We start from the raw sequence: 83,842 nt of genomic DNA, 5'->3' as shown, positions 1-83,842 counted from the left end.
GATCGAGGTGCAGACCGGCAGCTACCTGGGCGAGGACGACATCACCCGCTACGACGACATCTACGCGCGCGGACCAGAGAGCGCCGGATAGGCCGCGCCGCGCGGCCCGACAAAGCAATTGACCGCGTCAGACCGGTCTGTCATGTGCGGATGTCGGACAGGGTGGGGCGAGCGCCATGAAGGTCATCATCTGCGGCGCCGGTCAGGTGGGCTGGCAGATCGCGCGGCATCTGTCGGGAGAGCGCAACGACGTCACCGTGGTCGACAACAACCCCGACCTGGTGCGCCGCGCCGCCGACACGCTGGACGTCCAGGGGATCACCGGCTTTGCGTCCTACCCCGATGTGCTCGACCGCGCCGGAGCGTCCGACGCCGACATGATCATCGCCGCGACCTATTCCGACGAGGTCAACATGGTGACCTGTCAGGTGGCGCATTCGGTCTTCGACATTCGGCGCAAGATCGCGCGGCTGCGCAGCCAGTCTTATCTCGATGCAATCTATTCCGATCTCTATCGGCGCGATCACCTGCCCATCGACGTGGTCATCAGCCCCGAACGCGAGGTGGCGCAGGCCGCTTTGCAGCGCCTCGCCGCCCCCGCCGCCTTCGATACAGAGACCTTCATGGACGGGTCGGCGCGGCTGATCGGGCTGCGCCTCGAAGAGGACTGCCCGGTGCTCAACACGCCGCTGCGGCAGTTGAGCGATCTTTTCTCGACGCTGCGGGTCGTGGTGCTGGCGGTGCGCCGCGACGGGCGGCTCTTTTCGCCCGAGCCCGGCGATCAGCTGTTCGCGGGGGACGCGTGCTACATGTTCGCGCCCACCGAGGACGTGCCGCGGATGCTCGACGTGTTCGGAAAGGCGCAGAAGCGGCAGGAGCGCGTGGTGATCGTCGGCGGTGGCAATATCGGGCTGGCGGTGGCGCAGGCGCTCGAGGCGCGTCCGGGCGGGCGGGTGCGCACCAAGGTAATCGAGATGAACCGTGCCCGCGCCGAGCGCGCGGCGGACACGCTGGAACGGACCATCGTGCTGAACGGCGATGGCCTCAACACGACGATCCTGACCGAGGCAGGGATCTCGCGCGCCGATGCCGTGCTGGCGGTCACCGATGACGACAAGACCAACATGCTGGCCGCCGTGCGCGCCAAGTCCGAGGGTTGCCCGTTCGCCATCTCGCTGATCAACGACCCGACCATGGTGTCGCTTCTCGACCCGCTTAACATCGACGCGTTCATCAATCCGCGTGCCACGACCGTCAGCTCGATACTGCGCCATATCCGGCGCGGCAAGGTGCGTGCGGTCTATTCCATCGGGGATGCCGAGGCCGAGGTGATCGAGGCCGAGGTGCTGTCGACCTCGTCGATCGCCGGGGCTGCGCTGCGCGATATCGACTTTCCCGAGGGCGTCCTCTTGGGTGGCGTCAAGACCGGCGACCGGATCCGCAAGCCGACCGGCGGTTTGCGCATCGAAGCGGGCGACGTGGTGGTGATCTTCGCGCTGGCGGCGGATGTGGCCGCGGTCGAGAAGATGCTGCAGGTCTCGATCGATTACTTCTGATCCGATGATCGAACGCCTGCTGACCTTTCCCCTGATCCTGATCCTCGCGGGATGCGCGGCGCTGATGATGCTGCTGCCGGGCTTTGATGCGCTGATGCGCGGCGAGACCCGCGTGGCGGGGGTGTTTGTCTCGTCCGGTCTGCTGGGGCTGGCGGCGATCGTTTCGATCGGGCTGGCGCTGTCGGGCCGCGGCTCGGCCCGGCGGATGAGCGACACGCAGAACCTCGCCGCGCTGCTGATGGCCTATATCCTGCTGCCGCTCTATCTCGCGCTGCCGTTCTACGAGGGCGTGCAGACCACCACCTATCTCAATGCCTATGTCGAGATGGTGTCGAGCTTCACCACCACCGGCGCCACGTTCTTCGGCGCGCCGGGGCGAATCGGCGACAGCCTGCACCTGTGGCGCGCGCTGGTGGGCTGGTCGGGCGGATTGCTGATCTGGATCTCGGCCTCGGCGGTGCTGGCGCCGATGAGCCTGGGCGGGTTCGAGGTCACCGTGCGGGCCGAGCCGGGGCAGGACGACGCGCGTCTCGGGCGGTTCCAGCGGGCCAGCCCGGTGCGGCGGGTGACGCAGGTGACGCGCACGCTGGTGCCCGTCTATGCCGGGCTGACGCTGGTGCTGTGGATCCTGTTGATGGCCGATGGCGAGCGCGCCTTGGTCGCCGCGCTGCACGCGATGGCGACGTTGGCGACCAGCGGCATCTCGTCCATCGGCGGCCTGCACAACGGCGCCTCGGGGGTCGCGGGCGAGATGGTGATCTTCGCCTTCCTGATCTTCGCGCTGTCGCGGCTGACCTTTTCGTCCGACACCGTGTCGACGGTGCCGCAGGGCGTCTGGCGCGACCCCGAGTTCCGGCTGGGCATGACGATCGTTTGCGGCGTGCCGCTGGTGTTGTTCCTGCGCCACTGGATCGGCGCGCTCGAGGTGTCGGGCCCCACCGATGCCGCACAGGCGCTGCGGGCCTTCTGGGGGGCGGCGTTCACGGTGCTGTCGTTCCTGTCCACCACCGGGTTCGAGAGCGCCGATTGGCAGGCGGCGCGCGACTGGTCGGGGCTGAAGACACCGGGGCTGATCCTGATGGGGCTGGCAATGGTGGGCGGTGGGGTCGCCACCACCGCGGGCGGCGTGAAGCTGTTGCGGGTCTACGCGCTTTACCTGCATGCGCAGCGCGAGGTCGACCGGCTGATCCACCCCTCGTCCGTGGGGCGCGCCTCGGGTCCGGGGCGTCGCATAAGGCGTCAGGGCGCCTATGTCGCGTGGATCTTCTTCATGCTCTTCGCGTTGACGCTGACCGCGCTCACCGCCGCCTTCGCGCTGTCCGGGCAGGGCTTCGAGGCGGCGCTGATCCTGGCGCTGTCGGGGCTGTCGACCACCGGCCCGCTGATCCACACCGCCAGCGAGGAGCCCATCCGCCTCGTGCAATTGGCGACCGGGGCCAAGCTCGTCTACGCTGCGGCGATGGTGCTGGGCCGGCTGGAGACGCTGGCCCTGATCGCGCTGCTCAATCCGTCGGTCTGGCGCGACTGAGACCGGCCGCGCGGGCGTGTCGCGCGATTTTTGGCTGGAAACTCGGCCCTTGGCGGGACATACTCGGCGACCGGGGGTTGGTCAAAAAACCCTGATGCGGCATGCAAAAGAAATAAGGCAGGGTATTGAATGGCTTCTGATCGACAAAATCTGCAGGACGCATTTCTCAATCAGGTTCGCAAGACCAAGATCCCGGTCACGGTCTTCCTTATCAATGGCGTGAAATTGCAGGGCGTGATCACCTGGTTCGACAATTTCTGCATCCTGCTGCGCCGTGACGGTCAATCGCAACTGGTATACAAGCACGCCGTGTCGACGATCATGCCGTCGCAACCCGTGAACCTGTATGACGGTGACGAGGCCACGTGAGGGAAACCGCACGCCAGACCACCCGCGCCTGGGTCGTCCATCCCGATATCGCCACCGATGATCGCGACCGCGATCCCGATCTCGGCCTCGCCGAGGCGGTGTCGCTGGCGCGGGCGCTGCCCGATCTCGAGGTCGTCGGCGAGCAGATCGTGCGCCTGCGCAAACCCGATGCGGGCCGGTTGTTCGGCAAGGGCAAGCGCGAGGAACTGAAAGCGGCGATAGACGCGGCCGAAGTCGACCTCGTGGTGGTCGACGGCCCGCTCAGCCCCGTGCAGCAGCGCAATCTCGAACGCGCATGGGACGTCAAGGTGCTCGACCGCACCGGGCTGATCCTCGAGATCTTCAGCGACCGCGCAGCGACGCGCGAGGGCGTGCTGCAGGTCGAGATGGCCGCGCTGAGCTATCAGCGCACAAGGCTGGTGCGCGCCTGGACCCATCTGGAACGGCAGCGCGGCGGGCTGGGTTTCGTGGGCGGCCCCGGCGAGACGCAAATCGAGGCCGACCGCCGCGCCATCGACGAACAACTCGTGCGCCTGCGCCGCCAGTTGCAGAAGGTGGTCAAGACCCGCACCCTGCACCGCGCCGCGCGCGCCAAGGTGCCGTTCCCCATCGTCGCTCTCGTGGGCTACACCAATGCCGGAAAATCTACGCTTTTCAATCATCTCACCGGCGCCGACGTGATGGTCGAGGACATGCTTTTCGCCACGCTCGACCCGACGATGCGCCGGGTGGCGCTGCCGCATGGCGGGCCCGAGGTGATCCTGAGCGATACCGTGGGCTTTATCAGCGATCTGCCCACCGAACTGGTCGCCGCGTTCCGGGCCACGCTGGAAGAGGTGCTGGAGGCCGACCTGATCTGCCATGTGCGTGACATCTCGCATCCCGAGACCGAGGAGCAGGCGCGCGACGTCGCCACGATCCTTGAAAACCTCGGGGTCAAGGAGACCACGCCGCAGATCGAGATCTGGAACAAGATCGACCGGCTGGACGAGACCGCGCGCGCCGCCGCGCTGACCCAGACCGCACGGCAGAGCAGTGTGCAGGCGGTGTCGGCGGTGACCGGGCAGGGCGTCGCGGATCTGGTGCGCGCGATCTCGGATGTGCTGACGGCGCTGCGCCACGTCAGCACATTGCACCTGGGTTTCGACGAAGGTCGCAAGCGCGCCTGGCTTTACGAGAACGACCTGGTCGAGGACGAGCGTCAGGACGAGGACGGCTTCGTTATCACCGTGCGGTGGTCAGCGCGACAGGAAGACCAGTTTCGAGAGTTGTAAGACCAGGGTCAGTGATTCACCGTCGATGCTGGGCGCTGCCAAGAAAATTTCGAATTATCTTGTACGGAACTTTTGGCAAATCACTTATTCGACAAGGTCGGCGTCGGGTCACGCCGAACCCGTCACGCCCCGCGCCAGATCCAGCCACCGCCGAGCACGCGACTGCCGCCCGTCTCGTAGAACACGCAGGCCTGCCCCGGAGAGACGCCCTCCTCGGGGGTCAGCAATTCAACCTCGGCCTCGGTCGCCGAAAGCGGCCGCAGCACCGCCTCGCGCGGCGGGCGGGTGGAGCGCACCTTGACCGAGATCTCCCACGCGTCGCGCGAGGTCAGCGGCGCGTCGCCCAGCCAGTTTATCTCGCGCAGCGGCACGCTGCGCGTGGCGAGCATCTCTTTCGGGCCGACGATCACCCGGCGCGCCTCGACATCGAGCCGCACTACGTAAAGCGGCGTCTCGAGCCCGCCGATGCCGAGACCGCGCCGCTGGCCGATGGTGTAATGGATCACCCCGTCATGGCTGCCGAGGATCCGCCCGTCGGCATGCACGATTTCGCCCGGATCGGCGGCGCCGGGGCGCAGCTTCTCGATCACGCTGGCATAATCGCCGTTCGGGACGAAACAGATGTCCTGACTGTCGGGCTTGTCGGCCACTTGCAGGCCGTATTGCGCCGCCAGTTCGCGCGTCGCCTGTTTCGAGGGCAGATGCCCCAGCGGAAACCGCAGGTAATCAAGCTGCGCCTGCGTGGTGGAAAACAGGAAATAGGACTGGTCGCGCACCGGATCGGCGGCGCTGTGCAACTCGGCCCCGTTCGCGCCCGGTTTGCGCTGGATGTAATGCCCGGTCGCCATGCAATCGGCGTCGAGATCGCGCGCGGTCTCCAGCAGATCCTTGAACTTCACCCGCTCGTTGCAGCGGATGCACGGCACCGGCGTTGCCCCGGCGAGATAGCTGTCGGCGAATTCGTCGATCACCGCGTCGCGAAAGATGTTCTCGTAATCGAGGACGTAATGCGGGAAGCCCAGATCCTCGGCGACGCGGCGCGCGTCGTGGATATCGACGCCGGCGCAGCACGCGCCTTTCTTGGCGAGCGCGGCCCCGTTATCGTAAAGCTGCAGGGTGACCCCCACCACGTCATAGCCTTCCGAGGCGAGATGCGCGGCCACCACCGAACTGTCGACGCCGCCCGACATCGCCACTACGACCCTCGTGTCGCAGGGGGCCTTGGCAAAGCCGAGGGAGTTGCGGGATGTGTCGCCGTCCAGCGCCATGTTCAGTCTCCGGTCCGGAAGAATATAGGAAAATCCTAAGCATTCTCAAGGCTGTGTTTCACCCGTCATTAAGCCTGATCCACGCATCCTCTGGACAGTCGGGAGAAGGGTGAAAACGATGTATCTGAAGAAAGTCGATGGGCCAAGGGCCGTCACGCTGCCGGATGGCACGGTTCTCAGCCGGGCGGATCTGCCACCGCCGGATACCAGCCGGTGGGTGGCGTCGCGCAAGCTCGCAGTGGTGCGCGGAGTCGCCTATGGGTTGATGTCTCGCTCCGAGGCGATGAACACCTACAGGTTGAGTGAAGAAGAATTCGAATCCTGGGTCCGTGGTGTCGAAAAACACGGTTTGGACGCGCTTAAGGTGACTTTGCTTAAAAATTATAGACAACCATAGGGCGATCATGCAACTAATTGTATAAGGGTAACCACCGGTTAACCATTGCTGTTCAGACTTGTGATCAGAACTTAACGAGGAATGGAGATACCTTATGCGTGTATTGCTGGTCGAAGATGACGCCACCACGTCGAAAAGCATTGAACTGATGTTGTCGCATGCAAACCTGAACGTCTACACGACGGATCTGGGCGAGGAAGGCGTCGATCTTGCGAAGCTTTACGATTACGACCTGATTCTTCTGGACCTCGGTCTGCCCGACATGCACGGCCACGAGGTGCTGCGGCAGCTGCGCCTGGCCCGGATCTCGACGCCGATCCTCATCCTGTCGGGCAGCGATGACACGGAAAGCAAGCTCAAGGGGTTTGGCTTCGGTGCCGACGACTACCTGACCAAGCCGTTCCATCGCGAGGAACTCGTGGCGCGGATCCATGCGATCATCCGGCGCTCCAAGGGGCATTCGCAATCGGTGATCCGCACCGGGAAGATCAACGTCAATCTCGACGCCAAGACAGTCGACGTCGCAGGACAGGCCGTGCATCTGACCGGTAAGGAATACCAGATGCTGGAGCTTCTGTCGCTGCGCAAGGGCACCACGCTGACCAAGGAGATGTTCCTCAACCATCTCTATGGCGGCATGGACGAGCCCGAATTGAAGATCATCGACGTCTTCATCTGCAAGCTTCGCAAGAAGCTGAGCGAGGCGACCGAGGGCGAAACCTATATCGAGACGGTTTGGGGCCGCGGCTACGTGCTGCGCGATCCTGAACAGGACCAGGTGCCGGGCGCTTCGCTCGCCGTCGGCGCCTGACCGCAAGGCACCGCGTCTGGACGTCGGCCTCGGCTGGCCCTATCACATCGGTCAGGTAACCGGGCGCGCGGCCATCGCCGTGCGCCCGGCCTGACAGGGTGACGAGGGGCCGATGACCGACACCACCGACGTGGATCGCTTGACCGAAGACGAGGCGCGCGCCGAGCTAGTGCGTCTCGCACAAGTGCTGACAGACGCTGACGCTGCGTATCACACGGAAGATGCGCCGGTGATGTCGGACGCCGAGTATGACGCGCTAAAGGCACGCAACGCGGCGATCGAGTCGCGGTTTCCCGACCTCAAGCGCGCCGACAGCCCGTCGGATCGTGTCGGCGCCACCCCGGCCGAGGCCTTTGCCAAGGTGCGGCACACCGTGCGCATGCTCAGCCTCGGCAACGCGTTCGAGCCTGCGGAGATCGACGAGTTCGACGCCCGCATTCGCCGCTATCTCGGGCTGAGCGCCGAGGCGCCGCTGGCCTATACCTGCGAGCCGAAGATCGACGGGCTGGGTTTGAGCCTGCGCTACGAGAATGGCCATTTGACCCGCGCCGCCACGCGCGGCGATGGCGAGACCGGCGAGAATGTCACCGCCAATGCGCGCACCATCGACGATATCCCGACCGTGCTGTCCGGTGCCCCCGGCTTTCTGGAGGTTCGCGGCGAGGTCTACATGAGCCACGCCGATTTCAGCGCGCTCAACGACCGGCAGCGCGCACGCTCCGACAAGGTGTTCGCCAATCCGCGCAACGCCGCCGCAGGCTCGTTGCGGCAACTCGATGCCTTGATCACCGCGGCGCGGCCGCTTCGGTTCTTCGCCTATGGCTGGGGCGAGCTGTCAGAGCCGCTGGCCGAAACGCAGATGGGCGCGATGGAGCGTCTGTCGGCGCTTGGATTCTCCATAAACCCGATGACCACGCTGTGCGAGGGTCCCGGGGAGATGCGCGCCGAGTATGCCCGGATCGAGCAGGCGCGTGCGACGCTCGGCTACGATATCGACGGCGTCGTCTACAAGGTCGACGATCTGGGGCTTCAGGCGCGGCTCGGCTTCCGCTCGACCACGCCCCGGTGGGCGATCGCGCATAAATTTCCCGCCGAACTGGCCTGGACACGGCTCGAGGCGATCGACATCCAGGTCGGGCGCACAGGCGCGCTCAGCCCGGTGGCGCGGCTGACCCCGGTGACGGTGGGCGGTGTCGTGGTGTCGAACGCGACGCTGCACAACGAGGATTACATCGCCGGGCGCTCGGCCGCGGGCGAGGCGATCCGTGAAGGCAAGGATATCCGCGTTGGTGACTGGGTGCAGGTCTACCGCGCCGGCGACGTGATCCCGAAGGTCGCCGATCTCGACCTGTCGAAGCGCCCCGAGGACGCAGTGCCGTACGAGTTTCCCACCACCTGCCCCGAATGCGGATCTGACGCGGTGCGCGAGCCGGGTGATGCCGCGCGGCGCTGCGTGGGCGGGCTGATCTGCCCCGCGCAGGCGGTCGAAAAGCTCAAGCATTTCGTCAGCCGCGCGGCGTTCGACATCGAGGGGCTGGGCGCCAAGCAGGTCGAGCAGTTCTACCGCGACGGCTGGATAACCGAGCCGGCCGATATCTTCACGCTGCAGGACCGCTACGGCAGCGGGGGCAGGCAGCTCAGGAACCGCGAGGGCTGGGGCGAGAAGAGTGCGAGAAACCTTTTCGAGGCGATCGAGGAAAAGCGAAGCATTCCCTTCGCGCGGCTGCTTTTCGCGCTCGGCATCCGGCATGTGGGCGAGCAGGCCAGCAATCTGATCGCGCGCAATTACGGCGACTGGGACACGTTCATCGCCGCGATGGACGCCGCGGCCGGGTTCGAAGGCCCCGAGTGGGAGCGTCTGCTGGGGATCGACGGGGTCGGCGAGGTCATGGCGCGCAGCCTTGTGGGGGCGTTTGCCGACTCGGGCGAGCGCGCGAGCATCGACCGACTGGTGGCGCATCTGACGGTCGAGGACGCGGCACAACCCGACACGTCAGACAGCCCGGTGGCGGGCAAGACGGTGGTCTTCACCGGCAACCTCGAACGGATGACGCGGGCCGAGGCCAAGGCCCGCGCCGAGGCGCTTGGCGCGAAGGTGTCGGGCAGCGTGTCGGCGCGCACCGATCTGCTGGTCGCGGGGCCGGGCGCCGGGAGCAAGGCGAAAAAGGCCGCCGAGCTGGGCGTCGAGGTGCTTGATGAAGAGGGCTGGCTGCGCCTGATCGGGGAGGGATGAGCACCCGGCCCGAGATCCTGTTCCCGCTTTTCGCGGGGCTCGAGACGCTGGAAGGGGTGGGCAAGAAGACCGCGCAGGCGCTTGGCGGGCTCGACATCACCCGGCCGCGCGATCTGGTCTTCACCCTGCCGCATTCGGGCGTGGACCGCGCCCGACGCGCCACGGTGCAGGGCGCCGAGGTGCCCGGCGTGGTGACTGTCGAGGTGACGGTGGGCCCACACCGCGCCAACACCCGCAAGGGCGGGCCGTACCGCGTTGTGGTCGAGGATGCCGCCACCAGTTTCCAGCTGGTGTTCTTTCATGCGCGCGCCGATTACCTGCAACGCATCCTGCCCACCGGCGCGCGGCGCGTGGTGTCTGGCAAGGTGGAGTTGTTCGATGGGATCGCGCAGATGGTGCATCCCGATCACGTCGTGCCCGTGGACGAGGCCGGCGAAATCCCCGCCTTCGAGCCGGTCTATCCGCTGACCGCGGGCGTCACGCAGCGGGTGATGGCGAAGGCCGTGCAGGCCGCGTTGCTGCGTCTGCCGGACCTGCCCGAATGGATCGACCCGGTGCAGAAGGCGCAGGCCGGCTGGCCCGACTGGGCGGGCGCAGTACGCGCCGCGCATGCCCCGGCGGCGCCGGGTGACCTGTCGCCCGCGCACCCTGCGCGCGAGCGGCTGGCCTATGACGAGCTGATGGCGCACCAGATGACGCTGGCGCTGGCCCGGGCCAAGCTGCGCCGCGCCAAGGGGCGCGCGACGGTGGGCACCGGAGTGATGCAGGCAAAGGTTCTGGACGCGTTGCCCTATCCGCTGACCGGCGCGCAGATCCGCGCGATTTCTGAAATCGCCGGCGACATGGCCCGCGCGATGCGGATGAACCGGCTGCTGCAGGGTGATGTCGGCGCGGGCAAGACGCTGGTGGCGTTCAAGGCGCTGCTGATCGCGGTCGAGGCGGGCGGGCAGGGGGTGATGATGGCCCCCACCGAGATCCTTGCGCGGCAGCATCTGCAGGGATTGCGGCCGCTTGCGGAAGAGGCCGGCGTGGTGCTCGAAATCCTCACGGGGCGCGACAAAGGGTCCGAGCGGCGTGCCAAGCTGGCAGCCTTGCAGCGCGGCGATATCCAGATCCTCGTGGGTACTCATGCGGTCTTTCAGAAGGACGTGGAGTTCGCCGATCTGCGTCTGGCCATTGTCGACGAGCAGCACCGCTTCGGGGTGCGCCAGCGGCTGGAGCTGGGCCGCAAGGGCGCGCAGGCGGATGTCCTCGTGATGACCGCGACGCCGATCCCGCGCAGCCTGGCGCTGGCGCAATACGGCGACATGGATGTCAGCGTGCTGGACGAGAAGCCGCCCGGACGCAAGCCGATCAAGACCGCGCTGGTCAATATGGGCCGCATCGACGAGGTCGTGGACCACCTGCGCCGCGCGATCGGTGAGGTGCGGCAGGCCTACTGGGTCTGTCCGCTTGTCGAGGAAAGCGAGGTGGTCGATCTTTCCAGCGCCGAGGAGCGGTATCAAAGGCTTCGCGCGGCGCTTGGCGAAGGCGTCGTCGGGCTGGTGCATGGCCAGATGCCCCCCGATGAGAAGGACGCGGCGATGGCGGCGTTCCAGCGCGGCGAGACCAGTGTGCTGGTTTCGACCACGGTGATCGAGGTTGGGGTCGATGTGCCCAATGCCTCGATCATGGTGATCGAACGCGCCGAAAGTTTCGGCCTTGCGCAGTTGCACCAGTTGCGGGGCCGTGTGGGGCGCGGCGAGGCGGCATCGACCTGTCTGCTGATGTACCAGGCGCCGCTGAGCGAGAGCGGCGCGCGCCGGCTGGAGACCATGCGCGACAGCGAGGACGGGTTCCGGATCAGCGAGGTGGATCTCGAGATGCGCGGCGCGGGCGACCTGATCGGCACCGCGCAATCGGGCCTGCCGCGGTTCCGCGTCGCCGATCTGGAGGCGCAATCGGCGCTCATGGCGGTGGCGCAATCGGATGCCCGCAAGCTTTTGCATGATGACCCGGATCTGGAAGGCGAGCGCGGACGCGCGGCACGGGTTCTGCTGTGGCTGATGGAACAGGACCAGGCGATTCGCCTGCTGATGGTCGGCTGACGGACCGGGCTGCGTGGGCGCGTTCCCAAAAGTTCTTAAAAAGTTCTTTACACATCTCGCTAAAAGTGAGAACAAAGCAGCAACAAAAGGTTTCGAAATGGAGTTATCCCATGTTTCACCAGATCAAGACGGCCGCGATGCAGGCCCGAGCCACGATTGTCGGCGATGCGATCGGCGCCGCGGCGCTGATGATCACGCTGGTCGGCGCGCTTCACCTGCCCGGGGTGTTCTGACTCCGCAGCCCTGACGTTTCTGCCTGGCGGGTCCGGCCCCTCGGCGCGGACTTCCCGGATCGGGATGATCCCGCGCGCGCCTGTCCCAACCCGTGTTCGGGGATTGCCTCATCTGTCCCGAATACGCGGGGGCCAAACGTGACCCGCCACACCTTGCCGCCGCCTTCGGGCGTGCGGCGTTTTTTTCATTTTTGCGTAAGTTGAAGATGACTTCGGCTGTTTACGGCGCGCGCAACGCGTCAGGAGCAGGTGACCTGCGCCCGCGCTTCTTCCATCGCCTCGACGGCGGCCTCGAGGGTCAGCAGGATAGAGGCGTGGCGATTCTTGTAATCGCGCGCGGGGCGCAACACCTCGAGCCCGTCGAAGGGTGCGGGAGGGGTCGGGCCATCGGACTTGAGCATGTCTTTCAGCGCATCGCGGGCCGCGCTGACCTGCGCGATGTCGCAACCAATGATGTTGCGGCCCACGACGCTGGCGGCCGCCTGTCCGAGCGCGCAGGCCTTCACCTCTGCCGCGTAGTCCGACACCCGGTCTTCGGTGCAGGACAGATCCACGATGACGGTCGAGCCGCACAGCGGTGCGCGCCGCTTGACGCTGGCTTGGGGCGCGTCCAGCCGTCCGTGATGCGGAATGTCGGCGGCGAGTTCCAGAATGCGCGCCGAATATAGCTTGATCAAGTCGGTGTCGCTGCTCATGACTTTCCCTTTCGTGTTCTGCTCCATAAATAGACGCGCGCTGCCCAGATTCAAAAGGAAATCCGCCATGGCCTTCGATCCCACCACCCTGCAATTCGACGCCCAAGGTCTGATCCCGGCGATCGCGCAGGCCCATGATACCGGCGAGGTCCTGATGATGGCGTGGATGAACGCCGAGGCGGTGAGCCGGACGCTGGAGACCGGGCGAGTCACCTATTGGAGCCGGTCGCGCCAGGCCTTCTGGATCAAGGGTGAGAGCTCGGGGCATGTACAGGAACTGGTCGAGATGCGCATCGATTGCGACAGCGACTGCCTGTTGCTGCTGATCCGCCAGACGGGGCCGGCCTGTCATACCAACCGCCGGTCGTGCTTCTACACGGCCCTGCGCGGCGGTGAAGAGATCGAGATCATGACGCCTGTGGCACCTTCGGCGTGAGTGTTTTTGGCAAGATGAACCCGCAAAGTGCGCGCGATTTGCGGAAAGGTCAAAGGTCGAGGGCGCTCTAGAGACCGACCAGCGCCCGGACATCCTGAGGAATGGCGCCGTCGGCGCGATAGGTGGCGATGGCGCGCGCATCGTCGCGTTTGGCCAGGCGCTTGCCGGTCTCGTCGCGGATCAGGCGGTGGTGATGATAGGCCGGGGTCGGCAGTCCGAGCAGCCGTTGCAGCAGGATGTGTATCTGTGTGGCGTCCTGCAGATCCTTGCCGCGGATGACGTGGGTAATGTTCTGGTCGGCATCGTCGAGCACCACGGCAAGGTGATAGGACGCCCCCATGTCGCGGCGCGCGAGGACCACGTCGCCGATTGTTTCGGGCAGGTTCCGCGGGGTGATCGTATCGTTCTTTTCGCGGAAGGTGAGCGGGCTGGTGAGCGTCGCGCAGGCGCGCTCTATGTCAAGCCGCAGCGCAACATCACCGGGCATCGGGCCACTGGGCTTTGCCGCAGGTCGACAGGTGCCGGGATAGATGACCCCATCGGGCCCGTGCAGCGGCGCGCCCTCTTGCGGGGCGCTGACGGCTGCGCGGATGTCGGCACGCGTACAGCTGCAGGTGTAGAGCAGCCCCATGTCCCACAGCGTACCGAGCACAGCGCGGTAGCGAGGCAGCCGGGCCGATTGATGCAGGACGGGATGGGGCCAGTCGAGCCCAAGCCAGGCGAGATCCCGGTAAATCTGCGCTTCCCACTCGGGGCGGGCGCGGGCCTGATCGAGATCGTCGATCCGCAGGTGGAACCTCCCACCCGCGGCTTGGGCCATGTCGTGCGCGAGTAGCGCCGAGTAGGCGTGCCCAAGATGCAGCGGACCGGTCGGCGACGGGGCAAATCGTGTGACGAACATCCGCTCAGGAGGCGATGCTCATGTCATGCGCGGGTTGTTGTGCGGCGAGCCAATCCGTCCAAGCGGTCTTGGCGCGGTCGGTATAGGCCTTGTAGCGGTGCACGCGGCCGCGGCGCCCGCTTTTCAGGCCTTCGACCGGGCGGAAGAGGCCGAAATTGACGTTCATCGGCTGGAAAGTCTTCGCCTCGGCCCCGCCTGTGATATGATGGATGAGCGCGCCCATGGCGCTATCCTGCGGCACGTCCGGAAGCGATTGCCCGAGGATCTCGGCGGCTGCGAGACGGCCCGCCACGAGACCCATGGCCGCGGATTCGACGTAGCCTTCGACCCCCGTGATCTGGCCCGCGAAGCGGATATGCGGCCGTGTGCGCAAGCGCATCTGCGCGTCAAGCAGCGTGGGGGCGTTGATGAATGTGTTGCGATGCATGCCGCCAAGGCGTGCGAACTGCGCGTTCTCCAGCCCGGGAATTGTCCGGAAAACAGAGGTTTGCGCGCCGTATTTCATCTTGGTCTGGAAGCCGACGATATTGAACAGCGTGCCGAGCGCGTTGTCCCGCCGCAATTGCACCACAGCATGTGGCTTTACGTCCGGCTGGTGCGGGTTGGTCAGCCCGACCGGCTTCATCGGGCCGTGTCGCAGGGTCTCGCGGCCGCGCTCTGCCATCACCTCGATCGGCAGGCAGCCGTCGAAATAGGGGGTGCCGTCGGGGGAAATCTCTGCCTCGCCGGTGTGAAAGGCGGTCTTCTCGGCCGCGAGCAGCGCGTCGATGAACGCCTCGTATTGCGCGCGGTCCATCGGGCAGTTGAGATAGGCCGTGCGCTCTTCCTCGGTCGCACCCTTGTCGTAGCGTGACTGCATCCATGCGGTGGACATGTCGATGCTGTCATAGTGCACGATCGGCGCGATGGCGTCGAAGAAGGCGAGCGCCTCGGTCCCGGTCTCGGTCGCGATGGCCTGACCAAGGCCTTGCGAGGTCAGCGGGCCGGTCGCGATGATCCAGTGACCATCTTCGGGAAGTTGCGTGATTTCATCATGTTGCACGGTGATCTTCGGGTGCTGCATGAGCCGTTCCGTGACGCCTTGGGCGAACGGGTCGCGATCGACGGCGAGCGCCCCGCCGGCAGGCAGGCTGTGGTGATCGGCCATCTGCATGATCAGCCCGTGGGCTGCGCGCATTTCCCAGTGCAGCAGGCCGACCGCGTTCTGCTCGTCGTCATCCGAGCGGAAGGAGTTGGAGCAGACCATCTCTGCCAGATCGCCGGTGCGATGCGCGAAGGTGCCGACCTTGGGTCGCATCTCGTGGATGACCACGTTGACGCCCATTTTGGCAGCCTGCCACGCGGCCTCTGACCCGGCCATGCCGCCGCCGATGATGTGCAATGTCTCTGTCATGTGCAAATACCTAGGCGATCGCGCATGATTTGGAAAGAGGGCGGGGCCGACGCGCCTGCCCCCGGGGGGCGTTTCGTGATATGATCGCCTTGCTCGCGGCGTGATCGGGAGGGCCTGCCATGATGAAATGCCTGCGCATCGCGCTGATCCTGCTGTCTCTTGCCGGCTGCGCGCGTATCTTCGACGAGGCGCGACCGGGAGAGCTGACCGGGCAGGTCCTGGTGGTCTGGATCGGCCCCGGCTCCGACACGTCCGGTGACGGGCGGTTCATTTTCGTGCCGCCGCGCGATCCAAGCCAGCGATTGACCTTTCAGCGCCCGTCCGGCGCGCAGGTTGCAAGCTCGATCACCCCGGAGGCAATCTATACCGATGGCGGCAGCATTCCGCGCGTCGTTCAGCCGTTCAAGGGCTTCAATCCCTGGGCCTACGCGCCGGCCTACATGATCCATGACTGGCTGTTTGTGGCGCGGCGTTGTCTGAACGACGGCAAGGCGACCGAGGCCGAGAAGGCCATCGCCGATATGGATTTCAGGGATTCGGCGCGGATACTGGCAGAGGTGATGAAGACCATGGAACGCCAGGAGATGATCAGGTCCGACGACTTTGCCCCGTCCGCGATCACCGCCGCGGTCGCCAGCCCGCTTGCGCGCGCGAGATGGGAGGCCGAGGGCGAGTGCAAGGCCCATGACCGACTGTCGCCCGAAGACGCGGAACTGGTCGAGGCGGTACTGCGCGCCCCGGATCAGGAGGCCGTGGGCCTGTTCGGCGATGATCTGGTCGAGACGCGCGCGACCATTGTCACCACGATCACGGTGCGCAGCGGGGCCGGCCGGAATTGAGCGCGCTTATTGCGTCCAGTCGGGGCTGCGCTTGCCCAGAAAGGCGTTGATCCCCTCGTCGGTGTCGCGGTCGAGCATGTTCTCGACCATCACCGCGCCGGTATGCGCGTAGGCGTCGTCGAGCCCCATTTCGAGTTGTTCGTAGAAGGCGCGCTTGCCGACCCGCACCGCGCTGCCCAGCTTCGACGCGACGGTTTCCGCAAGCTGCATCGTCTCGGCCTGAAGATCGTCTTCGGGCACCGCGCGGTTGATCAGGCCCAGATCCAGCGCGCGGGCGGTGTCGATGAACTGTCCCGTGGTCAGCATCTCGAAGGCCTGCTTGCGCGGGATGTTGCGCGACAGGGCCACCATCGGCGTCGAACAGAAAAGCCCGATATTCACGCCGTTCACGCCAAAGCGCGTGCCATGCGCCGCCACCGCCATGTCGCAGGACGCCACAAGCTGACAGCCCGCGGCGGTGGCGATGCCGTGCGGTGCCGCGATCACCGGCTGCGGCAGGTTGCGGATCGCGGTCATCACGGCCGTGCAGCGCGCAAAGAGATCGGCGAAATAGGCGCGTCCGCCATCCTCGGCCTGCCGGCCCTGCTGCATCTCCTTGAGGTCGTGACCCGCGCAGAACGCCTTGCCGGTCCCCGACAGCGTGACGACGCGGATCTTCGGATCCGCTGCCAGCCCGGCGAGTGCGGCCTGCAATTCGGCCAGCATGGCGTCCGACAGAGCGTTGAGGTTGCCGGGCGAGTCGAGGGTGAGGCGCGCGATCGCGCCCTCGTCGGTACGGTCGAGAATTGCCATCTTGTCTCCTCCAATCGGTTGTGGCCATTGTTGCACGAAAGCGGGCCGGGAGGAAAGCATGGGCGTGAGGATGAGCGCACCGGAACTGATGGCGTTTCTCGAACGGGAATTTCCCCAGGTTCTGGGCGAGTTCGCGATCGAGGAGGTGGGCGAGATGCGTGTGCGCACGCGCCTGCTGGTGGGCGAGCGGCACCTGCGGCCCGGCGGCACGGTGTCGGGCCCGTCGATCTTCGCGCTTGCCGATGTGTCGGTCTACCTTGCGGTGCTGGCGATGATCGGCCCCGAGGGGCTGGCGGTGACCACCAATTGCAGCATCGATTTCATGCGCAAGCCCGCGGCGCGCACAGACCTGATCGCCGATTGCCGGCTGCTGAAGCTGGGACGGGTGCTGGCGGTCGGCGATGTGCTGATCCGGTCCGACGGCATGGACGCCCCCGTAGCGCGGGCGAGCCTGACCTATTCCATCCCGCCGACGTGACGCCCGGGCCCGTGTTCAGGGCAGCAACCGCGCGACATAGCCGGGCAGGGCGAAGGCGGCGCGGTGGACCTCGGGGGTGTAGTAGTCTGTGGCGATGCCCGCGGCCTCGAACCGGCCCCGCAGAACCTCGGGCGGGGTGCTGCGCGCCGGGCCGTCCGTGCCCCAGCCAAAGGCCATCGGCCCGCCCGCATAGGTGGGGATTGTCGCGAGGTAGCAGGTGGCATCGACAAAGAGCGCCCGGAAGGCGCGCATCGTGTTGTGCAGTTCCTGACCCTGCAGGAACGGCACGCCGTTCTGAGTGACGAGCACGCCGTCATCTGTCAGCGCGCGCTTGGCATGGCCGTGGAAGGTCTCGGTGAAAAGCACCTCACCCGGGCCGACGGGATCGGTCGAATCGACGATGATCACGTCATAGCTGTTCGTCGTGCTGCGGATGAAGTCCGCCCCGTCGGCGATCACCAACTCGAGGCGCGGGTCGTCGAACGCGCCGGCGCTGAGCGTCGGCAGGTACTCTTTCGAGAACTCCACCACGCCCGCTTCGAGCTCGACCATGGTGACATGCTCGACGGTGGCGTGCCGCAGCACTTCGCGCGCGATGCCGCCATCGCCGCCGCCGACGATCAGCACGCGCCGCGCGGCACCATGGGCGAGAATCGGGACATGCGTCATCATCTCGTGGTAGATGAAATTGTCGCCCTCGGTGGTCTGCACCACGTCGTCGAGCGTCATCACCCGCCCGAATGTTTCGTTCTCGAACACCTTCAGCCGCTGGTGATCGGTGGTGCTGTCATACAGCATTTCTTCCACGCGCAGCGATATCGCGTAGTCGGGATGCAGGTGCTCGCGGATCCAGTGGCTCATGCGGCGACCCCGGCCTCGGTGACGACATCCTCGCCCCGTTTCAGTTCGGTGACGCGCACATCCGCCGTGCCGAACGCGGATTTCAGCACATCGACGGCGCGCCATGGACGGGCATCGCCACACATGAAGACGTCGAACGCGCCGTAGCCGATCTCAGGCCAGGTGTGCACCGAGATGTGGCTCTCGGCGAGGACGGCCACGCCGGAGACGCCCTGTGGCGAGAACTTGTGCGTGTGGATGTGCACGAGCGTCGCGCCGCAACTTTCCACACAATCGCGGAACGCCTGCTGGATGCGCGCCTCGTCATCCAGCCCATGACCGTTCGCCACCTCGATGATCAGGTGCGTGCCGGCGAAGACGGCATCTCCGCGACGGATGAAATGATCGTCGCGATCCGTGTCAAGCACGTTGCGCGGCGTGTTCGTGGATTGGTCCCCGGCAGCGATGCCGCGGTTGATGTCTTCCTCTTGGGCGCCTGTCTCCAGACCGATCCCCAGTCGGAAGAGGTTGGCGTCTGTCATGGCGCACCCCCTTCTTACCAGCAGATTGAATCCGGTCGGTCCCTTAGCGCCCCCCCGAAGACATCCGGAGTTGGGATCGGTCCCGATCGTGTTCTGGAAATATTCAACTGATCGGTGTGGTGCAAGAGGACGTCGCATCCCGGTCCGGGGCATCGACAGAAATGTCACGGCTGGGCCGAAATGTGGGGTAAAAGGATACCTAATTCACAAACAATTGTTTTCGCTTATTTATTTATGGATGTGCTGTGTTGACGCTGTCGCGCCGGTCTTTATAAGGCAGGGATCGACGGGCAGGTCACACGTGGTCCTGCCGACCCGACACCCGTGACAAGAGACGAGGTTCTGCCTGACATGAAGACATTCTCTGCAACCCCTGCAGACATCGACAAGAAATGGATCCTGATCGACGCCGAAGGCGTGGTTCTGGGCCGTCTTGCATCGATCATCGCGACGCGCCTGCGCGGCAAGCACAAGGCCAGCTTCACCCCGCACATGGATACCGGTGACAATGTCATCGTGATCAATGCCGACAAGGTGCAGCTGACCGGCAAGAAGCGCGACAAGCCGAACTATTGGCATACCGGCCATCCCGGCGGGATCAAGTCGCGCACCACCGGCGAGATCCTCGAGGGCAAGCACCCCGAGCGCGTGGTGACGCAGGCCGTCAAGAGGATGCTGCCGGGCAATCGCCTCAGCCGCGACCTGATGACCAACCTGCGCGTCTATGCCGGGGCCGAGCATCCGCACGAGGCGCAAAGCCCCGACGTGCTGGACGTGAAGAATATGAACTCCAAGAATACGCGGGTGGCTTACTGATGGCTGAAGAAATCAAATCCCTCGAAGGTCTGGAAGCCGTCGCAGACGAGATCGGCACGACCCCCGAAGCGATGCCCGAGCCGCGCGAACCTGTGCGCGACGCGCTTGGCCGGTCCTACGCGACCGGTCGGCGCAAGGACGCGGTCGCCCGCGTCTGGATCAGGCCCGGATCGGGCAAGGTCGTGGTCAATGGCAAGCCGATCAACGTCTATTTCGCGCGGCCGGTGCTGCAGATGATCCTCAAGCAGCCGTTCACCGTGTCGGGCACCGAGGACCAGTTCGACGTGATGGCCACCGTCAAGGGCGGAGGCCTTTCGGGGCAGGCGGGCGCGGTCAAGCACGGCGTGTCGCGGGCGCTGCAGCTTTACGATCCCAGCCTGCGTGGCGCGCTGAAGGCGGCCGGGTTCCTGACCCGCGACAGCCGCGTGGTGGAACGCAAGAAATACGGGCGCCGCAAGGCACGCCGGAGCTTCCAGTTCTCCAAGCGCTGACCGACGGTCACCAAATGCAATCAAGGGCCGTCCACTGCGACGGCCCTTTTCATGTGATCGAACGGTGCTGCTGTCCGAACTTCCGATGGCCGGCGCGCGCGCCCTTGAACCTCGTGCGCAGAGACCGCTTGCATCGCGGCCATGTCCCCCCTAAGAGGCACGGGATTCTGACCGCCGCGGACGCCTCCGCGGCCCGATGCATAGAGAAGGACGAACATGCAGGTCACCGAGACGCTCAACGAAGGTCTGAAACGCGAGTACAAGCTGGTCCTGACGGCCCAGGATCTCGACCACAAGGTCACCCAAAAACTGAAGGAAGCGCAGCCCGAGGTCGAGCTCAAGGGCTTTCGCAAGGGCAAGGTGCCGCTGCCGCTTTTGAAAAAGCAGTTCGGCCAGAAGATCATGGGCGAGGCGATGCAGGAAAGCGTCGACGAGGCCATGAAGGCGCATTTCGAGGAAAAGGACGTGCGCCCGGCCGCGGAACCCAACGTCAGGATGGTCAATGAGAACTGGCAAGAGGGCGACGACGTCGAGATCGATCTGAGCTACGAGGCGCTGCCCGACATCCCCGAAGTCGATCTTTCGCAACTCAAGCTGGAGCGTCTGGTCGTCAAGCCGGACGAGACCGCGGTCGACGAGGCGCTCAAGAACCTCGCCGAGAGCGCGCAGGCCTTCGAGGACCGCGAAGAGGGTGCCGCCGCCGAGGATGGCGACCAGGTGGTGATCGATTTCGTCGGCCGTCTCGATGGCGAGGCGTTCGAGGGCGGCAGCGCCGAGGATTATCCGCTGACCCTGGGCGCGGGCAGCTTCATCCCCGGCTTCGAAGAGCAGCTTGTCGGCGTCAAGGCAGGCGAAGAGCCGACCGTCACCGTCACCTTCCCCGAGGAGTACCAGGCCGCGCATCTGGCCGGCAAGGAGGTGGTCTTCGACTGCACGGTGAAGGCGGTGAAGCGTCCGGTGCCGGCCCAGGTCGACGACGAGCTGGCGCAGAAGTACGGGGCGGAGGATCTCGAAGCGCTGAAGACGCAGATCCGTGAGCGGCTGGAGCAGGAATATGCCGGGGCCGCGCGCGCGATCCTGAAGCGGCGCGTCCTCGATCAGCTCGACGAGATGGTCAGCTTCGAGTTGCCGCCCAGCATGGTCGAGACCGAAGCGAAACAGATAGCGCATCAAATCTGGCATGACGAGAATCCGGATGTCGAGGGGCACGACCATCCCGATATCGAGCCGACCGACGAGCATCGCAAGCTGGCCGAGCGCCGCGTGCGTCTTGGTCTGCTGCTTGCGGATCTGGGGCAGAAGGCCGAGGTCGAGGTGACCGATGCCGAGATGACCCAGGCGGTAATGAACCAGGCCCGTCAGTATCCCGGCCACGAGCGGGAATTCTTCGAATTCGTTCAGAAGAACCCGCAGATGAGCCAGCAGATGCGCGCGCCGATCTTCGAGGACAAGGTGATCGACTACGTGGTCGAGCTTGCCGAGGTCACCGAGACCGAGGTATCCAAGGACGACCTCGAGAAGGCCATCGAAGAGATGGACAACGAAGAGTAACGCGAACCTCGCGCAAGACGTATCAAGGGCCGCTCCGTCCATCGACGGGGCGGCCCTTCACGTGTCAAGCAAGCGACCCTTGGGGGACGGAGCAAGCGCTCAGTTGGTCGCGTTTGCCTGTGCGTGGATCCTGTCCGTGAGTGCGGCTTTGAGTCGCAGCGCCGCGATCCTCTCCTCATCGGTCGCGGCGAACTCGATCTGCTCGTCGCAATATTGTTCGAGTGCGGATTTCGGGGCGTTCGCCCGGGCGTTCGCAGGCAATGCGAGCGCCTCTTCATCGGTCAGAAAGACCTCGCCTTCGATGCCGGCAAAGGCGCGGATGCGATCGATGCGCTCATCCGTGCAGTCGAGCAGCGCCGCAAGCGCCGACGTCTTGCCCATTTCAACGCACCCGCCAAGGTAATCGTAAGGCGCGTTCCCCGAGCGCTTGAGTACGCGATCCATCATCGGGTCGATCACCGTGACGATGTCCTCGACGCCGGCGCGCTTTGCCGCCTCGAGCGAGGCGATCATCAATTCGCAGGTCGCATACGAAACTGAATGCCGGTCGCGCCCGCGGCCGAGGCGTTTGGTATCCACGCAGAAGCGTGTAGATTCCCAAAGCTGCGCACTGCGGAGCGGCGGCTCGCCATCGAGGATGTCCGCGAAGACTTCCGACAGCATGTGCGGTCCGGTGGTCTGCAGGGCCCGCACGCAAGATACGGCGTTCCCTTCGTCGTCAAGCCCGATCGCGTAGGAAGGGTCGAGATCGTCGAACACGTCGCGCTCGCGTCCGTTCTCGACATTGACGTCCCAGCCGAGCCTTTCGTTGAATACTCGTGCCCGGAGTTGGAACATATCGTCCAGCACGGGGCCGAACTTTTCCTTGTTGGTAGCGTCTACAACCAGAATCATTAACTTTCCCCATTTGCCTGATGTGTCCCGTGAGTTCGGTGCACATACCACTCAGACATTAAGGAAAGCGTCACGTGATGCTATTGGGGGAATCCCGTAAAAAAGCCCAAATAAGGGCGCCAGATCCTTGATAAGTTTATCACAATTGTCTTGGCCGCATCAATATGCACGGTAAAAGCGCAAACTATCTGGGAAAAATCAATCCCAGATTGATGGCACGTCCCACTGCCTGTGGCGTGGTGAGGGCGTTCAGTTTTTGCCGGGCGGAGCGCAAATGCACTTCGACCGTGCGGTGCGAGATCATGAGAATGTCTCCGACATCCTGCTGCGACTTGCCCGCGGCGATCCATTGCAGGATCTCCCGCTCGCGCGTGGAAAGGCTGGGGGCGTTCAGTACCCGGGTCAGCGGATCGGACTGGATTACCGTGTCGTGCAGGTGGACCGCTGCGGATTGCAGATCGCCGATGATCTCGGGTATCAGAAGCTTCCATTCCCTGTCCGAGCAGTCGCGCAACACGCTGAGACCCCCCATGTCGCCATAGGGGCCGTGCACCGGAATGGTGAGGCCCCGATCGCTGATCCCGAAGTCGCGCGCGTCGCGAAACACGGTCTGGAACTCGGGGCTGCGTTCCAGGCGTGTCCAGTCCACCGGGGCGATCGATTGCCGCGCCTTGAGCAGCGTGGGATCAATTTCATAAAACTTGTTCTGCATGTAATGGGCTGACCAATCGTCACCGTAGGTCATGTGCCCGTGCTGCCTGCCGCTGATCGGGTTGACGCCGGCATAGGCGACGTCGTCCAATTCAAATGTGTCGCGCAATTCATCGAGAAACCGGCGAAACAGGTCACCGTCATTGTCGCGGTCGTCTGGGTCGATCGGCGTCATTAAAACAGGCCTTTGCCGAAACCGGTCCTTCCGATTTGCGCGCATTCAGCCCAGTCAGGTAGACTGACAAGCGGCAGGTTTCGTGAAAGTGGTGCACACACGCATGTCACAACCCTAGCGTAAATTTCCAGGGCATGTGAAGTGAATCATCGGATCAGGATTTATTTCTAGCTGTATCCAAGCCGATGTTCCCAGGTTTTCAGTAAAACTGATCGGGAACGACCGGGCGTGCGGTTGCCTAGTCGTTCCCCTCCCTTCGTAACGACGCTCAGTTTTCGTCGGAACGACGCTTGGTGTCGGGGTCCTCGATAACCTCCGAGAGGTTATCGTCGTCCTCGGCCGCGGCGCCGATATCCTCGAACAGCTCGGCGATCTCGAAATCGGCGGCCTCTTCCTCTTCGGCGGCAGCGTCCTGGATGGACTTGCCCGAGGCTTGCAGCTCGGCCTCGTTCTCGGTGCGCGCCACGTTCAGCTGGATCCGGGCCTCGACCTCGGGATGCAGGGTGACGATCACGTCGTGCAGCCCCAACTCCTTGATCGGACGGCTCAGAGCGACCTGCTTGCGGTCGAGGGTGAAGCCGTTCTCCGTGGCGGCATCGGCGGCGTCACGTGTGCTGACCGACCCGTAGAGCGAGCCACTGTCGGATGCCTGGCGAATCACCGTGAACTGCTTGCCGTCGAGCTGTCTGGCCATCGCCTCGGCCTCCTTGCGGCTCTCGAGGTTTTCCGCCTCGAGCTGCGCCTTGCGGGCTTCGAAATCGGCGATGTTCTGCGCCGAGGCCGACAGCGCCTTGCCCTGCCGCAACAGGTAGTTGCGCGCGTAGCCCGGCTTGACGTCGACGACCTCGCCCATCTGGCCAAGCTTGGCCACGCGTTCCAGAAGGATCACTTGCATGCTCTCGTCTCCTTATTTCACGGCGTAGGGCAGCAGGGCGAGGAAGCGCGCGCGCTTGATCGCCCGCGACAGTTCGCGCTGCTTCTTGGCCGACACGGCGGTGATCCGCGAGGGCACGATCTTGCCGCGCTCGGAAATGTAACGCTGCAGCAGGCGCGTGTCCTTGTAGTCGATCTTGGGCGCGTTATCCCCCGAGAAGGGGCAAACCTTGCGACGGCGGAAGAATGGTTTGGTTGCCATGGCTTATCGTCCTTTCTTCAGGTTATGGATCAACGGCGCTCGCGGCGTTCGCCACGTTCGCCGCGTTCCTCTCGCTTTTGCATCTGCACGGATGGGCCGGTCTCGTGGGCATCGACCTTGATGGTCAATACCCGCATCACGTCGTCGTGCAGGCGCATAAGGCGCTCCATCTCCTGAACGGCCGGTGCCGGGGCATCGGTGCGCATAAAGGCGTAGTGGCCCTTGCGGTTCTTGTTGATCTTGTAGGCCATCGTCTTGACGCCCCAATACTCGCTGTCCACGAGTGTTCCGCCATTGTCGGTCAACACGGTGCCGAAATGTTCGATCAGGGCTTCGGCCTGCGCGCTGGACAGGTCCTGACGCGCGATCATCACATGCTCATAAAGCGGCATGTCGTCTCCATTTATATCAAGGCGCATTTCAAAGGCGGGCCAACCCTTTCGCGACCCGTCCACGAGAGGCTGCGCGGTTCATGCATGCTGCGAAAGGTGCGCCGCGTTTACATCGCCGGCCTGCGTGGTGCAAGCTCGAAGGGCGGTAGTCGAAGATGCGCCGGGCCGCCTCGGCAGGGCGGCCCGGGACTGGCGTCAGGCGATCTCTTCGCGCAGCCGCTGCATGCGCTTGTTGAGCAGCTTCTGCGCAGTCTCGTCCAGCAGGCGGCCCTCCTCGTCGAAGGCATCCATCGCGCCGGCGACGCAGACCGCCGGGCCGGGGATCAGTCGCGCCTGGTGCTGCGACAGGCAGTGCTGGGTCATGAACTGCGACGTCTCGCCCCCGGTGCGGCCCGCCGAGGCCGAGACCACGACCGTCGGCTTGTCCTTCAATGCCCAGCCGGGCGTGCGGCTGATCCAGTCGAGCGCGTTCTTCAGAACGCCGGTGATGCCCTTGTTGTATTCGGGCGCGCCGATGACGATCGCGTCGGCGGCCTTTATCTGCTCGACGAGTGTGTGCACCTTCTCCGGCACGCCCTCGACCTCTTCGACATCGCCATTGTAGAGCGGCAGGTCGAGGTCTCCCTCGGTCACCTCGGCGCTTCCGAAAGCGCGCGCGGCGAGGATGATCAGCATCCGGTTGTAGGATCCTTTTCGCAATGATCCCGACATCAGCAACAGTTTCGGGTCCGCCATCGACAGTCTCCTTTGAATTGACACAACGTGGGGCATGACTTGGCGCGGGACGGATCGTTTGGCAATTGCGAATTCGGGGAATGGCGAGAATCAACCATCCGCTGCCGGAACGCACCGGTTCCGGTTTGGTCGCGAGGGCTGTATGGATAGGGGGAATGATTGTCACCCTTCATCCAGTCCGGGAACTGCCGTGATTACCCATCCACCGTTCTCGCGCTGCCTGGTGACCGGGGCCAACGCCCGTGTCGCCTGGTTCCTGCGGGCCGCATGGCGCCACGACCATGGGGTCGCCCCGATCTGGTGCGCCAGGCGGCCGCCCGCGGATATCGTCTGGTCGCCCGAGGATGACGTCCCGGACCTGCCGCGCTGCGGGACGGTCCTCGCGCTCTGGGGCAAGACATCCGGCGACGCCTCGACGCTTGCGCAGAACAGCGTGCTGGTGCATGACGCGTTGCGGCTGGCCAAGGCCTGCGGGGCTGGGCGCGTGATCCACCTGTCCTCGACGGCGGTCTACGGCCCCGGCACGCGGATGGCGGAAACGCGGATGCCCGCCCCGGTCAACGCCTATGGTGCCGCGAAGCTGGAGATGGAGCGGACGATCGCGGATCTGCCGCGCCCCGGCCCACATCATGTCATCCTGCGCGTGGCGAATGTCGTGGGGGCCGACAGCCTCGCCGCGTCCTTGCGCGACCCGACGCGCCCGGTAACGCTGGACCGCTTCGGGGATGGCACCGGGCCATGCCGCAGCTATGTCGCCCCCGGCGATCTGGCGCGGGTGTTTGCCGCCCTGATGTGCCTGCCCGAAGATCACCTGCCCGGGGTCATGAATGTCGCGACATCGCAGCCCGTGGCGATGGCCGATCTTGCGCGGGCCGCGGGGCGTTCTGTCGTGTGGCGCGCCGCGCCGACCGGGGCGCAGCCTTGCGTCTCGGTCGAGACCGCGCGGGTCGAGCGGACGCTGCCGGGAGCGATCCGGTGTTGCACACCGGCGCAGATGATCGCGGACTGGCACAGGCTGGAGCCGCCCGGATGAGCGTGGTCCGGCGCGATGCGCGTATCGTGGCCCGACGCGCGACTTCCTCAAAAGACGGTGAGGATGATTGCGCGCAGGGCGCGCGCGGCTCTATACCCGGGGGCAAGTGCCAAACGCCCATGCCGCCACCAACGGAGCCCCGGTTGTTTCACAAGCTCTTCCATAACCTGCGGTCGGGTCTGGCAGGGGCCATGTCGATGGCGCGCGATGCAATGACGAACGACCATCCGCACACGCAGCATCCCCGCACCCACGTCCTGATCTACGGCGCGGGGCAGACCGGGCAGCAACTGGCCGCGGCGCTTGCGAGCGATGACAGGGTCCGGCCCGTCGCCCTTGTCGACGACGACCCGCGCCTGCACGGTCGAACCATCGCCGGGCTGCGCGTGCACGCAGCCGACGATATCGACACGCTGGTCGCAGGGCACCGTATCCGCCGGATCGTCCTCGCCATGCCGGGTGCGACCAAAGGGCGGCGCGAGCGGGTCGCACGCGATCTGCAGGGCACGGGCTGCGAGATCCATGCCCTGCCATCCTTCGCGGACCTCGTGACCAGCAACGCGCGCACCCTTTTCGAGAAACGCCCGGTCGACCCCGCCACGCTGCTGGGGCGCGAGGCGGTCGAAGGCGATCTGCCCGGTATCACCGGCATCTATACCGGGCGACGCATCCTTGTCACCGGGGCGGGCGGATCCATCGGGTCGGAGCTGTGCCGACAACTGGCGTGCTGTGATCCCGAGACGCTGATCCTGATGGATCATGGCGAGCATGTGCTGTTCGAGATCGAGCGCGAGTTGCGTACCCTCCACCCAGATCTGGACATCATCCCGATCCTTGGCTCTGTCTGCGACGCGGCCCTCGTGAACGTCCTGATGAGCGCCAAGAAGATCGACGTCGTGCTGCACGCTGCCGCCTACAAGCACGTTCCGTTGGTGGAATCCAACGCCATCGAGGGCATGCGCAACAATGTCATCGGCACGCGTACCGTCGCCAACGCCGCGCGCGAGGCCGGGGTGGAGCGGTTCATCCTCGTCTCCACCGACAAGGCGGTGCGTCCGACCTCGGTGATGGGCGCGTCGAAACGCTTTGCCGAGATGATCGTGCAGGATCTCGCCACGCGGTCGCAGTACACGCGGTTTTCCATGGTGCGCTTCGGCAACGTGCTGGGATCGTCGGGGTCGGTCATTCCCACATTCGCCGACCAGATCGCCCGCGGCGGGCCGGTGACGCTGACCGATCCCGAGGTCACCCGCTATTTCATGACCATCCCCGAGGCCGTGCGGCTGGTGCTGCTGGCCGGCACCTTCGCGCGCGACGGCGATGTCTTCGTGCTCGACATGGGGACCCCCGTGAAGATCCGCGACATCGCGCGCCGGATGATCGAGGCGTCGGGGTACAGCCTGCGCGACGCGGATAATCCCGACGGCGATATCGCCATAGAGATCACCGGCCTGCGGCCAGGCGAGAAACTACACGAGGAACTGCTGATCGGCTCGGACATGCTGACGACGCCGCATCCCCACATCCTGCGCGCGCAGGAAGGCCACCTGTCGGAGATCGAGCTGGCCAAGGCGCTGCGGTCTCTGTCGGAGGCGATAGAAACCCGCGATGTCGCGCTGCTGCGCAGCATCCTCGCGCAGTGGATGGAAAATTCCGACGCCGACGAGGCGATCGGCGATTGAACCACGCGCCCCGGCGCGACCCGGTTGAAGATGCCAAGCCCGGGCAGGTGTCAGTCCTGCAGGGGCGCTTCCTCGTCCGAAGGCTCGGCGATCCACGCGACCGAGACGACCTCTTCGCCGGCGCCGGTGTTGAACACCTTCACCCCGCCCGCGCCGCGCGAGCGGAACGAGATCCCCATCACCGGCACGCGGATCGACTGCCCGCGCGAGGTGGCGAGCATGATCTGGTCCTCCTGTGCGACAGGGAAGGACGCGACGATCGGCCCGCCGCGCATCGCGCGGTCCATGGCGGCCACCCCCATGCCGCCGCGGCCGCGCACCGGGTAGTCATGGCTCGAAGACAGCTTGCCGGTGCCGCGCGCGGTGATCGTCAGGATCAGCGTCTCGGCGGCGCGCATTTCCTCGAACCGCGCGGGCGTGATCGCCGTCTCGACGCCGCTCTCGTCGTCGGTGCCGTCCTCTTCGGGGGCGCCGGCGGCGGCGCGGCGCATCTTGAGATAGGCCGCGCGTTCATCCGCGCTCGCCTCGAAATGGGCGATCACCGACATCGACACCACGCGATCGGCGCCCTGCAGGCGCACGCCGCGCACGCCGGTCGACTTGCGGCCCTTGAAGACCCGCACATCGGTCACCGGAAAGCGGATGGCGCGCCCTGAATTGGTGGTCAGCATCACGTCCTCGGACGGAGAACAGATGCGCGCATTGACCAGTTCCACGCCCTCGGGCAGGTCCATTGCGATCTTGCCGTTGCGCATGACATTGGTGAAATCCGAAAGCGCGTTGCGGCGCACGTCGCCCGCCGAGGTGGCAAAGACGATCTGCAGGTCGGTCCAGTCCGCCTCGGGACGGTCCACCGGCATGATCGCGGCGATCGAGACACCCGTCGGGATGGGCAGGATATTGACCATCGCCTTGCCGCGCGAGGTGCGTCCGCCCAGGGGCAGCCGCCAGGTCTTCAGCTTGTAGACCATGCCCTCGGTGGTGAAGACCAGAAGCGGGGTGTGGGTGTTGGCCACGAACAGGGTGGTGACCACGTCCTCGTCCTTGGTCGCCATGCCCGACAGGCCCTTGCCGCCGCGTTTCTGCGACCGGAAATCGGCCAGTGCGGTGCGCTTGATGTATCCGGCCTCGGTGACTGTCACGACCATCTCCTCACGCTCGATCAGGTCCTCGTCCTCGAGGTCGCCGGCCCAGTCGATGATCTCGGTGCGGCGCGGCACCGCGAACTGGTCGCGCACCTCGCGCAGCTCGTCCGAGATGATCTGCATGATCCGCTCGCGGCTGGCGAGGATGGCGAGGTAATCCTTGATCTTGCCGGCAAGCTCGCGCAGCTCGTCGGTCACCTCGCGGACGCCAAGCTGCGTGAGGCGCTGCAGCCGGAGATCGAGGATCGCGCGGGCTTGCGTTTCCGACAGGTTGTAGGTGCCGTCGTCGTTGGCGGGATGCGTGGGATCGTCGATCAGCGCGATGTATTCGAGGATATCGCCCGCCGGCCAGCGCCGGGTCATCAGCTTTTCCCGCGCCTCGGCGGCATCGGCCGAGGACCGGATCGTCGCGACGACCTCGTCGACATTGCTGACGGCCACGGCCAGACCGCACAGCACATGCGCGCGCTCGCGGGCCTTGCGCAGATCATGCGCGGTGCGCCGCGCGACGACCTCTTCGCGGAACTGCACGAAGAGCGACAGGAAGCGGTGCAGGGTCAGCTGCTCTGGCTTGCCGCCGTTGAGCGCCAGCATGTTGCAGCCGAAGGAGGTCTGCATCGGGGTGAAGCGGAACAGTTGGTTGAGCACCACGTCCGGGGTCGCGTCGCGCTTCAGCTCGATCACGACGCGCACGCCGGTGCGGTCGCTTTCGTCCTGCACATGCGCAATCCCCTCGATCCGCTTTTCGCGCGCAGCCTCGGCGATCTTCTCGATCATCGTGGCCTTGTTGACCTGGTAGGGGACCTCGTCGATGATGATGGCGAAGCGGTCCTTGCGCAATTCCTCGGTGCGGGTCTTGGCGCGGATGACGACGCTGCCGCGCCCTTCGAGATACGCCTTGCGCGCGCCGGACCGGCCCAGCATGATCCCGCCCGTCGGGAAATCGGGCCCCGGCACGTAGCGGATGAGATCGGCGCTTTCGAGATCGGGATCGTCGATCAGCGCCAGCGCGGCCTCGATTACCTCGCCAAGGTTGTGCGGCGGGATATTGGTGGCCATGCCCACGGCAATGCCGCCCGCGCCGTTGACCAGCATGTTTGGGAAGCGCGCGGGCAGCACCGTCGGCTCACGGTCCTTGCCGTCGTAATTTTCCTGGAATTCGACGGTATCCTTCTCGATATCGGCCAGCAGGTACGAGGCCGGCTTGTCCATGCGCACCTCGGTATAGCGCATGGCGGCGGCGTTATCGCCATCCATCGAGCCGAAATTGCCCTGCCCGTCGAGAAGCGGCAGCGACATTGAGAAATCCTGCGCCATTCGCACCAGCGCGTCATAGATCGCCGAATCGCCATGCGGGTGGTACTTGCCCATCACGTCGCCCACGGCGCGCGCCGACTTGCGGTAGGGCTTGTCATGCGTGTTGCCGCCCTCGTGCATCGCGTAGAGAATGCGCCGGTGCACAGGTTTCAGGCCGTCGCGCAGATCGGGGATCGCGCGGCTGACGATCACGCTCATCGCGTAATCGAGATACGAGGTCTTCATCTCATGCGTGATGGAAACCTGCGGCCCGTCGTATTCGGGCGGGTTTTCGTCTGTCATGTCAGGGGGTTGAGGCGTATCGCTCACGTTTTTTACCGTCCTGTGATCTGGCGCAATATCTTGTCGACAAACCTTATCAGAGCCACGACATAGGGTGCAATGGCCCAGATCGACCGCCTTTATCAGCCGCAAGGGGTGAGTGGTAACACTTTGTTTTCATTGAAAAGTAATTTCTTTCCGGCATCATCGAGGGGCAAGTCTGAAAGGAGTGATACATGGAGACCTCTGAAACCGAACTGATGCTCAAGGGATACGGGCTGACCACGGCGGAATTCTTCTACCGGATGCCCGACCATCAAAGCGTGCTCAACAGCTACCTCTGGCAGGATTACGACCTTGCGCCGGATCACCCCAAGCTGTTCGAATTCGTCGAGTTCTGGCAGCGCGAGATCGAGGGGCCGCTGCATTCGGTGCGCTTCACGCATCGCAAGCTGGTCGCCGCCGGCGAGTGGCGCAACGTTGTCGGGGAATTCACCCTGAACTGAGCCGGATCCGACACGCCCTCAAAAGGGTGTGACCCCGTTCCGGCGACGCTTGTTGCCCGGGCGACGGGAAGCTATGTACCGGTCCCAGATCGGTTGCATGGATAAAGGATCCCGACATGTTGATGACATTACGCGCCACCTGCATTGCGGCAGCGACGGCCATCGTGCCGGCCGTGGCCGAGGCAGAGCTTGGCCCGCTTGTTGAGCCTTCCGACCTGCGCGCGGCGATGACGATGACCGAGCCCACGGTGCTCGATATCCGCAGCGCCGAGACGTATCGCGAGGGCCATGTGCCGGGCGCGCTGAATGCGCCCTACGGCCTCTTTCGCGGCCCCTCGGACAACCCCGGGCAGCTGGTCTCGGAAGGACACATGACCGAAGTGCTGCGCGGCCTCGGGATCAAGACCGACACGCCCGTCGTGGTGGTCCATCAGGGCACCGACCAGACCGATTTCGGGGCCGCCGCGCGCGTCTACTGGACGCTGAAGACCAGCGGTGTCAGCCCGCTCGCCATTCTCAACGGCGGCATGAACGGTTGGACCGAGGCCGGACAAGAGATCGCGACCGGACCGGCCCCCGAGATCACTCCGAGCGAGATCACGGTCAGCTACTCGGATCAATGGCTGGCCACCCGCGAGGATGTGAAAGCCATCGTCGACGGCGAAGAGAACGCGCAGCTGGTCGATGCGCGCCCCGAGGCGTTCTGGAAAGGCCAGACCAAGCACGGCGCTGCGGCGCAGCCAGGTACCCTGCCGCAATCGCGCTATTTCACGCACGACCGCTGGTTCGGCGGCGACGAGCCCGCACGCATCAAGCCCGAGCTCATCCGTCAACTCGCCGCCGAGAACGGGTTCGGGCCCGATGACAGCCTCGTGTCGTTCTGCAACACCGGCCACTGGGCCGCGACCAACTGGTTCGCGCTGAGCGAGGTCGCGGGCATCGAGGATGTGCGCCTCTACCCGGAATCCGTCGTCGGCTGGTCGAACGCGGGCTACGAGATGGCCAACGTCCCCGGCCTCTTCGAGAACCTCTACAACAAGATCTTCGGCCGTTACTGACGGCCCAAGTATTCGAGGCAGGCGATGAGCACCGCGTCAAACATCACGGCCTCTGCGCCGACCGCGCCCGGTCGTCTGTCGCGCGCGCTGGTCCTACTGCTCGTTGCGGCGTCGGTGCTGGCCGCCGCCCTCGTGGCCGGGCCGCGTTACGGGTTGCTTCTGCTGATCGGGCTGGGCTTCGGGCTGGCGCTCGAAGGGTTCCGCTTTGGCTTTACCGGGCCGTGGCGGCGGATGATCCTTCAGCGTGATCCGTCGGGCCTGATCGCGCAGCTTGTGTGCATCGGGATCGTCGCGATTGCCGCGTTTCCGCTGCTGGCGGCGAACCCGGCAGAGCTGAAGGGCGCGCATGCCCCGGTCGGCGTGGCGATGATAGGCGGCGCGTTCCTGTTCGGCGCGGCGATGCAGGTGGTGCTTGGCTGCGGGTCGGGCACTCTGGTCAATGCAGGCAGCGGCAATGCCGTGGGCGCAGTGGCGCTGCCCTTTTTCGCGATCGGCAGTTTCGCCGGGGCGTATCACCTGTCTTGGTGGACCTCTATCGGCAGCCTTCCCATGATGACGCTGTCCGGTGCGAACGGGTTGATGGTCACGCTTGCGGGTCTCGCCGCGTTTTCGGGCCTGGCCTATCTGCTTAGGGCGAAGGGCGCGTTCAAGATGCCACCCCGCTACGTGGGCGCGATCGTGGTGCTGGCGGGGCTGGCGATCCTGCATCTCGTGGTCGCGGGCCAGCCCTGGGGCGTGGTATACGGTCTTGGGCTGTGGGTTGCAAAGGGCGTGGTGGCTGTCGGCGGCGATCTCTCGGGCTCGACCTTCTGGGCGGCCCCCGGCAATGCCGCGCGGGTAGAGGCGAGCCTTCTGACTGATATCACCTCGCTGACCGATCTGGGGCTGATCGGCGGCGCGGCGCTGGTAGCGTGGTGGCGCGCGGGCCTCGCCTCGCCGGTGGGCAAGCTGCCGGCGCGGGCGTGGCTTTCGGTGATCGTGGCGGGTTTGGTGCTGGGCTACAGTTCGCGGCTGGCCTTCGGCTGCAATATCGGCGCGTTCTTCAGCGGGATCGGCACCGGGTCTGTGCATGGCTGGGTGTGGTTCATCGCTGCCTTCACGGGCTCCTGGGCCGGGATCCGGCTGCGGCCCCTGCTGGGGCTGGAGGCGCGGCGATGATCCGCCGGCATGTCACGCTTCTGGTGATGCTCGGGGCAGGCGCGGTGATCGCTCTTGACCTGGCGCAATCGACGCCGCTCAACCCCTACACTGCGCCGCCGATGCTGGCGCTCGGCTCGGGCCTTGCGGCGTCGGGCGCGCATTGCGCGGCCCCGCCACCGCAGGCACGGTAAGCGCCCCGATTTCGGGGCGCGTCAGGACGGGTTCAGGTACCTCCCCGGATCGACGCTGTCGAACCCGTCACGCACCTCGAAATGCAGCACTGCGGATCCGTCGCGCCGGATCTCGGCAATCTTCTGGCCGCGTGAGACGGTGTCGCCTTTTTCCACGGCCACGCCTGCGACGTTGGAATAGACCGTCAGCAGGTTGCCGTCATGCTTGATCACGATGATCGGCACGCCGTTGGTATCCTCGGTGATGGCCGCCACGGTGCCGGCATCGGCGGCGTTGACGGCGCGCCCCGGCGTGGCGGCGATGTCGATGCCGTCATTGCGGCCCTTGGCGTAATCGCGGACGATGTCGCCCTCGACCGGCACGACCATCCGCGAGGCGCCTTCCCGGCCCTGATCGGCGCCGAGATCGGGCGCCGCGACCGCTTCTGTCGGGGCCGAGGCGGGCTGCGTGTCCTCCTCGGGCAGGGGTTTCGAGGCGCTTGGCGGGGTCGGCGAGGGCGATCCGCTGCCGGGCGGCGCGACATCTCCCGTGGTTTCGGTCTCGCGGCCGGCGTCGCGGGGCGTGTTCGCCGCCGGGATCAACAGGAACTGTCCCTCGCGGACGGAGAAATCCGGGCCCAGGCCGTTCCACTCCGCCAGGGTCCGGATCGGCACGTCGTAGAGCCGCGCGATGCTGAACGCCGTCTCGCCGCGTTCGACCTTGTGGCGGACGGGCTCGACCCCGGTGCGCGGTTTGCTGGGTTCAAGACGCGATGTCTCGACCTGCTGCCGATCCGCCCGGCGTATCGCCTCGCCGGCGAGGCTGTCGATATCCACGCCGTCGGGCGACTTTATCGGGCCACCCGCTGGTTCGGGGACGCGGCTTGGCAGGGCGACGATCTCGCCCGCGCGGAGGGGGTCGCCGGTCTGGATGCCGTTGTAGCGCGCCAGTTCCCGCGCATCAGCGCCGATCCGCGTGGCAAGCCGGGCCAGAGTGTCGCCCCGCCGGGCCACGGCCACCTGGTAGCCGGGATAAGAGATGATGCCGCGTTCGTCCGGCTCCGGCCGCCCGGCCTCGGCCGCGCGCGCCGCCTGGGTCGTGCTGGGGGCATCGCCGAACGCGCCGCGCAGGTCCGAGTCCACGGGCCGGTCACAGCCCGCCAGCGCGAGGCCAAGGCCCGTGCAGACCGCGAGGTTTCGGGGAAGGTGGCGCATCTCGATCATCCTCTGTCCTGCCTCGTTCTTGCGGCCCGCGCCCCGTCCTGCGCCGGGGTCATCCGGTGCCTGCCGTCAGCCGTCACGCCCCAGCCCCTCGACCAGCGGCACGAAGCGGACGGGCAGCAATTCGTCGTATTCGTACCCGCTTTCGTTCCGGGTGACGCGGATCAGGCGTTGCACGGCATCCGACTGGCCGACTGGCAGTACCATGATACCGCCCTCCTTCAACTGTGCCAAGAGCGGCCCGGGCGCATCCTCGGCCGCGGCGGTGAGGATGATCTTGTCGAACGGGGCCTGGTCGGGCAAGCCGAAGCTGCCATCGCCAACGATCGCCGTGATGTTGGTCAGGTCCAGCTTGCGGAACACCTCCGTCGCCTCGTTCACCAGCCGCCGGTGGCGATCCACGGTGTAGACGCGCCGCGCGAGCTGGCTGAGGATCGCCGCTTGGTAGCCCGAGCCGGTGCCGACCTCGAGCACCTTATCGCGGCTGCTGACCTTGAGCGCCTGGGTCATCAGCCCCACCACCGAGGGCTGGCTGATGGTCTGGCCGCAGGCAATGGGCAGCGGCATGTCCTCGTAGGCGCGGTCGTTGAAATAGCCGCGGATGAACGGCGCGCGGTCGATCTTCTCCATCGCCGTCAGCACCCGCGCATCCGTTACACCCTTCGAGCGCAGCGCGAAGAGGAACTGCATCTTGCGTTCCGCGTTATCGGGATCAGTGTCTGTCATTCGATGGCCTTCAGCGCCTCCAGCGCGTCATGCGCGGTAAGATCGGCCCGCATCGGCGTCACGGAAATGTAGCCCTGCAGGTTCACATCCGCGTCGGAGCCGGGGCTTGTCGGTTCGTGTTGCGGCGCGCCCGTCACCCACAGGAACCGCCGCCCCGAGGGCGCCGTGTGGGGCTGCACGCCGAACCCCATGTCACGGCGGAACCCCTGGCGCGCGGCGCGCAGGCCCTTGACCCCAGAGGCGGGCACGGGCGGAAAGTTGATGTTGTAGAAAATGCCGTAATCGTCATGGCTCCAGACGCCCTTGTCGAGCAGGCGCTGCAAGGTGGCAAGGCCGTGCACGCGGGCGGCGTCGAAGGTGTCTTCGAGATCGCGATTGTCCGGCCCGTAATACTGGCTGAGCGCGACGGCCGGCACGCCCTGAAGGGCGGCTTCCATCGCGGCGCCGACCGTGCCGGAATAGACCACGTTCTCTGCCGCGTTGTTGCCGCGATTGACGCCCGACAGCACCAGGTCGGGGCGCGCGTCCTTCATCACGTCATGCAGGCCGGCAAGAATGCAATCGGCGGGGCTGCCCTCGGCGGCGTAGCGGCGCTCGGCCATCTTCGAGATCATCATGGGGCGCGTGTAAGAGATGCAATGGCCGACGCCCGACTGCTCGAAGGCCGGCGCGACGGTCCAGACCTCGCCCGCGTCCCCGGCAAGCGCGGTGGCTATCTCGGACAGGACCGCGAGGCCCGGCGCGTTGATGCCGTCGTCATTTGTGATCAGAATGCGCATGCGCCCGTGCCCCGCCAATTGGTTTTCGGCCCCTGTCTAGCGGCGCACTGCATGAGGGGCAAGTCGCGCGGGGCCCCGCTAGAGCAGCGCCAGAAGGCGCGCCGCCTCGTCGCGCGGATGGGAGAGCGTGGCGGGGTCCTCGCCGGGAAAGAACCGCGCGCGGGTCGCGGTCGGCATCGGCGCCGGTGTCAGGATATGGATGCGCGGTCCGGTGCGGACGCTTTCGGCCTGCCAGCTGCGCGCGAGGGCGATCTGCGCGGCCTTCGTGGCGCCGTAGCTGCCGAAGAACTTGGCTCCCACGTTCGGGTCGTCGAAGAACAGCGCCTGGCCGCGATCGCCCAGAAGCGGCGCGATGAACGGAATGAGCGTACCCATGGCGGTGACGTTGCAGGCCACGGATTTGGCCCAGTCGCCCTCTGCCAGGTGCGCGGCGGGTGTCAGCGGGGCCGCATGCACCGCGCCGTGCACCCAGATCGCCAGCCCGCCCCAGCGGTCATGGATCGCCCGGCAAAGCTGCGCCAGCTTGTGCGCGTCGGTGATGTCCATCGGTGCCAGCGTCGCGTGCCCGCCCTTCGCCTGGATGCGGTCGTCCAGCTCTTCGAGCGCGCCGGTGGTGCGCGCCACGGCTACGACGTGATGCGTGGGCGCCAGCGCCTCGGCCATGGCGGCGCCGAGGCCGCGCGAGGCCCCGGTCACGAGCGCGAGGGGAAGGGCGTCATCTTGGGTCATGATATGCAAATCCCACCGTGGACGGCGTGTTTCAAGGACAATCGCTTGACTTTCGTCGCAGCGCAGCAAAAAACTGTGGCCTGAATATGCATCAAGGAGGGACGCGACATGACGCGCGACAGAGTTCTCACAAAGGCCGTGACCGGCCATGACAGTTTGCTGCGCAAGGCGGGGCTCGTGCTGACGGGGTCCTTGCTGATCGCGCTTGCCGCGCAGGTGGCCGTGCCGTTCTTTCCGGTCCCGATGACCCTGTCGACGCTGGCAGTGCTGCTTGTGGGGCTGACGCTTGGGTCGCGGCTTGGGGCGGCGGCGGTGCTGGCCTATCTGGCCGAGGGCGCCATGGGCCTGCCGGTTTTTGCCGGCGGCATGAGCACCGCGTCACTGGTGGGGCCGACCGCGGGTTTCCTCTACGGCTATGTCGGCATGGCGTGGCTGGCCGGGCTGGCAGTGGAGAAGGGTCTTGCCCGCGGGATCGTCTCGACGGCGCTGTGCGGCATCGGCGTGTCGGCGCTGCTATACGTGCCGGGGCTTGCATGGCCCGCGGCGGTCATGGGCACCAGCGCGCCGGATCTCTGGGCGCACTGGATGGCGCCGTTTTTGCTGGGCGATGCCGTCAAGGCGGTGATCGCGGCGATGGTCGTCTGGGGAGGCTGGAAAGCGCTCGAGCGCCGGCGCGGCTGACACCGGCCAACATGCATGACAACAGGCCGCGCCCGGTAGATCCGCGCGCGGCCTTTTTTCGTTGTTACCGTCTGTCACCCGTGTCGGGCAGCGTCAGCCGCTCGGTCCGGCCGCCGCGGCGGAGGACGACCACCGCCTCGCCGATCGCGACCACGGTCGCGCGGTCGAGGGTGTCCCCGACTTCGAGGACATGCGTCTTGCCCAGGTAGCGGAACAGGGCTCGCCCCACGGACGGGCCATGCAAGGTCCCCAAAAGCGCCAACCGACCGCTTTGCGCCGTGGCCCTGTGAGTGGCCGCCGCGCGGGTGGCGGCGGGTATCTGTATCCGGTTCTCCATGAAACTTTCTTGCCCTTCCTAGACAGGAACGCCTCTACCCGCCTTCCCGGTCGTCGAAAAGGCCTTAATCTCGTGTAACGAGCGTAACACAACTTTACCGCGAATTGCGGTACATTTTCAACGAATTTGAGAGGGTCCGAGATTACTCGGCGGCTTTCATCTGGAAGCCCTTCTCGATCTGGTCCGAGGGGGTCACGGGATAATCGCCGGAAAAGCAGGCATCGCAGTATTGCGGGCGCTCGTTGTCGCGGCCGCCGGGCACGCCGACCGCGCGGTAGANCAGTATTGCGGGCGCTCGTTGTCGCGGCCGCCGGGCACGCCGACCGCGCGGTAGAGCCCGTCGAGCGAGACGAAGCGCAGGCTGTCGACGTTGAGATGCGCGCGCATCTCTTCCTCGGACATGCTTGCCGCAAGCAGTTTCTCGCGCTGCGGCGTGTCCACGCCGTAGAAGCAGGGCCAGCATGTGGGCGGCGAGGCAATGCGGAAATGCACCTCGGCCGCGCCGGCATCTAGGATCATTTCCTTGATCTTGCGGCTGGTGGTGCCGCGCACGACGCTGTCATCGACGAGGATGACGCGCTTCCCCTCGATCAGGGCGCGATTGACGTTCAGCTTCAGGCGCACGCCCATGTTGCGGATCTGCTCGGTGGGCTCGATGAAGGTGCGGCCCACGTATTGGTTTCGGATGATCCCCATGGCGAAGGGGATGCCCGATTCATGGCTGTAACCGATCGCGGCTGGCGTGCCGCTATCGGGGACGGGGCAGACGAGATCCGCGTCGACGGGCGCCTCGCGCGCCAGTTCCGCGCCGATCTGGTGCCGGGTCTCGTAGACAGAGCGCCCGCCGATGATCGAATCGGGACGCGAGAAATAGACATGCTCGAAGATGCAAAAGCGCGAGGGCCGGGGCCGGAAGGGGAAATGGCTTTCGACACCGTCCTTTTCCGAGATCACGACCATCTCGCCCGGTGCCACCTCGCGCACGAAGCGCGCGCCGAGGATGTCGAGCGCACAGGTCTCGGATGCCAGCACCCAGCCCTCGCCAAGCTGGCCCAGCACCAGCGGACGCACGCCAAGCGGGTCGCGCACGCCGATCAGCTTGGTCCGGGTCATCGCCACGATCGAGAACGCCCCCTCGACCCGGCGCAGCGCGTCCTCCATCCGCTCGGGGATGGTGCGTTGCAGCGAGCGGGCCATCAGGTGGATGATGCATTCGCTGTCGGATCCCGACTGGAAGATTGAGCCGCGCTCGATCAGTTCGCGGCGCAGCGCGTCGGCATTGGTGATGTTGCCGTTATGCGCGATGGCGGCCCCGCCCATCGAGAACTCGCCGAAGAAGGGCTGCACGTCACGCATCTGCGTGGGCCCCTTCGCACCGGACGTGGAATAGCGCACATGCCCGATGGCCAGCGGCCCGGGCAACGTTTCCATCAGGCTTTGACGGGTGAAGTTGTCGCGCACGTAGCCAAAGCGGCGCGCGCTGTTGAACCCGAGTTCCGAGTCGTGGCTGACGATGCCGCCGGCCTCTTGGCCGCGATGCTGCAGGGCGTGCAGCCCTAGGGCGACGAAATTCGCCGCATCCGGAAGGCCGAGGACGCCATAAACGCCGCATTCCTCCCGCAGCGTGTCATCGTCGAACGGGTGGGCGGGGGGCATTTCGGTGGACAAGAGTGGCAGCTCCGAATCCTGATGTTGTCGCGTGGCGCCTACATAGGTGCTTGCCGGCGATATGTCACGAAACTATCATCCGGTCGTGATCGTGGCGCAGCGTCACTCCTGCGGGGCCTCGCATGCGCCGATCAGCTGCTCGTATTGGCGGGTGATCCAGCCGAGCGCCTGTTCGGGGTTCTCGTCCTCGATCCGGCCGGTGAGCTGGTCGAAAACCCGGGCCGAGCGGCTCTCGTCGATCATCTCAACAGATTGCGCGCCCATCACGGTGTCATAAACGAAATAGGCGATCGCGATCAGCAACACGCCGCGCGCCACGCCGAACACGAACCCCAGCCCCTGGTCGACCCCGCCCAGAACAGAGCGTTGCACCAGCGACGAAAAGAGCGGCGTGATCAGTGACGCCACGATCAGGGCGACGGCGAACACCGCGGCGAAGGCGGCGATCATCGCAAGCTCGCAACTGTCGGCGATGAAATCGCCCACGACCGGCACTTCCTTGACCAGCGGTTCGACCTGCGGGGCAAAGATGAAGGCGACGACACCCGCGAAGATCCACCCCGCGATGGCCAGCCCTTCGCGCACGAAGCCGCGCGAGTAGGCCAGCAGCGCCGATACTATGATGAACAGCGCCACGGCACCGTCGATGATGGTGAAACCCTGCATGTTGTCTTGTCCCGTCCCGATAGGGCGCGCCTAGCCTGCGCCGAAAATGTCACCCACGAACGCGGTCAGATCGCCCATCCGGGTGAGGCTCAGCCCGCATTCCTCGCCGGTCTTGCCGCCCGAGGGAATGATGGCCGAGGTGAAACCAAGTTTTTGCGCCTCTTTCAACCTGTTTTCGGTCTGCCCCACCGGGCGCAGTGCGCCAGACAGGCTGATTTCCCCGAAAATCACCGTCTCCGCCGGCAGGGCGGTATCCTCGCGCGCGCTCAGCAGTGCTGCCGCGACCGCGAGGTCGGCGGCCGGTTCGGAAATCCGCAGGCCGCCCGCGACGTTGAGATAGACGTCGAGCCCTGCAAACGGAATGCCGCAGCGCGCCTCGAGCACCGCGAGGATCATGGCGAGGCGCGCCCCATCCCAGCCCACGACCGCGCGGCGGGGCTGCGCATGCGGTGTGGGCGCCACCAGCGCCTGCATCTCGACCAGCACGGGCCGCGTGCCTTCGATGCCCGAGAACACCACCGAGCCGGGCGAGGGCGCGCCGCGCCCCGACAGGAACAGCTCCGACGGGTTGGCGACCTCGGCCAGACCGGCGCCGGTCATCTCGAACACCCCGATCTCGTCGGCAGGCCCGAAGCGGTTCTTGACGCTACGCAGGATGCGGAACTGGTGCCCGCGCTCGCCCTCGAAATAGAGCACGCAATCGACCATGTGCTCGACCACGCGGGGGCCGGCGATCTGGCCGTCCTTGGTGACATGGCCCACCAGGACGACGCAGGTGCCGAAACGCTTGGCAAAGCGGGTCAGCTCGTGCGCCGCGGCGCGGACCTGTGACACGCTGCCGGGCGCCGCCTCGACCGTGTCCGACCAGATGGTCTGGACCGAGTCGATGATCACCAGATCTGGTTTCTCGGTCTCGAGCGTGGTCAGGATGTCGCGCAGCGAGGTGGCCGCGGCAAGCTTCACCGACGCGTTCTCCAGCCCGAGGCGCTGCGCGCGCATCCGCACCTGCGCACTGGCCTCCTCGCCCGACACGTAAAAGGTCCGCAGGCCCGCCTCGGCGAATCGCGCGGCGGCCTGCAACAGCAGCGTGGACTTGCCGATGCCGGGATCGCCGCCCACGAGGATCGCGCTTGACGGCACAAGCCCGCCGCCAAGAACGCGGTCCAGCTCGCCGATGCCCGAACAGGTGCGCGGCGGCGGGGCCTCTTGCGTCGCGAGATCGGTGAGCGCCAGTTGCGCGCCGCGCTTGCCCCCCAGCGTCTTGCCCTTGGGGCCGGTCGACAGCGGCACATCTTCCTGAATCGTGTTCCACGCGCCGCAGGCGTCGCAGCGACCCGACCAGCGGGTATGCGCGGCACCACAGGCCGTGCAGGAGAAGGATGCGGGCTTTGCCATGGCGCGGTCATGCCCCAAGCCACGAAGGCGGTCAAACCCCAAATGCCGGCGCAATGGGCGGGATCGCCTTGAACGCGGGGGCGGTCTGCGACACATGTCAGGCGAGGGCCGCGCCCGCGCGGAAACCGTACGTCCGAAGGAGCCACGCCATGCAACTGACCGAGATCACCTTTGCCGGGGCCACGCCGATCGACGGCTACGGCCCGGGCTTCTTCCGCGTCGCCGGCGAGGTCTTGGAAGGCCCGATCCTGGTGACCGTCGCATGGGCCCGCAGCTGGGGCGGCTACGACGACAGTGCACCCCTGTTGGGGCTGCTGGAGGAGGTAGACGTCATCTTCATGGGCACAGGCGCCGAGACGGCACATATTCCCACCGACCTGCGGAACATTCTGGAAGAGGCCGGGATCGGCGTTGAGGTCATGAGCTCGCCCGCCGCCTGCCGCACCTACAACGTGCTCTTGTCGGAAGGCCGCCGTGTCGCGGTGGCCGCCCTGCCGGTCTGAACATGGCGGCGGGTTTGGCGCTTTTCGTGCCCGGGTCCTTGGGGTAGAGCAGGGCGCATGACATTGACCATCACCGATCTGGGCGTCGCGCGCGGCGGCATTCCCGTGCTGGAGGGGCTGAGCCTGACGCTGGAGGCGGGGCAGGCGCTGGTGCTGCGCGGGCCCAACGGCATCGGCAAGACCACGCTGCTGCGCACCATCGCCGGGCTGCAACCGCCGCTTCGTGGTACGGTGTCGGTGCCCGAGGACAGCCTCGTCTATGCCGGCCATGCGGACGGCATCAAGCCCACGCTGAGCGTCGCCGAGAACCTCAGCTTCTGGGCGCAGGCCTTTGGCAACAGTGACATTTCCGCAGCCCTCGACGCGTTCGACCTGACGCCGCTTGCGGGTCGTGTCGCGGGCGCCCTTTCGGCCGGGCAGAAGCGGCGGCTGGGGCTTGCGCGGCTGCTGGTGACGGGACGGACGATCTGGGTGCTGGACGAGCCGACCGTGTCGCTGGACGTGGACGCGGTGGCGATGTTCGTCGCCGTCATGCGCGCGCATCTGACGACCGGCGGGCTGGCGCTGATCGCCACGCATATCGACCTTGGCCTGCCCGAGGCGCAGGTGCTGGATGTCGCGGGTTACCGCGCCAAGCCCCTGGATATGAACGATTTCGACGGGGCGTTCCTGTGATCGCGCTGCTGGTCCGCGACATGCGGCTGGCGATGCGCGCGGGTGGGGGCTTCGGCCTCGGGCTGTCATTCTTCCTGATCGTCGTGGTGCTCGTGCCCTTCGGCATCGGCCCGCAGGCCGCGACCCTCGCGACGATTGCACCGGGCATCCTGTGGATCGGCGCGCTGCTGGCCTGCCTCTTGTCGCTCGACCGGATCTTCGCGCTCGACTGGGAGGATGGCAGCCTCGACCTGCTGGCGACCTCGCCCCTGCCCATGGAAGGGCTGGTCGCGGTCAAGTCGCTGGCGCACTGGCTGACCACGGGCCTGCCGCTGGTTCTGGCGGCCCCCGTGCTGGGCGTGCTTCTGAACCTGCCGGGGCCGGGCTTTGCCTGGCTGACGCTGTCGCTCGTCCTCGGCACCCCGGCGCTCAGCGTGATCGGCACGTTCGGCGCGGCGCTGACAGTCGGGTTGAAGCGCGGCGGGCTGCTTCTCAGTCTGCTTGTGCTGCCGCTTTACGTGCCTACATTGATCTTCGGGGCGGAAGTTGCCCGGCGCGGGGCCGAGGGGTTGGAGACCACGACGCCGCTGGTTCTGCTGGCGGGGATCACCTGCGGCACGATCGCCCTTTTGCCTTTCGCCTCGGCTGCGGTATTGAAGGTCAACCTGAGATGACAGATCTGCGACGACCAAAGGAGACGGGATGAGCCGCAATTCACTGTGGGAATATGCCAACCCCCGCAAGTTCCTGCAAACGACCGACATTGTGCTGCCTTGGGTGGCATGGCTGGCGGCGGTGACGCTGGTCGTGGGGCTGGTCTGGGGGTTCTTCTTCACGCCCGACGACTACCGGCAGGGCGCCACGGTCAAGATCGTGTACCTGCATGTGCCCGCGGCCCTGATGGCGATCAATGCGTGGCTGATGATGCTGGTCTGCTCGCTGATCTGGATCATCCGTCGGCATCATGTCAGCGCATTGGCGGCGCGGGCGGCGGCGCCGGTGGGGATGGTCATGACGGTGATCGCACTGCTGACCGGGGCGATCTGGGGCCAGCCGATCTGGGGGACATGGTGGGTCTGGGATCCGCGCCTGACCTCGTTCCTCATCCTTTTTCTCTTTTATCTCGGCTACATAGCCCTATGGGAGGCGATCGAGAACGATGACACCGCCGCCGATCTCACCTCGATCCTGTGCCTTGTCGGGTCGGTCTTCGCGTTGCTCAGCCGCTACGCGGTCAACTTCTGGAACCAGGGCCTGCACCAGGGCGCGTCGCTGTCGGTGGCGCCCGGCGAGCGGATGGCGATGACCTTCAAGCTGCCGCTTTACGTCAGCATGACGGCGTTTGCGTTACTTTTCATAGCCTTGGTGCTGGTACGCACGCGGACCGAGATCCGGGCGCGGCGCATGCGCGCATTGCTGGCGCGGGAAAGGATGGGGCAGGCATGATGCCGGATCTTGGCAAATACACGGAAACGGTGCTGTCGTCCTACGCGGTCTCGCTGGTGCTGCTGGCGGCCATCATCCTGCTGAGCCTGCGCCGCGCGCGGCGCGTGAAGAAAGAGCTTCAGGACGTTGAATCGAAAGTGAAAACCAATGGCTAAGGTGTCGCCGTTGATGCTGGCCCCGCTGGTGATCTTCGCCGGGTTCGCGGGGCTGGCGCTTGTCGGGCTGGGGCGCGACAACCCCGACGAGCTGCCCTCGGCGTTGGCCGGGAAACAGGCGCCGGAGGTGGCGCTGACGCCGTTGGGCGAAGGGAAACCCTTTACGGACAAGGATTTGCGCGACGGGGATGTATCGCTGGTCAATTACTGGGCAAGCTGGTGCGCGCCCTGCCGGGTCGAGCATCCCAACCTCGAAGACCTGGCCGACGAGGGGGTCACCATCTACGGGGTCAACTACAAGGATAAGCCGGGTAACGCATTGGGATTTCTCGAGAATCTCGGGAATCCCTATGCCGCGCTCGGGGCGGATGTGAAGGGGCGCATGGCGCTGGACTGGGGCCTTTACGGGGTGCCCGAGACCTACGTGATTGACGGTCAGGGCGAAATCGTGCTGCGTTTCGCCGGGCCGATCACGGACAGCATTCTCGAAAACACGATCCGCCCGGCGATCGAGGAGGCGCGGCGCTAGCGTACAGCGTGTACCCCGTGTATGCGGGTTGCGTACACATTGGCCGCCGCCGGGGCCCGCCGTTGGCCGCGCTCAGCGATTGCCGGCTGCCGCGCAGTGATGCGCGCCCGCGGCCGGCAGCGGGCAGGCCTTGTCGCGGTCGCTGTCGCCGTAGGCGCCGATGACCGCCATCAGGCTGATGAAGGCCGCCTGTGCGAGAATGAGAGAGGTGCGTGTCTTCTTTGCCATGTCGTCTGCCCCGTGGGTCTTGTTCGTCGAACCCTGTGGATAAGCATGCCATCCCGCGGGGCGTTTGAGTAGCCCTTTAGGGTTTGCGATCACGGGATTGTGGCCGATCGGCCGAAATCCGTGCAGGGGCAGCCGCGGGTGGCCATGGCTTGGGCAGTCCGTGACTGCCAGCGCGCCGCCGCGAGACGTCATCGCGGGATCATCCGGCCGGGTCGGGCCGCTTGGCGAAGCGCACGAGATCGGCCGGTTAGATCGGGGACGCGTCCGGCTTCCTGATCAGGCGGGACGTGTCGAACGTCTCACCCGGCTTGGCGCTGCAGGGATCGGGGCGACGGTCACCGGCCACGACGGGCGCGAGGAAGGTATCCTTGCACAGGCGCAGCATGTCGCCGGACACCGCCATCAACAGCGCCGATCCCAGCGGCCCAAGATGCGCGCCGCCCGAGGCAAGCGCGCTTTCGCGCAGCGGCCGCGCAGCATCGTGTGCCCGCCGCCAGCGGATCACGACACCGCGGCGACACGGCGCGCGGCGAGGTGCTGCGCAATGGCCGCGATGTGGTCGGGCCCGGTCTCGCAGCAGCCGCCGACGATGCGGGCGCCCTGCGCGACCCAGCTCATCGCATGCTCCGCGTAGCGCTCCGGCCCGAGATCCTCGCGCGCCTGCAGCGCGTCGACGGAGGCGCCGGCGCGGCGGAACTCCGGGGTGATCCGGGTGAAGGCGTTGGCATAGGCGCCGGTCGGCAGGTGTGATGCGGTCAGCGCGGCCAGCGCCGCGGGCATCGATTCCGGGACCGAGCAATTGGCGAGCACCGCCTCGGCACCCTCGGATCGGGCGATCTCGACGACATCGGCCACCGCCTCGCCGGAGCGCAGGCGCGTGCCGTCCTCGTCATCGACGGTGATCGCCAGCCAGACCGGGACGCCGGCGGCCTGCGCGCCCTGAAGGGCGGCGCGCGCATGGGTCAGCGAGGCGACGGTTTCGCAGATCACCAGATCGACGCGGCCCGCCATCCGTTCGGCGCATTCCGCGTAAAGCGGCCGCGCGGTGGCGAGATCGGGATGCGCGTCGGGGCGGTAGCTGCCGTTGAGCGGCCCGAGCGCGCCGGCGATGCGGCCCGACCCATGATCCGCGCGCGCCGTCTCTGCCGCCGTCAGCGCGGCGGCATAGAGCGCGTCGAGGCTGTCTTCATAGGGTGTGCCCTGCAGCCGGTCGCGGTGCAGCGCGTAGGTGTTGGCGGTGGCGATCTGCGCGCCGGCGGCGAAGAAATCCGCGTGAACCGCGCGCACCAGATCGGGATGGTCGATCATCAGGCGGGTGGACCACATATGCGTCGGCGCGTCGCCCGAGCGGCGCAGTAATTCCTGCCCCAGCCCGCCATCGAGCAGCGTGATGTCGTTCATGTCCGTATCCTCCCGGTAACGCATGTGGGGCGGGTGCTGCGCGCCTGCAACACCCGTTACGGCGACGTATGCGCGGGGCCGGGCGAAGCAAAGGGGAGAAGCGAGATTTCGGCGGTCCGGCATGGGACAGATTGTCCGGGCCGTGCGAGCCGGGGCAGGGCGCGGCGGCGACACCGCCGCGCCCTGGATCAGTCGGTCACGCCGCCGATTGTGCGAGGTCGCGCAGCACGTAATGCAGCACGCCGCCATGTTCGACATATTCCTTCTCGATGGCTGTATCGATCCGGCATTTCAGCGTGATCTCTTTTTCCGTGCCGTCGCCGTAGGTGATGGTGCAGGGCACCTCCTGCTGCGGCTTGATCGTGTCGAGACCGGTGATCGTCACCGTCTCGTCGCCGGTCAGGCCGAGCGACTTGCGGCTGTCGCCGCCGGTGAACTCGAACGGGATCACGCCCATGCCGACGAGGTTGGAGCGGTGGATGCGCTCGAAGTTCTCGGCGATCACCGCCTTGACGCCCAGCAGGGCCGTGCCCTTGGCCGCCCAGTCGCGGCTGGAGCCGGCACCGTATTGCTCGCCGGCGAAGATCACCAGCGGCGTGCCCTGATCCTGCCACGCCATCGCGGCGTCGAAGATCGAGGTCTGTTCCCCGTCGGGGCCCTTGGTATAGCCGCCCTCGACCCCGTCCAGCATCTCGTTGCGGATGCGGATATTGGCGAAGGTGCCGCGCATCATCACCTCGTGATTGCCGCGCCGCGAGCCGTAGGAGTTGAACTCTCGTACAGGGACCTGGCGTTCCTGAAGGTAGCGCCCCGCGGGCGTGTCGGCCTTGAACGAGCCCGCCGGCGAGATGTGGTCGGTGGTCACCATGTCGCCGAGGATCGCCAGCACGCGGGCGCCCTCGATGTTGTCGATGGTGCCCGGTTCGGCCGACATGCCCTTGAAATAAGGCGGATTCTGCACGTAGGTCGAGTTTGCCGGCCAATCGTAGGTCTCGCCGCCCGAGGTCTCGATGGCGCGCCATTGGTCGTCGCCCTTGAAGACGTCCGCGTATTTCTCCTGGAAGGCTTCGCGGGTGACGGTGGCCTCGACGAGGCGCGCGATCTCTGCCTGGGTGGGCCACAGATCCTTCATGTAGACCGGATTGCCGTCGGGGTCGTGGCCGAGCGGATCGCGGGTCAGGTCGATATTCATGTCGCCGGCCAGCGCGTAGGCCACCACCAGCGGCGGCGAGGCGAGGTAGTTGGCGCGCACGTCCGGGCTGATCCGCCCCTCGAAGTTACGGTTGCCCGACAGGACCGAGGTGGCGATCAGGTCGCCCTCGGCGATCGCCTCGGAGATCTCGGGCTGCAGCGGGCCGGAATTGCCGATGCAGGTGGTGCAGCCATAGCCCACGAGGTTGAAGCCGATGGCGTCGAGATCCTCCTGCAGGCCCGCGGCCTCGAGGTAATGCGACACCACCTGGCTGCCCGGCGCGAGCGAGGTCTTGACCCAAGGCTTGCGGGTCAGGCCGCGCTCGCGGGCCTTGCGCGCCACGAGGCCGGCGCCGATCATCACGTACGGGTTCGAGGTGTTGGTGCACGACGTGATCGAGGCGATCACCACCGAGCCGTCGCGCAGCTTGTAATCCTCGCCCTTGACCGGGACCGACTTGCGCATGTCGCGGCCGGCATCCGGGGCCGGGGCCTCTGCCAGCATGTCGCGCGCCTGTTCGCTGTCGTCGCAGCCGCGATACTCGCAGACCTCGTCGTAGAAGGCCGGCGCGGCGCGGTCGAGCGGCGTGTGGTCCTGCGGCCGCTTGGGCCCCGAGATGGCCGGCACGACCGTGCCCATGTCGAGGGTCAGCGTGTCGGTATAGACCGGCGCGTAGCCCGGGTTGCGCCAGAAGCCGTTTTCCCTCGCATAGGCCTCGACCAGCGCGATGCGGTCCTTGTCGCGGCCGGTCTGCTCGAGATAGCGCAGCGTCTCGTCATCCACGGGGAAGAAGGCGCAGGTGGCGCCGAATTCGGGGGACATGTTGCCGATGGTCGCGCGGTCGGCGAGCGGCAGGTGATCGAGCCCGTCGCCGTAGAATTCCACGAACTTGCCGACCACGCCCTTCTCGCGCAGCATCTGCGTGACGCGCAGCACGAGGTCGGTGGCGGTCGTGCCCTCGACCATCGCGCCGGTCAGCTTGAAGCCCACGACCTCGGGGATCAGCATCGAGATCGGCTGGCCGAGCATCGCCGCCTCGGCCTCGATCCCGCCGACGCCCCAGCCGAGCACGCCGAGGCCGTTGACCATCGTGGTGTGGCTGTCGGTGCCCACCAGCGTGTCGGGGTAGGCCACCGTTTCGCCGTGCTGGTCGGTATCGGTCCAGACGGTCTCGGCGAGGTATTCGAGATTGACCTGGTGGCAGATGCCGGTGCCCGGCGGCACCACGCGGAAATTGTCGAACGCGCCCTGGCCCCATTTGAGGAACTGGTAGCGTTCCATGTTGCGCTCGTATTCGCGGTCCACGTTCATCTGCAGCGCGCGGGGATTGCCGAACTCGTCGATCATCACCGAGTGGTCGATGACCAGGTCCACGGGGTTGAGCGGGTTGATCTTCTGCGCGTTGCCGCCAAGCGCCTTGATCCCGTCGCGCATCGCCGCGAGGTCGACGACCGCCGGCACGCCGGTGAAGTCCTGCATCAGCACGCGGGCGGGGCGGTAGGCCAGCTCGTGATTGGCGCGGCCGCCATTGTCGGCCCAGGTCGAGAACGCCTTGATGTCGTCGGTCGTGACGGTCTTGCCATCCTCGAACCGCAGCATGTTCTCGAGCACCACCCGGAGCACGATGGGCAGGCGCGAGAAATCGCCAAGGCCCGCATCCTCTGCGGCCTTGATCGAGTAATAGGCGACCGACTGGTTGCCGGCGGTGAGGGTCTTGCGGGTCTTCGCGCTATCTTGTCCGACGCTGATGGGCATGGGCCGTCCTTTCATGGTCAGGCTGGATCACTTGACACCGGTTTTGACCCATTTGCGGGTTTCGATCAAGGGTTCCGGCGCCGGTTTGTATACTGTTGCACACAAATAGGTGCTCGGGGCGCGGATGTCACCCCGCGCTCTCTCGAAACGGTGATTGGCGATCGGGCGCGTGGCGGTCTAGGTTTCGCGGTACCCTGTGCCAAGGCACGCAACCGGTGGTTCACGCGATGCGACAGATTTTTCTCGGTGCGCTTGCGGCGCTTTTCCTGGCGCCCGCCGCGGAGGCCGACGCGCCCGTGGTGGTGGAGCTTTTCACCGCGCAGGGCTGTCCGGCCTGTCCGCCCGCCGACGCGTTCCTCGCCGATCTTGCCGCGCGCGACGACGTGATCGCGCTGTCGCTGCATGTCGATTACTGGGACTACATGGGCTGGGAGGATACGTTCGGCAGCCCCGAGAACAGCGCCCGGCAGCGCGGCTATGCGCGCGCGCAGGGTCACAAGATGGTCTACACGCCGCAGATGATCGTCGGCGGGGCCGATTACGCGGTGGGCACGCATCGCGCGGACATCATCGACCTGATCGACGCGCATCTGGACCGCGGGCCGGGCGATGTCACGCTGGAGATCACGCGCGCGGGAGACCACTTGTCGCTGCGCGCAGTTGCACAGCGGCCGCGCGACCGGCCGTTGCTGGTGCAACGCGTGGAGGTGATCCCCGAGGCCGAGGTGCGCATCACCCGCGGCGAGAATGCGGGGCGCGCGGCGCGGCACGTGAATGTCGTGACCGGGATCGCGCGGCTGGCGACATGGGACATGCAGGCGCCGCTGGAGCTGGAGATCGCGGCGCCGGGGCAGGGCGCGTCGGTGATCCTTCTGCAGGAGGGACGGCACGGCCCGATCGCGGCGGCGGCGCGGGTCGGCCCGTGACCAGGCGCAATCCGAAATCCCGGGCGTCAGCAGGCCATCGCCTGTCCGGGGGCGGACATGCGATGGCGCCGCGGCCTGCGGCCGCCAACCGCGCCGAGGCGATGTGCGGCAATCGGCGTGCATGCCTCAACGCGTCAGCACCAGTCTGCCGCCGGTGATCTCGATGCTGGAGAATTTCTGCAGGTAGCTCATCCCCAGCAGCGAGCCCTCCATCTCGCCACGATTGACCACGGCGCGCACGTCCTCGTGCCGGACCGGGCCGACCGCCACGCTGTCAAGTCGCACCGGGGCGGTGCGCACCTCGCCATTGGCGGTGAAGGCGCGGCCGAAATAGTTGAGCGTGTCGGTGTCGATGCCGACCTTATCGGCGTCGCGCCGGCTGAGCACCACCTGGCTGGCGCCGGTATCGACGATGAAGCGCAGCGGCGTGCCGTTGACCTGGGCCGTCAGGTAGTAATGCCCGTCGGGCGCGCGCGGCAGCTCGATCCGGTCGCCCGACATCACGGTCTGGGTGGGGCGCACGGTCTGGCGGATGTCCTGCCACAGCCCGACCACGGCCAGCGCGCCGAGAAAGATCAGCGCCCAGATCAGAAGCTGTTGCAGCAGCTTGCCGATCCGCTCGCGGCCCTGGACCACGAACCACAGCACCAGCACCGAGCCGAGGATCACCAGGTAGGTGAGGCGGGCGAAATCGAAATCCTGCATCGCCTGCCCCCTCAGCCCGCGAGGCCGAAGCCGCGCAGCCCGTCGAGCACGAACTGCACCGCCAGCGCCGCCAGCAGCATCCCCAGCAGCCGGGTGACCACGTTGATGCCCACCTTGCCAAGCGCGCGCTCGAGGATGCTGCCGGTCAGGAACATCAGGAAGACCAGCAGCACCAGCGACAGCATCACGCCGACCACCATCGCCAGCCCCTCGGGGCCGGGTTGCTGGCCGACCAGCAGGATCACCGAGGCGATGGCGCCGGGCCCGGCGATCAGCGGAATGGCCAGCGGGAAGATCGAGGGGTCGTCGCCCTCGTCCTCCTCGGCCTCGTCGGCCTGGCCCTGCCGGCGTTTCGTGCGCCGCTCGAACAGCATGTCGAGGGCGGTCAGGAACAAGAGCACCCCGCCGGCGATGCGAAAGGCGGGCATGGAAATGCCGATGAAGCCCAGCACCGCCTCGCCGAAGGCCGCGAAGGCGATCAGGATGAGCGCCGAGGTGACACAGGCGCGCAATGCTATGGCGCGGCGGCGCGCGGCGCTGCTGCCCTGCGTCAGCGCCACGAAAAGCGGCGTCATGCCGATCGGGTCGATGACCACGAAGAGCGTGACGAAGGCGGTGATGAGAAACGCGGTATCCATGCGCGCCAGCCTAGCGCGGTTTCGCGCGGGGCGCCATGCCGCGCGATGCGGGGACGCCCCGGCGGCGGGGGCGCGGGATGCGCCTCGGCGTGGGCCGTATTCGACGCAGGAGACGCGGTGACACGAGGTCAGTCCAGGCCGTAGCAAGACGCCCTTGAAACCGCATGTGTCACGGCAGGTGAAACGGCCGCGCGCCCGGTGGCAGGCGCCGCCCGGAGACCGTGCCACTGTGTATCCGCATCCGAAACCGATCTCATCCGGTCGCGGTGAGCCGCCTGCCCGCGGCAAGTGCGCAGCAGGCTGCGACAAGACACAAGATGGACAGGGCCGCCGCGGCGTGGCTCGGTCGGGTCGCCGCAAGGGTGGCAACCGTCGCTATCCCACCGAAACGCGCGAAGGTGATGTCGAGGCTGGTCGAGACGGCGCTCAGGCCTTTCGGGGCAAACCGCAATATCATTTGCGTCGACGGTGCATTGCTGCACGCCAGCCCGGCCCCGATGAGAACCGCTGACAGGAGGACTGGCAAAAGACCCCAGCTGTAGAACAAGGCTGGCAGTGCGACGAGGATGAGAAGCGGCGCGGCGAGCATGATCGTCCTGACATGGGGTTTGTCGACGAGATTTCTCAACAGGGCACTCAGGATACTGAATGCCAGCCACACCACGGACAGGACCAGACCTATGCCGGCCTCGCCGACCGCATTGTTTGACAGCCAGATCGGTAGCCGGAACAGGTAATACGTGATGGTTCCGTAGGTGCAGAACACATAGAGGAAGGCCACCCAGAGATCGCGGGCACGAAACAGTTCTGAATAGTTCCTCTTCGCAGCGGGACGGTTTCTCGGCCGGGCAGCGATGGTCGATCCCGTCAGGATCACCAGGGCGATTGTCGCGATGATGGCGTTCAGGATGAAAGCGAGCGTCCAACTGTATTCGCTCAGGATGCTGCCGTACAGAACCGGTGCGAATGCGGCCACATACCCCGCGACACTCCCCCAGACGATGAGCATCCGCCCCGGTTTTCGTGGTGACGCGCGCGTCAGCAGAAGCGGTACGAGTGGCGAAAAGATCCCGGCGCCCAGGCCCTGCAGGATACGCGCCATGATGAGCGCATCGAAACTGTCCGCGGCGGCGACCAAGAGCGATCCGATGGCGAAAAGAGCGACCCCGAGACCGAAAACCTTGTTCGTGTGGAAGGCGTCGCCCCACCAGCCTCCGAACAGGACCCCGATGGCAACCGCCAGACCGTATGAATTGAAGACCCAGCCCAGATCGCCGATGGTCAGTCCGAATTGCTGCTGGATGGCCGGCAGCAGCAGCGGGACCAGCGTTATCTCGATCACGAAGGCGACATTTGCCGCGATCGGCCCGACAATCGCCACGCGTCGTGCCAGTCCCGACGCGCGGGTCTTCTTGAATTCGGATGTGTGCAGGCTCATGGCCGGGACTGCCACTCAGACATTTGCACTGCTGTTCAGATGCGTATTCGCGTCAAGGGACGCGGGACCGGGCAGAACCGCCGCAACGCCGTTCGCGACCTGCAGGCCCTGCGGCGCGCCCGCGACCAGATTGGCCATGTCATTGGTCCCCATCCAGATCAGGTAGTCCTCTTCGGTGACCTGCCGATCCGGGCCGAGCCAGCGGCCGGGCTCGCAATGGCAATATCCGTAACGAAGATGCGCGCCTTTCGCGGCGAGGTTCTTGGGGACCAGCGCGAAGACGAAAGCCGGTTGCCACGCCGCGACCATGATCTCGAGCAACAGGCGCGACAAGAGCGCCGTCGCCCCCTGACTGCGGGGCCCGCCGAGACCTCGACCGCGGAGCCAGAAATCCCCCTGGTAGCAGACCCGTCCGGTAATCGCGTGCAGTGCGTCGGGACCGGAATAGAAGGTCTGATCGGGGTCGGGCGTGCTGTCGGGGGTGATGTACTTGTGGCGATGGTCAGCGAGGTGCGTCCCGAGCGTGGTCCCGGCCAGGTCGAGCAGCCGCACGGCCTGGGTGTGGATCAGCTCGCCATGCGGGTCGAACGCGCACACCCAGAAGCCGTTCGTATGATCGACATAGGAACTCGCCACATCGAACATCGGGTAGATCGGGCCGCGGTCGTGCTGCTGGTTCCGGTACGTGCGATATCTTGCAAAGTCGTCGCCGATCTCCAAGCGGAGTCCCGCCTCTTCGAGGTGACGGAAGATTCCGGAAAGATTTGTTGTCAATTTGAACAGCTTACTTGGTGACATGACCATCCAACCCGCCTTTATTCCTTCTTTGATGCACAGGCTCCCACCATTTCGTTAATGAAGTGTTAGCTATCCCCTTGATCCGAAAAAAGTTTTGTCGATCAGCGGATCTGTCGTGGTGGTGCCCGGCAGCCAGAGAAATGATGCCCCGCGCGTTCCATCGGCTGACGGTTGCATGAGCCGGACGCATCGATGGGCAGCTGCAGAGACATGGCGAAAATAAGGAAAATGGAAAGAATTGAGCTTAGTCGCTCTCCCGCCAAGAGATCGTGTCAAGTTACTGTTTGCAAACATCTTTTCCAGAATTCCTCGTGGCGATGCGACGATCTGGCCTCGTGTCGGGGGCCGTTGCCCCCCGCCGGTTGGCCCAAGTGCGGCATATCGAAGGCGACGGCGCCGACGCGGCCTTAAAACAGTCAAACCCGGGTTGAATTACTGGGGCATCAAGGAGGCTGAACATGTGTCTCGACAAGCTTTTTGGCACGATGGCCGGGGTGTCCTGCGCACCCTCCGGCACCGTCAACGTGCGCCGGGGAAATCCCGTTGACGGCCCCGGCGGAAGATGGATCCCATGCGCCTCCGCAATTTCGGATGGCGCGTATGTCTCGTGCATCTTCGAAGTGGGACCCGGTCGCAGGCAGGTATGCGCCGTCAACGATCCCACGAACGATATCGACGACGCGCTGTCGCGGGCGATGGAACTCGCACGGACCGCCGCTGCGTAGATCGATCGGCGACAAGGATCAATTCAGTGGATGCACCTGACGCGAGCGATCCCGAGATCGCCGGGGCGCGGCATGCAAGGACCCTGTCGGGCCCCGTTGCCCGGATCGGCGTCTTCGCCGGGTGCGTGGGTTGGTCGGTCCCGGGCCGGGTCGCGACCGCGCCAATGCCGCCCGGCGCTGCGATGATCCAGGCAACAGACACGGATCGCGACGGGACCATGTGGCGGGCTGGAAACTTCAAATTTTCCATAAAATGCACCCTCATTATCGTGTGATCTTAAATGTTCGATATCCTCCGGATGGCATAGACGGCGAAACGATAGTGGAAATCGCCGTGATACCTGCTCAGGTTTTCAGTCAGGTTGAAGACAAGTGTTCCGAGGGTCTCGTCCTTGCCCAGGCGTCCGAAGACGACGGGGCAATCATGACGATCCGGTGGTGCAACAAGGCCTTCACCACGATCACCGGCCATGACAAGTCCGAAGTCGTCGGTCAACGCGGGATCATTCTGATCGGTCGGGATCTGGAGCAGGGCGTTCATCTTCACATCATCGAAAAACTGATGAATTGGCAGAATTTTTGCGTCAAGACGCTCAACAACCGCAAGAACGGTGAACTGTACTGGCAGCGGATGAACTGGTCACATCTGTCCGATCCGGAGACGGGGTATCACTGGTGGCTCTGTTCGATTATCGACCTGGGCAACGAGAATACCGAACCCGAGAGGCAAATCGCGAATGCGCCGGTCGCAACATCTCAGGATGGCCATGAGAAACTCGTCGCCCGGCTCGACCGATTGAAGAAAGAGAACACGCGTCTTTACGAGCTTGCAAAGTCGGTGGCCAGGGACGCGAATGAAGATGCACTCACCGGTCTTTCGAACCGGCGACATTTCGAGATAGAATTGAAGACATGGGTCGCGGATCTGAGCGAGAATGGCACCGAATTCGCTGCGCTATATGTCGACCTCGACCGGTTCAAGTTCGTGAACGACACGCTTGGTCATGATGCCGGAGACCGTCTCCTGATCGCTGTTGCAAGACTGTTGCGGGAGTTGACCAGTGACACGGATCTTGTCGCCCGTCTGGGGGGTGACGAATTCATCATCCTGAAGCCGCTGGTGAAGAGCGCGCTGACCATCAGCGGGCTGGCCGACGAGATCGTTGCGCGGATGCAGGCCCCTTTTTCGTGTGACGGCAAGTCGACGGCCTGTGGTGCCAGCGTCGGGGTGGCACTTGCCAAGGCAAGCATGGACGATCCCGAGCAGGTCGTCGCAGATGCCGATTCCGCGCTTTATCACGCAAAGTCGCAGGGAAAGGGACGCTGGTCGTTCTTCACCGAAGAGATGCGCGCCAGATCCATCGCAACGAAGAAACAGGCCTCCGACCTGCTGGTCGCCTGCGAGAGGCGGGAGTTCATCCCGTACTTCCAGCCGGTGATCGATGCAAGGACCGGCCGGATCGCCAGCGCCGAGATGTTGGTAAGGTGGTCGCATCCGACCAAGGGTATCCTGGCACCGGCGCTATTTCTGGAGACTGCCGCCAATATGGGACTGCTCAAGAGGATTGACGAGATCATCTTTTCCTGTGTTCACGGCGCACTTTCCAGGTTCGACCAGGCGGGTGTCGACCTGCCGCGCGTCGCCATTAACGTCTCTGCCGCGCGGGTGGCTGATCCCAGCTTTATCCACGACATCAAGAGTTCCGGCATCAGACCGGAAAGACTTACGGTGGAAATTCTCGAATCCGTCTTTTTGGACCGTATGGGTGACGTGGTCAGGTGGACCATCGACGAACTCGACGAGCTGGGTGTCACCATTGCCCTCGACGACTTCGGGACGGGACATGCCTCGGTGCAGGGGTTGCTGCAGATCCGGCCCCATATCCTGAAGATCGACCGTCATTTCATCCAGCTTGTCGTGACGGATGCCGAGATCAAGCCGCTGGTCGCCTCGATCATCGGTATCGGGAAAAGCCTTGGCATGAGTGTCGTTGCCGAAGGTGTCGAGACCGAAGCGCATGCCCGGATCGTGAAGGACATGGGATGCGATTACCTGCAGGGTTTCTATTTCGGAAAGCCGATGTCCGAGGACGATCTGTGCAAGAGGCTTGTCGACACGGGTGGCAAGTTCTGGTCCGACGAGTCGCGCAACGAGACTGGAACCCTGTCGCGCAGAGCCGTCTGAGCCTTGCGATTGTTCCACTGCCGAGCCGAAATGCGCGTTACCGCGATGAAACGGCTATTTGCGTCCGTCGATGCAGTTCGCCATCAGCCGATAGACGATCTGCGCGGCGGTGAAATCCCACGCCGCATTGCCGTCCGGTGCCAGTTCCACGACATCGAAGCCGATGCACCTGCGCCCCCGCAGCGCATTCTCGACCAGGTGCAGCGCCTGGTAATACCCCAGGCCACCGGGAACCGGCGTGCCGGTCGCGGGCATCTGGGACGGGTCGAGCCCGTCGAGGTCGAAGGAGACATAGACCAGATCGGGGAAATCCCCGGGCAGGTCGATCTTGTGGTGGCCGCCGGTGACCAGTTCCTCGGCATCGCGCCAGAAGACCCCGTTGCGCGCGCGGCTGTCGACCTCTTCGGCGCACAGGGCACGCACACCGAACTGGGCCAGCCGGACCCCCTCGTCGGCGAGAAGGTGCATGACCGACGCGTGGGAATGCAGTTCTCCTTCATAGGCGACGCGCAAATCGGCATGTGCGTCGATCTGGACCAGTCCCAAGGGCCGCCCCAGCGCCCGGGCAATGCCCGTCACCGCGCCATAGGTCAGGGAATGTTCACCGCCCAGCGTCACCGGGATGCGTCCCGCACGCGCGGCGCCCTCGGTGCGCTGTGCGAGGCGGGTCATCACGTCGGGCATCGGACCATCGCAATCAAGCGGCGTTTCGGTGAGAATGCCGTCCTTGCAGGGTTCGCGTCCGGCGCAAAGCCTCTCGAGCTCGTTCGACGCGTCGAGGATCGCCGCCGGTCCGCGCCCGGTGCCCGCGCCATAGGACACCGTCCGCTCCAGCGGGACCGGGATCACCCGGAAGAAGGCAGTCTCGCCTCTTTCCTCGGCCGTCAGCTCGCTGTCCATGAAGACACTCATGACAGACGCTCCTTGAAGTCCGCGTATCCGAATTCCCGGACGATCCGCAGGTCGTCGGTTCGGCTGTTCCAGATGGCGATGGCGGGCAGCGCGACACCGTTGAAGGTATTGGTCTTGACCATCGAGTAATGCGCCTGATCGAGGAAGGCGATCCTTTGCCCCGGACGCAGCGGCGCGGCCCAGGTGTAATCGCCGATGACATCCCCCGCGAGGCAGGATGGCCCGCCCAGCCGGTATGTCGACCCGGAAGGGGATTCGTCCAACAGCGCGGGCCGGTATGGCGCTTCGATGACGTCGGGCATGTGGCAGGTGGCGGAAATGTCGGTGATCGCCACCGGCATCGCGTTCTCGAACACATCGAGGATCTCGCCCACGAGGATGCCGGCATCCAGCGCCACCGCCTCGCCCGGTTCGAGATAGACCGCGACATCGTGGCGCGCGCGGATGTCGCGGATCAGGTCGATCAGCGCCGCGCGGTCATAGTCGTCGCGCGTGATGTGATGCCCGCCGCCGAGGTTGATCCATTTCAGTCGCCCCATGTAGGGCGCGATCGCCGGCTCCACCGCCTGCCATGTGCGGCGCAATGGTTCGAAACCCTGTTCGCAGAGGGTGTGCATGTGTACGCCCTCCACGCCCGCCATCGTGGCCGGGGTCAGGTCCGAGACCGGCACGCCGAGCCGCGAGCCGGGCTGGCAGGGGTCGTATTTGGGCACCTCGCTTTCGGAATGCTGCGGATTGAGGCGCAGCCCAACCGACACCCCCGCGGCCGCCGCGCGCGGGCCGAAGCGGTCTTTCTGGGCGGGGCTGTTGAAGATCAGGTGGTCGCTCAGCGCGATGATCTCGTCGATCTCGCTGTCCTTGTAGCCGGTGGAAAAGGTCGTGACCTCGCCGCCGTATTCCTCGCGCCCCAGACGCGCCTCGTAAAGCCCGCTGGCGCAGGTGCCCGACAGGTAGGACCGCAGCAGCGGCGCCAGCGAGAACATGGAGAACGCCTTGAGCGCGCTGAGCATGTGCGCGCCCGAACGCTCGCCGACATCGGCGAGCACCTTCAGATTGTCCTCGATCGCCACCTCGTCGATCACGAAGCAGGGCGATGGCACGCGTGCCGGATCGAAGCGCCGAAAGGCACCGGCATCGCCGGCCTGGGTCTGCATCATCTTGTACCCTTTCCGGCCGGACTAGAACGCCACCGGCGCGTCCAGCTCCTTGACATGCCAGGGCAGGCCCTGCGTGTTCAGCATCGCCATGAAGTCATCCGGATCCAGCTGTTCCATGTTCCACACGCCCGGCGCGGTCCAGGTGCCCTTGAGAACCTGCGCCGCGCCGATCATCGCGGGCACGCCCGTGGTATAGGACACCGCCTGGCTGCCGACCTCGGCATAGCAGTCCTCGTGATCGCAGATGTTGTAGATGTAATAGGTCTTCTCGCCCGAGCCATCCCTGGCCTGACCGGTCGCGATGTCACCGATACAGGCCTTGCCCCTGGTCTGTTCGCCCAGATCGCCCGGGTCGGGCAGAAGTGTCTTGAGAAACTGGATCGGGATGATCTCGACGCCGTTGTGCATCACCGGGTCGATCCGGGTCATGCCGACATTCTGCAGCACCCTGGCGTGGGTGATGTAGGCATCACCGAAGGTCATCCAGAACCGCGCGCGCTCGATCTCGGGGAAATGCTCGGTCAGGCTTTCCAGTTCCTCATGGTACATCAGGTACATTTTCTTCGGCCCGATCTCGGGAAAGTCGAACTCGACCTTGTGGGTCATCGCGGGGGTGACGCGCCACTCGCCCGCCTGCCAGTGCTTGGCGTCCTGCAGCACCTCGCGCAGGTTGATCTCGGGGTTGAAATTGGTGGCGAAGGCCTGGTCGTTGGACCCGCCATTGGCGTCGAGCACGTCTATCTGGCGGATCGTGTCCAGCTTGTGCTTCTTCAGCCATGTCGCAAAGACGCTGGTGACCCCGGGATCGAAACCAGAGCCGAGGATCGCCACCAGCCCCGCCGCGCGGAACTTGTCGGCATAGGCCCATTGCCATTTGTACTCGAACTTCGCCTCGTCCTCGGGTTCGTAATTGGCGGTATCCACGTAGTGACATCCGGCCTCGAGGCAGGCATCCATCAGCCTGAGATCCTGGTAGGGCAGCGCGAGGTTCACGAGGATTTCCGCCCCGGTCCTGCGGATCAGCGCGACCGTGGCCTCCACGTCCATCGCATCGACCTGCGCGGTCTCGATATCGACGCCGACGCGTCGTTTCACCGACGCCGCGATGTCGTCGCATTTCGACTTCGTCCGGCTGGCGAGGGTGATATGCGTGAAGATGTCCGGATTCATCGCCATCTTGTGGACAGCCGCATGGCTGACGCCGCCGGCGCCGATGACAAGTGTGTTGCCCATGATGTCCGTCTCCCTGTTCGGTGGAGGCTATTCGTAATAGGTATAGCCATTGATGCTGTCGCGATAGGCCTTCATCAAGGGGCGTCGCGCCTCGACATCAAGGGTGCCCCTGGAAATCGCATTGTCCACGAGCGCCCGGAACGCCGCAACGCAATCGGCGGGATCATATTCGACATAGGACAGCACCTCGGCGATCGTGTCGCCCTCCTGTTCGTGAAGCAGGTCGAACCCGCCATCATCGCGCAGGTCGATGGTGACCACGTTGGTGTCGCCGAAAAGATTGTGAAGATCGCCGAGCGTTTCCTGGTAGGCCCCCACGAAGAAGACGCCGATGTAATAGGCGTCGTCTTCGGGCAGGTCATGCACCGGAAGTGCGGGCGATGTGCCATCGGCCAGTATGAACCTGTCCACCTTGCCGTCGCTGTCGCAGGTGATGTCGGACAGGATCGCCCGCCGCGTGGGGCGCTGGTCGAGCATCTGCAGTGGCATCAGCGGATGCAACTGGTCGATCGCCCAGACATCGGGCAGCGACTGGAACAGCGAAAAGTTGCAGTGGTAGATGTCGGTCAGCTTGACCAGTTCGTCCTCGATGTCGCTGTTGCCTTCGTGGCTTGCCGCCAGCGCCTTGATCCGGGAGACGAGATGCTGGTGGATCTTCTCGGTGCGCGCCATCTGCCGGATGCCGATATTTCCCCGCCGAAACAGCGCGCGCATCTCGTTGCGATAAAAGCTGGCATCGTTGAGGCATTCCCTCAGGCGGTCCGCCGAAAGGTAATCGGCAACCGCCGCCAGATCGCCGACGTGGTGGTGATCGTCGGGCTCCACATCCGGCGCGCCGGGCGCATCGTAAAGCGTGGCTTCCAGAACGTTGAAGATCAGCATCGAAGAGGCCGCGACCACCGCGCGCCCGCTTTCGGTGATCAGCGTCGGATGGTCGATGCCGGCCTCGTCCATGGCATAGCGGACCGTCTCCACGATATTGGAGCAGTATTCGGCGATGCTGTAGTTCATCGAATTTTCCGAGGCACGCTTTTCGCCGGTGTAGTCGAACCCCAGCCCGCCGCCAAGATCGAGATGCGTCAGGGGCGCGCCCTCGCCGGTCAGCTCGCTGAAATAGCGGCATGCTTCACCGACCGCGCGGCGCACGTCGTTCACATCGGGGATCTGACTGCCCAGATGCGAGTGCTGCAAGGTCAGGCAATGCAACAGGCCCGCATCGCGCAGCTTGTCGATCACCTCGACCAGTTGGGCGGTGTTCATCCCGAAGGTGGACCGATCACCGGAGCTTGCCGCCCAGTTTCCGCTGATCTGGTTGCTCAGCTTGACGCGCACGCCCAGCATCGGTTCGATGCCGAGGGCGCGGCTGGCTTCAATCACGGTGTCCACTTCCATCACGCTTTCAAGCACGATGACGGTGTTGAAACCCAGCCTGCGCGAGTGAATCGCCAGCTCCACGAATTCCGAATCCTTGACCCCGTTGCACACGATCAGCGCGTTTTCCGGCAGCTTGTGCGCCAGTGCGACGACCAGTTCGGGTTTCGACCCCGCTTCGAGTCCGAAATCGTAGGGCCAGCCATATTCCACGATGCGATCGACCACCTGGGCCTGCTGGTTCACCTTGATCGGAAACACACCGCGATACTGTCCCCGATAGCCCAGGTCGTCGATCGCATCGCGAAAGCTTTCGTTGATCTGCTGGATGGATTGCCGCAGGTAAGAGCCGACGCGCAGCACCAGCGGCGCGTGAATTCCGCGTTTTTCGAGATCGCGCATGATCCCGGGCAGGCTGACGGCGGGCGTGTCCGGGGAGAGCGGGCTTTTCAACGCGACATCGCCGTTTTCGAGGACGTCGAAAAATCCCTGGCCCCAGCGGTCCAGTCCGTAAAGTGCTGCGTGGATGGCGCTGTCTTTCATTTTCTCACTCCCGACATGAGGATTCGACCCCTCATGTATCTTGGCGCGGTCTGCAATTCGAGGCGTTGTGACAGAATTCGGAAGCTGGAGGTTTCACTTGGCGACACACAGACGGCGGCGGACGGACCAACCTGCTTGAGCGGTCCGCGCCGTGTTGGCGTGCCTCACGCTTCCGGGGTCAGGCCTATCGCCTCGATCCCCGCGACACCGGCGATCACGTCATTGTCGGATGTGTCCCCCGTCACCCCCACGGCGCCCACGATATTGCCGCGCTTGTCACGCACCAGGATGCCGCCCGGCACCGGCACGACCTGCCCGCCATAGACACCGTTCATGGCGGCCATGAAATAGGCCTGCTGTTCGGCGTGGGCCATTTGCGCGCGGCCCGCAAGGCCCAGCATGATCGCGCCGTATGCCTTGCCGTGGGCGATGCCGAAGCGGCCCGGCGAGGCGCCGTCCTCGCGTTCGAACGCCTTCAGGTGGCCGCCGGTATCGAGCACCACCACGGAGAGCGGCTTGAAACCTTCCTCTCGGCCCTTGGCAAGGGCCTTGCGGATGATCGTGCGGGCGCGGGTCAGCGAAATCTCTGCCATTCGGGGTCTCCTGTTTGGGTCGCATCATGCCGATTGCGCGGCCTTGAGTTCGAGGCGGCGGCGATGCAGCACCGGTTCTGTATAGCCCGAGGGTTGCTCGCGCCCCTTGAAGACCAGATCGCAGGCCGCCTGGAAGGCGATACCGTCGAAGCCGGGCGCCATCGGGTGATAGGCGGGATCATCCGAATTCTGACGATCCACCACCCGCGCCATCTTCTGCATCGCCTCCATCGCCTCGGCCTCGCTGACCACGTCGTGATGCAGCCAGTTGGCGATATGTTGAGAGCTGATGCGGCAGGTGGCGCGGTCTTCCATCAGGCCGACATCGTTGATGTCCGGCACCTTGGAGCAGCCCACGCCCTGATCGATCCAGCGCACGACATAGCCGAGGATGCCTTGCGCGTTGTTCTCGACCTCGCGGAGGATCTGCTCTTTCGACCATTTGCGGTAGGCGGCGACGGGAATGTCGAGCAGCGTATCGACGAACGCCCGCCGCCCCCCGGCCCTGAGCCCGTCCTGCACCGCGAAGACATCGACCTTGTGGTAATGCAGCGCATGCAGCGTGGCCGCCGTGGGCGAGGGCACCCAGGCGCAGTTGGCGCCGGCCTTGGGGTGTTCGATCTTCTGTTCCAGCATCGCGGCCATCATGTCGGGCATCGCCCACATGCCCTTGCCGATCTGCGCGCGGCCGGACATCCCGCATTCCAGCCCGATATCGACATTCTGGTTTTCATAGCCGCCGATCCACGCCTTGCGCTTGATGAAATCCTTGCGGCTGAAGGGGCCGGCCTCCATGCTGGTGTGGATCTCGTCACCGGTGCGATCGAGAAAGCCGGTATTGATGAAAGCCACGCGGTGCCTTGCGGCCCGGATGCATTCCTTGAGATTGACCGATGTGCGGCGCTCTTCGTCCATGACGCCGATCTTGACGGTATATTGCGGCAGGCCGAGGAATTCCTCGACGCGCGTGAAGATGGCGTCGGTGAAGGCCACTTCCTCGGGGCCATGCAGCTTGGGCTTGACGATGTAGATCGAGCCATGCACCGAATTGCCGCTGTCGCGTTGCAGGTCGTGCATGCCGATCAGCGTGGTGATCGCGGCGTCCATAAGACCCTCGAAGATCTCGTTGCCGTCTGCATCCAGAATGGCGGGATTGGTCATCAGGTGGCCCACGTTGCGCACCCACATCAGCGCCCGGCCCTTGACAGTCAGGTCGCCACCACCCGGCGCGGTGTAGTGGCGATCCTCGGCCAGACGGCGGGTGACGGTCTTGCCGCCTTTCTCGACATCGGTCTCGAGCGTGCCCTGCATCAGGCGCAGCCAGTTGCCATAGGCCAGCACCTTGTCCTCGGCATCGACGCAGGCCACCGAATCCTCACAATCCATGATGACCGTGACCGCGCTTTCGATCCGGACGTCGGCCAGAAGCGCCTGGTCGCGGCAGCCGATGAAATGCGCGCGGTCGAAGACCAGTTCGACATGCAGGCCGTTGTTGCGCAGCAGCACCGCGTCGGGGGCCCTGGGGTTGCCACGGTAGCCCGCGAATTTCTCAGGGCTCGCCAGCGGGCAGTCATCCACAAGAAGCGCGCCGTCCTGCACGTGGTAGCGCCGTACATCCGCGTGGCTGGTGCCGACCAGCGGGAAGGTTTCGTCGAGAAACACGCGGGCCCGGGCCACGACCCGTGCACCATGACCCCGGTCATAGCCGCCCTTGGGCGGCAGGGAGCCCATGGCATCGGTGCCGTAAAGACAATCGTAAAGGCTGCCCCAGCGGGCGTTGGCGGCGTTGAGCGCATAGCGTGCATTGGTCACCGGCACCACCAGTTGCGGCCCCGGCACGCTGGCGATCTCGGGGTCGACATTGGGGGTCTCGATCTCGAAATCGGGGCCTTCCTCGACCAGGTATCCGATATCTTCGAGGAACTGCTTGTAGGCCTCGTGGTCGTGCGGCTGATCCCGGTGGCGAATGTGCCAATCGTCGATCTGGTTCTGCAAGTCCTCGCGCTTTTCAAGGAAGGCGGTGTTTTCGGGGGTCATGTCCTCGATCAGGGCGGCAAAGCCCGACCAGAAGGCATCAGGCGCGACGCCGCTTCCCGGCAGGGCCTCGTCATCCACGAAACGGGCCAGATCCTCGGCCACCTGAAGGCCATGCTTTTCGATACGTTGGACCATCTCGAGCTACTCCGCTACCGGTTTGCAAAGGCATACGGCTGTATGCAGGTTCATCGCCACTTAGCGTCAAAGGTTCCCATCGGCAACAAGGTTGGTTGGGCGTTCATACCAGCATGTCTTTTGTTCGCACAGACCCGCGGCCGGCTTCTTTTTCACCTGGTCATTGAGGATTGCAAGACGCTACCCGGTGGTCGGCCTCACGAATGACGCCAAGCCATCGAGGTCCTTGCGTTGGATGATTGGGATAAGTTGTGGGACCATTCGCCCCGTTCGCATTGCGGGAAGGGGGTGAACGCCACGCAGCGCGTGCATCCGTCGGATCCCGCCGTCATGCCGCCGGAATGTAACCGGACTGAACCAGGGTGACCTTTTCCCTCATTGGATGGACTTGGGTGGTCCATGCTTTTTGCCGAACAACTGAACCCCGCCGACGCCGGGCTTCTTCCGGCCCGCATCGCGGCCGTGCATCGGTCCCGGCCGGTGGCGGAAACCGGGACGGGGCAGGTGAGGCTTGATCCTTGCGCGCATGCAGCCACGACCGATCTTGCCGTTGGGGACTGGGTACTGATGGAGCCCGGGGGGCGAGACGGCCCTGCGCAGGCCGGAGCGACGCACGCTGCTGCGACGCCGGACCGAGGGCACCCGGACCCCGCGATTGATCGCAGCGAATGTCGACACGATGTTCCTTGTCACGTCGTGCAACGAGGATTTCAATGTGGCGCGGCTGGAACGCTATCAGGCGTCTGTGAACGAGGCGGGGATCAACACGGTGATCGTCCTGACAAAGATCGATCGGGTGGATGACGCAGGGCTCTATCGTGCCCGGGCAGAGGCGTTGCAGCGCGATCTGCCCGGCGTCCCGTTGAATGCCAAGGCCCGCGACGCTGCCGACAGGTTGTCGCCGTGGTGCGGGCCGGGCCGGACCGTGGTCCTTTTCGGCTCGTCCGGTGTCGGCAAGTCGACGCTCTTGAACACTCTGGCCGACAAGGCGCCAGCCGTCGCGCAACTGCCCGGGACTATCCGCGACGGCGACGACAAGGGACGCCATACGACCACCGCTCGTTCGCTGCACAGCATCGCGGGGGGGCGCCTGTGTGATCGACACGCCGGGGATGCGGACGCTGCATGTCAGCGATGCTGACGCCGGACTGGACATGCTTTACGCCGAGATCGCCGATCTTGCTCCGAAGTGTCGTTTCAGGGATTGCACCCAGGCGCACGAACCGCGCTGCGCTGTTGGGGCCGCCGTCATGACCGGAGACCTGTCGGCTGCGCGTGTGAATCGCTGGCGCAAGCTCGGCACGGAGTACCGCGCCAACACCCCTGTCCTTTCCGGCCCGCGTGGCAACAAGACCTCCGACCCGCCCAGAAGGCGGCGGTGAGCACGAAGAGAGCGCGTTCGTGCGCCATTGCCCGCGGAAGAAAGTGCGTGTCCGTGGTGATGCGGCCCCCTTGCCCCAGCATGTGAAATGCCGCCGCATCGGTACCATCATCTTCCTGTCAGCAACCGTCATCTATTGGCTATGGGTCCTGACCCAAATCCGACCCACGGCTCAATCGGCAGGCTTTATGTCCAATTCCACGTTCGAATACCAATCGGCGACCGCGCGGATTTCCGTGTCATCCAGTTTCGCGGCGATCTCGGACATGATTTCGTGCTTTCGCTTGCCTGTACGGAACGCCTTGAGCTGCGTGTCGATATAGATGTTGACCTCGCCCGCGAGGTTCGGCGCATTCATGACCGCCGATATGCCGTTCGGACCGTGGCAGGACACGCAGGCCGCAGGCGCGTCACGCTTACTGACACCCTCAGGCAGGGTCGCCACGGCCTCGTGCGAGGCATACCACGCCGCGACATCGGAGATCTGCTGCGCCGAAAGACCGGCTGTCACGACCGACATCATCTCGTGCTCGCGCGCGCCCGTCTTGAACGCCATGAGCTGCGCTTCGAGATACGCTTGCGGTTCACCGCCGATATGGGGGGCGATCGGAACCCGTGCATAGCCGTCGATCCCGTGACAGGTGCGGCACATGTTGGCGACCTTGCGCCCCGCCTCGGCATCCTCCGCGACCGCCGGGGCACCCCCGGCGAGCATCAGCCCGCCGAGGATCGTCAGCACTGCAGACCTCATTCTGCAGGTGCGGGATTGTGGGCGATGCGCCAGATCGCTCCGGCGAAGTCATCGGAGACCAGCATCGAGCCATCGGGCAGGAACTCGATATCCATCGGGCGGCCGCGATACTCGCCCGTGTCCTCGTTGAGCCAGCCGTCGGCGAAGACCTGAGCGCCGGTCGCGTTGCCCTCCTCGTCGAGCGCGGTGAACATCACCCGCGCGCCCACCGGTTCGGTCCGGTTCCAGGACCCGTGCTGCGCCCAGAAGATGCCGCCATGATACTCCGCGGGGAAGCTGTCATCGTGGTAGAACCGCATCCCGAGATCCGCCGCATGCGCTTGCAGTTCCAGCTGCGGTTCGACGAAACTCAGCCCCTCGGGGCGCGGCACGTCCTTGTATTGCGGGATCTCGACACCGGCATTGACCCAGGGAAAGCCGAAATGCTGGCCAGCTTCGGTCTGGCGGTTCAACTCGCCCGGCGGGATGTTGTCGCCCATGCCGTCGACCTGGTTGTCGGTCCACCAAAGCTCGCCCGTCGCCGGGTTGAAGTCCTGGCCGACCGAATTGCGGACCCCGCGGGTATAGACCTCGCGCCCCGTCCCGTCGGTGTTCATCCGGATGATTCCGCCGATGCCGATCTCGTCATACATCTCCAGCTTCTCGACGGGCTGCACGTTATGCGGCTGGCCAAGCGAGACGTAGAGCTTGCCGTCAGGGCCGATGTCGCAGACCCGCGCGGTGTGGTTGAAGCTTTCTTCCCCGGGCGGGATCAGGTCGCCCTGATCGACGACGACACCGACGGCCGGGTCCGGCCCCTCGAAGAAGAATTCGGCCGCCGGGAACACCAGCACCCGGTTCCGCTCGGCGATGTAGAGGAACCCGTCGGGCGAGAAGCAGGGACCGTTCGGGATGTCGAAGGTGATCGACGGTGCGAAATCCATGACCTCGTCGGCCACGCGGTTGCGGTCGCGGTCGACGATCGACCAGACCTTGTCCTTCCGCGTGCCCGCAAAAAGCACCGTGCCTTGCGGCGCCATTGCCATCGAACGCGCATCCGGCACGACGGCATAGAGGCTCGCCTCGAAACCGTCGGGCACATTGATATGCTCGACAATCGCCTTGAGCGCCTCGGCGCGAGCCCCCTCCTGGTCGACGGTCGTGAACGTGGCGCCCGTCTTTTGCATGTTGCCGAGTTTTTCCATGTTGTCCTGAGCCAGCGCCGGCCCGGTCAACATCGTTCCGAGCAGAAGCCCGGACAGTAACTTTCCATGTGTCATGTATTCCTCCCAATATCCTGATGGCGTGTCGTCACGCTTTGGCATCCCTGCCACTCCATCACCGATCATACTCTCTTTACGCGGGGGAAATTGTCAACTTGTTTGACCAATGTTCAAGCTGGTGCTGCCGTTGACCAGACGAAGCGCAGCTTCGACGGTAGCGTCATCCGCATGTTGCGCGTTCATTGCCTCGACTGCGTGCCGTAAGAATTCGGCCCCAGGCCGATCGAGAGGCCCGGCTTCCGAACCGGGCCGGCCTGTTGAGATGTCGTGAGATGCCGTCTTCGGTGACGGGCTCAACCGGACACAGAGCCGATCACGTGATGGCAGAGCGGAAATATAGTCCCTTCACAGGTCGATATCGGCGGAATTCTCGATGAGGGTCTCCGTGCTCGGCGCCGGACGTGGCGTCAGATCGACATCCGAGAGCGAGCTCGGGTCGATGGCCCAGGTCGTCAGGGCAAGGCTGCCTCCGGACCGGGACACTTCGGCGACGACCACCGGACCGCACGCGCTCCAGTCCGGTCCGGTTTCGGTCATCGTCTCGAACAGCGGCCAGGGGAGGCGTCGCGCCAGATCGTGGACGGCGCGGTCCGACTCGGTGCGGATGACGATTGCGTCCTGCAGTGCGCGGGTCGCGCCAAGATCGAACGCCGGCAGGCAATGAGGCAGCGAAACCCGCGGGTCATACCCCCACACCAAACGCTTCAACGGCACACCGCCGCGGCGATCGTCCCGGGCGAGGCTCGGCTCGCCGTACTTTTTCAGCAGCGCCCCCAGCACACCTTCGGCGGTGACCCGGGCGGGATCGTAAAGCGCCGCTCGACCGAGCGCGAGGCGCGCGGTGTCGACGCGCTCGTCCTCGAGCGAGGCCAGGACCTGACCGGCTTCGGTGTCGATGCGCAAGGCGACCATGGTGCCCGCCTCTGTCGCGCGCAGCGTCCCCCGGCCCGGAACAGCCTTCGGCCCGATCTCCCGATGGAGCGGGTGATCGATGCGCGCGGCCCCCGGCAGCGCGGCATCGATGGCCTCGGCCGGGCTTGCGAGTGTCAGGCCGGTGATGTCCGCAACCGTTGGTGGCGCAACGCGCAAAGCGCGTATCTGCTCGACGGAAAGACGGGTCGCCTCGCCGGTGGCTGCGCTCTGGTTCGGCAGGGCGGCGGGATTGCTTGCGACGAAGATCGCGTCCGTCACATCGAGGGTCAGCACGAGCGTGCCGGCCTTGCCCGGACCACGTCCGGTGCCGGGGATCATGTCAATCTCGGCGAGGCGGGCGATATGGCGCGTTTCGGCGATGGTCCGCCTCTCTCGCGGGAGCAGGATCGCGTCGCGGAGAACCACCACGGCGTCCATCGAGCCGCTGCGCATCGCCTCGAACCCGTCCGTTACCGCGTCCAGTCGCGTGCGGCCGACGCAAGGGCTCGCGGTGGGGTGCCGTTGTGCGCCGAGTGCGGCGTAGATCGGCCGGCCTCCGATCTGGGTCAGCCGCTCCCCGGCCAACAAGGGCATCCGGTCCGGCACGTCGCGGGCCATCTTTTCCAACATGCCGAGCGTCGCCCCGTTGGCGGTGCGACGGGCCGCATAGTCCCGCCCTTCGAGCACCGCGCGCACCCCGTCGGAAAACTGGTTCGCCTGGCCCGGACCGGCATAGGCCATGACCCTGCAACCCGCCTGGATGGCGTTCGTGGCCACGCGTGCGACCACACGATCAGGAATTGCGGCGGCGCGGGCCGTCTGCCAGACGCGAAAGGCAGGCAGCAGGGCCGCGCGCTCGACGCGGTTGAGGCGCTGCGGCACGGGATCGAAGAACCGCCCCCAGACGAGGTCGGCCTCGGGCGTCGCGATCTCTCTGAGCAGGCGATCGAGCAGCATTCGGTCCAGCGTCGCATCGTCCACGGTCTCCGGCGCTTCGCGCAGGTGCAGAAGGTCAAGGAGATCGTGATCGACGACGACAAGTTCCGGCGCATCGATCAGGGCATCGGGCGCGGCGGGTGGCGCCGCCTCGGGCGCGGGCTCTGCCTGCAGAACCCCACGGACCAGCGGAAGCCCGGTTTCGTCCGTCTGGATCGAAAAGAACGCGACCCGGTCAAGGCGCAGGTACAAGGTCGGACGTTGTCCATCGAGGCCCGCCGTGACCGGCGTGGCCTCGGCGCGGTACTGCAATCGCCCGCCGATCCCGCGCAGCGCCCGAGCCATGTCCGGGCCGAGCGCGACGTCGGTCAGTATCGCCCGATCGGCAAGCGCGACCTGCGGCGCCTGCAGACCGCTGTCGTTGCTTCGCACGGACCAGCGGTATTCGGTCACGGACCATCCGTCCGCCTGTTCGGCAAGGGTCATCCGACCCGTCAGCACGAGCGGCTCGGGCAGGGGCAGGGTCTGCGCGGTGCCGAGAGGGTCGGAGATCCCGGTGCGGTTCATCGCCTGTGCCAGCATGCCGGGATCGTCGGCGACGGAAATCGCGGCCGCGATCAGATCCTCGCCCCGGGCGCCCGGATCATCGGCCCGGGCCGCCCAGCGATCGAGCTCGGCCAGACTTGCCAGCGGCTGGACGGGCCCCGCGAACCGGACGGGGTCGAGGTCCGCGATCCTGTTGACGTCGAGAGAGGCCTGGTCGGAATGCCGCGCACCGACATGAAGGCTTGCGGAGTTGAGGTCATATCCCACAACCACGCGCGGCTCGGTCAGAGGGCCCTCTTCGGGAAACGTCGCGCGCCGCGAGGTGATATCGACACGTGCCTGCACGCTGAGCGCCCGCCGCCCCGGACCGTCGATCTGGTTCATCCGGTCGAGCAGAACCTGCGCCTCGTCTCGCGGCACGGGAAGAAAGTCGGGCAGGCCGGCCAGGATCGGATACCGGCCCCCGAGAAGCCAGCCGCTGCTTCGGAACGTCACCGCGAAACCGCCGCGGTCAAGATCGTAGTCGCTGGCAGGCACGGTCTCGATCACCCGGACGGGCAGGGGCGTTTCGGGCAGGGCAGCGGCGATAGCGGGCCAGAGTGCGCGCAGCGCGGCATCCTCGAGCTCGCGTCGCTCGATCACGTCCACGCCGGGGGCAAAGCGGCCCGAGCGCGGGTCGCGCAGATACGGAGCGACGAGGCTCTCGCTCAGCGCCTCGGGCGCGATATCGTCGAGGGCGAACCAGAACAGGTCCGGAGAAAGCCGGCGATCCAGCACCTCGTCGACCGGCAGCCTGGTCAACTCATGCCAGGCGAGAAGGCGTGTCAGGTTGGACTGGTCGGCCTCGCGATCGTCGAGGAACACGCCGTCCTCCCGTCGAAGCCTGAAGGCGCGATCGATATCCGCGGCGGTGATCTGTTCGGATCGATCCGACTTGGGGACAGACCAGATCATGTCGCCCGGGACCGGCCGGCGGTCGACGGCCGTGACCTCGTGCAAGCTGATCGCGTCGATCCGACCGCCCGCCCGAGCCAGAATGCCCTCGATCTCGATGTTCTCGACGGTCAGCTTGGCGACGACCATCACCCCTTGCCGCCCTTGCGCCAGTGCATTCAAACGCTCGGCCGCGGCGCCTTGCGGCGCGAGCCGGCCGAGATCGAACGGGACGACCGGACGGACGAAGACCGCGGGGGCCTGCAAAGGGGCACGGACCGTCATCTCGTCGAGTGTCCCCGAGAACGCAGTGATCTTATTGCCGAAAGACGCATTGACCCGCCAAGATCCATCGTCGTTGCGGCTCAAGCGCCCCGCAAGATGCACCTGCGCCTCTATCGGAAGCGCGCTGTCTTCGGAAGCCCGTGCCGACGCCCAGGACCGTGCCCGTGACAATGCCGCTTCACGCTCCGCCTCGGACAGCGACCGCCACTGCCCATGGGCCTCGGGGTCGGTAAAGCGACGCACGACGTGGCGCTGGACGCCGTCTTCGGAGACCAAGCTCGGCTCCGCTCGCAGAGCTTCGATGAACAGTGTGTCGGCCAACGCATCCGGCGTTTCGACCTGAGCCGAAGCTGCACCGGCCCAGGCCCACGCCAAGGCCACCAAGATCCACCGCAACATGCTCCACTCCCGCCCGCTTCGAGATGTCCTGATCTTTATTACCCGGCGTAAGCCTGTCAATCGAGATCGCGCAGCGTTGGCGCTCGCGATGCCCGATCTGCGCACGCAGCGCGTCCGAGGGCAGGATTGCGGAACTCGCGCAGGTTCGCGCGAGACTGCAGGCTTGCAGTCGGAATCGAGACAGGCCCTCGCGACGAATGTTGCAAAGGTTCAGTCTGTCATGGCTGCCGCACATCGCGAGGCTCGCCCGCTGGAGATGACTGTCGCCTTCGGTGAGGCTGCGGCGTAGCGCCGGTACAAGGCCAAACGGTTGTTCCGGGCGAGTAACGCCGCGAAAGGCGACCAGGGTTCGCAAGCTTGCACTGTCTGAGGCATGAAATGAAGCGACAGGTCACCAGTCAAATCGGAGCGGTCCAAGCCGAACCGAGAGAAGTTCGAATTCGTCGACGACTCGCGCGCGAAGGTGCATCCAAGGCGAAACGCCCCGCCGAAAGGGCAGGGCGCTTACATCAACGCAGTGACCCGCAGGCCGGGACGCAGGGTGTCAGGCAAACCACCAGCGTTCCATCCAGCGTTCGCCGTCCATGTCGAAATTGGACGCGAACGCGCCATGTGCGATCTTGCCATTGGTCGCAAAGACGAAATTCGCGAACATCGGCAGCACGGTGCCGCCATCCTCGGACACGAGCTGCTGCATCTCGGAATACATGGCGCGGCGCGTATCCTCGTCCAGTTCGGCCCGGGCCTGCACCAGCAGCTCGTCGAACCGGGCGTTCGACCAGCTGCTGTCATTCCAGGCCGCGCCGGATGCGTAGGCCGTGGAAAAGATCTGATCCTCGGTCGGCCGCCCGCCCCAGTAGACCGCGCAGAACGGATGCTTCAGCCAGACGTCGGACCAGTAGCCATCATTGGCCACGCGATTGACGTTGACGTTGATCCCGGCAGCATTGGCCGAGTTCCGGTACAGCACCGCGGCATCCACGGCCCCCGGGAAGGCCGCATCGGCCGCCGACAGAGTCACGTCGAGGCTGTCGAGCCCGGCCTCGCGCAGATGGAATTTCGCCTTGTCCGGATCGTAGCTGTGCTGCGTGATCTCCGGATCGTGGAACCGGTAACTCGGGCCGATCGGCTGGTCGTTGCCGACGGTGCCATGCCCGAACAGGATTTTGTCGACCAGTTCCTGCCGGTTGATGCCGTATTTCAGCGCCAGCCGGACATTCAGGTCGTCATAGGGCGCGGTGTCGGTCTGAGCCGCGAAACTGTAATATTGCGGCCCGGCGATCGAGTGGATCGCGAGGTCTGGATCGCGCCCCAGCATGCTGACGGTCTTGAGATCGAGCTTGTCGATCACGTCGACCTCGCCCGAGACAAGCGAGGAGGTCCGCGCGTTCACATCGACGACCGACAGCATCTCGACCGCGTCGAACCAGCCGCGGTTCTGGTTCCAGTCCTCCGTGTGACGTTCGAGACGGGCGACGACACCGGGCTGGAATTCGACCAGCCTGTAGGCCCCGCAGCCATCGCCAGAGCGCCAATCGATCCCGCCGCTGCCGTCGGATGGCACGATCGCCATGTGGTAATCGGTGAACACGAAGGGGAAGTCGGCGCTGCCGGCGGACAGTTCGAACACCACCGTGTTGTCGCCCTCCTTGGCGATGCTCACGATCGGGTCGACCAGGGGCTTGGCAACCGAGGTGGACCCTTCGCCCCTGTGATGGTTGATGGAATCGACGATGTCATCGAGGCTCAGGGGCTTGCCGGAATGGTAGGTCACGCCCTGCCGGATCGTGAAGCGCCATGTCCGGGCATCCGGCGTCGCCTCCCAGCTTTCGGCGAGATCCGGTTCGGCCGACCCGTCCGTCGCCACCTTGGTCAGGTATCCGTGCATGCCGAAGGGCAGGGCGACCGTGAAGCCGTTTGTCCAGGTTGCCGGATCCAGCGTGTCATTGGTGTTGCCATGGCCCTTTGCATGGCGGATCGTGCCGCCGCGCTTCGGGGTCGTGTCGGCGGCCGACCATGCAACGCCCGGCATCACACCGGCGGACAGGCCTGTTGCCGCCGTGCCGGCAAGAAAGCTTCTGCGGTCGAGGTCGCGAATGCGAGATGTCATCGTGGTGGGTTCTCCATGTGACTGTGCCCTTCAAAAAGCGCACTGGGGATATACAGTACCGGGCTGCACGGGATCGTCAAGTTGCAGCGCAGGGCCCGTCGCAGCATGCCGTCCCACGACGCCGCGCGATCGCACCTCTCTGCATCCGGGTGTGATCGTGCCGAAAAACAAGGCCGGCATGGGGAATCCGGTTTCGATGATCGCTTAGGACCCGGGCCGTGGCATCCCCTGGTATCGCAGCCCGTTCGGCGCATGCCCGCGAGTATCCGGGTCAACATGGAACGAATGGTTTCAAGGCCTTGCAAGGAGGCGCGTCATGCGTCTGACATGGGGGATGCGGCCCCATGCCTCTGCGCTCTCGATGGTTTTCTCCCGATCCCGTGCCAGGCGGCGGCAGCGACCGAACGAGGCGAAGGTGCCTTCAAACCTATCGTCCGGGCCGCAATTCGAAGCCGGGGGCCGGACCCGATCGCGTGATGATCTGCAGCGTCCGGCGCCCGACGCGTGCAGGGTGCCGCACAGCTTGGGCCCGGTATCGTCGCCAAGGGCAAAGACATGGCGCATGTGCAGGGCCTCGCGATGCAGTCTCAAAAGACCCCGGTGCGCCGAGCAAAAGGGCCTCAGACCGTCCTGCGCTGATGTGTTTGGCGAGGGCATGTCGCTCGCCTTCATTCCGGTGCAGGTGGCCTTTGCCGTCGCGCCGGATCATTTGCAGATGGTGGCTGGTCTGACCAGTGCGAGTGTCGATGCAATCCGACTCAACGGCCGCGGATTGTCGTAGCTTGACGTTTTTTTAGCGCAACCTCGCTGCGATAATGTGCGGTGAGCCGGCGCGTCAGCGCCGGGGTGCCGTGCCGATACAGTTGGAAGATCGCTGCGACGACACCGGAGGAGCCGGGCTGGGTACCCGCATGTCGGTCCCGGTAGAAAGCACCTGCGATTGCCTGTCGGACATCTTCTGGAAGGCCTATCGGAGGAATGGCTGGCGCGCGTGGAGGACGGTTTTTCGCGTGACGCTGCCTTGCTGCCGGTGGCACTGATCCCCGAGCTTTGGCAAGGAGCGCGTGCATGTTTTCGTTGATCTGAGTTCTTGCTGCTGTTCATTGGCTTTGCCTGACGCTGCCACTTGGCGCAGCGGAGTTCGCCAGCCTGCCTGAGGCGATGCCAGGCGAGGCCCGGAAGTCCGCGATGCGGGCAGTCTGGAAAGCAGATGGCCGGCGTCGATGCTGTGCGCCGCGAAGCCTCGAAGCGCATGGAGCAGCCTTCGCCCACGGCATGCGGCGACTGGCAGACCCGGACCGAGACACATGTCGAGGTGACCTGCGACGCCCGCCCAATTCCATCTGCGGGCTTGGCTGCGGGCGTGGCTGCGGGCCTTCGAAGGCGGCAGCCCGTGTCCGGAACGCTGCTGCGACGTCGTGGTGCCGCGCGACGGCATCTGACCCCGCTGCGACGCGGTCGCCTGCATCTGGCACGGTAGATCAGGCGCAGATTGACGCAGTCGCCCGCGTCAATTCGCTTGCGCCGATGATCGGCGCGGATAATGCTATGGGCATGACCGAGCCTCATCTCGCCCGCAACCTGCGCGCCCTGTGCAACTACACCACGTCGATATCGGATGCCTGCCGAAGCATGGGCATCAACCGGCAGCAATTCACCAAGTATCTCAACGGCGCCTCGCGCCCCTCGCCGCGCAACATGCGCCGGATCTGCGATCATTTCGGCGTCGAGGAGGACGAGCTGCTGGTCCCGCATGGCCGCTTCGCCGAGATGGTCGCGCTGCGCCCCCGCGCCCGGCGCCTGATCCGTGCGCTGGGGCCTGCGGCACCCCAGATCGACCGGATGTTCAACCAGTCCGCGGACAGCCTGAAGCCCTATTGCGGCTACTATTTCTACTATTACCACACCCCCAGCCGCCCCGGCATGATCCGCCGCTCTTTGCTGCGCATCAGCGAGTACAAGGGCATTTTCTACACCCGCCTCAACGAGCGCATCCAGCCCGAGGAAAGCCCGCTGGGCCGGTCGCATTTCGTGCGCTACATCGGCGTGGCGGTATTTTTGGACGGGCGCATCTTCATCATCGACCACAACGCGCGGGATCTGAGGTCCTTGTCGCAGACAGTGCTGTTCACGACGCAGACAGGAGAGATCGAGGTGCTGACCGGCATGACATTGGGGGTCCAGGGCCGCACGGCACGCGCCCCCTTCGCCGCGCGCGTCTTTCTGGAGTATCTCGGCCCCCGGACCGACACGCGGGCCGCCATGCGCCGCACAGGTATCTTCGGCGCCGAGGGGGCCGATCCGCCCCGGCATGTCTCGCGGATGCTGGCTTCGAACGGGACCGAGCCGCAGATGCTGACGGCGCTGGAATTGCCGGTATGACGACACCACATGACGCGACCTGACGCGATCATGGCGCAAAAAAGATGCAGATCGCGTTTGACTGCGCACTTGTGACACGTGGCCGCAAGGCGCACCCTGCGCGCCAAACCGGACCGAAACGACCGGACCCAAAGGCCGAACGCAAAATCGGCCGGAACAACAAAACGGGAGAGACCCATGCAGAAATCCCCACGTCAAAGAACCTTCCCGGCCCTGAGCCGACGCCAGTTGCTGGGCGGCGCGGCCGGCCTGTCGGCTGCCGCCATGTTGCCGGTGACCGCCTGGGCGCAGGGCACGCAGTTGAACGTGCGCGTCTACACGGAGCCGGACACGGCCGACCCGCTTGATGCGTCGGGCTTTGGCGAAGCGATGCTATACGGCTGCATCTACCGCAACCTGATCCAGTACGTGCCCGGCGACACCTGGGGTCACCGCAACGACCTTGCCGAAAGCATCGAGCAGACCAGCGACACGACCATCGCCTTCACCCTGAAGGCGGGTCAGATGTGGTCGGACGGTTACGGCGAGATCACCGCCGAGGATGTGGCCTTTACCTTCGAGCGCAACCTCGACCCGGAGATGAACTCGCGCATCCTGCCCGATATCGGCCCGCTCAACCGTGTCGAGGTTACCGGAACCCATTCCGGCGTGTTCCATTTCGACGAGCCCTACGCGCCGTTCTGGACCATCGCGCTGCCCTATCTGTCGGGCGCGATCATGTGCAAGGCCGCGGTCGAAGAGGTCGGCGGCCGGATAAAGACCAACGTCCCGCCCACCGTGTCTGGACCCTACCGCGTGCGTGAACAGCGCCCCGGCGAACGCTGGGTGCTGGACCGCAACCCCGACTATAGCGGCGACATGCCCGCCGAGTTCGAGCGTTGCGACATCGTCTATATCGGTGACGAGGCCGCCGCCGAGATCGCGCTGGAATCCGGCGACCTGGACTTCACCGAGGTGGCCCCCGGCTCGGTCAGGCGCCTTCAGGACAACCCGCCGGACAATACCGACATGTCGATGCACCCGTCGCTGTTCTATGTCTGGGTCGGCATGAACATGGCCAACCCCAAGTTCGAGGACAAGCGCGTCCGGCAGGCGATCCAGTACGCGATCAACGTCAACACCATCCTGGAAGCGGCGTGGTACGACGTGGCCGAACCCTCGACCGGGATCATCGCGCCGGGTCTCATCGGTCACCGGCCAGAATCGATCATCCCGCCCGAGGGCGACACGCAGCGCGCCCGCGAATTGCTCGACGAGGCCGGGATCGACCGGTTGCAGGTGACGCTGAACGTCCTCAACGACGTGACCTTCACCACGGCGGCGCAGGTGATGCAGGCGACGGTGGCCCCGGCCGGGATCGACCTGAGCATCGAGGTGCACGAATCGGGGTCGTTCTGGACGCTCGGGGTCGAGGATGACGGCGAGCGCTGGCGCGATCTGGAACTGATCATGAACCGGTTCTCGATGCTGCCCGATCCGTCCTACGCGACCGCCTGGTTCACCACCGAGCAGATCGGCGACTGGAACTGGGAACGGTTCTCGAACGAGGAATTCGACCGGCTGCACAAGGAAGCCCGCACCGAAACCGATCCCGAGCGTCGTGACGAGATGTATCGCCGCGCGCAGGACCTGATGGAGCAGTCGGGCGCCTACCGTTTCATCACCCACGGTGTGACACCCAACCTCTATTACACCCGTGTGGAGCCCGCGACACGGCCCGACGGGCTGCCGCTGGTGCAGTATTTCAGCCGCGCCTGAGGCGGGCCGACACCGCATCCCGATGCGGGTGCCACCTTGCGTGGCACCCGCAATCTGTCGCCCGGGAACGTCTCGCAGGGAGAGGGCCGCGTGATTCAATACACGATCCAACGCATCGCGCTGGCGCTGGCGATCGTCGTCGTGGCGATTTCGGCGCTCTTTTGCGTGATGATCGCCTTGCCGGGCGATCCGACCTCGGTGCTGCTGGGGCCGCGCGCGACACCCGAGATCCGGGCGATGTTCCGCGAGCAGATGGGCCTCGACGATCCGGTTCCGGTGCAGCTGGTGCATTTCTGGGGCCGTATCCTCGGCGGCGACCTGGGCACCGATTTCTTTCGCAACCGGCCGGTCTCCGAGGCGGTCCTGAACGCGCTGCCGCACACCGTCGCGCTGGTCTTCGGGGCGATCTTCTGGTCGGCCACGCTTGGCATCCTGCTGGGCGCGTTCTCGGCCGACCGGCGCAACAGCGTGCTGGACCGTTTGACCGGCGTGCTGTCGGTCGCCTTCATCGCGGCGCCGTCTTTCGTGGTGGCATTGTACAGCCTTCTGCTGTTCGCGGTGGTGCTGCGCTGGTTCCCGGCGATCGGCGCGGGTGAGCCGGGCGACATCGTCAGCCGCATCCACCATCTCGTGCTGCCCTCGCTGGCGATCGGGCTGGCCTGGGTCGGCTACGTGGCGCGCATCGTGCGTGCCTCGATGCTCGAGGCGATGAACGAAAGCTTCATCCGCACCGCGCGCGCCTTCGGGCTGCCACGCCGGCGTGTGACCTACAACTACGCGCTGCGGGTGGCGATCCTGCCGGCGGTGCAGGTGCTTGGCGTCGGCATCGGCGGCATGCTGTCCAGTGCGGTCTTCGCCGAGATCGTGTTCTCGCGCCCGGGCATCGGGACGCTGATCTACGAGTCGGTCTCGGCGCGCAATTACCCTGTGGTGATGGGCTCGATGCTGGTCGCGATCGGATTTTTCGTGACCTGCGCGCTGATCGCCGACCTGATCAACGCGTCCCTCGACCCCCGGCACAGGACAGCGCGATGACCGCCTTCAAGTACACGCTTGCGGGCCGGCTGATGGCCGATCCCCTCGCGGTCATGGCGCTTCTCATCATCGCCACGCTGGTCGGGATGGCTGTTTTCGCCGATCTGATCGCACAGCACGATCCCGATGCGATGAACATCGCAGACCGCTTCGCGGCCCCCTCGGCCGAGTACTGGCTGGGCACCGACAATCTGGGCCGCGACACGTTTTCGCGGTTGCTGCAGGGCGGGCGCATCGCGCTGACCGTCGGGCTTACGGCGGTGGGCATCGCCGGGACCATCGGTCTGGTGCTGGGCATGGTCGCGGGGTTTGGGCCGCGCTGGCTGGACAACGCGCTGCTGTTCATCTTCGACACGCTGCGCGCCTACCCGACGATCATCCTTGCGCTGGCACTGGCCGCATTGATGCCGCGCGGGCTGATCACGGTGATCGTCGTGGTGGTCCTGACCTCGTTCTCCGAATACGGGCGCGTGGTGCGCACGCAGACATTGTCGCTCAAGCATTCCGAGTTCATCTTGGCCGAGCGCGCCATGGGCGCCTCGTTCGGGCGGATCGTGTTTCATCACATCCTGCCCAACGTGCTGGGGCCGTTCTTCATTCTCGCGGCGATGAACCTGCCGGTGGTGATCACCATCGAGGCGGGGATGAGCTTTCTGGGCGTCGGCGTGCCGCCGGGCACGCCCAGCTGGGGCACCACGCTGAAGGACGGGTTCGACCATATCCGCCAGACGCCGTGGCTGATCGTGGCGGGCGGGCTGCCGCTGATCCTCGTGACGCTCGGGTTCACCTTTCTCGGCGAGGCGCTGCGCGACCAGCTCGACCCCAAACTGAGGAAATCGCGATGACCGAAGCCGTGCTCGAGACCGTGCCCGACGCCCTGAGCGCACACGAATTGTCGGTCGGCTACGACACGCGGCAAGGCCGGCTGCAGGCGTTGCGCGACGTCTCGCTCGACGTGCGCGCCGGCGAGATCGTCGGCGTCGTGGGCGAATCGGGTTGTGGCAAGTCCACCCTGATCAGCACGCTGATGCGCCTTCTGCCCGAGAACGCGCACGTCGCCGATGGCTGCGTCGAGCTTGACGGCGAGGACATCCTGACCGCCTCGCCGCGCCGGCTGCGCGCCATGCGCGGGCGCGAGATGTCGGTGGTGTTCCAGGATCCGATGACCTCGCTCAACCCGGTGCTGACCATCGGCCGCCAGATGCGCGACATCCAGTACCGCGAGGGCATCTCGAAAGCCGAGAAGGACCGCCGCGCCGCGCACATGCTGGGCCGTGTCGGCCTGCCCGACCCCGAGGCCAAGCTGCGCACCTACCCGCACGAGCTGTCAGGTGGCATGCGCCAGCGTGTGGCGATCGCCATGGCCACCCTGATGCACCCCAAGCTGTTGATCGCGGACGAGCCGACAACGGCGCTCGATGCCACGCTCGAGGTGCAGATCATCGCGCTCTTGCAGGAAATCCAGGCCGAGATCGGCTGCGCGATCCTCTTCATCTCGCATCATCTGGGCGTCATCGCGGAACTCTGCGACCGCGTGGTGGTGATGTATGCCGGCGAGACGGTCGAGGAAGGCCCCGTCGCCGACATATTCGAGCATCCGGCCCATCCCTACACTGCCAAGTTGATCGAATGCGATCCCGGCCGGCTCAAGCAGCGCGCCGAAACGCTGCCCTCGATCCCCGGAAGCCTGCCGGACCTCACCGACCCGCCCCCGGGCTGCATCTTTCGCGACCGCTGCGACCTCGCCACGGATCTGTGCGCGCGGCAGCGCCCGTCCCGCCGGGCCGTCACGCCGGGCCGCTGGTCGGCCTGTCATCATGCCGAAAAGGTAAGCCCATGACAAAACCGTTGCTGACCCTGGCAAGCGTCTCGGTCGAGTTTCCGGCGGTGGGCGGGCTCAGGGCGTTGACCGTGCCTGCGGAAAAGCGCCGCGTGCAGGCGGTCGCGGGTGTGTCGTTGCAGGTGCACCCAGGCGAGACGCTGGCGATCGTGGGCGAATCCGGGTCCGGCAAGACGACGCTGGCGCGCGCGATCAACGGGCTGGTGCCGCTGGCCGGCGGCACGGTGCATTTCGACGGCGAGGCTCTGCACGACCGCCCCGACTGGAAGGCCGTGCGGCGCCGCATGGCGATGATGTTCCAGGATCCGGCCGGTTCCCTCAGCCCGCGCAAGACCGTGGGCGAGCTGATCCTCGAGCCGTTCGTGATCCACGGCGTGCCGGTTGCCGACCCCACCGCCAAGGCGCGCGAGATGCTGGCCGTCTGCGGCCTCGATGCCGATTTCATGGATCGCTATCCGCATCAACTGTCGGGCGGTCAGGCGCGCCGTGTCGGCGTGGCGCGCGCGCTGGCACTCGATCCGGCGCTGGTGCTGGCCGACGAGCCGACCGCGGGCCTCGACGTGTCCATTCAGGGCGAGATCCTCAACCTGATGAATCGCGTCAAGGCAGAGCGCGGCCTCGCGACACTGATCATTACCCATAACCTCAACATCCTGCGCCACATCGCCGACCGCATCGCCGTGATGTATCTGGGCCGGATCGTGGAAACCGGTCCGGTGGAGTCGATCCTGACCGCGCCGGCGCATCCCTATACACACGCGCTGATGGCGGCCAATCCCGAACCGGACCCGACCGCCCGGCACGAGCGGCTGATCCTGAAGGGCGAGACCCCGGCGCTGAACGCGCGACCGTCGGGCTGCGAATTTCATCCCAGATGCCCGGTTGCGCGCACCGATTGCGCCCGCATCGCACCGCGCCTCGAGACCGCGCGCACCGGCGGCGCGGTTGCCTGCCGCTACCCGCTGGAAATCGACGAAACCATCCCCGCCTGAGCGGCGGCGCCAAACGATCACATGCCCGCGTCCCGCCGTAATCACCCCGGCATGGGCCCGGTCTTTGGGTGAGCGTTCGTGAAGGCGGCGCCAGCCGCATGGGTGTCAATGAGCGTTAACTACTGAGCCGGTTTCAGTGCTTGAGTGTGACTCGTCGTTCAGATTGTCAATCGACACTGAATCTAGGCCTCAGAACGGACGCCGATGTTTGGATGCCCCCTTCGGTGCAAGGATTTTCTGACCCTCCGGGCGAGTGATCGGGTGCGGTCTTCTGTCACGCCTTCCCTAACAGGGCTTGATGGTGTCCGAGGTTTGTGCAAGAGCGCCGACCTTCGGGAAGGCCCTGATTCTGATCAGGACGCCACGGCGGACAACCCGACGTCGGGATTGTCGTTCACGCGCGCGGGGGTTTCAAGGCTCATGTATCGGCGCGCGACGGTCCACTGGTCGTTGGTCTCGAGCATGATCGCGCCGACGAGCCTGATGATGGCGTCATCGTTGGGGAGCGAGTCAGATCGGAAAACAGCGTGGGACGCTGTTTTCCCGCCGAAGCGTGACGACATCGGTGCGCCGCTTGATCTCGCGGCTCACCCTCTCTAGCGGATCCGTCGAGGCGATCCGGGCCCGGTGCTCGCGTGGGAGTTCGCGCCGGTCCGCGCCACGCGCGGCAAACCGTCGGGGGGACGGTTCGAGGCGAGAACGGGCGGAGCCCCCATGCCGGCGAGAACGATGAGCCATTGTCCGCCATTGATTCGGTTGTCTGATCGCTTTTGTCGCGTCAGGCTCTGCTCGCCTGAATGCGTGGCTGCCGGATGCATGGTTGTCTCCGCGGTCGGCATGGGCCGCCGCGTGCTGGGCGTCGCGGGAAGAGCCTTCAATTTGGATGACGCACTCTGTCTGAACAACGGTGCAACCCCATCAACGGAATGGCTCGGCCCACGTCCCGGCAGGGACGCCTCGAGCGTTCGGAGCCCG

79 protein-coding genes and 2 pseudogenes are annotated in these 83,842 nt (G+C 65.5%); 40 read left to right on the top strand and 41 right to left on the bottom strand.

The annotated features are described in order from the left end of the window. The first annotated feature begins 176 nt into the window (after window positions 1-176). The 4 genes from trkA (at window position 177) to hflX (ending at window position 4,727) form a co-directional block, all read left to right on the top strand. Window positions 177-1,556: a Trk system potassium transporter TrkA gene (trkA, locus tag V8324_RS08340; RefSeq protein WP_336419471.1), complete on the top strand. Its 1,380-nt coding sequence runs from the start codon at window positions 177-179 to the stop codon at window positions 1,554-1,556. A gap of 4 nt (window positions 1,557-1,560) precedes the next feature. Then, a complete protein-coding gene (locus V8324_RS08335; protein ID WP_336419470.1) occupies window positions 1,561-3,084 on the top strand; it encodes a TrkH family potassium uptake protein in 1,524 nt (507 codons plus the stop codon). Window positions 3,085-3,213: 129 nt separating this feature from the next. Then, the gene (hfq, locus tag V8324_RS08330) at window positions 3,214-3,453 is read left to right on the top strand and encodes an RNA chaperone Hfq (protein WP_336419469.1); all 240 of its coding nucleotides are present in this window, start codon (window positions 3,214-3,216) and stop codon (window positions 3,451-3,453) included. Further along, window positions 3,450-4,727: a GTPase HflX gene (gene hflX / locus V8324_RS08325; RefSeq protein WP_336419468.1), complete on the top strand. Its 1,278-nt coding sequence runs from the start codon at window positions 3,450-3,452 to the stop codon at window positions 4,725-4,727. Before hfq ends, hflX begins: the two co-directional genes overlap by 4 nt. Before the next feature lie 122 nt (window positions 4,728-4,849). Here the strand turns inward: hflX and mnmA are convergent, their stop codons facing one another. Further along, the gene (mnmA, locus tag V8324_RS08320) at window positions 4,850-5,995 is read right to left on the bottom strand and encodes a tRNA 2-thiouridine(34) synthase MnmA (protein ID WP_336419467.1); all 1,146 of its coding nucleotides are present in this window, start codon (window positions 5,993-5,995) and stop codon (window positions 4,850-4,852) included. A 118-nt stretch (window positions 5,996-6,113) separates the two neighbouring features. Here mnmA and sciP point away from each other — a divergent pair, with 118 nt between their 5' ends. From sciP to V8324_RS08295, 5 genes are all read left to right on the top strand, one after another. Next, window positions 6,114-6,392, top strand: coding sequence for a CtrA inhibitor SciP (gene sciP / locus V8324_RS08315; protein WP_336419466.1), 279 nt, complete (start codon window positions 6,114-6,116; stop codon window positions 6,390-6,392). A gap of 94 nt (window positions 6,393-6,486) precedes the next feature. Beyond that, window positions 6,487-7,203 carry a response regulator transcription factor CtrA gene (gene ctrA / locus V8324_RS08310; RefSeq protein WP_336419465.1) on the top strand — a complete coding sequence of 239 codons (717 nt, stop codon included), beginning with the start codon at window positions 6,487-6,489 and terminating at the stop codon, window positions 7,201-7,203. A 112-nt stretch (window positions 7,204-7,315) separates the two neighbouring features. Further along, window positions 7,316-9,436: an NAD-dependent DNA ligase LigA gene (ligA, locus tag V8324_RS08305; RefSeq protein ID WP_336419464.1), complete on the top strand. Its 2,121-nt coding sequence runs from the start codon at window positions 7,316-7,318 to the stop codon at window positions 9,434-9,436. Then, window positions 9,433-11,523, top strand: coding sequence for an ATP-dependent DNA helicase RecG (recG, locus tag V8324_RS08300; protein WP_336419463.1), 2,091 nt, complete (start codon window positions 9,433-9,435; stop codon window positions 11,521-11,523). The genes ligA and recG overlap by 4 nt, the downstream gene beginning before the upstream one ends. Window positions 11,524-11,633: 110 nt before the next feature. Then, on the top strand, window positions 11,634-11,756 hold the full coding sequence (locus tag V8324_RS08295; protein WP_336419462.1) for a hypothetical protein: 123 nt from the start codon (window positions 11,634-11,636) through the stop codon (window positions 11,754-11,756). A 239-nt stretch (window positions 11,757-11,995) separates the two neighbouring features. Here the strand turns inward: V8324_RS08295 and V8324_RS08290 are convergent, their stop codons facing one another. After that, window positions 11,996-12,451 carry an iron-sulfur cluster assembly scaffold protein gene (locus tag V8324_RS08290; RefSeq protein WP_336419473.1) on the bottom strand — a complete coding sequence of 152 codons (456 nt, stop codon included), beginning with the start codon at window positions 12,449-12,451 and terminating at the stop codon, window positions 11,996-11,998. A gap of 67 nt (window positions 12,452-12,518) precedes the next feature. Here V8324_RS08290 and hisI point away from each other — a divergent pair, with 67 nt between their 5' ends. Next, window positions 12,519-12,887, top strand: a complete 369-nt coding sequence (gene hisI, locus V8324_RS08285; protein WP_336419461.1) for a phosphoribosyl-AMP cyclohydrolase — start codon at window positions 12,519-12,521, stop codon at window positions 12,885-12,887. A 67-nt stretch (window positions 12,888-12,954) separates the two neighbouring features. Here the strand turns inward: hisI and gluQRS are convergent, their stop codons facing one another. Together gluQRS and trmFO are read right to left on the bottom strand one after the other, a co-directional pair. Next, window positions 12,955-13,788: a tRNA glutamyl-Q(34) synthetase GluQRS gene (gluQRS, locus tag V8324_RS08280; RefSeq protein ID WP_336419460.1), complete on the bottom strand. Its 834-nt coding sequence runs from the start codon at window positions 13,786-13,788 to the stop codon at window positions 12,955-12,957. Window positions 13,789-13,792: 4 nt separating this feature from the next. Beyond that, window positions 13,793-15,181 (bottom strand): methylenetetrahydrofolate--tRNA-(uracil(54)-C(5))-methyltransferase (FADH(2)-oxidizing) TrmFO, encoded by a 1,389-nt coding sequence (gene trmFO, locus V8324_RS08275; protein ID WP_336419459.1) that lies wholly within the window; start codon window positions 15,179-15,181, stop codon window positions 13,793-13,795. Window positions 15,182-15,300: 119 nt separating this feature from the next. On the opposite strand from trmFO, the gene V8324_RS08270 reads away from it, so the two are divergent. Continuing rightward, the gene (locus V8324_RS08270; protein ID WP_336419458.1) at window positions 15,301-16,020 is read left to right on the top strand and encodes a DUF1353 domain-containing protein; all 720 of its coding nucleotides are present in this window, start codon (window positions 15,301-15,303) and stop codon (window positions 16,018-16,020) included. Between the two features lie 6 nt (window positions 16,021-16,026). On the opposite strand, the gene V8324_RS08265 is transcribed toward V8324_RS08270, so the two are convergent. Further along, window positions 16,027-16,812: an enoyl-CoA hydratase gene (locus V8324_RS08265; RefSeq protein ID WP_336419457.1), complete on the bottom strand. Its 786-nt coding sequence runs from the start codon at window positions 16,810-16,812 to the stop codon at window positions 16,027-16,029. Between the two features lie 58 nt (window positions 16,813-16,870). On the opposite strand from V8324_RS08265, the gene V8324_RS08260 reads away from it, so the two are divergent. After that, window positions 16,871-17,290 carry a PaaI family thioesterase gene (locus V8324_RS08260; protein WP_336419456.1) on the top strand — a complete coding sequence of 140 codons (420 nt, stop codon included), beginning with the start codon at window positions 16,871-16,873 and terminating at the stop codon, window positions 17,288-17,290. A 15-nt stretch (window positions 17,291-17,305) separates the two neighbouring features. On the opposite strand, the gene speE is transcribed toward V8324_RS08260, so the two are convergent. Both speE and speD read right to left on the bottom strand, forming a co-directional pair. Continuing rightward, window positions 17,306-18,151 carry a polyamine aminopropyltransferase gene (gene speE, locus V8324_RS08255; protein ID WP_336419455.1) on the bottom strand — a complete coding sequence of 282 codons (846 nt, stop codon included), beginning with the start codon at window positions 18,149-18,151 and terminating at the stop codon, window positions 17,306-17,308. After that, a complete protein-coding gene (speD, locus tag V8324_RS08250) occupies window positions 18,148-18,672 on the bottom strand; it encodes an adenosylmethionine decarboxylase (protein ID WP_336419454.1) in 525 nt (174 codons plus the stop codon). Before speD ends, speE begins: the two co-directional genes overlap by 4 nt. Window positions 18,673-19,023: 351 nt before the next feature. On the opposite strand from speD, the gene rplM reads away from it, so the two are divergent. From rplM to tig, 3 genes are all read left to right on the top strand, one after another. Further along, entirely contained in the window at window positions 19,024-19,488 is a 465-nt protein-coding gene (gene rplM / locus V8324_RS08245; protein WP_336419453.1) for a 50S ribosomal protein L13, read from the top strand. Beyond that, window positions 19,488-19,979, top strand: coding sequence for a 30S ribosomal protein S9 (gene rpsI / locus V8324_RS08240; RefSeq protein WP_336419452.1), 492 nt, complete (start codon window positions 19,488-19,490; stop codon window positions 19,977-19,979). The genes rplM and rpsI overlap by 1 nt, the downstream gene beginning before the upstream one ends. Before the next feature lie 216 nt (window positions 19,980-20,195). Then, window positions 20,196-21,530 (top strand): trigger factor, encoded by a 1,335-nt coding sequence (gene tig, locus V8324_RS08235; protein WP_336419451.1) that lies wholly within the window; start codon window positions 20,196-20,198, stop codon window positions 21,528-21,530. 99 nt (window positions 21,531-21,629) lie between these two features. Here the strand turns inward: tig and V8324_RS08230 are convergent, their stop codons facing one another. The 6 genes from V8324_RS08230 to V8324_RS08205 all read right to left on the bottom strand — a co-directional run bounded on the left by V8324_RS08230 (window position 21,630) and on the right by V8324_RS08205 (window position 25,572). Continuing rightward, window positions 21,630-22,475: an acyl-homoserine-lactone synthase gene (locus V8324_RS08230; RefSeq protein WP_336419450.1), complete on the bottom strand. Its 846-nt coding sequence runs from the start codon at window positions 22,473-22,475 to the stop codon at window positions 21,630-21,632. Window positions 22,476-22,608: 133 nt separating this feature from the next. Continuing rightward, window positions 22,609-23,310, bottom strand: a complete 702-nt coding sequence (locus V8324_RS08225; RefSeq protein ID WP_336419449.1) for a LuxR family transcriptional regulator — start codon at window positions 23,308-23,310, stop codon at window positions 22,609-22,611. A 268-nt stretch (window positions 23,311-23,578) separates the two neighbouring features. Beyond that, window positions 23,579-24,205, bottom strand: coding sequence for a 50S ribosomal protein L9 (rplI, locus tag V8324_RS08220; protein ID WP_336419448.1), 627 nt, complete (start codon window positions 24,203-24,205; stop codon window positions 23,579-23,581). 12 nt (window positions 24,206-24,217) lie between these two features. After that, window positions 24,218-24,445, bottom strand: a complete 228-nt coding sequence (rpsR, locus tag V8324_RS08215) for a 30S ribosomal protein S18 (protein ID WP_085525039.1) — start codon at window positions 24,443-24,445, stop codon at window positions 24,218-24,220. Between the two features lie 29 nt (window positions 24,446-24,474). After that, window positions 24,475-24,837, bottom strand: a complete 363-nt coding sequence (gene rpsF, locus V8324_RS08210; protein ID WP_336419447.1) for a 30S ribosomal protein S6 — start codon at window positions 24,835-24,837, stop codon at window positions 24,475-24,477. Window positions 24,838-25,032: 195 nt separating this feature from the next. Further along, window positions 25,033-25,572, bottom strand: coding sequence for an NADPH-dependent FMN reductase (locus V8324_RS08205; RefSeq protein WP_336419446.1), 540 nt, complete (start codon window positions 25,570-25,572; stop codon window positions 25,033-25,035). A gap of 190 nt (window positions 25,573-25,762) precedes the next feature. Here V8324_RS08205 and V8324_RS08200 point away from each other — a divergent pair, with 190 nt between their 5' ends. Beyond that, the gene (locus V8324_RS08200; protein ID WP_336419445.1) at window positions 25,763-26,605 is read left to right on the top strand and encodes an NAD-dependent epimerase/dehydratase family protein; all 843 of its coding nucleotides are present in this window, start codon (window positions 25,763-25,765) and stop codon (window positions 26,603-26,605) included. Window positions 26,606-26,802: 197 nt separating this feature from the next. Continuing rightward, complete coding sequence (locus V8324_RS08195; RefSeq protein ID WP_442970490.1) at window positions 26,803-28,287, top strand: polysaccharide biosynthesis protein; 1,485 nt, start codon at window positions 26,803-26,805, stop codon at window positions 28,285-28,287. 50 nt (window positions 28,288-28,337) lie between these two features. Here V8324_RS08195 and gyrA read toward each other — a convergent pair whose 3' ends face one another. Further along, a complete protein-coding gene (gyrA, locus tag V8324_RS08190; RefSeq protein ID WP_336419443.1) occupies window positions 28,338-31,031 on the bottom strand; it encodes a DNA gyrase subunit A in 2,694 nt (897 codons plus the stop codon). Between the two features lie 215 nt (window positions 31,032-31,246). On the opposite strand from gyrA, the gene V8324_RS08185 reads away from it, so the two are divergent. The 4 genes from V8324_RS08185 (at window position 31,247) to V8324_RS08170 (ending at window position 33,905) form a co-directional block, all read left to right on the top strand. Next, the gene (locus tag V8324_RS08185) at window positions 31,247-31,516 is read left to right on the top strand and encodes an usg protein (RefSeq protein WP_336419442.1); all 270 of its coding nucleotides are present in this window, start codon (window positions 31,247-31,249) and stop codon (window positions 31,514-31,516) included. 116 nt (window positions 31,517-31,632) lie between these two features. Next, window positions 31,633-32,574, top strand: a complete 942-nt coding sequence (locus tag V8324_RS08180; RefSeq protein WP_336419441.1) for a sulfurtransferase — start codon at window positions 31,633-31,635, stop codon at window positions 32,572-32,574. 24 nt (window positions 32,575-32,598) lie between these two features. Further along, the gene (locus V8324_RS08175; RefSeq protein WP_336419440.1) at window positions 32,599-33,732 is read left to right on the top strand and encodes a YeeE/YedE family protein; all 1,134 of its coding nucleotides are present in this window, start codon (window positions 32,599-32,601) and stop codon (window positions 33,730-33,732) included. Beyond that, complete coding sequence (locus tag V8324_RS08170; RefSeq protein WP_336419439.1) at window positions 33,729-33,905, top strand: hypothetical protein; 177 nt, start codon at window positions 33,729-33,731, stop codon at window positions 33,903-33,905. Before V8324_RS08175 ends, V8324_RS08170 begins: the two co-directional genes overlap by 4 nt. 21 nt (window positions 33,906-33,926) lie before the next feature. On the opposite strand, the gene V8324_RS08165 is transcribed toward V8324_RS08170, so the two are convergent. The 4 genes from V8324_RS08165 to V8324_RS08150 form a co-directional block, all read right to left on the bottom strand. After that, window positions 33,927-35,108, bottom strand: coding sequence for a peptidoglycan DD-metalloendopeptidase family protein (locus V8324_RS08165; protein WP_442970488.1), 1,182 nt, complete (start codon window positions 35,106-35,108; stop codon window positions 33,927-33,929). Window positions 35,109-35,174: 66 nt separating this feature from the next. Beyond that, the gene (locus V8324_RS08160) at window positions 35,175-35,831 is read right to left on the bottom strand and encodes a protein-L-isoaspartate(D-aspartate) O-methyltransferase (protein ID WP_336419437.1); all 657 of its coding nucleotides are present in this window, start codon (window positions 35,829-35,831) and stop codon (window positions 35,175-35,177) included. After that, window positions 35,828-36,610, bottom strand: coding sequence for a 5'/3'-nucleotidase SurE (gene surE, locus V8324_RS08155; protein ID WP_336419436.1), 783 nt, complete (start codon window positions 36,608-36,610; stop codon window positions 35,828-35,830). Before surE ends, V8324_RS08160 begins: the two co-directional genes overlap by 4 nt. 78 nt (window positions 36,611-36,688) lie before the next feature. Further along, window positions 36,689-37,339, bottom strand: a complete 651-nt coding sequence (locus V8324_RS08150; protein WP_336419435.1) for an SDR family NAD(P)-dependent oxidoreductase — start codon at window positions 37,337-37,339, stop codon at window positions 36,689-36,691. A gap of 108 nt (window positions 37,340-37,447) precedes the next feature. Here V8324_RS08150 and V8324_RS08145 point away from each other — a divergent pair, with 108 nt between their 5' ends. Further along, the gene (locus tag V8324_RS08145) at window positions 37,448-38,020 is read left to right on the top strand and encodes a biotin transporter BioY (RefSeq protein WP_336419434.1); all 573 of its coding nucleotides are present in this window, start codon (window positions 37,448-37,450) and stop codon (window positions 38,018-38,020) included. Between the two features lie 64 nt (window positions 38,021-38,084). Here the strand turns inward: V8324_RS08145 and V8324_RS08140 are convergent, their stop codons facing one another. From V8324_RS08140 to radA, 4 genes and pseudogenes are all read right to left on the bottom strand, one after another. Continuing rightward, window positions 38,085-38,357: a type II secretion system protein N gene (locus V8324_RS08140; RefSeq protein ID WP_336419433.1), complete on the bottom strand. Its 273-nt coding sequence runs from the start codon at window positions 38,355-38,357 to the stop codon at window positions 38,085-38,087. Window positions 38,358-38,499: 142 nt separating this feature from the next. Further along, a pseudogene (purF, locus tag V8324_RS08135) lies at window positions 38,500-40,013 on the bottom strand (amidophosphoribosyltransferase). Between the two features lie 114 nt (window positions 40,014-40,127). Continuing rightward, window positions 40,128-40,691, bottom strand: coding sequence for a CvpA family protein (locus V8324_RS08130; RefSeq protein ID WP_336419432.1), 564 nt, complete (start codon window positions 40,689-40,691; stop codon window positions 40,128-40,130). 30 nt (window positions 40,692-40,721) lie between these two features. Further along, on the bottom strand, window positions 40,722-42,086 hold the full coding sequence (gene radA, locus V8324_RS08125) for a DNA repair protein RadA (protein ID WP_336419431.1): 1,365 nt from the start codon (window positions 42,084-42,086) through the stop codon (window positions 40,722-40,724). Window positions 42,087-42,235: 149 nt separating this feature from the next. On the opposite strand from radA, the gene V8324_RS08120 reads away from it, so the two are divergent. Genes V8324_RS08120 through V8324_RS08095 form a run of 6 tightly spaced genes read left to right on the top strand, consistent with a single transcriptional unit; the run spans window position 42,236 to window position 45,373 of the window. Further along, window positions 42,236-42,589, top strand: a complete 354-nt coding sequence (locus V8324_RS08120) for an Mth938-like domain-containing protein (RefSeq protein ID WP_336419430.1) — start codon at window positions 42,236-42,238, stop codon at window positions 42,587-42,589. Between the two features lie 57 nt (window positions 42,590-42,646). Then, window positions 42,647-43,264 carry a heme ABC exporter ATP-binding protein CcmA gene (gene ccmA / locus V8324_RS08115; RefSeq protein WP_336419429.1) on the top strand — a complete coding sequence of 206 codons (618 nt, stop codon included), beginning with the start codon at window positions 42,647-42,649 and terminating at the stop codon, window positions 43,262-43,264. Further along, a complete protein-coding gene (gene ccmB / locus V8324_RS08110; RefSeq protein ID WP_336419428.1) occupies window positions 43,261-43,917 on the top strand; it encodes a heme exporter protein CcmB in 657 nt (218 codons plus the stop codon). The genes ccmA and ccmB overlap by 4 nt, the downstream gene beginning before the upstream one ends. 28 nt (window positions 43,918-43,945) lie before the next feature. Beyond that, window positions 43,946-44,689, top strand: a complete 744-nt coding sequence (locus tag V8324_RS08105) for a heme ABC transporter permease (protein ID WP_336419427.1) — start codon at window positions 43,946-43,948, stop codon at window positions 44,687-44,689. After that, entirely contained in the window at window positions 44,686-44,844 is a 159-nt protein-coding gene (gene ccmD, locus V8324_RS08100) for a heme exporter protein CcmD (protein ID WP_336419426.1), read from the top strand. Before V8324_RS08105 ends, ccmD begins: the two co-directional genes overlap by 4 nt. After that, window positions 44,837-45,373: a DsbE family thiol:disulfide interchange protein gene (locus V8324_RS08095; protein WP_336419425.1), complete on the top strand. Its 537-nt coding sequence runs from the start codon at window positions 44,837-44,839 to the stop codon at window positions 45,371-45,373. Before ccmD ends, V8324_RS08095 begins: the two co-directional genes overlap by 8 nt. Before the next feature lie 72 nt (window positions 45,374-45,445). Here V8324_RS08095 and V8324_RS08090 read toward each other — a convergent pair whose 3' ends face one another. From V8324_RS08090 to acnA, 4 genes are all read right to left on the bottom strand, one after another. After that, window positions 45,446-45,601, bottom strand: coding sequence for a hypothetical protein (locus V8324_RS08090; protein ID WP_336419424.1), 156 nt, complete (start codon window positions 45,599-45,601; stop codon window positions 45,446-45,448). A 247-nt stretch (window positions 45,602-45,848) separates the two neighbouring features. Continuing rightward, window positions 45,849-46,106, bottom strand: coding sequence for a hypothetical protein (locus tag V8324_RS08085; RefSeq protein ID WP_336419423.1), 258 nt, complete (start codon window positions 46,104-46,106; stop codon window positions 45,849-45,851). Further along, on the bottom strand, window positions 46,103-47,002 hold the full coding sequence (locus V8324_RS08080; protein WP_336419422.1) for a homocysteine S-methyltransferase family protein: 900 nt from the start codon (window positions 47,000-47,002) through the stop codon (window positions 46,103-46,105). The genes V8324_RS08085 and V8324_RS08080 overlap by 4 nt, the downstream gene beginning before the upstream one ends. Before the next feature lie 196 nt (window positions 47,003-47,198). Continuing rightward, complete coding sequence (gene acnA / locus V8324_RS08075; protein WP_336419421.1) at window positions 47,199-49,949, bottom strand: aconitate hydratase AcnA; 2,751 nt, start codon at window positions 49,947-49,949, stop codon at window positions 47,199-47,201. Window positions 49,950-50,176: 227 nt separating this feature from the next. Here acnA and V8324_RS08070 point away from each other — a divergent pair, with 227 nt between their 5' ends. Further along, window positions 50,177-50,875, top strand: a complete 699-nt coding sequence (locus tag V8324_RS08070; RefSeq protein WP_336419420.1) for a DUF1223 domain-containing protein — start codon at window positions 50,177-50,179, stop codon at window positions 50,873-50,875. Window positions 50,876-51,001: 126 nt separating this feature from the next. Here the strand turns inward: V8324_RS08070 and V8324_RS08065 are convergent, their stop codons facing one another. The 4 genes from V8324_RS08065 to V8324_RS08050 form a co-directional block, all read right to left on the bottom strand. Then, complete coding sequence (locus V8324_RS08065; RefSeq protein ID WP_336419419.1) at window positions 51,002-51,580, bottom strand: retropepsin-like aspartic protease family protein; 579 nt, start codon at window positions 51,578-51,580, stop codon at window positions 51,002-51,004. 11 nt (window positions 51,581-51,591) lie between these two features. After that, complete coding sequence (locus V8324_RS08060; protein WP_336419418.1) at window positions 51,592-52,218, bottom strand: MarC family protein; 627 nt, start codon at window positions 52,216-52,218, stop codon at window positions 51,592-51,594. Window positions 52,219-52,471: 253 nt separating this feature from the next. After that, the gene (locus tag V8324_RS08055) at window positions 52,472-53,599 is read right to left on the bottom strand and encodes an MFS transporter (RefSeq protein ID WP_336419417.1); all 1,128 of its coding nucleotides are present in this window, start codon (window positions 53,597-53,599) and stop codon (window positions 52,472-52,474) included. Window positions 53,600-53,671: 72 nt separating this feature from the next. After that, window positions 53,672-54,376 (bottom strand): hypothetical protein, encoded by a 705-nt coding sequence (locus V8324_RS08050; RefSeq protein ID WP_442970487.1) that lies wholly within the window; start codon window positions 54,374-54,376, stop codon window positions 53,672-53,674. A gap of 536 nt (window positions 54,377-54,912) precedes the next feature. Between V8324_RS08050 and V8324_RS08045 the strand changes: the two genes are divergently transcribed. Continuing rightward, the gene (locus V8324_RS08045; protein ID WP_336419415.1) at window positions 54,913-55,179 is read left to right on the top strand and encodes a hypothetical protein; all 267 of its coding nucleotides are present in this window, start codon (window positions 54,913-54,915) and stop codon (window positions 55,177-55,179) included. Window positions 55,180-55,399: 220 nt separating this feature from the next. After that, window positions 55,400-57,364 (top strand): sensor domain-containing protein, encoded by a 1,965-nt coding sequence (locus tag V8324_RS08040; protein WP_336419414.1) that lies wholly within the window; start codon window positions 55,400-55,402, stop codon window positions 57,362-57,364. A 54-nt stretch (window positions 57,365-57,418) separates the two neighbouring features. Here V8324_RS08040 and speB read toward each other — a convergent pair whose 3' ends face one another. The 6 genes from speB to V8324_RS08010 form a co-directional block, all read right to left on the bottom strand. After that, the gene (gene speB / locus V8324_RS08035; protein ID WP_336419413.1) at window positions 57,419-58,276 is read right to left on the bottom strand and encodes an agmatinase; all 858 of its coding nucleotides are present in this window, start codon (window positions 58,274-58,276) and stop codon (window positions 57,419-57,421) included. Beyond that, window positions 58,273-59,433 (bottom strand): carboxynorspermidine decarboxylase, encoded by a 1,161-nt coding sequence (nspC, locus tag V8324_RS08030; RefSeq protein WP_336419412.1) that lies wholly within the window; start codon window positions 59,431-59,433, stop codon window positions 58,273-58,275. The genes speB and nspC overlap by 4 nt, the downstream gene beginning before the upstream one ends. A gap of 21 nt (window positions 59,434-59,454) precedes the next feature. After that, window positions 59,455-60,666: a saccharopine dehydrogenase family protein gene (locus tag V8324_RS08025; RefSeq protein WP_336419411.1), complete on the bottom strand. Its 1,212-nt coding sequence runs from the start codon at window positions 60,664-60,666 to the stop codon at window positions 59,455-59,457. A gap of 27 nt (window positions 60,667-60,693) precedes the next feature. Next, on the bottom strand, window positions 60,694-62,580 hold the full coding sequence (gene speA / locus V8324_RS08020) for a biosynthetic arginine decarboxylase (RefSeq protein WP_336419410.1): 1,887 nt from the start codon (window positions 62,578-62,580) through the stop codon (window positions 60,694-60,696). A gap of 164 nt (window positions 62,581-62,744) precedes the next feature. Further along, complete coding sequence (locus V8324_RS08015; RefSeq protein ID WP_336419409.1) at window positions 62,745-63,173, bottom strand: GlcG/HbpS family heme-binding protein; 429 nt, start codon at window positions 63,171-63,173, stop codon at window positions 62,745-62,747. A 24-nt stretch (window positions 63,174-63,197) separates the two neighbouring features. Beyond that, window positions 63,198-65,345, bottom strand: coding sequence for a malate synthase G (locus tag V8324_RS08010; RefSeq protein ID WP_336419408.1), 2,148 nt, complete (start codon window positions 65,343-65,345; stop codon window positions 63,198-63,200). A 655-nt stretch (window positions 65,346-66,000) separates the two neighbouring features. On the opposite strand from V8324_RS08010, the gene rsgA reads away from it, so the two are divergent. Continuing rightward, window positions 66,001-66,486, top strand: coding sequence for a GTPase RsgA (rsgA, locus tag V8324_RS08005; RefSeq protein WP_336419407.1), 486 nt, complete (start codon window positions 66,001-66,003; stop codon window positions 66,484-66,486). Window positions 66,487-66,499: 13 nt separating this feature from the next. Next, window positions 66,500-66,727, top strand: a complete 228-nt coding sequence (locus V8324_RS08000; RefSeq protein ID WP_336419406.1) for a hypothetical protein — start codon at window positions 66,500-66,502, stop codon at window positions 66,725-66,727. Window positions 66,728-66,898: 171 nt separating this feature from the next. Here the strand turns inward: V8324_RS08000 and V8324_RS07995 are convergent, their stop codons facing one another. The 4 genes from V8324_RS07995 to V8324_RS07980 all read right to left on the bottom strand — a co-directional run bounded on the left by V8324_RS07995 (window position 66,899) and on the right by V8324_RS07980 (window position 74,860). Continuing rightward, on the bottom strand, window positions 66,899-67,477 hold the full coding sequence (locus V8324_RS07995) for a c-type cytochrome (protein ID WP_336419405.1): 579 nt from the start codon (window positions 67,475-67,477) through the stop codon (window positions 66,899-66,901). Further along, the gene (locus V8324_RS07990) at window positions 67,474-68,736 is read right to left on the bottom strand and encodes a PQQ-dependent sugar dehydrogenase (RefSeq protein WP_442970489.1); all 1,263 of its coding nucleotides are present in this window, start codon (window positions 68,734-68,736) and stop codon (window positions 67,474-67,476) included. The genes V8324_RS07995 and V8324_RS07990 overlap by 4 nt, the downstream gene beginning before the upstream one ends. 348 nt (window positions 68,737-69,084) lie before the next feature. After that, complete coding sequence (locus V8324_RS07985; RefSeq protein ID WP_336419404.1) at window positions 69,085-72,627, bottom strand: hypothetical protein; 3,543 nt, start codon at window positions 72,625-72,627, stop codon at window positions 69,085-69,087. Window positions 72,628-73,294: 667 nt separating this feature from the next. After that, the gene (locus V8324_RS07980; protein WP_336419403.1) at window positions 73,295-74,860 is read right to left on the bottom strand and encodes an ABC transporter substrate-binding protein; all 1,566 of its coding nucleotides are present in this window, start codon (window positions 74,858-74,860) and stop codon (window positions 73,295-73,297) included. Window positions 74,861-75,515: 655 nt separating this feature from the next. Between V8324_RS07980 and V8324_RS07970 the strand changes: the two genes are divergently transcribed. The 7 genes from V8324_RS07970 (at window position 75,516) to V8324_RS07940 (ending at window position 82,867) form a co-directional block, all read left to right on the top strand. Continuing rightward, complete coding sequence (locus V8324_RS07970) at window positions 75,516-75,641, top strand: hypothetical protein (protein ID WP_336419402.1); 126 nt, start codon at window positions 75,516-75,518, stop codon at window positions 75,639-75,641. A gap of 773 nt (window positions 75,642-76,414) precedes the next feature. Then, a complete protein-coding gene (locus tag V8324_RS07965) occupies window positions 76,415-77,242 on the top strand; it encodes a helix-turn-helix domain-containing protein (protein WP_336419401.1) in 828 nt (275 codons plus the stop codon). Window positions 77,243-77,419: 177 nt separating this feature from the next. Next, window positions 77,420-79,000: an ABC transporter substrate-binding protein gene (locus tag V8324_RS07960; RefSeq protein WP_336419400.1), complete on the top strand. Its 1,581-nt coding sequence runs from the start codon at window positions 77,420-77,422 to the stop codon at window positions 78,998-79,000. Window positions 79,001-79,090: 90 nt separating this feature from the next. Then, complete coding sequence (locus V8324_RS07955; protein WP_336419399.1) at window positions 79,091-80,035, top strand: ABC transporter permease; 945 nt, start codon at window positions 79,091-79,093, stop codon at window positions 80,033-80,035. Further along, window positions 80,032-80,880 (top strand): ABC transporter permease, encoded by an 849-nt coding sequence (locus V8324_RS07950; RefSeq protein WP_336419398.1) that lies wholly within the window; start codon window positions 80,032-80,034, stop codon window positions 80,878-80,880. Before V8324_RS07955 ends, V8324_RS07950 begins: the two co-directional genes overlap by 4 nt. Beyond that, complete coding sequence (locus V8324_RS07945; protein ID WP_336419397.1) at window positions 80,877-81,875, top strand: ABC transporter ATP-binding protein; 999 nt, start codon at window positions 80,877-80,879, stop codon at window positions 81,873-81,875. The genes V8324_RS07950 and V8324_RS07945 overlap by 4 nt, the downstream gene beginning before the upstream one ends. After that, complete coding sequence (locus tag V8324_RS07940; protein ID WP_336419396.1) at window positions 81,872-82,867, top strand: ABC transporter ATP-binding protein; 996 nt, start codon at window positions 81,872-81,874, stop codon at window positions 82,865-82,867. The genes V8324_RS07945 and V8324_RS07940 overlap by 4 nt, the downstream gene beginning before the upstream one ends. Before the next feature lie 353 nt (window positions 82,868-83,220). Here V8324_RS07940 and V8324_RS07935 read toward each other — a convergent pair. Next, window positions 83,221-83,506 (bottom strand): annotated as a pseudogene (locus V8324_RS07935) (transposase); the annotation flags it as partial. Between the last annotated feature and the right edge of the window lie 336 nt (window positions 83,507-83,842).

Origin of the sequence: Roseovarius sp. D22-M7 (assembly GCF_037083785.1) — a bacterium.
GTDB lineage: Bacteria > Pseudomonadota > Alphaproteobacteria > Rhodobacterales > Rhodobacteraceae > Roseovarius.
The sequence above is the reverse complement of the archived record's forward strand: the minus strand, read 5'-3'. Positions and strand labels throughout refer to the sequence as shown.

Bases quoted from the DNA above. Each gene is read 5' to 3' on its own strand.
- hisI (WP_336419461.1), top strand. From the start codon at position 12,519: ATGGCCTTCGATCCCACCACCCTGCAATTCGACGCCCAAGGTCTGATC.
- V8324_RS08080 (WP_336419422.1), bottom strand. From the start codon at position 47,002: ATGAACGACATCACGCTGCTCGATGGCGGGCTGGGGCAGGAATTACTG.
- ctrA (WP_336419465.1), top strand. From the start codon at position 6,487: ATGCGTGTATTGCTGGTCGAAGATGACGCCACCACGTCGAAAAGCATT.
- V8324_RS08270 (WP_336419458.1), top strand. From the start codon at position 15,301: ATGATGAAATGCCTGCGCATCGCGCTGATCCTGCTGTCTCTTGCCGGC.
- V8324_RS08150 (WP_336419435.1), bottom strand. From the start codon at position 37,339: ATGACCCAAGATGACGCCCTTCCCCTCGCGCTCGTGACCGGGGCCTCG.
- V8324_RS08010 (WP_336419408.1), bottom strand. From the start codon at position 65,345: ATGGTCCAACGTATCGAAAAGCATGGCCTTCAGGTGGCCGAGGATCTG.
- V8324_RS08265 (WP_336419457.1), bottom strand. From the start codon at position 16,812: ATGGCAATTCTCGACCGTACCGACGAGGGCGCGATCGCGCGCCTCACC.
- V8324_RS08065 (WP_336419419.1), bottom strand. From the start codon at position 51,580: ATGCAGGATTTCGATTTCGCCCGCCTCACCTACCTGGTGATCCTCGGC.
- gluQRS (WP_336419460.1), bottom strand. From the start codon at position 13,788: ATGTTCGTCACACGATTTGCCCCGTCGCCGACCGGTCCGCTGCATCTT.
- V8324_RS08170 (WP_336419439.1), top strand. From the start codon at position 33,729: ATGATCCGCCGGCATGTCACGCTTCTGGTGATGCTCGGGGCAGGCGCG.
- trmFO (WP_336419459.1), bottom strand. From the start codon at position 15,181: ATGACAGAGACATTGCACATCATCGGCGGCGGCATGGCCGGGTCAGAG.
- V8324_RS08195 (WP_442970490.1), top strand. From the start codon at position 26,803: ATGGCGCGCGATGCAATGACGAACGACCATCCGCACACGCAGCATCCC.
- ligA (WP_336419464.1), top strand. From the start codon at position 7,316: ATGACCGACACCACCGACGTGGATCGCTTGACCGAAGACGAGGCGCGC.
- hfq (WP_336419469.1), top strand. From the start codon at position 3,214: ATGGCTTCTGATCGACAAAATCTGCAGGACGCATTTCTCAATCAGGTT.
- gyrA (WP_336419443.1), bottom strand. From the start codon at position 31,031: ATGACAGACGAAAACCCGCCCGAATACGACGGGCCGCAGGTTTCCATC.
- nspC (WP_336419412.1), bottom strand. From the start codon at position 59,433: ATGATGCAGACCCAGGCCGGCGATGCCGGTGCCTTTCGGCGCTTCGAT.
- V8324_RS07980 (WP_336419403.1), bottom strand. From the start codon at position 74,860: ATGACATCTCGCATTCGCGACCTCGACCGCAGAAGCTTTCTTGCCGGC.
- V8324_RS08160 (WP_336419437.1), bottom strand. From the start codon at position 35,831: ATGACAGACACTGATCCCGATAACGCGGAACGCAAGATGCAGTTCCTC.
- V8324_RS08260 (WP_336419456.1), top strand. From the start codon at position 16,871: ATGGGCGTGAGGATGAGCGCACCGGAACTGATGGCGTTTCTCGAACGG.
- V8324_RS07950 (WP_336419398.1), top strand. From the start codon at position 80,032: ATGACCGCCTTCAAGTACACGCTTGCGGGCCGGCTGATGGCCGATCCC.
- V8324_RS08290 (WP_336419473.1), bottom strand. From the start codon at position 12,451: ATGAGCAGCGACACCGACTTGATCAAGCTATATTCGGCGCGCATTCTG.
- V8324_RS08090 (WP_336419424.1), bottom strand. From the start codon at position 45,601: ATGGCAAAGAAGACACGCACCTCTCTCATTCTCGCACAGGCGGCCTTC.
- ccmD (WP_336419426.1), top strand. From the start codon at position 44,686: ATGATGCCGGATCTTGGCAAATACACGGAAACGGTGCTGTCGTCCTAC.
- V8324_RS07965 (WP_336419401.1), top strand. From the start codon at position 76,415: ATGACCGAGCCTCATCTCGCCCGCAACCTGCGCGCCCTGTGCAACTAC.
- V8324_RS08225 (WP_336419449.1), bottom strand. From the start codon at position 23,310: ATGACGCCGATCGACCCAGACGACCGCGACAATGACGGTGACCTGTTT.
- ccmA (WP_336419429.1), top strand. From the start codon at position 42,647: ATGACATTGACCATCACCGATCTGGGCGTCGCGCGCGGCGGCATTCCC.
- tig (WP_336419451.1), top strand. From the start codon at position 20,196: ATGCAGGTCACCGAGACGCTCAACGAAGGTCTGAAACGCGAGTACAAG.
- V8324_RS08060 (WP_336419418.1), bottom strand. From the start codon at position 52,218: ATGGATACCGCGTTTCTCATCACCGCCTTCGTCACGCTCTTCGTGGTC.
- V8324_RS08140 (WP_336419433.1), bottom strand. From the start codon at position 38,357: ATGGAGAACCGGATACAGATACCCGCCGCCACCCGCGCGGCGGCCACT.
- V8324_RS08335 (WP_336419470.1), top strand. From the start codon at position 1,561: ATGATCGAACGCCTGCTGACCTTTCCCCTGATCCTGATCCTCGCGGGA.
- V8324_RS07990 (WP_442970489.1), bottom strand. From the start codon at position 68,736: ATGACACATGGAAAGTTACTGTCCGGGCTTCTGCTCGGAACGATGTTG.
- rpsR (WP_085525039.1), bottom strand. From the start codon at position 24,445: ATGGCAACCAAACCATTCTTCCGCCGTCGCAAGGTTTGCCCCTTCTCG.
- rpsF (WP_336419447.1), bottom strand. From the start codon at position 24,837: ATGCCGCTTTATGAGCATGTGATGATCGCGCGTCAGGACCTGTCCAGC.
- V8324_RS07945 (WP_336419397.1), top strand. From the start codon at position 80,877: ATGACCGAAGCCGTGCTCGAGACCGTGCCCGACGCCCTGAGCGCACAC.
- V8324_RS08185 (WP_336419442.1), top strand. From the start codon at position 31,247: ATGGAGACCTCTGAAACCGAACTGATGCTCAAGGGATACGGGCTGACC.
- sciP (WP_336419466.1), top strand. From the start codon at position 6,114: ATGTATCTGAAGAAAGTCGATGGGCCAAGGGCCGTCACGCTGCCGGAT.
- V8324_RS08070 (WP_336419420.1), top strand. From the start codon at position 50,177: ATGCGACAGATTTTTCTCGGTGCGCTTGCGGCGCTTTTCCTGGCGCCC.
- acnA (WP_336419421.1), bottom strand. From the start codon at position 49,949: ATGCCCATCAGCGTCGGACAAGATAGCGCGAAGACCCGCAAGACCCTC.
- V8324_RS07940 (WP_336419396.1), top strand. From the start codon at position 81,872: ATGACAAAACCGTTGCTGACCCTGGCAAGCGTCTCGGTCGAGTTTCCG.
- recG (WP_336419463.1), top strand. From the start codon at position 9,433: ATGAGCACCCGGCCCGAGATCCTGTTCCCGCTTTTCGCGGGGCTCGAG.
- V8324_RS08120 (WP_336419430.1), top strand. From the start codon at position 42,236: ATGCAACTGACCGAGATCACCTTTGCCGGGGCCACGCCGATCGACGGC.
- speD (WP_336419454.1), bottom strand. From the start codon at position 18,672: ATGACAGACGCCAACCTCTTCCGACTGGGGATCGGTCTGGAGACAGGC.
- radA (WP_336419431.1), bottom strand. From the start codon at position 42,086: ATGGCAAAGCCCGCATCCTTCTCCTGCACGGCCTGTGGTGCCGCGCAT.
- rplI (WP_336419448.1), bottom strand. From the start codon at position 24,205: ATGCAAGTGATCCTTCTGGAACGCGTGGCCAAGCTTGGCCAGATGGGC.
- V8324_RS08105 (WP_336419427.1), top strand. From the start codon at position 43,946: ATGAGCCGCAATTCACTGTGGGAATATGCCAACCCCCGCAAGTTCCTG.
- V8324_RS08145 (WP_336419434.1), top strand. From the start codon at position 37,448: ATGACGCGCGACAGAGTTCTCACAAAGGCCGTGACCGGCCATGACAGT.
- V8324_RS08025 (WP_336419411.1), bottom strand. From the start codon at position 60,666: ATGGGCAACACACTTGTCATCGGCGCCGGCGGCGTCAGCCATGCGGCT.
- V8324_RS08165 (WP_442970488.1), bottom strand. From the start codon at position 35,108: ATGATCGAGATGCGCCACCTTCCCCGAAACCTCGCGGTCTGCACGGGC.
- trkA (WP_336419471.1), top strand. From the start codon at position 177: ATGAAGGTCATCATCTGCGGCGCCGGTCAGGTGGGCTGGCAGATCGCG.
- V8324_RS08130 (WP_336419432.1), bottom strand. From the start codon at position 40,691: ATGCAGGGTTTCACCATCATCGACGGTGCCGTGGCGCTGTTCATCATA.
- surE (WP_336419436.1), bottom strand. From the start codon at position 36,610: ATGCGCATTCTGATCACAAATGACGACGGCATCAACGCGCCGGGCCTC.
- speE (WP_336419455.1), bottom strand. From the start codon at position 18,151: ATGAGCCACTGGATCCGCGAGCACCTGCATCCCGACTACGCGATATCG.
- V8324_RS07995 (WP_336419405.1), bottom strand. From the start codon at position 67,477: ATGAGGTCTGCAGTGCTGACGATCCTCGGCGGGCTGATGCTCGCCGGG.
- V8324_RS08180 (WP_336419441.1), top strand. From the start codon at position 31,633: ATGTTGATGACATTACGCGCCACCTGCATTGCGGCAGCGACGGCCATC.
- V8324_RS07960 (WP_336419400.1), top strand. From the start codon at position 77,420: ATGCAGAAATCCCCACGTCAAAGAACCTTCCCGGCCCTGAGCCGACGC.
- V8324_RS08095 (WP_336419425.1), top strand. From the start codon at position 44,837: ATGGCTAAGGTGTCGCCGTTGATGCTGGCCCCGCTGGTGATCTTCGCC.
- V8324_RS08000 (WP_336419406.1), top strand. From the start codon at position 66,500: ATGCTTTACGCCGAGATCGCCGATCTTGCTCCGAAGTGTCGTTTCAGG.
- rpsI (WP_336419452.1), top strand. From the start codon at position 19,488: ATGGCTGAAGAAATCAAATCCCTCGAAGGTCTGGAAGCCGTCGCAGAC.
- rplM (WP_336419453.1), top strand. From the start codon at position 19,024: ATGAAGACATTCTCTGCAACCCCTGCAGACATCGACAAGAAATGGATC.
- V8324_RS08045 (WP_336419415.1), top strand. From the start codon at position 54,913: ATGTGTCTCGACAAGCTTTTTGGCACGATGGCCGGGGTGTCCTGCGCA.
- speA (WP_336419410.1), bottom strand. From the start codon at position 62,580: ATGAAAGACAGCGCCATCCACGCAGCACTTTACGGACTGGACCGCTGG.
- speB (WP_336419413.1), bottom strand. From the start codon at position 58,276: ATGAGTGTCTTCATGGACAGCGAGCTGACGGCCGAGGAAAGAGGCGAG.
- mnmA (WP_336419467.1), bottom strand. From the start codon at position 5,995: ATGGCGCTGGACGGCGACACATCCCGCAACTCCCTCGGCTTTGCCAAG.
- V8324_RS07970 (WP_336419402.1), top strand. From the start codon at position 75,516: ATGTCGCTCGCCTTCATTCCGGTGCAGGTGGCCTTTGCCGTCGCGCCG.
- V8324_RS08205 (WP_336419446.1), bottom strand. From the start codon at position 25,572: ATGGCGGACCCGAAACTGTTGCTGATGTCGGGATCATTGCGAAAAGGA.
- V8324_RS08175 (WP_336419440.1), top strand. From the start codon at position 32,599: ATGAGCACCGCGTCAAACATCACGGCCTCTGCGCCGACCGCGCCCGGT.
- V8324_RS08015 (WP_336419409.1), bottom strand. From the start codon at position 63,173: ATGGCAGAGATTTCGCTGACCCGCGCCCGCACGATCATCCGCAAGGCC.
- V8324_RS08295 (WP_336419462.1), top strand. From the start codon at position 11,634: ATGTTTCACCAGATCAAGACGGCCGCGATGCAGGCCCGAGCCACGATT.